The following is a 113,822-nucleotide window of genomic DNA, read 5'->3' as shown; positions in this document are numbered from 1 at the left end:
GAAGGCGAAGAACCACAGCAGCGCGGCACCGCCCGCCAGCAGGCCCACCGCCATGATGAACTTGGAGGCCCACGGGCCGGGCAGGATACGCCAGATCAGACCGTACATTCGTGCGTCCCTCCCGCTAGGCTTCCGGCGCCATGTGGGCGATGCTGTCGGGCATACCCTCGGACTTGGGTGTGGTCTCGGCCAGTTCCGCCCACACGATGAGCCGGTGGGTGTTGTTGAGCTTGGGGGCACAGGTGGTGAGCGTGAGCAGGGCCCGCCCGGGCTCCTCCTCGGAAGCCTCCTCGAAGGGGTCGGGGTTGACCACCCAGAAGTCCTCGGGCAACACGGTCTCCTCCCGGAAGACCTCGTAGGTGTAGAAGTTCTCGCCGTCCTCCAGCACCATGACGTCGCCGTCCTCCAACAGGTCCAGGTCCCAGAACAGGCCGGGGGTGCGGTGCGCCGCGATCCCGTAGTTGCCCAGCTCACCGGGGGCGCTGTCGTACTGGGTGTAGCGGCCGGGGCTGTACTGGATGTCGTCCGGCTCGGTGCCGTTGACCACGACCCAGTCCAGGTCCAGCTCCGGCACGTACAGGCGGCTGTCCGCGCTGCCCGGCAGCGGCTCGGAGTCCGGCCCCCGCTCCTCGGCGGCCTCCCACGCCTCGTCCAGGCCCTCGGCCAGACCCTCCTGTTCACGGTCGGTCTCCCACTGGGAGCCGTACACCTCGTAGGCGGCGTAGAAGAGCATCAGCAGACCCGCCGTCAGGAGGATCTCGCCGAAGAACCGGACCACTCCCCGGACGACGTCGCCCGGAGTGGCCCTGGGTTTGCGCGCGCGCCGCCGTCGGCCCCGCGGGGGACGCTGCCGCCCATGGTCCGAGGAACCGGGCTCATCGTGCGACTGCCGTTCAGTTGTGGACACCAATACGACCTACTCCTGTGGACGCTTTCGTGTGCACCCGGGTGACCGGAGGGGTACGACGAGCGGGACCCCCGTACGCGGATGCGGCAGGACTTCGATCTCGTGCTGGTACACGGCTGAGGAACGACGCGCCGAACACGTCGTCGGGGGTTCCCCGCGCGGCGATCTGTCCTCCGGAGAGTACCGCCACACGGTGCGCGTACGCGGCCGCAAGCCCCAAATCGTGCAGGACCACGATAACCGCCCCACCACGGGACGCCAGCGTACGCGCGACGGACGGTACGAGTTCCCGGCGGCGGATGTCCAGAGCCGCGGTCGGTTCGTCGAGGAACAGCAGGTCGGTGTCCCGGACCGGCGCTCCGGCGGGCGCCACCGGTGCGGAGCACACCGGGGCGCGACCGCACCACGGGAGCCGCGGCCCACCGAACACGAAGGGCCCCGGTTCACCCCGCGGGGGCGGGCCGGGGCCCTTCACGCACGACCGCGGGGGTCGTCACTTCGTCATTTCCTCGTACGCCCTCTTGCAGTCGGGGCACACGGGAAACTTCTTCGGGTCCCGGTTGGGCACCCAGACCTTGCCGCACAGGGCGATCACCGGGTCACCGGTCACCGCGCTCTGGGTGATCTTCTCCTTCTGCACGTAGTGGGCGAACCGCTCCCGGTCACCGTCGTCGTGCGAGATGTCCGGCCTGGTCTCGCTGTCCGGAAGAACCTTGTTCAGCACATCCATCGACATCGTCCTCACACCTTTCAACGTCCGTGTACCACGGTATAGGGTGCCGCGGCCCGGCACGGCGCTCCCGAGAACCGTTCAGTTCATGGCGGGGTCGTCGGGGTAGGTCGACAGCAGGGCCAGTTCACCGCCCTGGCGGCGCAGCACGCGCGACCAGAGGCCCTCGGGGGCACCCCCGAAGAGATCGTCCGTGAAGGCGTCGGCCACGTACCAGGCGCCTTCCTCGATCTCACCCGCCAACTGCCCGGCGCTCCAGCCCGCGTAACCCGCGAACACGCGCAGACCCCCCAGGGAGGCACCGAGGACCTCCGTGGGGGCGTCCAGGTCCACCAGCCCGACCCCGGCCAGGTCCGGGCTGGTGGCGCCCTCCAGGGGTGACCAGCCGGGCGGGGACTCGTCCGGCGCGGCGGTGCCCAGGGCGATGCCGGAGCCGGTGCCGACCGGCCCTCCGGAGAACATCACCGCCGGGGCGCTCGCGTAGGCGCCCCAGTCGGTCACCACCTCGTCCACCGGCAGCTCCAGCGGGCGGTTGAGGACGACCCCGAGAGTGCCGTCGTCGGCGTCGTCGGCGTCGTCGACGACGAAGACCACCGAACGGCGGAAGGAGTCCTCCTGGAGAAGGGGGGCGGCCACCAGCAGGCGCCCGGTCAGAGTCGACTGGTTCATGATCCATCCCTACCCCGTTCCGGGGCCGGTGCCCGGCCCCCGCGCCTTCGCGGAGACCTACTCGGCCGGGCCCCGCTGGGCCACCTCGCGGACGGCGGTGGCCACGTGGTTGGACAGCTCCGGGTGGAAGACACTCGGGATGATGTAGTTCGGCCCCAGCTCGGCCTCGGTGACCACGTCGGCGAGGGCCACGGCGGCGGCGACCATCATGTCGGAGGTGACGTGGTGGCTCTGGGCGTCCAGCAGGCCGCGGAAGAAGCCGGGGAAGACCAGGACGTTGTTGATCTGGTTCGGGTAGTCGCTGCGGCCGGTGGCGACCACACCCGCGTGCAGGTGCGCGACCTCCGGGTCGACCTCCGGGTCCGGGTTGGCCAGCGCGAAGATGATCGAGTCCTCGTTCATCTGGGCGATGTCCTCACCGCTGAGCAGGTTCGGGGCGGAGACGCCGATGAAGACATCGGCTCCGGCCACCGAGCCCTTGAGGTCGCCGCTGTAACCCTCGGGGTTGGTGTTCTCCGCGATCCAGCGCAGGCTGCTGTCCAGGTCCTCACGGCCCATGTGCACGGCACCGTGGATGTCGCTGACGATGACGTCGCGCGCACCGGCGTGCATCAGCAGTTTGAGGATGGCGGTGCCGGCCGCGCCCGCGCCGGACATGGCGATGCGGACCTCGGACAGCTTCTTGTTGACCACGCGCAGGGCGTTGCGCAGGGCGGCGAGCACCACGATGGCGGTGCCGTGCTGGTCGTCGTGGAAGACGGGGATGTCCAGCAGCTCGCGCAGACGGGCCTCGACCTCGAAGCAGCGCGGGGCGGAGATGTCCTCCAGGTTGATGCCGCCGAAGCCGGGGGCGAGCAGCTGGACGGTGCGGACGATCTCGTCGACGTCCTGGGTGTCCAGGGCGATGGGCCACGCGTCGATGTCGGCGAAGCGTTTGAACAGGGCGGCTTTGCCCTCCATGACGGGCATGGCGGCCTCGGGGCCGATGTTGCCCAGGCCGAGGACGGCCGAGCCGTCCGTGACCACGGCGACGCTGTTGCGCTTGATGGTCAGGCGGCGGGCGTCGTCCTTGTTCGCCGCGATGGCCTGGGAGACGCGGGCCACGCCGGGTGTGTAGGCCATGGAGAGCTCGTCGCGGTTGCGCAGCGGCACCTTGGACTTCATCTCGATCTTGCCGCCGAGGTGCATGAGGAAGGTGCGGTCGCTGACCTTGTGGACCGCGACGCCCTCGATCGCGCCGAGGGCGTCGACGATGGCCTGGGCGTGCTCGGTGTCGCGGGCGGCGCAGGTGACGTCGATGCGGATGCGCTCATGCCCAGCGGCCGCCACGTCCAGAGCGGTGATCATGCCGCCGACCTGCTCCACCGCGTTGGTGAGGCTGCCGACAGCGCTGCCTCCGGCGTCCAGTTCGAGACGGACGGTGATGGAGTACGAAACGCTGGGAAGGGTGGCCACGTATTGCTCCTTGGCTTTTGCTGATGTCATGCGTCCGCGGGGCACACCGGCGGCCCCTCCCGTGGACGTACGGGCCGACGTCGGGACTCTCCACCGGGGGTCGGGCGAACGGCCCTGCACTCCGTGGCCTGGCCCGGCGGGACCTCGTCGGCGCCTGCGCGCCGTTCGGACCCGGGTCCGCGACGGTCACGCGTCCAGCCGCGGGACACCCGGTCATCGGGTGTTCCACGCGGACCTCGGCCATGGGCCGGGGGCTGTACACGAGAACCCAAGACCGAGTCGCCTCACCTTACCCGAGTCAAGGGGGTAGCGTCAGCACAAGGCGACAATTAACGCATTCAGAAAAATTCGCATAAATTCATGCACCGTCAGAGGTGTCCGACCGGTGAACTCGCCCCGGTTCCTCGGCCCGATCCGCCGCAGCGCGCACCACCACGTCTGCGCAGGCGTCGGTGGAGAGCGCGGTGGAATCGATCACCAGGTGGTAGTGGCCGGGATCCGCGGGGTCCGCGCGGTAGAAGCGGCGCACGTAGGCGGCCCGGGCCCGGTCGTTGTCGTCCAGGAGCCGGTGGGTGGGCGGAGTGGGACCCCAGCCGTGCCCGCCGCACTCCCGACTGTCCCCCGCGTCCCAGAGGCTCCGGGCCCTGCGCAGGCGCGCCTGGCGGTCCCCGTCCAGCCGAACGTGGAGGGCGCCCGGGTGGTCGGCCAGGACCACCGCGGCGGCCCGCCCCAGGACCACGCCGCCGGTGTGTGCGACATCCCGGATGACACGTTCGGTCTGCTCGACGAACTCGTGGTCGTAGAGGAGCCGCCCCTCCTCGTTCGTGGTGCCGATGAAGGCGGTGTCCACGCTGCCCAGCGTGACGGTGGGCAGGCGGGCAGCGCTGGCGAGGAGCCGTTCGAGACCGCCCGGGGCACGGTCGTCGCGCTGGAGCGCCTCATCGAGGGAGCAGCCGATCTCCGCGGCCACGGCACTGGGGACCGCGCGGTCGAGAAAGGGGACGTTGAGCCGGGCGGCCACGGCGGGGCCGATCACGCTTCCTCCGGCCCCGAAGGTCGCCGAGATCGTGACCACGGGGGCACCGCCGTGCGCGCGGGGGGCGTCGTTCGTCGACATGGGCACCTACCGGGTTCGCCGCGGGCCGGTGGACCGCTGTTGCGGATCTCCTACCCGGCGTCGGCTGCGCTACCCCCGCGATCTTCAAACCGGTAAATACGTGATGTTTTGCTACACACGAGACCACTCGGTGAGCTTCGTGGATTTTCGTGAGAAAAGCCCCGGAACGACCCGTGCGGGCCGTTCCGGGCTCGGGATCAGAACAGCGCCGAGGTGAGTTTGCGGCGGGCCGCGTTCACTCGGGGGTCGGCCGCGGGCAGCAGGTCGAAGAGGGACAGCAGGTGTTCCCGGGCCCTGCCGCGGTCCTCGTCCGCGGTCTGCTTGACCGTCCGGATGAGCCGGTCGAAGGCCTCCTCGAAGTTGCCGCCGTACATGTCGATGTCGGCGACGGTGATCTGCGCGTCCACGTCCGTGGGGTCCTCGGCCGCGGCCTGGCGTACGGCGGGGCCGTCCACGTCCTGGAGGCGGCCGATCAGGCGGACCTGGGCGAGCTTGGCCTTGAGTTCGGGGTTCTTGGGGTCGGCCCCGAGAGCCTTCTCGAACACGGCCGCGGCGGCGTCGAAGTCGCCGCGCTCCAGGGCGGCCTGGGCTTCCGCACCCACCGGGTCGGCCTCGGGCTCCGCCTCGGGTTCCTCCTCGGGAGCCTCGGAGGGATCGCCGTCCACCGTGCCGGGGTGGCCGGGGGGCAGCATGCCCTGCTGGGCGAGGGCGGTGAAGACCTGGGTCAGGCCCTCACGCAGCTGCTCCTCGGTGGCCGGTCCCTGCATCAGGGGCATGACCTGCCCCTGGACCGCGATGATGATCGTGGGGGTCCCGGAGACACGGAGCGCCTGCACCAGCTGCGGGCTGGCGTCACCGTCGACCTTGGCCAGGAGCCAGTTGCCGCCGGAGCCCTTGGAGAGCTTGTCGAGGGCCGCCTCGACCTGCTTGGACTGCTCGGACCAGCTCGCCAGCACCGCCAGCACCACCGGGGCGGCCATCGACCGCTCCAGCACCTGCTGGAAGTTGGACTCGTCGACGTGGACGGAGTAGGGATTGGTTCGACCGGCCGACTCCTCGGCGCGCTGCTTGGCCTCACGCTCCAAGGCCGCCTTGCGCGCCCCGAGGTCAACCGCACTGTTCGGTGAAAAGTCCGAAGGCTGCATACTCCCTATCCTGCCGCATCCCGGGCAGGCTCGGAGACCACACGGAGATGACGCCCCGCTCACACCAGTCACGGGGACTCCCCTCAGCCACAGGGGCACAACCGTCTCACTCATCCCGGCCGCAGCAGGAGCACCCCCTCGCGCCCCGGTCACTGAGGCGAACTGACCGCACACCCCAACCAAAGGCTGTTCCTGCCCGTCCATCCCGACCCCCGGGGATGTGCCGACATCCGAAGCAGAAGCTCAGCCCCAGCGGGCGTGCCTCCCCACCTCAGCCACAAGGGGAGTACTCCCTACCCAATCTCAGCCCCAGTGGGTGCCCCCGCCCGCTCGCCTTCACCTCAGGGGGTGTTCTTTCGTTCGAGCGCCGGGGAGGATTCTGCAGGAGGAGTCGAGCCGCCAGCGAGGAACGAGCCAGGCGTGGACGAGTCCGAAGAATCCCTCCGCAAAGGCGCCGAACACGGGCCGAAGCGCCAGCGGAGGCCCAAAACAAGCACAGCCCCCATCAGAACTGCGGGTCCTCGGTGTAGGTGCCGAACTCCTCTCCCATCGCGGCGCAGATCTCGCCGAGGGTGGCCTCGGCGCGGGCGGCGTCCATGATGAGCGGGATGAGGTTGCCGTCGTCGGCGCGGACGCCTTCGAGGAGGCGGTCCAGGGCCTGGTCGACGGCGGCCTTGTCGCGTGTGGAGCGCCGTTCGGCGAGGGCGCGCTTCTGTTCGCGCTCGACCTCGTGGCTGATCTTGAGGATGTCCAGTTCGCCGGAGACGGTGCTGGTGTGGCAGTTGACGCCGACGATGCGCTTGTCGCCCTTTTCCAGGGCCTGTTGGTACTGGAAGGCGGACTCGGCGATCTCGGAGCTGAAGTAGCCGTTGTCGATCCCGGCGAGGATGCCGGAGGTCATCGGGCCGATCCTGTGTTCGGTTTCCTCTCCGCCACCCATGTGCAGGATGTGCGCGAAGATCCGTTCGGCCTCGGCCTCGATCTCGTCCGTGAGGGCTTCCACGTACCAGGAGCCGCCGAGGGGGTCGGCGACGTTGACGACGCCGGTCTCCTCCATCAGGACCTGCTGGGTGCGCAGGGCGATCTCGGCGGACTGTTCGGTGGGCAGGGCCAGGGTCTCGTCCAGGGCGTTGGTGTGCAGCGAGTTGGTGCCGCCGAGCACCGCGGACAGTGCTTCCACCGCGGTGCGCACCACGTTGTTGTAGGGCTGCTGGGCGGTGAGGGAGACCCCCGCGGTCTGGGTGTGGAACCGCAGCCACTGGGCCTTCTCCGTCGTGGCCCCGTAGGTGTCGCGGATCCAGCGGGCCCAGATGCGTCGGGCCGCGCGGAACTTGGCGATCTCCTCGAAGAAGTCGATGTGGGCGTCGAAGAAGAAGGACAGCCCGGGCGCGAAGCGGTCGATGTCCAGGCCTCTGGACAGGCCGAGCTCGACGTAGCCGAACCCGTCGGCCAGGGTGTAGGCCAGTTCCTGCGCGGCCGTGGCACCGGCCTCCCGGATGTGGTAGCCGGAGACCGAGAGGGGTTTGAAGGCGGGGATGTGCTCCGCGCAGTACTCCATCAGGTCGCCGATGAGGCGCAGGTGGGGCTCGGGCGGGTACAGCCACTCCTTCTGGGCGATGTACTCCTTGAAGATGTCGGTCTGGAGCGTGCCGTTGAGCGTGCCGATGTCCACGCCCTGCCGTTCTGCGGCGACGAGGTACATGCAGAAGGCCGGGATGGCCGGGCCGCTGATGGTCATGGACGTGGTGGTCTCACCGAGGGGGATGCCCTCGAAGAGCAGGTCCATGTCGGCGACCGAGTCGATCGCGACGCCGCAGTGGCCGACCTCGCCGAGGGCGTGCTCGGAGTCGGAGTCGTGTCCCATGAGCGTGGGCATGTCGAAGGCCACGGAGAGTCCGCCGCCGCCCTGGGCCAGGATCATCTTGTAGCGCTCGTTGGTCTGGCGGGCGTTGCCGAATCCGGCGAACTGGCGGATGGTCCAGGCGCGACCGCGGTAACCGGTGGGGTGGAGGCCGCGGGTGTAGGGGTATTCGCCGGGCCAGCCGATCCGTTCGAAGCCGGGGACCTCGGTGTCCGGGGCGGGCCCGTAGACGGGTTCGAGCGTGCGCCCGGACAGGGAGGTGAAGTCGGCGTCGCGTTTGCGGGCGGAGTCGTAGCGGCGCTGCCAGCGGTCGCGCCCTGCTTCGATCTCCTGGGCCCCGGCGTCGTTGGTGGGGTCGCCTGTGGTGTTCGACATACCAAGATAGTAGGACGTCCAACTAAATATGTACAGAAGGGACGCCCGTGGCGCTGACGCGGCCGGAAAGGCCGAGGTCAGCCGCGCTCCGCCACCTCGGCGGCCGGAATCGGGGCCGGGAAGTCACCGAAGTCCACCCTGAGCCGGGTGAACATCTCGTGCATGCGCCAGAGTTCCTCGTCGGAGTAGCAGCCCAGGCCGAAGTCCATGCCCAGGAGCGCCTGGGTGGCCTCCTCGGTGACCTCGCGCCCGGCGTCGGTGATCTCCGCCAGCACACCGCGACCGTCGCTCGGGTTGGGACGGCGGAGCACCAGGCCCTGCCCCTCCAACCGATCGATGGTGTTGGTGACGCTGGTGGGGTGCACCATCAGGCGCTCACCGATCTTGCCCAACGGCAGTGAGCCGGAGGAGCTGAAGGTGAGCAGGACCAGCGCCTCGTACCGGGCGAAGGTCAGACCGAACGGCTTGAGGGCACCGTCCAGTTCGCCGATGAGGATCTGCTGTGCGCGCATGAGCGAGGTGACCGCCGCCATGGCGGGCGAGGCACCCCATCTCTGACTCCAGTTGTCGTGAGCGCGCTCGATCGGGTCGAACGGAAGGTTCAAAGGGTTTCCCACGCCGTCACTCTAGGCCGTCTTCCGCGGATGCTGAACGGCGTTCGGACATTGCACACCCAGAACCCGATGTCAAGGGTTTCCAGTGACCACAAGGGGACAACCTCCGGCCGAGACGACTGGTCCGCCCCGCGACCTCGGAAACGCCACTGGTTGGGCGGCCCGCACGGAACGCGGGTGAAAAACGTCCGGCGGAACTCATTGACGGGCCCAGAAACTATTAGTTAAGTTTCCTAAAAATTTATCCCCCCACGTCAGAGGCTCTGAATGGCCCGTACCCGGTCCCGATCGCCGCCCCCGCACCCGCTTCCTGTGCAACCTCCCGCTCCGTCTGCGCCCCAGCGCCGGCGGTCGGCATCCCTCCCCCACTGCCGCTCACGCACCAGGAGAACTCGCAACGTGAGAAACCCACGCCCACGGACCCGGCTCGCGGCACTGTTCGCCGTGATGATCGCCGTCCCCCTCGCACTGACGCCCGGCACCGCCTCCGCCGACGCCTCCGACGTCACCGTCACCTACGTGGAGTCCAGCCGCTGGGAGAGCGGCTACGGCGGCCAGCTCACCATCGACAACGCCGCCGACACCGCTCTCACCGACTGGACCGTCGAGTTCACGCTCCCCTCGGGCAGCACCATCACCAGCCTGTGGAACGCCCAGCACTCCGAGTCCGGCGGCACGCACACCGTCACCGCACCCTCATGGGGAGCCCCGGTCCCCGCCGGAGGCACCTACACCGTCGGGTGGAACGGAACCCACTCCGGCGGCGGCACCGCCCCGGAGAACTGCCTCGTCAACGGGAACCCCTGCTCGGGGGAGCCCGGTGAACAGGACGACGAACCGCCCACCGCCCCCAGCGGGCTGACCGCCACCGGCGTCACCGCGAACTCGGTGTCGCTGTCCTGGGAGGCCGCCGCCGACAACGTCGCCCTGGCCGGATACGAGGTCCTCTCCGAGGGCGAGGTGGTCCGCGCGGTCGGCGCCGACACCCTGAGCGCCGACGTGAGCGGGCTGGTCCCCGAGACCGGGTACACGTTCACCGTCCGCGCCTACGACACCTCCAACAACCGCGGCCCGGAGAGCGCACCGGTCACCGCAACCACGGAGAAGGGCGACGGCGGCGGACCCACCGACCCGCCCGGGGAGCGCCGGGTCGCCTACTTCACCCAGTGGGGCATCTACGACCGCGGTTACCTCGTGAACAACATGGAGACCTCGGGCACCGCCGAGAAGCTCACCCACGTCAACTACGCCTTCGGCAACATCAACGAGGGCGGCGAGTGCTTCATGGCCAACCAGCTGGGCCAGGGCGACGCCTGGGCCGACTACGGCCGCTCCTTCAGCGCCGACCAGAGCGTGGACGGGGTCGGGGACACCTGGGCCCAGGACCTGCGCGGCAACTTCAACCAGCTGAGGAAGCTCAAGGAGCAGCACCCGGACCTGAAGGTCAACATCTCGCTCGGCGGCTGGACCTGGTCGGAGCACTTCTCCGACGCCGCACTCACCCCCGAGTCCCGCGAGCGCGTGGTCTCCTCCTGCATCGACCTGTACCTGCGCGGGAACCTGCCGACCTTCGACGGCGCGGGCGGCCCCGGTTCGGCCAACGGCGTCTTCGACGGCATCGACCTGGACTGGGAGTGGCCCGGTTCCGAGGGGCACGAACACAACACGGTTCGCCCCGAGGACCGGGAGAACTTCACCGCCCTGGTCCAGGAGTTCCGTGACCAGCTCGACGACCTCGAGGCCGAGGCCGGGCGCGAGTTCGAACTGACCGCGTTCCTGCCCGCCGACCCGGAGAAGATCGAGCTGGGATTCGAGATGGACCAGCTCATGCCCAACTTCGACTTCGTCACCGTGCAGGGGTACGACTACCACGGCGCCTGGGAGGACAACACCAACCACCAGTCCAACCTGCTGGAGCACCCCGACGACCCGGGGCCGGACGTCTTCTCCACCGAGACGACCGTGCAGGCCTACCTCGACCGCGGCGTCGACCCGGCCGACATGGTGCTCGGGCTGCCCTTCTACAGCCGGGGCTGGACGGGCGTGGATCCCGGCCCGAACGGTGACGGCCTCTTCCAGGGGAGCACCGGCCCCGCGCCCGGCAGCTACGAGGCCGGGATCGAGGACTGGAAGGTCATCAAGGACCTGCCCGGCTTCGAGCTGCACCGCGACGACGCCTCCGGTACGGCGTGGCTCTACGACGGCGAGACCTTCTGGACCTACGACGACGAGATCGCGTTGACGCAGAAGACCGACTGGGCGATGGACAACGGCCTCGGCGGGGTCATGATCTGGTCGATCGACGGTGACGACGCGAACGGCAGCCTGATGAACGCCGTGGACACCGCCCTCAACCAGTAACCCTTCCGCACCACCAACCGCATGAGAAGCAGGGGCCCCGGCTGACCCAGCCGGGGCTCTTACCTTTCCAACAACTGTCGTGTCAAGGCTTTCCCGTGGCCACAAGGGGACAGCCCCGACCGCGACCCACTGGTCCGGCCCGTCAGCTCGACAGGTCCGCCCGGGGAGCGTTCAACGCCCCCGAAACCCGGCGCGGGAACACGGAAACCTCTCGGTGGGCGTTGACGGCGCCCGTAATTATTAGTTAAGTTTCCTAAAAATTTATCCCCCCACGTCAGGGCCGCGCACCCGGGCCCTCGACCCCTCAGGAGAACTCGCGACGTGAGCTCACGACGACTCAGAAACCGCCTGGCGATGCTGGCCGCCGCCGCGCTGGTGGCACCGCTCGCCCTGTTCGTGCCCTCGGCGGCCGCCGAGGAGGCCGGCGCCGCCGACCTCACGGTGACCTACGTGGAGTCGGCCCGCTGGAACACCGGCTACACCGGCGAGATCACCGTCCACAACGCCTCCGGGACCGACCTCACCGACTGGACCCTCGAATTCGACCTCCCCGAGGGCAGCCGGATCCACGAACTGTGGAACGCCACCCTGGCGGGGTCCGCCGAGGACGGCTACACCGTGGCCCCGCCGCGCTGGGGCGCCGTGGTCCCCGCGGGCGGCACCTACGAGTTCGGGTTCAACGGCGTCCACACCGACGGCAACAGCCACCTCCTCGACTGCACCGTCAACGGCTCCCCCTGCGCCGGTGAACCCGACGAAGGACCACAGCACGGGGACCTCAGCGTCGCCTACTTCACCCAGTGGGGCGTCCAGGAGCGCGACTACCACGTCCGTGACCTCGTCGGCTCGGGCAGCGCCGAGAAGCTCACGCACATCAACTACGCATTCGGCAACGTCGGCTCCGACGGCGAGTGCTTCATGACCAACGAGTCCGACCAGGGCGACGCCCGGGCCGACTACGGCCGGGCCGTTCCCGCCTCGGAGAGCGTCGACGGTGCCGCCGACGGCCCGGACCAACCCCTGCGCGGCAACTTCAACCAGCTCCGCAAACTGAAGGAGCGGTACCCGAACCTGGCCGTCAGCGTCTCGCTGGGCGGCTGGAACTGGTCACGGTACTTCTCCGACGCCGCGCTCACCCCCGAGTCCCGCGAGCGCATGGTCTCCTCCTGCATCGACCTGTACCTGCGCGGGAACCTGCCCGTCATCGACGGCGCGGGTGGCGAGGGCGTGGCCTACGGCGTCTTCGACGGTATCGACCTGGACTGGGAGTGGCCCGCCACCAGCGGCAACCCGCACAACGTCGTCCGTCCCGAGGACCGGGAGAACTTCACCGCCCTGGTCCGGGAGTTCCGCGAGCAGCTCGACGAGCTCGGCGAGGAGACCGGCCGCCACTTCGAGCTCAGCTCGTTCATGCCCGCCGGCCCCTGGCGCATCGACACCGGCTACGAGCTGGACGAGATCATGCCCGACCTCGACTTCATCACCGTCCAGGGGTACGACTACCACGGCACCTGGGAGGACAGCACCAACCACCAGTCCAACCTGACCGCGGATCCGCGTGACCCGGGCGCCGTGATCTCCACCGAGACGACCGTGCAGGCCTACCTCGACCGCGGCGTCGACCCCCGCAAGGTCGTCCTGGGCGTGCCCTTCTACGGCCAGGGCTGGACCGGTGTGGAGCCCGGCCCCGAAGGCGACGGACTCTTTCAGCCCGCTGCGGGGCCGGCTTCCGGCACCTACGCCGACGGCACCGAGGAGTACCGGAACCTGAAGGAGCTGACCGGCTTCGACCTGTATCGCGACGACGACCTCGGTACGGCGTGGCTCTACGACGGCGAGACCTTCTGGACCTACGACGACGAGACCGCCATGACCCACAAGACCGACTGGGTGACCGACAACGGCCTCGGCGGGGTCATGATCTGGTCGATCGACGGCGACGACGCGAACGGCAGCCTGATGAACGCCATCGACGCGGCGCTCGGCGGCTAGGACCACAGACCCCCGCCCGGGCTCCGGCCCGGGCGGGAACCGACGGCGCCGGTGCTCTGATCCGGGGAGCACCGGCGCCCGGGCCGGGGCGGGACCGACGTGCGACGGTCCCGCCCCGGCCACCTTCGTGTCCGGGCTTCGAGGTTCCTGGGGTTCCCGGAGGCGAAGTACTGGAACCCCGGAACTACACGCCGGGGTCCGCGCCCAGTTCCCGCAGCAGGAGGTCGGCCGCGGCGTAGGGGTCGCGCTCACCCGCGGCGACCTCGCGGGCCAGCCCCCCCAGACCGCTGTCGGCGCCCACTCCGCCCATCCGGGCGCGCAGCAGGTCGAGCACGATCGCCTGCACCTCGTCGCGGGCGCGAGCTCGGCGCCGCTCCCCGAGCTCCCCGGACTTCTCCAGGTGGGCGAAGTGCTCCTCGACCCGGTCCCAGAGCTCGCCGACCCCCTCGTCCTGGGCGGCGACCGTCATCACGATCGGCGGCTTCCACTCTTCGTCGGTGCGGTCCTTCATCGCGATCATCTGGCGCAGTTCGCGCAGGGTCACCTTGGCGCCGTCCCGGTCGGCCTTGTTCACCGCGAACACGTCGGCGACCTCCAGCACACCGGCCTTGGCCGCCTGTACCGAGTCGCCCATGCCCGGCGCGCACAGCACGACGGTCGTGTCCGCCTGACCGGCGATCTCCACCTCCGCCTGGCCCACACCGACCGTTTCCACGAGGATCACGTCGAACCCGGCGGCGTCCAGCACCCGCAGCGCGTGCGGGGTCGCCCACGACAGGCCGCCCAGGTGCCCGCGGTTGGCCATGGACCTGATGTACACGCCCGGGTCGGTGGCGTGCTCCTGCATCCGTACCCGGTCACCGAGCAGGGCGCCGCCGGTGAAGGGCGAGGAGGGGTCCACCGCCAGGACCGCGACCGAGAGCCCCCGGGCCCGCACCGCGCGCACCACGGCGTTCGTGGTGGTGGACTTGCCCACCCCCGGGGAACCGGTGAACCCGACCACCCGGGCCCGTCCGGTGTGGGGCGCCAGCCCCGCCATGATCTCGCGCAGTTCGGCGGCACCGTTCTCGACCAGGGTGATCGCACGGGCCAGCGCCCTGCGGTCACCCCCGCGAACCCGTTCGACCAACTGGGGGGCTTTCATGCGACTCCTCGATTTTGACGAGCAGATAGAGACAGGGCGGGGGCTTGTGGCCCCCGCCCGTACGTTCTCACCTGTGGCCGGTCCGCGCACGGACCGGGGTGGTTGTCCGCGTCCGCCGCGCCGCCACACCACGGTGCCTGCCGGAACTACTCCGCGGGCACCGTGAACAGCAGGGCGTCGCCCTGGCCGCCACCGCCGCACAGGGCGGCCGCACCGAGCCCGCCCCCGCGGCGGCGCAGCTCGTGGACCAGGTGCAGGGCGATCCGGGCACCGGAGGCGCCGATCGGGTGACCGATCGCGATGGCGCCGCCGTCGACGTTGACGATGTCCTCCGAGACCCCGAGGTCCTTGGTGGACTGGATGCCGACCGCGGCGAAGGCCTCGTTGATCTCGATCAGGTCCAGGTCCTCGACCGACCTGCCCGCCTTGGCCAGCGCGTGCCTGATCGCGTTGGAGGGCTGGGAGTGCAGCGAGTTGTCCGGGCCCGCGACGTTCCCGTGCGCGCCGATCTCGGCGAGGACCGGAACGCCGAGCTCCTCGGCCTTGGCCCTGCTCATCACGACCACGGCGGCGGCGCCGTCGGAGATCTGCGAGGAGGAGCCGGCGGTGATGGTGCCGTCGCGGTCGAAGGCCGGGCGCAGCTTGCCCAGGCTCTCGGCGGTGGTGTCGGGGCGGACGCCCTCGTCAGCGGAGAACACGACCGGGTCGCCCTTGCGCTGCGGGATCTCGACGGGGACGATCTCCTCGTCGAACCGCCCCTCGGCGGCCGCGGCGGCGGCGCGCTGGTGGGAGCGGGCGGCGAAGGCGTCCTGTTCGGGGCGCTCGATACCGAGCTTGCCGTTGTGGCGCTCGGTGGAGGCCCCCATCGAGTCACCCTCGAAGGCGTCGGTGAGGCCGTCGTGCGCGGTGGCGTCCAGGACCTCGACGGAACCGTACTTGTAGCCCTTGCGCGCGTTCGGCAGCAGGTGCGGGGCGTTGGTCATGGACTCCATGCCGCCCGCGACCACGATGTCGAACTCACCCGCGCGGATGAGCTGGTCGGCCAGGGCGATGGCGTCCAGGCCCGACAGGCAGACCTTGTTGATGGTCACGGACGGGACGTCCATGGGGATACCCGCCTTGACCGCGGCCTGGCGGGACGGGATCTGTCCGGCACCGGCCTGCAGGACCTGTCCCATGACCACGTATCCGACCTGTTCGCCGCTGATACCGGCACGCTCCAGCGCGGCCTTGATCGCGAAGCCGCCCAGGTCTGCGGCGGAGAACCCGGCGAGGGAGCCGAGGAGTCGGCCGGTGGGGGTCCGGGCCCCACCGACGATGACGGAACCGGACATCTTAACTGGCCTCCAAGTGATGGGTGACGCACCTGGTCTGCAACGATACCCACACAGATCACACCGACGTTCGGGAGGTTCCCCAGTGAGTGCCGCACCCAGCCCCACCGGCCCGTTCTCCGGGCTGACCCGACTGGACCACGTGGGGATCGCCTGCCGCGACCTCGACGCCTCCATCGAGTTCTACCGGACGACGTACGGCTTCGAGGTCGAGCACGAGGAGGTCAACGAGGAGCAGGGCGTCCGCGAGGCGATGCTCCGGATCAACGGCACGGACGACGGCGGCGCCACTTTTCTGCAACTCCTGGAACCGACCCGGGACGACTCCCCGGTGGCCAAGTTCCTGGCCCGCAACGGGGAGGGTGTGCACCACATCGCCTTCGGCACCTCCGACGTGGCCGCGAGCGCGACCGGAGTCGGGGAGAGGGGCGTGCGGGTGCTGGACTCCGAGCCCCGCACCGGAACCGCGGGATCACAGATCGTCTTCCTGCACCCGAAGGACTGTGGCGGGGTCCTCACCGAGTTGGTACAAAGCGCCCACTGAGGGGGGCCGGAACACCCGACCAGCGCGAACAACGTCACGGGGACGTTCCGGACACATCACAGCTTGAGTTCCCACGGTATGACTGACCACAGGCACCGCCGGAAGTTACCCGAAACCCCCTTCCCAGGGGTTCCACGCTTGATAAAGTCGGCTAGCTGCCGGATGTACTTTTCTTCCGGCGTGATCCATGTCTTGCAGTCCGGTTCGTGAGCCGGGTCGGCCGCACCCTGTCGTGTCCACCGCACCAGGGCGACCGTCGGAGGCGGTCAGGGTCATTCGAGAACCCGTCGCACCGGTCCGCCTGCACCTCGGCTCGCTCACCCCGGGCAACAACCCGTCCCTCCTGGGGCACAAGCAGCCGCCCTCCTGCCGCCCCCGGCAGTTTGCAAGTAGCCGTCTCGCACCCGTTCAGGATTCCGCCACATGTCGTCAAACAACAACATTGACACCCAACTCAACAACATCTTCGACGAAGACAACACCCCGCCCGAGTTCGACGTGGTGCTGCGTGGCTTTGACCGCACCCAGGTGCAGGACTACCTGGACGGCCTGCGCAACGAGGTCAAGCAGTCCAACAAGCAGCTCGAGAAGATGAAGTCGGAGCTGACCGCCAAGAGCCGCCAGCTCCAGGAGCGGGAGCGCCCCTCCTACTCCGGTCTGGGATCGCGCATCGAGGAGCTGCTGCGGCTCGCCGAGGAACAGGCCAACGAGCTGGTCCAGAGCGCGCAGATCGACGCCAACGACATCCGCTCGGCCGCCCAGATCGAGGCTGCCGAGATGCGCGCGGCCGCCGAGTCGGAGGCCACCGAGGTCCGCACGCTCGCCCAGCGCGAGGCCGACGAACAGCGCCAGGCCGCCGAGTCCGAGGCGGAGGAGATCAGCACCACCGCCCGCCGCGAGGCCGACGAGCTGGCCTCCACCACCGAGCGCGAGGTGCAGAAGAAGCGCTCGGCCGTCGACCACGAGATCGCGGAGAAGCGCGCCACCTTCGAGGGTGAGATCGCGAAGCTGCGCACCACCACCGAGCGTGAGTGCGCCCAGGCCCGGGCCGCCGCCAAGCGCGAGCGGGACGAGACCATCCAGTCGGCCAAGAGCCAGGCCGAGGAGCTGCGCAAGAACGCGGAGCGGGCCTACGCCGAGTCCGAGGCGCGCCGCACCGAGACCGAGGACCAGTTCGAGCTCCAGCTGGCCGACCGCCGTGCCGAGGCCGAGCGCCAGGACGCCGAGCGCCTGGCCGCCGCCCAGGCCGCCACGCAGAAGATGGTCAACGAGGCCGAGGAGCGCGCCGCCAGCGCCGAGCAGCGCGCCACCAACGCCAGCCAGCAGGCCGAGCAGACCCGTCGCGACGCCGAGAACCACGCCAAGCAGCTGGTCAGCAACGCCAAGAAGAACGCCGGGCAGATCGAGGCCGAGGCCAAATCCAAGGCCGAGCACCAGCTCAGCGACGCCAAGAGCGAGGCCAACCGGATCATGACGGCCGCCAACAAGGAGGTCGACGAGCTCAACCGCCAGCGCGACAGCATCCAGTCGCACCTCCAGCAGCTGCGTCAGCTGCTCGGTGGCGGCGGCGGTGCCGCCCCGGCGGCTCCCGCTGCTCCCGCTGCTCCGGCCCCCGCCGCGATCCAGCAGGAGGCCGCCCCCGCCGAGGAGCCCAAGCAGCCGGCCGCCTCCGGCAAGGGTGCCGACGACGAGGACTGGTGGCAGGAGTAGCGATCGGCCGCCACTGAGCGCGCCCCGGTCGTACTGACGCGGCGAGGGCCCGGAACCTCCTCAGAGGGGGTTCCGGGCCCTTTCGTCTGTCCGCACTCCGATCACGTTCATCTCCCCTCAGCCACAGGGGAAGCACCCTCCCGCGCACCGTCACCCCAGGGGGTGTTCTTTCGTTCGGGCGCGGGAGCCCGGGTTTCAGCAGACACAGTGCAAGACGAGGCAAGCCGCCGGCAGGGACGGGCACCGCGCCGTAGGCGTCCGTTGAGGGTGGTGGCGGGCGACGGGTGGGCGAGCCAGGCGCAGACGAGGATGCTGTGCCTGCTACAACCCGAACGCTCCCCTGAGGCGCCCGAACACGGTCCGAAGCGAAGCGGAGGACCCAAGCAAACACAGGGAAGGCCCAAAACTACACGACGTCCTTCTCCCAGGGCCCGTCCCATTCGGTGGGCAGCGGGTGCGCTGCGGGGTTGACCTTCTTCACGATCTCGTTGAGGACGCGGCGCACGTAGGGTTCGCCGACCCACAGGTGTTTGGCGCCGTCGACCCCGATGACTTCGGCTTGGGTGAGCGGCGCGAACCGTTCACGGGCCTCGTCGGGCCTGAGGAAGTCGTCGTGTTCGGGGACGAGTGCCATGACCGGCTTCCCGGAGTCCGCCCACACCTTCATGTCCGCCTCGTCGGCGCGGTGGAGCGGTGGGGACAGCAGAAGCGCCCCCCGGATCTGCGGGTCGCAGCCCCATTTGAGGGCGAGTTCGGTTCCGAAGGACCAGCCGAGCAGCCAGGGTTCGGGGAGTTCCTCGAACTCGGTGAACTCGATGGCGGCGAGGACGTCGTGTTTCTCGGTCTCCCCTTCGCCGAACTCTCCTTGGCTGGTGCCGTGGCGGGAGGACGTACCGCGTGTATTGAAGCGCAGGACGGCGACGTTGGCCAGCGCGGGAAGCCGGAAGGAGGCCTTGCGCATGACGTGGCTGTCCATCATGCCTTCGGCGGTGGGCAGAGGGTGCAGGCACACGAGGGTGGCCGCGGGTCGGCCGCCCTCGGGGAGGGCGAGTTCACCGATGAGTTCCAGGCCGTCGGCGGTGTGCAGGGTGATGGGTCGTCGCACGGCGGGCAGCACCGTGGTGGCTCGAATCTCCATGGCTCCTCTTTGGTCTGGTCCGGGTCAGTACCGGGGAGAGCGGTGGGAGCGCCGGTCCCAGCAGGAGGAGTGCCAGTGCCGCCGGTCGCCGCCGTCGCCGTAGGGGCGCCAGGCGACGACGTGGGCCATCCCGGTCGGGATCTCCTGGACGCAGCCGGGGCACCGGTAGACCTTGGTGGCGGCCGCGCCGGGTATCCGCCGAGTCACCCATTCGCCGTCCGGACCTGTCTCCCTGCGCTGTCCTCCGGTGATGCGCAGCATGAGGGCGTCCTCGTCGGGGGGACCGCCGGGGGCGTTGCGGCCCCGGGAGGATTTGCGGCGGGGGCTGTTACGGCGCGGGCTCACCCTTCAAGGGTAGAAGAAGACCGCCAGTGGCCGCCGTCACACCGCGGGGGTGTGGCGGCGGCCGGGGACCGCTGGGCGGGCTCGCCGGGACGGGGCCCGGCGGCGGGCCCTAGTTGCCGCAGGCGCAGCCGCCGCTGCCGTGCGAGGTTGCCTCGTCGGCGTCGGGCAGCTGGTCCATGAGCAGCGGGGCGGGCACCGCGATGGTGGTGAGGCTGTACTCCGACATCGCCACCAGGGTGGTGATGACGGACTCCGCACCGCGCTCCTGGAGAAGCTCGGTGGGGCCCTTCGGGTAGCCGCAGCCGAACCGCATGGCGGTGTCGACGTCCTTGGCGGAGGCGTAACCGTCGCCGATCATGCGCAGGGCGTCGTCGATCTGTGGCGCGATGAGCATCTCGCCCAGGTCGAGGGTTTCCTCCTCGCGCACCATCTGGGCGAGGCGACCGGTCCGCTGGGGCTCGGCCGGGTCGTCCTTGCCCGTGTAGAAGCCCTGGCCGGCCTTACGGCCCAGGTGCCCGGCCGCGACCATGCGGCGCAGCAGCGGGGAGGCGACGTAGCGCGGGTCGCGGAACTCGCCCCAGAGGACGTCCATGACGGCCAGGCACACGTCCAGGCCGACCATGTCGGCGAGGGCGAGCGGGCCCATGGGAAGGCCGGCGGCCTTCTTGACGGACTCGTCGATCTCCTCGCGGGTGGCGATCCGGCGCTCGTAGAGGCGGATCGCGTCGTTGATGTAGGGCACCAGCAGGGCGTTGGCGACGAAGCCGCCGCGGTCGCCGACCGCGACCGGGGTCTTGCCGATGCGTTTGGCGACCTCGGTGACAATGTCGGTGGTCTCCGCGCTGGTGGAGACCGTGGTGATGACCTCGGCCAACTTCATCACCGGAGCCGGGTTGAAGAAGTGCAGACCGACGACCTTTTCGGGGCGGTCGGTCAGCGCCGCGATCTCGGTGACCGAGAGCGAGGAGGTGTTGGTCGCCAGGATCGTGCCCGGCGCACAGATCCGGTCGAGGTCGCCGAACACGTCACGCTTGATGTCCATGCGTTCGGGGACGGCCTCGACGACGAAGTCCGCGTCCGCGAGCTCCTCGCGGGACGTGGAGAAGGTCAGGCGGGCGTCGATCGCCGCGCGCTCCTCCTCGGTGAGTTTGCCCTTGCTGACCGCACGCGAGAGGGACTTGTCCACGTGACCACGGCCGCGGTCGAGGGCGGCCTGGTCGATCTCGACCCCGACGACGTTGAACCCGGCCCTGGCGAACACCTCAGCGATGCCTGCACCCATCGTGCCCAGTCCTACGACGCCGACCTTGTCAAATTCCTGCACCATGGGCCCCACCTTAGACGCCTCGGGCCCCCTGCCCGCGCATGGGGACCACATCTGTACTACTGCGTGGTAATACGGCGTGGTCCGCCCCGGGGGCCGACCGGTACCACGGCCACGGCCAGGGCGGAGAACACCGCGGCCACCGCGAACACGGAGGGCAGTCCAGCGAGGGTGATCACCGCGGCCATCAACACGGGGGTCAGGGTCGTGCTGATCGCCTGGAGCCAGTTCTGCACGGCCAGGGCCCGCCCAGCCCATGCCGTTCCGGCGATCTCCGCCACGGAGACGAAGGTCAGGCCGTTGTGCCACATCGTGAGGACCAGGCAGGACAGGACCAGCGGCACCGCCGTCCACCCCCAGGCGTGCGGCAGCAGGGTGAGCAGGACCAGGGCGGCCCCGGAGACGACGGCCAGCCACCGGACCGGCCGCATCCGGTTCCCGGTCCGGTCCGACCACGCCCCGAGGAACAGGCGCCCCGCCGCCCCGGGGACCTGCGCGGCAGCGACCACCGCTCCGGCGGCCGGCGGGCTCCACCCCTGTTCCTGCACCAGGTAGATCACCGTGTAGACCATCAGGGTGATCTGCGGAACCCCGAGGAGCATGCTCACGCCGTGCACCCGCCAGATCGGCCACCTGCGGTAGGGCGAATCACCCGGAGCGGCGTCGGCCGCGGCACCCGGGGTGTCCGAGGGTTGTTCCCGGCTCCGTTCGGCGGGCCCCGGCGCCGGGGCCGTCGCGAGCACGAGCGGAACGGCGATCAGTGCGAGCACGGCCGGGAGCGTCATCGCCCCGACGAACCCCCACGCCTGGGCCGCCCAGGGCATCACCAGGGCGGAGAGCCCTACGCCCAGCGGCAGCGCGGACTGGCGGATCCCCATGGCCAACCCGCGCTCCCGCCGGACGAACCAGGTCAGGACCAAGCGCCCGCTGGCCGCGTTCACCGGGCCGCCGACCGCCCCGACAAGCAGCAGGACCACCGCCGCGCCCCACAACTGCGACACGGTCCAGAGCAGCCCGAGCGCGCCCGCCGTGAGGAACAGGCTCAGCGCCATCGTCGCCCGCTCGCCCACCCGGTCGATGACCACGCCCCACAGCAGGAGCGTCAACAGCAGCCCGAACGAGGGCAGCCCGGCCAGCACGCCCGCCTGTGCCGTGGTGACCCCGAAGGCCTCCCGCAGCTGCGGCAGCACGACCGGCACCCCGAACATCGCCGAGACACTGGCCACCTGGGCGACCATGCTGATCGACAGGACCGTCCAACGATTTCGCACCGGCATCCGGACAGCCTAGGCAGGAGCGGCGCCCTCCCGCGCCCCGGTTCACCCGCGAACCGGCTCCGTGTACGCGGCGGAGGCGGTAACGTGACCTCCCGTGCGTCTCGTCATCGCGCGGTGCAGTGTCGACTACGTCGGCCGGCTCACCGCCCATCTGCCCATGGCTCCCCGCCTGATCCTCATCAAGGCCGACGGGAGCGTGTCCATCCATGCCGACGACCGGGCGTTCAAGCCGCTCAACTGGATGAACCCGCCGTGCAAGGTCCGCGAGGAGGCGGTCGAGGACGGCCCCGACGTGTGGACGGTCACGCACAGCAAGTCCGGTGAGAAGCTCGTGCTGACCATCGAGGAGGTCATGCACGACTCCTCGCACGAGCTGGGCAAGGACCCCGGCCTGCAGAAGGACGGCGTCGAGGCCCATCTCCAGGAGCTGCTCGCCGAACACATCTCCACGCTCGGCGAGGGCTACACGCTCATCCGTCGCGAGTACCCCACCGCCATCGGCCCCGTGGACATCCTGTGCCGCGACGGGGAGAGCAACACCGTCGCGGTGGAGCTCAAACGGCGCGGGGACATCGACGGGGTGGAGCAGCTCACCCGCTACCTCGAACTCCTCAACCGGGACCCCTCGCTGGCGCCGGTGACCGGCGTGTTCGCCGCCCAGGAGATCAAACCCCAGGCGAAGGTCCTCGCCGAGGACCGCGGCATCACCTGCGTGGTCCTGGACTACGACGAGCTGCGCGGCATCGAACCCGACACCCTGCGCCTGTTCTGACCCGGCCCGGATCCGGCCGCCACCGACCGACCCCGCACCCCACCGCCCCCGGCTGCGCACCCCGCGCCCGGGGGCGGAGTGCTGTCGGCCCCCGGGGGCGTGCCACCGGGGGACCGGTGTCCTCCGCCCGGAGGACACCGGTCCGCCTTCCCGGCGGATACCCGGGCGCGCCCGGGGACGGGAGGCTCGGAACATGAGCGAGACAGTCATCGAGGCCAAGGGCCTCAGGAAGAAGTACGGCGACACCGAGGCCGTCGCGGGGATCGACCTGAGCATCGCGCGGGGCGAGATCTTCTCCTTCCTCGGCCCCAACGGCGCCGGGAAGAGCACCACCGTCGAAATCCTGGAGGGCTTCCGGCACCGCGACGGCGGCTCCGCCCGGGTCCTGGGTGAGGACCCCGGCAGGGCCGGACGCGAGTGGCGCTCCCGCGTCGGCATCGTCTGGCAGCAGGAGACGATGGTCCCCAAGCTCGCGGTGCGCGACGTCGTCCGGCACTTCGCCGGGTACTACCCGCTCCCCCACGACCCCGACGCGGTCATCGAACTGGTCGGGCTGGGGCACAAGGCCAAGGATCTCGCCGAGTCCCTCTCCGGCGGTCAGCGGCGCCGCCTGGACGTGGCCCTGGGCATCGTCGGCCGGCCCGAACTCCTCTTCCTGGACGAGCCGACCACCGGTTTCGACCCCCGGGCCAGACGCGAGTTCTGGGGGCTCATCCGGGACCTGGCAGCCGGGGGCACCACCATCGTCCTGACCACCCACTACCTGGAGGAGGCCGAGGAACTGGCCGACCGGGTGTGCGTGATCGCCCACGGCCGGATCCGGGCCGTGGATTCCCCCGCGGCACTGGGCGGACGCGCCTCCGCCCAGGCCACGGTCGGCTGGCTGGAGGACGGCGGGCACCAGGAGATCCTGACCGACGAACCCACCCGGGTGGTATCCGAGCTGGCCGGGCGCTTCACCGGTGAGGTGCCGGAGCTGAGCGTGCACCGTCCCACTCTGGAGGAGATCTACCTCGGGATGGTCAAGGACACCGACGAGGCCGAGGAGGCCGCGGTATGAGGACTCCGACCACTGACCACGGCCAGCTGTCGACCGGGGCCGCCCGGACCCCCGATCCCCGCGCCCACCGCGACCGTCCGCCCGGTGTGCTCCGGGTGGGGCTGTCCCGGGGGTGGCTGGAGATCCGCACGTTCTGCCGCGAATGGGAGAGCGTGGTCTTCACCTTCTCCCTCCCCGCGCTGATCCTGGCCATGTTCGCGTCCATCTTCGACGGCATGTTCGACATGGGCATGCCCGCGGTCGACTACTACCTGCCCGGCCTGATCGCCATGGGCCTGATGTCGGTGAGCTTCCAGACCCTGGGCACCACCATCGCGAGCGAGCGCGAGTACGGCGGTCTGCGCAGGCTGCGCGGCACCCCGATGCCGCCCAGCGCCTACTTCGTCGGCAAGACCGTCCTGGTGCTGTTCCTCGCCCTGGGCCAGGTCGGCCTGCTGCTGGGGATGGGATGGCTCCTCTTCGACGCCGGCCTGCCCACCACCGTGACGGCGTGGGCCACCATCGCCTGGGTGTTCGTGCTCGGCACCGTCAGCTGCTCCCTGCTGGGTATCGCGGTCAGCTCGCTGGCCCGCACCACCCAGGCCGCCTCGACCGTGGTCGTCGTCCCGTTCCTGGTCCTGCAGTTCACCTCGGGCATCTTCGTCCCGGTGATCGCCCTGCCCGAATGGGTCCTGACCGGGGCCTCCCTCTTCCCGCTGCTGTGGATGGCCCAGGGGCTGCGCGCCGCGTTCTTCCCCGAACAGATGGCCGCCGTGGAACCGTCCGGTGCCTGGGATCTGCACCTGGTCGCCGTGGCCCTGGGGGCCTGGTGTGTGGTGGGCTTGGTGCTGACCCTGCTGACGTTCCGCTGGAAGACCCGTAAGGACGGATGACCACGATGAGGGACCGGGCCCCGGAGCCGGACGAGACCGTGCCCCCGGTGTCCACCGTTCCCGGACCGGGCGCCGAGGGGGCACCGGTCGAAAGGCACGCCTTCGAGCCCGGCGTCTGGTGGGACGTGTACTTCACCACCGCGATGTGCGGCCTCGTCGTGCTCGCACTGGTCACCGGCCCACAGGAGTGGCGGTGGTTGACCGCGGCGCTGATGGTCACGGTCATCGTCGTGTACTACGCCCTGGCCAGGAGCTACATCGCCTCGGAGGGAGAGCGCCCGAAGTGGGTCGGCCCCCTGACCCTGGCGCTCGCCCTGCTCGCGCCGACCGTGCCCGCGGTGGTCCTCAACCCGACGCTGACCTTCATCATGGTGGCGATCAGTCCGCTCGCCTTCATGGCGTTGGGCAGCCGTCTCGCTGTCCCCGTCATAGGCGTGGTCCTGCTCCTGCCCGCACTGCTCCAGGGCCTGACCGGGCAGCGGGGGTGGGGCGACGTCGGGGTGACCTTCCTGATCAACGGAGTGATTCTCGGCTTCGCCCTGTGGTTCGGCACCTGGTTCGAGCGGATCGTCGTGCAGAGCGCCGAGCGGTACGAGCTGATCGAGGAACTGCGCCGCAGCCGCCAGGAGGTCTCCCGCCTGTCCCAGGAGGCCGGGGCGCTGGCCGAGCGCGAGCACCTGGCCCGGGAGATGCACGACACCCTGGCCCAGGGGTTCACCAGCATCATCACCCTCACCCAGGCCGTGGAGTCGGAGCTGGACAGCGACCCCGCGACCGCTCGGCGCCACCTGGCGCTGATGCGCGAAACCGCGGCGGAAAACCTCGCCGAGACCCGCGCCATGGTGGCCACCCGTCAACCGGTCCGGTTGGACGATGAGGGCCTGGACGCCTCGATCCGGCGCATCTGCGAACGCCTCGGCCGCGAACTCGGTATCTCCGTGGCCGCCGAGGTCACCGGCTCCCCGGAGGAACTCCCCAACGACCTCCGGATCTGTCTGCTGCGCACCGCGCAGGAGGCCCTGGCCAACGTCCGCAAGCACTCCGGGGCCGGCAACGCCCGGGTCGCCCTCGCCTACACCGACGTCGGCGTGCGGTTGACCGTCGAGGACGACGGGCTGGGCTTCGATCCCACGCGGCCCGCCCACGGCAACGGACTGGCCAACATGCACCACCGCGCCCAGAGCGTGGGCGGCGTTCTGGAGATCGGTTCCACCCCCGGCCGCGGCACCACCGTCCGCCTGGTCCTGCCGCACGAGGAAACCGCCGACACCGGGCCCTGCAGCGGGTCCGACGGCCCCGACGGGGCCGGGCACCAGGAGCGGCCCCACACCGTCCGAGAGGAAACCGCACCATGATCCGCGTCCTTCTGGTGGACGACCACCCCGTGGTCCGTGAGGGCATCCGCGGCATGCTCAGCACCGAACCCGACCTGGACATCGTCGGTGAGGCCGGTTCCGGCCCCGAGGCCGTGGCCCGGGTCGCCGAACTGCGGCCGCAGGTCGTACTCATGGACCTGCGTATGCCCGGAGGCGACGGCGTGGCGGCGACCGAGCGCATCCGCGCCGGGTACCAGGACGTGCACGTCCTGGTACTCACCACCTACGACACCGACACCGACATCCTGCGCGCGGTCGAGGCGGGCGCCACCGGCTACCTGCTCAAGGACACTCCGCGCGCGGAGTTGGCCGACGCCGTCCGTTCTGCCGCCCGGGGCGAGACGGTGCTGAGCGGCCGGCTCGCGGGCAAGCTGCTCACCGGGATGCGGCAGCGCACCGAACCGGAGGGGCCCGCGCTCTCCCCCCGCGAGGTGGAGGTGCTGCGGCTGGCCGCGGACGGGCGTACCAACGCGGCGATCGGCCGAGTGCTGCACATCAGTCCCACCACGGTGAAGACCCATCTGATGCGGGTCTACGAGAAGCTGGGGGTCGGCGACCGGACCGCCGCGGTGTCCCGAGCGCTCCGCCGCGGCCTGCTCCCCGAGCAGTAGCCCCCGGCCGATCCCTGACCGGGCGCCCCGAACTTCAGGGGTGTCTCAGGGGCTTTCCCCGATGCCGCACCCTGCCGTGCGGAGAAGAATCGGAATATGGTGGAACCGATGAGCCAAATCACCCCCCACGAGGACGGGAACGGTCGGATGCGCGCCTCGGACGCCGACCGTGACGCCGTCGCGCACCTGCTCCGCGAGGCCCTGGCCGAGGGACGCCTGGACCCCGACGAACACAGCGACCGACTGGACTCGGTGTACCGGGCCAAGACCGTCGGCGAACTCGTCCCCCTCACCGAGGACCTGCCGAGTACCGGTTCCTCCCCCACGAACGCTCCGGTCCCGACGGACTTCCGTTCACCCCGACCGGTCTACGGTGCGAGCCGGATCGTCGACCAACCCGCCACCAGCCGCAGCGCCCTCGTCCTCATGGGCGGCGCCGACCGGTCCGGGAACTGGGTCGTTCCGCCCGTGTTCGTCGCGGCCGCGGTGATGGGCGGTATCGAACTCGACCTGCGCGAGGCCCGGTTCACCCAGCGCGAGACCACCATCTGGATCTGCACGGTCATGGGCGGCGTCGGGATCGTCGTGCCCGACGACATCCAGGTGCGCGTGCACGGCCTGCCGGTGATGGGCGGTTTCGGGGTCGAGGGGAACACCCCCAGCGTGGTGGACCCGGACGCCCCGATCGTGCACGTCCGGGGTGTCGCGGTGATGGGCGGGGTCGGTGTCGAGTACCGAGCGCGCAAGCATCAGGAAGGCGAGTAGCCTCCAGCCTCGAAGCCCCTTGCAATAAGACAATTTGGGCTTTTTGGGCCATCTATCCAACCACAGTGTGCACCCTTTGCGTAAGGTCTGTGGCTGATTGTGGCAATGTCCCGGTCCATGTCTTGCCGCGGACCCCCACGACTGCGAGGCTTCTCCGGTACCTCGCCCACCCCAGGTGTCCATCCCCCAACACCATGGAGCGGTGGACCCCCGTGAACCGGAGGAAGATCGTGCATCCGAGCAACCCCGGACACTCGCTCGACAGAGCGGGTTCGTCCCTTTCCCCCCGGCGGCGCACCGCGACGACAGCGGGAATCGCCGCCCTGCTGATGGCCGCGGGCACTCTGGCGAGCTCCCCCGCCCACGCCGACGAGGTCGCGCTCCCCGACCTGGTGACCGCGGACGCCATCGAGTCCCACCTGGTCAACCTCAACACCATCGCCGAGTACAACGGCGGCAACCGTGCGACCGGCACCCCCGGCTACGACGTGGCCGCGATGTACATCGAGGACCAGCTCGAAAGAGCCGGCTACGAGCCCTACAGACACGACTACGAGTACGAGTCCTGGGTCGAGAACACACCCGCCGTCCTGGAACAGACCGCGCCGAAACAGCACCCGTACGAGCTCGACGAGGACTACGTCACCATGAGCTACTCCGGTGCCGGTGACGTGACCGCCCCGGCGGTCGCGGTCAACCCCGACAGCTCGGAGAGTGGCTGCTCCGCGGACGACTTCGCCGACTTCCCCGAGGGCGCGATCGCCATCACCGTCCGCGGCGCCTGCGCGTTCGCGCAGAAGGTGCAGAACGCCGCGGACGCCGGCGCCTCGGCGGCCCTGGTGGTCAACAACGAGGACGAGGTCTTCCTCGGCACCGTCAGCGAACTGTCCGACATCCCCGCGGTCGGCGTCTCCGGCCTGGTCGGCGCGGACCTGCTGTCGATCCCCGACCTGGAGCTCCGGGTCGCCGTCGACTCCGAGGTCGAGCAGGAGAGCTCCTACAGCATCCTCGCCGAGACCCCCGGCGGACGTGACGACAACGTGGTGGTCGTCGGCGGCCACCTGGACAGCGTCGAGGACGGCCCGGGGATCAACGACAACGGCAGCGGCTCGGCCTTCCTGCTGGAGACCGCCATCCAGCTGGCCCAACAGGAGGCCCCGAACAACAAGGTCCGCTTCGCCTTCTGGGGCACCGAGGAGGACGGCCTGGTCGGCTCCACCGAGTACGTGGCGGACCTGACGGAGGACGAGCTCGACGACGTCGCGCTCTACCTCAACTTCGACATGATCGGCTCGCACAACTACGGCCGCTTCGTGCTCGACGGCCGGATGGAGCTGCCGGAGTCCGGCGGCGCCCCCTCGGGCTCCGGCGCGATCGCCAAGGTCTTCGAGGACTACTTCGAGGGGCAGGGCCAGGTCAGCGAGCCCGGCGTGCTCAGCGGCCGCAGCGACTACCTCGCCTTCATGCAGGCCGGTGTGGCCTCCGGCGGCCTGTTCAGCGGCGCCGACGGCGTCAAGACCGAGGAGCAGGCCGGATGGTACGGCGGCACCGCGGGTGAGACGTTCGACCCGTACTACCACACGGCGGACGACACCCTGGAGCACATCAACTGGGACGCGGTCGCCGAACTGTCGGCCGCGGGCGCACACGGCGTTGAGTTCTTCGCCGACAGCACCCTGCCCGTCAACGGTGTGCTGACCATGTCGGCCGTCGAGGTCGACCTGCCCCGCAAGGGCGACGCCTGGGTGCGGTAGGGCTGAGCGGGCGAACGTACGCCCCGTAGCCGAGCTCCCGGAGCGACCCGTCCTGGACACGGGTGAGGGCGGGCGGCGTGAACCCCCCGGTTCCACGCCGCCCGCCCTCGCGGTGCCTCCCCCTCCACACGGTCTCCCGGGCGGCCCCCTCTGCTCCGCCCGGGTGCACCTTGCACGGACACCGCCGGAAACTACGGTGAGTAGCTCCCTCATGCCAAAAGGTATCAGTGAGACAGGTCACCTTCACCCCTCGAGACTGAACAGTTATCCTCTGTGATGTCTCCGTGCCCAGCCCCTCCCCCCGGTCGGGAGCCCCCCACCCCTAGGGTGAGTGCCATGACCAAACGGGACACTGACAAGCCGGTCGTGCTGTCGAAGATCTACACCCGCACCGGCGACGCGGGCACCACGGCGCTCGGCGACATGAGCAGGACCAACAAGAACGACACCCGGCTCGTGGGCTACGCGGACACGGAGGAGGCCAACGCCGCCATCGGTGTCGCACTGGCCGTGGGCGACCTGCCCGAGGACGTACGCGTCCTGCTGGGACGCGTGCAGAACGAGCTCTTCGACCTGGGCGCGGACCTGTCCACTCCGATCGTGCCCGACCCCGAGTTCCCCCCGCTGCGCGTCCTACCGGAGTACGTCACCCGGCTGGAGGAGGCCTGCGACACCTACAACGAGGGCCTGCCGACCCTGCGCAGCTTCATCCTGCCCGGCGGCTCGCCCACCGTCGCCCTGGTCCACACGGCCCGTATCGTGGTCCGCCGCGCCGAACGCGCCGTCTGGGCGGCGATCGAGGAGCACGGGGACAGCGTCAACCCGCTCACCGCGCAGTACCTGAACCGGCTCTCGGACCTGCTGTTCATCCTCGGCCGGTACGTCGCCCGGGACGGCGACGAGGTCCTCTGGCAGCCCGGAGGGGAGCGGTAGAGCCCTCTTCGGGCCGGCAAAGCCTCAGGACCGGCCACCCCAGGGCGCCGTTGGCTGCGCGGAGACGCTTTTCTCCGGTGAGCACGTGTGAGCCGCCATGCATCGGTTAGGGCCTCGTGTGAGTGATTCCCCCGAACAAAAGGAAGGGGCACATGTACACGAAGGCCAAACCTGGCAGCGTCGTCGCCGTTCTGGTACTGCTGATCCTGATCGCTGTCTACCAGCTCTTCATCGGAGCGATGACACTCTTCGGTGCCTTCGTCGTCGAGGGCACCAACCTGATGGAGCAGATGCCGGCGGAGATGGACGCCGTGGCCGAAACGGCCGAGCAGAACGTCTGGGCCATCTACCTGGGAGGCGCGGTCTGCCTGGTCTACGCCGTGGCCGCGACGGTCCTGGCCGTGATGGTCGGCAAGGGCAAGCCCCGGGCCCGTCCACTCACCATCGGTGTCAACGCCGTTTTCGGTGTGGCCAACCTGGCCCTGATGATCCCCATGGTCTACGGTCCGGGCGCCGTCATCTCCGCGATCCTCGCGTTCGTGGTGGCGGGCCTGCTCTTCCGGCGTGCGGCGAAGGACTACTTCAGCACGCGCGTCGGTGCGCCCGTCGGTGAAACCGTACGGAGCTGACCCGGGGGCCGGTGCCCGGTCGGGGCCACCGGCCCACGAGTTCTACCGGAGGTCGTCGAGTTCGCGCTCGACGGCCTCCACCTTGCTGTGCAGTCCGTCGGTGACGCCCTTGCGCACGTCGGCCTTGAGGGTCATGCTCACCCGGTCAGCGCCCTCGCCCGCGGCCTCCACCGCGCGCTTGACGACTTCCATGACCTCGTCCCACTCGCCCTCGACGGTGGTGAACATGGCCGAGGTCTCGTTGGAAAGACCGCTCTCACGCACCACCTTGACTGCGCGTGCCACGGCCGGGGCGACGGAGTCACCGGTACCGAGCGGGGATACGGAGAAAGCGACGATCGTACTCATGGGCCCATGCAAACACACGGGCCCGCCCATGTGAACCTGCCACGGCGTCACGCCTCCCAGCGGGTTCCGGGGGGCATCGACTCGATCCACGACAGGAACCCGGTGAGCACGCTCTCGCCCATGGCCACCTCGTAGGTCGCCTCGCGGGGCTCACTGCCGTCCTCGGCCAGCCAGCCGATCTCCAGAACGGTGACGTCGGGGGGCAGATGGGCGTCCTCCGCCCCGGGGGAACGGCGCCCCACAACGACAAGACCGCGGCGCGACAGCCTCGCTGTCGGCCGCGGTCTGAGCGAGAGGATCGGGAACCAGCCCAGGTGCTCCGAACCGTACCGGCCGAAACCGATCCGCCAGGAGCCCCGGCGTCCCTTCGCCCCGCGCGCACGCAGGTAACACTCGACGGCACCGCCGCTGCGCAGCAGCACGAACCGTCGCATCGCGCCGGCGACCAGCACCAGCGCGACGGCGACGAGGAGGGCGAGGCCCACCCACCACAAGGACTCCAACCACGACGTTCCCTGCAGCGGTTCCACACCCACGTCTCGTTGCCCCCTGACTCGGCTAGGCGACTTCCTCGCCAGCAGCACGCAGGCGACTGCGCGCACGAGCCACGGCCAGGCTGTCGCCCGACTCGCTCGCACCCTTCAGCGCCTCGCGCGCACGGTCCACATCGATGTCCTCGGCGAGCTCGGCGCTCTCGGCGAGAACGGAGATCCGTCCCTCGCCCGAGACCGAGACGAAACCGCCGTGGGCGGCCACCCGGACCTCGCCGGTCTCACGTGCGCCCAGGACACGAACGACCGCGTCCTCGGCCAGAAGCGACAGCACCGGGACGTGCCCGGGCTGAACGCCGATCTCGCCCTCGACGGTCTTCGCGATGACCATGTCGCCCTCGCCCGCCCAAACCTCACGGTCCGGAGAGACGATCTCGACGAAAAGCTTCTTCGACACTGCCACAAACTCCTCGGCTAGCGGGTGGGTTCGGCGGGGTCGAGTACGAACCGATACCCGACCCCGCCTGGGAACTAGCCCCGCCCGTCGCCCTCCGCTCCCGGAGCGGGGGGACACTGACGCGCAGTACTAGCCTTCCTGCAGCTTCTTGGCCTTCTCGACGACCATGTCGATGTTGCCGACATCGAGGAAGGCCTGCTCGGGAAGGTGGTCGTACTCACCGTCACAGAGCGCCTTGAAGGAGGCGATGGTCTCCTCCAGCGGCACGAACACGCCCGGGTTGCCGGTGAACTTCTCGGCCACGAACATGTTCTGCGAGAGGAAACGCTCCAGGCGACGCGCCCGGTTGACGATGATCTTGTCCTCTTCGGACAGCTCGTCCATACCCAGGATGGCGATCTGGTCCTGCAGGTCGTTGTTGCGCTGCAGGATCTCCTTGACTCGCTGGGCCACCGCGTAGTGCTCCTCGCCCACGTACTGCGGGTCGAGGATACGGGAGGTGGAGGCCAGCGGGTCGACCGCCGGGTAGATGCCCTTCTGCGAGATCGGGCGGGAGAGCTCGGTCGTCGCGTCCAGGTGGGCGAAGGTGGTCGCCGGAGCGGGGTCGGTGTAGTCGTCCGCGGGGACGTAGATCGCCTGCATCGAGGTGATCGAGTGGCCCCGCGTCGAGGTGATCCGCTCCTGGAGCTGACCCATCTCGTCAGCCAGGTTGGGCTGGTAACCCACGGCCGAGGGCATACGACCCAGCAGCGTGGAGACCTCCATACCGGCCTGGGTGAAACGGAAGATGTTGTCGATGAAGAGCAGCACGTCCTGGTTCTGGACGTCGCGGAAGTACTCCGCCATCGTCAGAGCCGAGAGCGCCACGCGCAGACGGGTGCCCGGGGGCTCGTCCATCTGGCCGAAGACGAGCGCGGTGTCCGGGAGGACGCCCATCTCGTCCATCTCCAGGAAGAGGTCCGTACCCTCACGGGTGCGCTCACCGACACCGGCGAACACGGACACACCACCGAAGTTACGGGCGATACGGGTGATCATCTCCTGGATGAGCACCGTCTTGCCCACACCCGCGCCACCGAAGAGGCCGATCTTCCCACCGCGCACGTACGGGGTGAGGAGGTCGATCACCTTGATGCCCGTGACCATCATCTCGGTCTTGGACTCGAGCTGGTCGAAGGCGGGAGCCTTGCGGTGGATCGGCCAGTACTCGGTCGCGCCGAGCTCGGACGAGGGCACGTCCATGGACTCGCCCAGGGTGTTGAACACGTGGCCCTTGACGACGTCGCCGACGGGCACGCTGATGGGCGCACCGGTGTCGCGGACCTCGGCGCCACGGACCATGCCGTCCTGAGGGGCGAGGGAGATGGCCCGCACCAGGTTGTCACCCAGGTGCTGGGCGACCTCCAGGGTGATGACCTTGTTGGTGCCGCCGATGCTGACATCGGTGTGCAGGGCGTTGTAGATGCCGGGCAGGGAGCCGACGGGGAACTCCACGTCGACGACCGGGCCGGTGACCCGGGCGATGCGGCCGGTGGCGGTGCCAGCGCCGGCCGAACCTTCAACTGTCGCAGTCACTTCTGTTACTCACTTCCCGCGCTGGACCCAGAGAGCGCATCGGCACCGCCGACAATCTCACTGATCTCATTGGTGATCTCGGCCTGACGTGCCTGGTTGGCCAGACTGGTCAGGTTCTTGACGAGTTCTTCCGCGTTGTCGGTCGCGGCCTTCATGGCCGCGCGACGGGACGCCTGCTGGGAGGCGGCCGCCTCGAGGAGGGAGGCGTAGATCCGGTTGACCACGTACTGCGGGAGCAGCTGGTCCAGGACCTCCTCCGCGGAGGGCTCGAAGTCGTAGAGCGGCAACGCGTTGCCACCCTGGGACTTCTCGAGCTCCTCGTCCTCGACCTCTTCCACCTCCAGCGGAAGGGCGCGGACCACCCCGGCCCGCTGGGTCAGCATCGACACGAACTCCGTGGAGACCACGTGGATCTCGTCGACGCCGCCCTCAGCGGTGTCCTGGGAGAACTTCTCCATGAGAACGGAGCCGATCTCCTGGGCGTGCGCGTAGGTCGGACGCTCGGTGAAGCCTTCCCACGACTCCTCGACCTCGCGGCCGCGGAACTTGTAGAACGCCGCACCCTTGCGACCCACCATGTAGGTGAGGACCTCCTTGCCCTGCTCCCGCAGGAGCTGGGTGAGGGCCTCGGCCTCCTTGATGACGTTGGTCGAGAAGGCGCCAGCCAGGCCCTTGTCACTGGTGATGACCAGGACGGCCGCGCGGGTGGGGTTCTCGGCCTCGACCAGCAGCGGGTTGTAGGTCACCCGGCTGGCCAGGGCAGACACCGCCCGCGTGATCTCCCGTGCGTAGGGACCGGCAGCCTCGGCCGCGCGCTGCGCCTTGGTGATGCGCGTGGCGGCGATGAGCTCCATGGCACGGGTGATCTTCGCCGTCGCCTTCGTCGCGCGGATCCTCCGGCGATAGACGCGAAGCTGTGCACCCATCGGTTACTTCCCGCCCTTGGCGACCTTGATGGTTTCCTGACCGACCTTCTCCGGCGAGAGCGCCTCGGTCTCCTCGGTGCCCAGCAGGGTGCCCGCGGAGGTCTGGAAGCTCTGCTTGAACTTCTCGATGGCGCTCTGGAGGGTCTTCTGGCTGTCGTCCTCGAACTTGCCGGTGTCCCGGATGGTGTCGAGAACGCCCTTGTGCTCACGGTCCAGGAAGGACAGGAAGTCCTCCTCGAAACGGCGCACGTCCTCGACCGGGACGTCGTCGATCAGGCCGGTGTTGCCCATCCAGATCGAGACGACCGTCTTCTCCATGGAGAAGGGCGAGTACTGGCCCTGCTTGAGGAGCTCCATCATCCGGGCACCGCGCTCCAGCTGCTGCTTGGAGACGGCGTCCAGGTCCGAACCGAAGGCCGAGAACGCCTCGAGCTCGCGGTACTGGGCCAGGCCCAGACGCAGCGTGCCGGAGACCTTCTTGGTGGCCTTGGTCTGGGCCGCGCCACCGACACGGGAGACCGACACACCGACGTCGATCGCCGGACGCTGGCCCTGGTTGAACAGGTCCGAGTTCAGGAAGACCTGACCGTCGGTGATGGAGATGACGTTGGTGGGGATGTACGCCGAGACGTCGCCCGCCTTGGTCTCGATGATCGGCAGGGCCGTCATCGAACCGGCGCCCAGCTCGTCGGAGAGCTTCGCGCAGCGCTCCAGGAGACGGGAGTGCAGGTAGAAGACGTCACCCGGGTAGGCCTCACGGCCCGGCGGGCGGCGCAGCAGGAGGGAGACCGCACGGTAGGCCTCGGCCTGCTTGGTCAGGTCGTCGAAGACGATGAGGACGTGCTTGCCCTCGTACATCCAGTGCTGACCCAGGGCCGAACCGGTGTACGGGGAGAGGTACTTGAAGCCGGCCGGGTCGGACGCCGGGGAGGCGACGATGGTGGTGTACTCCATCGCGCCGGCCTCTTCGAGGGCGCCGCGCACACTGGCGATGGTCGAACCCTTCTGACCCACCGCGACGTAGATGCAGCGCACCTGCTTCGTGGGGTCGCCGGTCTCCCAGTTCGCCTTCTGGTTGATGATCGCGTCGATACCGATCGCGGTCTTACCGGTCTGCCGGTCACCGATGACCAGCTGGCGCTGGCCGCGGCCGACCGGAGTCATGGTGTCGATCGACTTGATACCGGTCTGGAGCGGCTCGCCGACCGGCTGGCGCTCCATGACCGTCGCGGCCTGGAGCTCGAGCTCGCGGCTCTGGGTCGTCTCGATCTCGCCCTTGCCGTCGATGGGTTTGCCCAGGGGGTCCACCACACGGCCGAGGAAGTTGTCGCCCACCGGGACCGAGAGGAGCTTGCCGGTGCGACGCACCTTCTGCCCCTCCTCGATGCCGGTGAAGTCACCCAGCACCACGACACCGATCTCGCCGATCTCAAGGTTCTGGGCCATGCCCAGGGTGCCGTCCTCGAACTCCAGCAGCTCGTTCGCCATCGCCGAGGGAAGGCCACCGACGCGGGCGATGCCGTCACCGGAGTAGGTGACGGTTCCGACCTCTTCCGCGCGGGTGGCGTCAGGCTCGTACGACTGGACGAAGCGCTGTAGCGCGTCCCGGATCTCATCCGGCCGGATCGTCAGCTCCGCCATCTCTACGTTGTCCTTGCTCTCAAATGGCGCCGGGCCGGCGCCGTGCGTGCTTGCCTTGCGTGTGTTCGCGTGTGTCAGCCAGCCAGACGGCGCTGGACCTCAGCGATGCGCCCGGCGATGGTGCCGTCGATGACCTCGTCGCCCACCTGGATGGAGAGTCCACCCACGATTTCGGGGACGACCTCGGTGTTCAGGTGGATTTCACGGCCGTACTTGCGCGTCAGGAGCGCTCGCAGACGCTCCTGGTGCGCCTCGCTCAGCGGAACCGCGCTGCGCACCACTGCGATGTAGCGCTGGGCGCGCTCGGCGACCAGTTGCCCGAAGTTCTGGAGCGCCTGCTCCAGGGTACGTCCCCGGGGCCGGGTGACCGCTTCGCTGACCAGGGCCAGCGTCGCGGAGCTCACCTTGCCCGACAGCAGGTTCTCCACCAGCGTGTGCAGGTGCGAGGGGGCCACGCCGTCACGGGTGAGCGCCGACCGCAGGTCCGGCTGCGCGATGACGATCCGTTCGAAACGGAACAGTTCGTCCTCGAGCTCGTCCAGGCGGGTGCCCTCGACGGAGGCCACGGTCGCGTAGACCGCGAGGCGCTCCAGGGCGTCCACCATGTCGCGGGGTCCGGCCCACGGCTGGGACACGACGTCGTTGACCACGATGACCGTGGAAGGCGACGCCTTGCCCTCGAGGATCTGACCGATCAGGCCGGTCTTCTTCTCCGCCGGGTTGGCCTGGTCCGCGAGCCAGCGGCGCAGCGAGTGCTCACCGCCGAGCAGGGCGACGACCTCGAAGAGCTCGCCGCCGAGGGAGACCGCGTGCTGGGCGGCGTCCGCCGGCGCCAGGACGTTGTCGTCCAGGCGCCGGGTCACCTCAGCCAGGGAGCTACGGCTGATACCACGCATCAGCGCACCTCGGCTTGCTTCGCGCTCTCGTCCTGCTCCAGCTCCTCCAGGAACCGGTCCACGACGCGGTTCTGAGCGGCGCCGTCACTGAGCGTCTCACCGACAATGCGGCTCGCGAGCTCAGTGGACAGGGCGCCGATCTCGCCGCGCAGCTGGACGACGGCCTGCTGCCGGTCGGCCTCGATCTGGGCCTTGGCGGACTCGATGATCCGGTTGGCCTCGGTCTGGGCCTCCTCGCGAGCCTCGGCGATGATCACCGCGCGCTGCTCCTTGGCCTTCTCGAGCTCCTGGGCGTACTCGCGGTGCGACTCCTCGAGCTTCTCGCGGTACTGCTGGCGGATCTCCTCGGCCTCGGCCTCGGCCCTCTTGGCCCGCTCGATGCCGCCCTCGATGGCGTCGTGACGCTCGTCGAGGACCTTCATCACCCTCGGGACCGCCTTGCGGACCACAAAGAAGTAGATCACGGCGAGCGCGATCGCACCGAAGGTGAACTTCACCCAGTCGATCCGCAGAATGTTGTACTCGGCTGCCAACTCCACCAACATGGTCAGCCCTCCTTCGCGTCAGTTGCCATCAGAAAACGGTTGGCAATCTCCGACTAGGCGCCGGTCGGGGCCGCGAAGGCGAGCACGAAGCCCAGAATCGCCAGGGCCTCAATCAGGGCGAAACCAAGGTAGATGTTGGTCTGCAGCGGGCCGCGGGCCTCGGGCTGGCGGGCGATGGCCTGCATACCGAGACCGAAGACGATACCGACACCAATACCGGCGCCGATGACGCTGATGCCGTAACCGATGGTGTTGATGTTGCCGGTGATCGCAGCGATGTCCATTGTGTTTCCCTTTACTCGACGTCCGGCGTTGCGGTACGCAATTGGTCAGTTCGCCGGTGTGGACGGGTCTGAAGCACTCCTCGTCCCTGGTCCGACCGGGGGGCCGGGGGAACGCGGAGGGGGTCTAGTGAGCCGCTTCGAGCGACTGGTTGATGTACAGGCTCGCCAGGAGGGTGAAGACGAAGGCCTGGATGAGCATGATCACGATCTCGAAGACGAAGAAGGCGATGTAGCCGAGCAGCGCGGCGCCCGAGTAGAGCACCGAGACGCCGGCCAGCAGGGGCTCCGCCGTCAGGTTGAGCATGTACCAGCCGCCGTAGGCGAACACGGCCAGCAGCAGACTGCCCGCGAACATGGTCGCGAACAGACGCAGGGCGTGCGTCACCGGACGGATGAGGAAGACCGAGAGGATCTCGATCGGGGTGACCAGGACGTAGATCGGCTTGGGCATCCCGGGCGGGAAGATCTGGTTCCTGAAGTAGCCCCAGCCGCCCTGGTTGCGGACACCGATCACGATGGTCATCACGTAGATGACCAGTGCGAACATCGCCGTGAAGGCGAGGTTGCTGTTGACCGGAATCATGCCCGGGATCAGCCCGGTGAAGTTCATGGCCAGGATGAGCGTGAAGATGCCCGTCATGAACGGGATGAAGCTGTCGCCCTTGGCACCCATGGTGGGTCGGGTGATGTTGTCCCGGATGAACAGGACCAGCATCTCGCCGACACTCTGCCTGCGGCCGGGGACGAGGCTCAGCTTCTTGCTGAACCACGACCACAGAAGCAGGACGGCACCGACCGCGACGAGCAACAGAACCAGGTACAGGTCGATGCCAGCGCTGCCGGGGATACCGGTGTACCACGGCTCCGGGAAGAACATCCCGATGGTGGGGGCCTCGAACCCGCAACCGTTGTCACCGAAGAGATGGCAACCCGGTTCGGCCGCGAGAATGCGCACGTCAGCACTCACGGCGAATCCTTTCGTCGTGACGCAAGAAAGCCTCGTTGATGGTTGTTACTGCAGCGTCGTCGCGCGATGGGCGACGCGGGACTAAGGGGGTGCTTCAGGCCTGGCGCGTCTTGACGACGATCAGGTAGATCGCCCCGACCATGCCGAGAACGGCCCCGATCGGCAGGAAGAGTGCCTGGAAGCCCAGGAGCCTGTCCGCGCCCCAGCCGACCGCGCTCCACAGGAGCACACCCGCGAGCAGAGTGGAGAAGAGCGCCCAGCCGTCGGCCTCGCGTGGCGCCGGGGGCGCGCTGGAGTCCTTCTTCTCGGTGGGTTCGCTGCTCATCTCGCTCCGGAATATAGCATGTGGGGCTTGGCTGGGACATGGCCGTCCGCCTGCCGTGGAACAGGTTATTACGCCCGTTCCGACGGGCCGCGGCGGGGCACCCCATCACGTGTTCTCCGAACTCTCGTTCGGCTCCACGTGCAGGATCTTCGCCTTGGAGGTGGCCCAGGTCTGCCCGCCCAGCCAGACCAGAACGACGGCCAACGCGCTGTAGACGAAGGCGTTGTTGCTCAGGTCCGTGATGAGGGGGCTGCGCCCGAGGGTCACCAGGAGAACACCCAGCAGCGCCATCTTGACGACGAAGCCGAGGAGGTTCGCGGCGAGGAACAGGTCCTTGTTCCGGCGGGTCACCATGATGACCGCCCACTGCCCCAGGCCGAAGCACGCGAGGACGATCGCGACCGCGAGAGCTGAGCTCAAAGCTCCGGCAGTGCCCGCGAAGAGGGCCGAGACCGCAATGGCCAGGACCCCGCACGCGGCGCTCGGAAGCGCGGCGCCGCGGAGAATCCGGGCGTCGTGTTCCTGCATGACGAAGCTCCGTGGGGTTCAGTGGGTACCTGCTCGTGAAAGCTATCACAAGGTTTTTGGTGCCAAATCCAGGGGTTCCTTAACGCGACCTTAACGCCTCACGAAAGACCCGTTCCCGGGCGCCTTCGGGCCTTGTGTCACCTTGACCACACTTGCCTCGACCTTCGCACCAGCGCACATTCGACATCCCGGAGAGGACCTCCGTCCCGAACGTGACCAGGCATTTATCCATCGGTTGACGGATGGTGATCCGCCTTCTTCCCCGCCGCCCTCTTTCGGCCCCAGGGCAACAGTCCGCGACGGCGGAGTCGCGGTAGGGCGATGAGACCGACCGCACAGGTGGCCACCAGCAGCGTGACCGTCAAAACGATGAACGCGGAGTCGAAGATGGACAGCGCCACCGCGGCGAAGGCGACGATCCCGGCCCACAGGTACATCAGCAGCACCGCACGTGTGTGGGTGTGCCCCATGTCGAGAAGACGGTGGTGGAGGTGGCCCCGGTCGGGGGCGAAGGGCGACTTCCCCGCCAGGGTCCGGCGCAGGACCGCCAGGACCAGGTCGGACAGCGGCAGCGCGATCACCAGCAGGGGCAGCGCGATCGGCAGGAAGACCACCAGACCGGAGGAGTTGAACTCCTCCCGGGCGGTGTTGGCGTCGAACTGGCCGGTCACCGTGATGGTGATCGAGGTCAGCAGCAGCCCCAGGAGCATCGACCCGGTGTCGCCCATGAACACCCGGGCCGGGTGGAAGTTGTGGAAGAGGAAGCCCGCGCAGGTCCCGGCCAGGATGATGGCGATCATCGCGGGGTAGGACTGGCGGACGAAACCCTGCTCGACCGCGACCACGTAGTAGTACGCGAAGAAGGCCAGGGACGAGATGCCGACGATGCCCGCGGCGAGGCCGTCCAGGCCGTCCGCGAAGTTGACCGCGTTGATGGTCACCACGATGAGCAGGATCGAGACCATCGCCCCCAGCCAGGGCCCCAGGGACAGCTGGGTCCCGGGCAGCGGCAGCCACAACAGCTGCACGCCCTGCGAGACCAGGATGCCCGCCGCCGCCACCTGACCGGCCAGTTTGCTCAGGGCGTCCATCCCCCACCGGTCGTCGACGACACCGATGGCCGTGATGAGGCCACCCGCCAGCAGCAGGCCGATCCAGGTTTTGGCGACGAACACGTTCTGCAGGTGCGGCAGCTGTGCCGAGATCAGCAGCGCCGCCGCGAACCCGCCGTAGATCGCCAGACCGCCCAGCCGGGGAATGGGTTCGGTGTGCACGTCGCGGTCGCGCACCGGGGGTGCGGCGCCGAAGGCGATGGCCAGTCGGCGCACCAACGGGACGAGCAGGTAGGTCACCGCTGCCGCGATGACGAAGGTGAGCGCGTACTCCCGCACGGCCTGACCCCTCTAGCTCTTGGAGCGGTCTGTGCCCTCGGGCCCGTCGGCCTCCGGTTCGGTACCGGCCCGCTCCGCCTCCGCGGTGCCGGACCCGGTCGCGTCGGTCCCGGTGCCCCCGGTCTTCACGTCCCCGGACTCGGTGGACCCGGACTCGACGATCTCGGACTCCCCCGCGCCCGACTGGGCCGCCTGGGCGGTTCCGGAGCCGTCCGCGGCCTCGGCGTCCTCGTCCTCGGCCTTCCGGGGCTTGGCTCGGCCCTTGCGCAGCTCCCCGATCACGGTGCCGCAGACCGCGCGCAACCGCTCGATGGAGATCGCTCCGGAGCGCAGCACCCGCGGGACCGCGTAGGTGAGGTCGACGATGGTGGAGGCCACCGGGCTCTCGCTCTCGCCGCCGTCGAGGTAGACCGCGACGGCCTCGTCCCCGAGCTGCTCGATCGCCTCCCCCGCGGTGGCCGCGGCGGGCTGTCCGGACTTGTTGGCGCTGCTCACCGCCATCGGCCCGGTCTCCTTGAGGAGTTCGAGGGCCACCGGGTCCATCGGCATCCGCACGGCCACGGTGCCCTTGGTGTCACCCAGGTCCCAGGACAGGCTGGGGGTGGCGGTGCACACCAGGGTGAGCGGTCCGGGCCAGAACTCCTCCATCAGGTCGCGGCCGTGGTTGCCCAGGTCGTCGATGAGCGCGGTGGCGGCCCGGATCGATCCCACCAGGACCGGTGGCGGCATGTCCCGGCCCCGCCCCTTGGTCTCCAGGAGGTTGGCCACGGCCTTCGGGCTGAAGGCGTCGGTGCCGATGCCGTACACGGTGTCCGTGGGCAGCACCACAAGGTCGCCTCGGCGTACCGCGGACGCGGCGTCGGCGATGCCGTCCCTGCGGGCGGTCTCGTCCGCGCAGTCGTAGATGCGGCTCACCTGCGTTCACCTCAATCTCGTGCGGGTCGGCCGGACGGGGCTGTCGGTCCGGCGCTGGGGATGGGGCGGGGGCGGACGGCGCTAACCCTCGTCCTCGGCCCGGCGCATGACCACGAAGCGGTCGCGCCTGGCCATGTCCTTGCGGTTGAGGACGTCGCGCCAACCCTTGTCCTCGGGGAACAGCCAGGGGATGTCGATGCCCTGACCGTCATGGTGTTCCACGGCCATGGCGCCGCCGGGGCGGAGCAGCCTGCGGCCGACCCCCTCCAGGGCGCGGATCATGTCCAGGCCGTCCTCGCCCGACCACAGCGCGGGCGCCGGGTCGTAGTCGCGCACCTCGGGCGGGATCGCGCCCGCCTCGTCGGTGGGGACGTAGGGCGGGTTGCTGATGAGCAGGTCGACGCGGCCGTTCAGCTCGGGCAGGGCGGTGCGCATGTCGCCCTGGTGGGAGGTGACGCGGTCGGCGTGCCCGCTGGCGTCGATGTTGCGGCGGGCCCACTTCAGGGCCCCGGGGTCGATCTCGACGGTGTGCACCCGCGAGCGCGGGACCTCCTGGGCGATGGAGATCGCGATGGCGCCGGAGCCGGTGCCGAGGTCGACCACGAGGGGGTCGGCCACGTCCATCGCGCGCAGGGTCTCGATCGCCCAGTCGACCATGATCTCGGTCTCCGGCCTGGGGACGAAGACACCCGGACCCACCTGGAGTTCCAGGTAGCGGAAGTAGGCGCGCCCGGTGATGTGCTGGAGGGGCTCGCGCGCCTCACGGCGGGAGACGCACTCCCAGTAACGCGCGTCGAAGTCGGCGTCGGCGACGGTGTGGATTTCCCCTCGACGGACACCGTGCACGAACGCCGCGAGTTCCTCGGCGTCCGTACGGGGTGAGGCCACGCCAGCCTCCGCGAGCCTCAGCGTGGCACGGGCGACCTCGTCGAGCAGGAAGTTCATGATTGGGCGGCTTCGAGCCTTTCCTTGGTGTCCGCGTCCACCAGGGCCTTGACCACACCGTCCAGTTCCCCGTCGAGGACCTGGTCGAGGTTGTAGGCCTTGTAGCCGACCCTGTGGTCGGAGATGCGGTTCTCCGGGAAATTGTAGGTGCGCACGCGCTCGGAACGGTCCACGGTGCGGACCTGGCTCCTGCGCTCGGCGGAGGCCTCGGCGTCCGCGCTGGCCTGGGCCTCGGCGTAGAGGCGGGAGCGCAGGATGCGCATGGCCTGCTCCTTGTTCTGGAGCTGGCTCTTCTCGTTCTGGCAGGAGGCCACGATGCCGGTCGGCACGTGTGTGATCCGGACCGCGGAGTCGGTGGTGTTGACGCTCTGACCGCCGGGGCCGGAGGAGCGATAGACGTCGATCCGCAGGTCGTTGTCGTTGATGACGACCTCGATGTCCTCGGCCTCGGGGACCACGAGGACCCCGGCGGCGGAGGTGTGGATGCGGCCCTGGGACTCGGTGACCGGAACGCGCTGCACCCGGTGGACGCCGCCCTCGAACTTGAGCATGGGCCACACGCCCGCACCGGGTTCGGGGGTGCCCTTGTTCTTGAAGGCGATCGTGATGTCCTTGTAGCCGCCCAGATCCGAGTGGGTGGCGTCGATGACCTCGGTCTTCCACCCCTGGCGCTCGGCGTAGCGCAGGTACATGCGGACGAGGTCGCTCGCGAACAGGGCGGACTCCTCGCCGCCCTCGCCGGCCTTGACCTCCATGATGAGGTTCTTGTCGTCGGCGGGGTCGCGCGGGACCAGCAGGACGCGCAGGCGCTCGGTGAGCTGCTCGGCCTCCTCGGTCAGCCGGTCGGCCTCCTCCGTGAAGGAGGAGTCCTCGACGGCGAGCTCACGCGCGGCGTCGATGTCGTTCTCGACTTCTTTGAGCTGACGGTAGGCCTCGATGATCGGGGTGAGCTGTGAGTAGCGCTTGCCCAGCGTGCGCGCCTTGGCCTGGTTGGCGTGCACCTCGGGGTCGGCGAGCTGTTGTTCCAGCTCGTAGTACTCCCCAAGAAGGTCGTCCAGCTTCACTTTCCCACGTTCCCGTCTGTTCGCTCGCCCTGTCCGTCTCCCCAGTTCAAGGGGGCCTGGCCCGGCGACGCCGACCGCCCCCGAGAGGAGGCGGCGCCGCCGGACGAAGGGCAGCGCTACTTGCGCTTGCCGAAGCGCTTCTCGAAGCGGGCGACCCGGCCACCGGTGTCGAGAATCTTCTGCTTACCGGTGTAGAACGGGTGGCACTCGGAGCACACGTCGGCGCGCACCCGGCCCTCGGGGTTCGTGCTCCGGGTGACGAACTTGGCCCCGCAGGTGCAGGTCACCTCGGTCGGGACGTACGTGGGGTGAATGTCGGCCTGCATGTGTGTTCTCCTTCTCAGGGCGCGACCGCCGGACGCATGACGACCGCACCACCGTCGGGGGTGGGGCGGTGTTCGTTGACCATGCGCGAACCGGTGCCGCGGCGATCCAGGTAAGAGGGCGGCGTGCTCTCCCGGGCGGGAGGACGGCCGTTCCCTGGTACCAGTTTGCCAGACCCACAACCATGCCGGGACCAGTACCTATTCCCGGACCCGTCCCACCCGCCTCCCGGGACGGCACGGCGAGGCCTGCGGGTCTCGCCCCGGAACGGGTGAGGGCACCCTCCCCGGGCGGGGAGGGTGCCCTCACTTCGTTCCCGCGGGACCTCGTGGCCCGTGCTGCGGCGGGCCACGGCCGACGCGTGCCCTGCGGACACGCGCCCTGCCGGGCGGGGCCCTAGCGCTCGGGTCCCACCGTGGTCTTCTGGATCTGCATCAGGAACTCGGCGTTGCTCTTGGACTCCTTCATCTTGTCCAGAAGCAGTTCGATGGCCTGCTGGGTGTCGAGGGCGTGCAGCACCCGGCGGAGCTTCCAGACGACGTTCAGCTCCTCCGGCGACATCAGGATCTCCTCCTTACGGGTGCTGGAGGCGTCCACGTCCACGGCCGGGAAGATCCGCTTGTCCGCCAGGGACCGGTTGAGCTTGAGCTCCATGTTGCCGGTGCCCTTGAACTCCTCGAAGATCACCTCGTCGGCGCGCGAACCCGTCTCGACCAGTGCGGTGGCCAGGATGGTCAGCGAGCCGCCGCCCTCGATGTTGCGGGCCGCACCGAAGAAGCGCTTCGGCGGGTAGAGGGCGGTGGAGTCCACACCACCGGACATGATGCGTCCGCTGGCGGGCGCGGCCAGGTTGTAGGCGCGGCCCAGGCGGGTGATGGAGTCGAGCAGGACCACCACGTCCATGCCCATCTCCACGAGCCGCTTGGCGCGCTCGATCGCCAGGTCGGCGACGACCGTGTGGTCCTCGGCCGGGCGGTCGAAGGTCGAGTGGATGACCTCACCCTTGACCGTGCGCTGCATGTCGGTGACTTCTTCCGGTCGCTCGTCGACCAGGATCACCATCAGGTAGCACTCGGGGTTGTTCTCGGTGATCGCGTTGGCGACCGCCTGCATCACCATCGTCTTGCCCGCCTTGGGGGGCGAGACGATGAGCCCGCGCTGGCCCTTACCGATGGGCGCGACGAGATCTATGATGCGCGTGGTGAGGATGTTCGGCTCGGTCTCCAGACGCAGGCGCTCCTGCGGGTAGAGCGGGACGAGCTTGGAGAACTCCTGGCGCCCCCGGGCCTGGTCCGGCGACATGCCGTTGACCGAGTCCAGGCGCACCAGCGCGTTGAACTTCTCGCGCCGCTCACCGTCACGGGGCTGGCGGACCGCACCGACGATGTGGTCGCCCTTGCGCAGACCGTGCTTGCGCACCTGGGCCAGAGAGACGTAGACGTCGCTCTGTCCGGGCAGGTAACCGGTGGTGCGGACGAAGGCGTAGTTGTCCAGGATGTCCAGGATGCCCGCGACCGGCAGCAGGACGTCGTCCTCACCGATCACCGGTTCCTGTTCCTGGCCGCCACCGCGTCCGCCGCGGCGGTCCCGGCGGTCCCGGCGGCGTCCCCGCCGGCGGCCACCACCGAAGTCGTCGTCGTCGTTGTTGTTGTTGCCACGGCCCTGATTCTGGCCGCCGCCCTGCTGGCGATCGGAGTTGTTGTTCGAGTTCTGGTCGTCACCGCCGCGGTTGCGGTTGCGACGGTTGCGCTGGCGCTCGCGACCCTGCCCGGACCTGGTGTCACGGTCCTCGGAGTCGGGGCCGTTCTTCTGGGGGGTGCTGGATGTCTTGGTCACGCTGCTCGCGGAGGTTGAGGAGTCGGTGCCGTCCGAGCGGGGCTGTTCACCGGACTCGTCGCCGCGCCTGCGGGACGAGCGGCGGTTACGGGAGGGCTTGTCACCCTTCCCACCCTGGGTCTCGGTCACGGCCTGGTCCGACGACCGCTCACCCGCGCTTTTGCGCGGGGCCTCGTCCGTGCCCGACTTGGCGGGAGACTGGGCTTCGGCCGGGCCGTCAGTTCCCTCGACCTTACCGGCCTTGGGAGCGGTGTCGGCTTTCTTTGCTGATTTGGCCTTCCCAGGGCTGCTGACCGGGCCTACCGGGCCGCCCTGCTTGGCCTCGATCGCAGCGATCACATCGCTCTTGCGCATGCGCCCCGTGCCGGTGATACCCATGCTCGACGCGAGCTTCTGGAGCTCGGGGAGCTTCTGGGCGGCGAGCCCGGTACCGCGCGAGGCCGCGCGGGACCGTGGGGCAGTCGCGGCTTCGCCGGCCTCCGAGGAGGCGTCAGCGCTCTTCTTGCTGTCGACCGCCGCGTCCGTTCGGAGTTCGGTGGTGTCGCTCACTAAGGGTCCTTCCCAAGGAGCGGGCTTCGGCCGTCAGCGGTTTGCTTGAGCGGCCGGCCCGGTGGTGCGAACCGGCAGGGGCCGGGTAGGGCGTGCCCCACGTGGATGTCGGAAACCGGCGAAAACGGTCCCCTACCCAATCGCGGCGGGCTCTGGGTACAGCCAGACGTCGGGGCGGATGGCTCGGAGGTGATGCCCGTCCACCGTGGTGACACGCTCATCCGAGGAGGAGCGGACTTCGCAGACGTGGGCACAGTCGCGGTGAAACCGCGGACTCGACACTTTGGCCACCGCTTCCGACAGGTCGAGAGATCGGACCGCCGGAGTATGGGACGCGGAAGCCGTTGTGGCGGATGAGCACACGCCCCGCAACGGGGCATCTGGTGCTTCACCCAGCCTAACATCACCAGAGGCCACGGCTATTCCTCGACACAGATGCTACGGATGGGGAGATGGGGTCCGCACCCCCGCCGGCTCGATGTGCAGGGGGCGTACGTCCCAATCATTACCCGCCCGCTGACGGATCGAATCAACCTGTCGGGTGATTTCCGGCGAATCCTCCGTCGCCGCCCCCGAGGCCACGGAGCACAGCACGAGCACGGTGGGACCCGCGCCGGAGACGACGGCCGGGAGTTTCTCGTGTTCGCGCAGGTCACCGATGAGCTCGAGGGTGCGGGGCATGGCCGGGGCGCGGTAGGCCTCGTGTAGCCGATCCTCGGTGGCCGCGTACAGGGATCCGGGTTGGCCACAAACGGCCGCCGTCATCAGCGCGGCGCGGCCGGCGTTGAAGGCCGCGTCGGCGTGGGAGACGGTCTCGGGAAGGAGCCCGCGGGCGCGTTCGGTGGACAGTCGCCATCCCGGTACGCACAGCACGGGCAGGATCCGCCGGTCCGGGGTGAGCCGGGCGACGCCCCAGGAACCGCCGTCCCGGTAGGCGACGGTGTACCCGCCGTGGACACAGGGGGCCACGTTGTCCGGGTGGCCCTCGATGTCCGCGGCGACCTGGTAGATCCAGTCCCGATCCGGGCCGCCGTCGGGCCCGGTACGGCCCAGCAGGGCCGCGGCCGCGGCGACCCCGCCGACGATCGCGGAGGAGGACGAGCCCAGGCCCCGGGCGTGCGGGATGCGGTTGACACAGCGCAGGTCCAGGCCGGGCAGCTTCTCGCCGGCCCGGTCGAAGGCCTCGGCCATGGCCCGGACGACCAGGTGGCGCCGGTCGAGCGGTACCTCGCCCGCGCCCTCCCCCTCGACCCGGATGCGGAGTTCGCCGTCGTCGCGGACCGCGGCGTCGAACTCGTTGTACAGCTGGACGGCCAACCCGAGGGCGTCGAAGCCCGGCCCGAGGTTGGCGCTGGTGGCCGGGGCCCGGACGGACACCCGGTCGGGGCGAGGTGAGGTCACGATGTGCTCCATACAGGCGATGGTCCTGCTCCCGGAGGCGGTCTCGACGCCGATCCCGCTTCTGGGGGGCAAGAGCATCCCGGAGTGCGGCTAGGCGAGGTCGAGGGCCTTGGCGGCGGCCTGGGCGTCGACGGGGACGGTGGTGGCGGAGGAGGCTCCGGCCAGCGCCCAGTCGGGGTCCTTGAGGCCGTTTCCGGTCACGGTGCACACGATCCGGCTGCCCTTGGGGACCTGCCCGGACTCGACGGCCTGGAGGAGCCCCGCCACACTCGCGGCGGAGGCGAGTTCGACGAACACGCCCTCCTCGGCGGCGAGAAGCTTGTAGGCGGCCATGATCTGGCGGTCGGTGACCTTGTCGATGAGGCCGCCGGACTCGTCCCGGGCCTGCTCGGCGAGCTTCCAGGAGGCCGGGTTGCCGATGCGGATCGCGGTGGCGATGGTGCTGGGGCTGGTGACCGGGGCGCCGTTGACGATGGGTGCCGAACCACTGGCCTGGAAGCCGAGCATCCTGGGGGCCCTGGTGGAGACCCCGTCCTGGGCGTACTCGGTGTAGCCCATCCAGTAGGCGGTGATGTTGCCGGCGTTGCCGACCGGGATGCAGTGGATGTCCGGTGCGTCGCCGAGGGCGTCCACGATCTCGAAGGCCGCGGTCTTCTGCCCCTGGAGACGGTAGGGGTTGACCGAGTTCACCAGGGCGACCGGGTAGTCGACGCTGAGCTTGCGCGCCAGTTCGAGGCAGTCGTCGAAGTTGCCGTCGACCTGGAGCAGCCGGGCTCCGTGCACGAGTGCCTGGGCGAGTTTGCCCATCGCGATCTTGCCCTGGGGCACCAGCACGGCGCAGGTCATGCCCGCACGGATGGCATAGGCGGCGGCACTGGCGCTGGTGTTGCCGGTGGAGGCGCAGATGACCGCCTTGGCGCCGTCCTCGGCGGCCTTGGTGATGGCCATGGTCATCCCGCGGTCCTTGAACGAACCGGTGGGGTTGAGGCCCTCGACCTTGAGGAAGACCTCGCAGCCCGTGAGCTCGGATACGCGCGTGGCAGGCAGCAGGGGGGTGCCGCCCTCCTGGAGGGTGACGACGGGGGTGTTCTCGTTGACGGGAAGGCGGTCGCGGTACTCCTCGACGATGCCTCGCCACGCCCGTGCCATGCTCACGACGGTGTCCCTTTCGGGTGGATTCGGTTTCGCTTGACGCGCGATGGATGCGGGTGGGGCGTCGCGAAGGCGTTCCGTCCCCACCAGCTACGAGTCTACGACCCTGCCCGAGTCGTCTTGCATCCCGGGCACATCTTTCTCACTATATGGACCCCGGGGTCCGTGTCAGGGCACGGACCCCGGATCGGCCGGCTACTCCTGGAAGGTCTCCACCCGCATCACGCTGGCCACCTCGCGGACCATCGGGTGCCGGCTGAGCTCCTCGACGGTGCTGCTGAGCGCGGCGTCGGGTGCGGGGTGGCTGACCAGCACGAGCTGGGCGTCGTCCCCCGTGCCCTCCTGGCGCACGTTCTTGATGGACACCCCGTGGTCGGCGAAGATCTCGGCGACCTTGGAGAGCACACCGGGCCGGTCGGCCACGTCCAACGACACGTGGTAGCTGGTAATGGTCCTGCCCATGTCGTGCACCGGCAGACCGGTGTCGTGGCCGCCCTCACCCACCGAGGTGTCGGCGAGGCGGTTGCGGGCCACGGCCACCATGTCGCCCAGGACCGCGCTGGCCGTGGGGGTGCCCCCCGCGCCGGCGCCGTAGAACATGAGGCGCCCGGCGGACTCCGCCTCGACGAACACCGCGTTGTATGCCTCCTTGACGCTGGCCAGCGGGTGCTCGACCGGCAGCATCACCGGGTGGACGCGCACGCCCACCGAGTCGCCGTCCTGCGAGCGCTGGCAGATCGCCAGGAGCTTGACGACACAACCCATCGCCCGGGCGCTGGCGATGTCGGCGGCCGAGACCCCCGTGATCCCCTCACGGTGGACGTCGGCCGCGGTGACCCGCTGGGTGTGGAAGGCCAGCCGGGCCAGGATCGCGGCCTTGGCCGCGGCGTCGAAGCCCTCGACGTCGGCGGTCGGGTCGGCCTCGGCGTACCCGAGGGTCTGGGCCTCCTCCAGGGACTCGGAGAACCCGGCCCCGAGGGAGTCCATCCGGTCCAGGACGTAGTTCGTGGTGCCGTTGACGATACCCAGGACCCGGTTGACCCTGTCCCCGGCGAGGGAGTCGCGCAGCGGGCGCAGCAGCGGGATCGCACCCGCCACGGACGCCTCGTAGTACAGGTCGACCCCGGCGTCGCGGGCCGCGGCCTGGAGTGTCTGTCCGTCCTCCGCGAGCAGGGCCTTGTTGGCCGTCACCACGGACTTGCCCGCCTTGATCGCGGCGAGCATCAGCGAACGGGCCGGTTCGATCCCGCCGATGACCTCCACCACGACGTCGATGTCCGGGCGGGTGACCAGCGCCGTGGCGTCGGTGGTCAGCAGCGCCGGGTCGACACCGCGGTCGCGGTCCAGCCGGCGGACCGCGATGCCGCCGATCTCGATCGGCGTGCCGATCCGCGCGGCCAGTTCCTCGGACTGCTCGTTGACCAGGCGGACGACTTCCGAACCCACAACGCCGCATCCGAGCAGCGCCACCTTCATCGCCATTTGGGCGTGACTCCCACTTCTCTCGTGTCCGACCTTGCCGGGCACCGGTGCGGCACCCGCGGGGCGGACGGTTCAGCCTACGTCGAGGCGGAGGAGGTCCTCCTCGTTCTCCCTGCGCACGATCACCCGTACGTTCGCGTCCCTGACCGCCACCATGGCGGGGCGGGGCAGGTGGTTGTAGTTACTCGCCATGGAGTAGCAGTAGGCGCCGGTGGCGGCGACCGCCACCAGGTCGCCCGGCCGCAGGTCGGCCGGCAGGTAGAGGTCGTGCACGATGATGTCACCGCTCTCACAGTGCTTGCCGACCAGACGGGAGAGCATCGGCTCGGCGTCGCTCTCCCGGGACACCAGCTGGCTGGTGTACTCGGATCCGTACAGGGCGGTGCGGATGTTGTCGCTCATACCGCCGTCGACGCTGACGTAGGTGCGGATGCCCTCGACGTCCTTGACGGTGCCGACCTCGTAGACGGTGACCCCGGCCGGGCCGGCGACGGCGCGTCCGGGCTCCACCGCGATACGCGGCATGGGCAGACCCGCCTCCTGGCACTCGCGGCGCACGATGGCGGTGAGGCCGGCGGCGATGGTCTTGGGGTCGAGCGGGTCGTCACCGGAGGTGTAGGCGATGCCCAGGCCGCCGCCGAGGTCGAGTTCGGCGAGGGTGACGTCGAGTTCCTCGTGGATCCGGGTGAGGAACCGGGTGACCCGCCGGGCGGCGACCTCGAAGCCCGAGGTGTCGAAGATCTGCGAACCGATGTGCGAGTGCAGGCCGACCAGGTCCAGGTGTTCGGCGGCGAGGACGCGGCGGACCGCCTCGGCGGCCGCACCCGTGCTCAGCGCGAAGCCGAACTTCTGGTCGTCGTGCGCGGTGGCGACGAACTCGTGGGTGTGCGCCTCCACGCCGGTGGTGACCCGGATGAGCACCTTGGGGCGGGCGCCGTACTCGGCGGCCACCGACTCCAGGCGGTCGATCTCGTCGAGGGAGTCCAGGATGATCCGTCCGACCCCGACCTCGACGGCACGGCGCAGCTCGGCCACCGACTTGTTGTTGCCGTGCATGGCGATGCGATCCGTGGGGACCCCGGCGGCCAGGGCCACGGCCAGCTCACCGCCGGAGCACACGTCGAGCTTGAGCCCCTCCTCGACGACCCAGCGGGCGACGGCCTTGGTCAGCAGGGCCTTGCCCGCGTAGTAGACGTCGGCGTCGGCGAAGGCGGTGGAGTAGTCGCGGGCGCGGGTCCGGAAGTCCTCCTCGTCCATGACGAAGAGCGGCGTACCGTACTCGGCGGCGAGGGCGCGCACGCCGACACCGCCGATGGTGACCTCACCGTCCGAACGGTGCGCGGTGGCGGGCCAGACCCGCGGGTCCAGAGTGTTGAGGTCCTCGGGCGGCAGCGGCGGGTTTTCCTCCGGCAGGACCTCCGCGTGGCGGGATCCGGCGGGGTGGGCGTAGCGGCTCATGACGGTCTTTCGGCTGGGACTTCGGTACGTCTGGCTGTGCTGTGTCGTGGCTCTGCTGTGGAGACGGACGGTCGGCGGCACGGGGTCCGCGCCGGCGGCGCCGACCGCTCCGCGGGGCGCACCCGGGTCCATTGTCCACCAAGACGATCGGAACACGGGGATTGGGCTCGTCCAACGGGTCCGCGACAGCGGGGCGTCTACAGCCTTGTGGGCGCTGACACCCCGAGCAGGAAGAGGCCGGTGCCGAGCACACCGGCGACGGCGGCGGGCAGCGCCGGGTCGAGGGCGGCCCGCGTCGGTTCCGCTTCCGACGCCGGTCCGGCCCCGGCAGTGGAAGCCGTCCGCCACTCATCGTAGGCACTGGTCAGCGCCTCCAGGTATCTGACCAGGATATGGGGTTCCTCTCGGCGGGCAGCGGTGTCCAGGACACTGGGGCCGTCGAAGAGGAGTCCGCGAACCCCGGCCCCGTGTGCATGACGGCACTCACGCGCTTCGGCGGCGGTGCCCTGGGCCGCCCACCGGAGACTGCTCAGGGCGTGGGCATGGGCGTAGCGCAACCGGAAGGCGGGGTTGGCGTCGGTGAGCCGGGACCAGGCCCCGGGGTTCTCCGCGGAGGGCAGCACGGGCAGGCCGCGGCCGGTGGTCTCGTTCTCCTTGGGGTGTTCGGGGACCGAGCGGCAGAAGGCGACACGGGCGCTGTCCTCACCGACCCTGCCGAGCAGGCGGCCGGCGGGGGTGAACAGCCCGGTGCGGTCGGTGTCCAGGTAGCGGTCGCGCCAGGAGACCTCGCCGACGGGGCCCGGAGGCGGGGCGGGTACGCCCACGGCCATGGCGATCCGCGCCCGGGCGTCGGCGCGGGCGTAGCGGCGGGCCTGGGCGAGGGGGCCCGCCTCGTGCAGCTCGGAGCGGGGCCACTCCCCCGCTCCGGTCCAGGCCCGGCCGGTGAGGAAGCGGGGGCCGTCGGCCGCGGCGCGCAGAAGGCCGCGGCGCTGTTCGCAGGTGAGGGTGAAGTGGGCGAAACCGCGCTTGTCCGAAACGATCCGGGCGAATCCGGCGTCGGACTCGCCCTCCTCGGCCATGGCGCTGATCTGGGCGACGATTCGCCCGCAGACCACGGCCCGGTGGGTGCCCTCCGCGTCCCTGGGCAGTTCGCCGCGGACCCGGCCGACCAGACGCGGGGCCAGGGCGACGGCGGCGTCCGCGCCCTCCACGGCGTGGTCGCAGCGCGGCCAGACGAAGGGGACGTCGGCCTCGGCGAGGCCGAAGGCTCGCACGGCGGCGCGGCGGACGACCGCCTCCAGCCTCCGTGGGGTCACGCCGCTCCCCCGATTCCGCCGTCACCCTTCCCGTGCAGGGCCCGGATGAGGTCGACCAGTTCGTCGGGGTCGAAGGGCTTGGTCAGGTAGTCGTCGACGCCGATCCGTTCCCCGCGTCTGCGGTCGTCCGCCTGCGCGCGGGCGGTGACCATGATGATGCGGCGGTCGTAGCCGTCGGCGCGGAGGCGTTCGACCGTGGTCCAGCCGTCGAGTCTGGGCATCATCACGTCCATGGTGATGACATCGGGGGCGATGTGCCCGACCCGCTCCAGGCAGTCCTGGCCGTCCATGGCGGTGAACACCTCGAACCCCTCAAGTTCGAGGTTGAGGCGGATCAGTTCGCGGATCACCTCGTCGTCCTCGACGACGAGAACCCGTACGGGAAGGGCGTTCACGCCCGTGACACTACCGCCGTGGGGCGCGGCGGCACCACTGGAATCCGGCATCGGCCGGGGTCTGCCGGTGCGTGCCACAAAAGAGTGCACGAGCATCCCGGAACCCCTGCTACAGTTGTTCACGCAGCAGCGCGCCCCCTTAGCTCAGGGGATAGAGCACCGGCCTCCGGAGCCGGGTGCGGAGGTTCGAATCCTCCAGGGGGCACAGGAAAGACGGGAACACCTTTGGGTGTTCCCTTTTTTCGTATGTCCCGCTCCCTTCCTGCGCGCGCCCCGTCTGCGCCTCGGTTCCTTCGCGCCCGGACCGCCCCACCGCCTCTCGGCCCCGGCCGGAAGCGCTGCGGGGCCCGGGCGGTCGGGGTCAGGTGGCGGCGGGTACCAGCGGCCAGGAACCGTCGACCACCGCTTCGGGGTTCCTGCGCCGCAGGTACTCCTGGAAGCTGGCGGCCTGTTCGGCCTTCCACTTGACCTGGGCGGCGTGCAGGTCCACGGCGGACATCTGCGCGATTTCTGGGTTGGTCGCGGCGATCCGCCAGGCGAGCCGGGCCGAGGCCAGGGCGTCGGCGGCGGCCCCGTGAGCCTCCTCCCGGGGCAGGGGGACCTCGTAGTGGGCGCAGACGTCGACCAGTTTGCGGGAGCCCCGGCGGAACGTGTCCACCTGTTTGTCCAGGACCAGCGGGTCCACCACCAGGGGCTGCGCGGCCAGGGGGGTGCCCGGGCGGTGGAGCGCGAGTTCGCGGTCCAGGAGGGTGAGGTCGTAGGGCGCGTTGTAGACCACCACGGGCAGCCCCTCGGCGGTGACGGCGTCCAGCGCCGCGGCGATCTCGGTGACCACGTCCACGGCTGGGCGGCCCTGGGCGCGGGCCTGTTCGGTGGTGATGCCGTGGATCTCGGCGGCCTCTGCCGGGATCTCGATCCCGGGGTCGGCGAACCAGGTGGTGACCTCCTTGGTCCCGTGCGCGGGGTCGATGCGCCACAGGGCCGCGGTGATGATCCGGTCGCTCTCCACGTCCAGGCCGGTGGTCTCGACGTCGAAGGCGGCCATGGGCAGGTGGTGCCAGGGAGTGTTCACATGATTCCTTGTGTGGTCGGTTCCGCGGGAGCGGGCTCGGTGTACGCGGATGTGGCGGGTGGGGCCACGGTGGAGAGTGGGGTTGGAGCGGATGGTGTGGCGGTGAGGGCGGTGACACAGGCGCGGACCGCCGGGGTTTCGGCGTCCGCGCGCCACACCGCCCTGATGGTCCTGCGGATCGGCGGGTCGGTGGGCACGAACCGGACCCCCTCGGGGGCGGTGCGCCGGCCGAGGTCAGGAACCAGCGCCACGGCGAGGCCGGAGGCCACCAGTTCCAGTTGGGAGGGGATCTCGGCGAGCCTGTACCTGATGTCGGGTTCCACTCCCCGGGCACGCAGGGCCTGGAGGATGGCCTCGTAGGGTTCGGTGCCCGCGGGGCAGCTCGCCCAGGGCAGACCGACCGGGTCGCCCGTGGCGGTCCCGCCGAGTTCGGCGATGCGCACGCTCTCCCGGGTGCCGAGGGGGTGGCCGGGGGGCAGCGCCAGGCACACCCTCTCGTCCAGGAGTTCCACCGTCCGGACCCCGGCGGGTAGTGCGACCGGGCGGCTGGACCAGCTCTCGGCCAGGATCAGGTCCAGTTCACCGCGCAGGAGCGGCGGTAGCAGCGAGACGACCTCCCCGTCGCGCACGGTGGGGGTCAGCCGCGGATGCGCGGCCAAAAGGACGGACAGCGCACCCGGGAGCAGGGTGCGCACAGCGCTGCCCACACCGCCCAGGCGCAGCGGCCCGAGGATCTGGCGGTCGAGGTCGGCGAGGTCCGCCTGCGCCTCGGTGACCTGGGCGAGCACCCGGTCGGCGTGCCCGGCGAGGACGCGGCCCGCGTGGGTGAGCCGCACGGTGCGGCCCGCTGGTTCGAGCAGGCGCTGGCCCGCCTCCCGCTCCAGCTTGGTGAGCTGCTGGGACATCCCCGAGGGGGTCACGTGCAGGGCTCTCGCCGCGCGCGCGATGGAGCCGTGGGCCCGTACGGCGGCCAACGCCCTCAGTCGTTCGATGCTGAACACATAAGAAACAGTACCGATTACCGACGACAAAACATCGCTTTTATTTCCTGGTCGGGGTCGTCAGGCTGGGTTGTGCACCTGGTGGACGGACGCGGAGGGGACGGGGCCATGGCGGCTACGGACACGGAGCGCACGGCCCGGCAGGGCTCGGTACTGGACCGGGCGAACCCCGTCGTCCTGGCGGTGGCCGGTTCCGGTTGCACCTCGGCCACGGGTGTGTTCGTCAAACTCTCCGGGGCCAACGCGGGCACCGCGGCCTTCCTGAGGTGCGCGCTGGCGCTGTTCGTGCTGGTCCCCATGGCCGTGGCCGAACTCCGCCGGGTCGGCCCGCGGGCGCTGCGGCTGGTGGGCCTGGACGCTGCGGCGGGGCTGCTGCTGGGCGTGGACTACGTGTTCTGGGTGGCGAGCATCCAGCAGGTGGGAGCGGGGATGGCGACCGTGCTGCTCAACGTCCAGGTGGTGGTCTTCCCTCTGCTCGCGTGGGTGTTCCTGGGCGACCGGGCGCCGCTGAGGTTCGTGGTCGCGGTGCCGGTGATGCTGACCGGTCTGGCCCTGGCCGCCGGGGTCGCCGGTCCGGGCGGTGCTGCGGGCCCGGACTCCGGGGGCGGCCCGTGGCTCGGGCTGGCCTACGGCTGCGCGGCGGGGACGGCCTACGCCGGTTACCTCTTCCTGTCCCGGCTCGGCGGCGGACGCGGACACACGGTGACCCCGGTGTGCGTCTCCACGTCGACCGCCGCGGTGGCGGCCGGTGCGCTGGGCGCGCTGTGGAGCGGGATCGACCTGGCCTCCCAGGACGCGCGGGCGTGGCTGTGGCTGGCGCTGTTGGCGCTGACCGGACAGGTACTGACCTGGCTGCTGATCGGTTCGGCCCTGCCCCGGCTGTCCGCGAGCACCGGCGCGGCGGTCCTGGTGCTGCCGCCGGTCCTGGCGGTGGCGATGGGCGCCGTCTTCCTGGGCGAACGGGTGACCCCCGGCCAACTCGGGGGTTGTGCGCTGGTGGTGTCCGCGATCTGGCTGTCCCAGCGCGGGGGCCGCCCGTCGGCCTGACCGGGGCCCCGGGCCGGGAGGTCAACGCGTTCCGGTTACCTGCGGAACCGGTTCGGAAGGGGCGTACTCTCCCCCGCGCAGGCGCACGGCCACCGCGATCACGACCAGCCCCGCCAGGGTGATCAGGGCGCCCGTCCACAGCGGCGAGGTGTAGCCCAGCCCGGCGGCCAGACCGAGGCCGCCGACCCAGGCCCCCAGGGCGTTGCCGAGGTTGAACGCGGCGATGTTGGCGCCCGAGGCCAGCGTCGGAGCCTTGGCCGCGAAGCCCATGATGCGCATCTGGAGCCCGGGCACGGTCGCGAAGCCGAGGAAGCCCATGGCCAGCAGCGCCACCAGGGCGGCCCACCTGAGGTGCGCGACCAGGGCGAAGGCGGCCAGGAGCAGGGTGAGCAGGGTGAAGAGCACCAGGAGCGTCCGGCCCGGGTTCCGGTCGGCGACGCGGCCGCCGAGAAGGTTGCCCGCGAACAGGCCCACTCCGAAGAGCACCAGCAGCCACGGCACCGCTGTGGCGGGGAAACCGCTGACCTCGGTGAGGGTGAAGGCGATGTAGGTGAACCCGCCGAACATGCCGCCGAAGCCGAGGACGGTGGCGGCCAGGGAGAACCAGACCTGGGTGCTGCGGAAGGCGGAGAGTTCGGCGCGCAGGCGGGGCGCGGGGGCTGCCGGGACGGTGCCACCGGTGCCGGCCCGCGCGGAGGGCCTGTGGGTGGCCGGGACCAGGGCGGTGATGCCGATGAAGGCGAGCACACCGATCGCGGTGATGGCCCAGAAGGTGGAGCGCCAGCCGAGGGCCTGGCCGAGGAAGGTGCCGAAGGGCACGCCGAGGACGGTGGCGGTGGTGAGTCCGGTGAACATGATCGAGATCGCGGCGGCCCTGCGGTGCGCAGGGACCAGATCGGCGGCCAGGACCGCGCCGATCCCGAAGAACGCTCCGTGGCACAGGGCCGCGAGGATGCGCCCGGCGAGCATGGCCTCGTAGACGGGTGCGAGCGCGGAGGTCAGGTTGCCCGCGATGAACAGGCCCATGAGCAGGAGCAGCGCGTGTTTGCGGTCGACCCTGTTGAGCAGTGCGGTCAGGCCGACGCCGCCGACCGCCACCGCGAGGGCGTAGCCGGAGATGAGGTGTCCGGCGACGGTGGGGGTGACCCCGAGATCGACGCCGACCTCGGGCAGGAGCCCCATGATGACGAACTCGGTGAGACCGATCCCGAAGCCCCCGATGGCGAGGGCGTAGAGCGCGAGTGGCATGAGAAGCACTCCAGGAGAGGATATTAGTTGCGCGTGCACTAGTTGCAGGCGCAACAGAAATAGTTGCACGCGCGCTCTACATGCGCAAGCTAAGATGATCTGCGAGCAGCCACGAGGAAATGGGGCGCCCATGGGGATCGCCGACGACGCCGTAGAGATCCGCGCGCACGGATGGCGCACGCTCGCCGCCGTCCACGGACTGATCGAGACCGCGCTGGAGCGCGCCCTGCAGTCGGAGCACGGGATCTCCGTGGTGGAGTACACCGTCATGGACGCCCTGAACCGGCAGGACGGCTGGCACATGCGGATGCGACAGCTCGCCCGCGCCGCGGCACTGTCCAACAGCGCCACCACCCGCCTGGTCACCCGGCTGGAGGACCGGGGCCTGCTCACCCGGGTCCTGTGCGCCGACGACCGGCGCGGCATCTACACCGAACTCACCCCCGCCGGGATGGAACTCCTCGCCCGGGCACGCCCCACCCACGACACGGTGCTGCGCCTGGCCCTGGACGAGGCCGCCCGGACCCCCGAACTCGCCCCGCTGGTGGATGCTCTGCGCGGCCTTTCCCCGGAGCCGGAGCCCGTCGGGGAACCGGGCCCGGGCCCGGCCGGGGGCTGACCGGCCGCGGTTCTGGTGGCCGCACGGGGCCCTCCGTTAGCGTCGGTGCATGAAGTTCCTGGTACGCGAACGCGTTTTCGACATCGGCGACGACTTCTGGGTGACCGACGAACACGGCACCAAGGTCTTCTGGGTGGACGGCAAGGCGCTGCGGATGCGCACCACCTTCGAACTCAAGAACCCGGAGGGCGAGGTCCTCACGGTGATCCGCAGGAAGCTCTTCAGGGTCCGCGACCAGATGCGTGTCGAGCGCGACGGCAGGACCACCGCGACCGTGCGCAAGCGGCTCTTCAACCCGGTCCGGGACAAGCTCGACGTGGAGCTCGAGAACGGCCCGAACTGGGAGGTCGTCGGAAGCTTCCTCGACAAGGAGTACTCGATCAGCGACGGTGAGGGCACCGTCGCGGTCGTCTCCCACAAGTGGTTCCGGATGCGCGACACCTACGCGGTGGACGTCAACACCCACCGTCAGGATCTCGGCGGCGACCCCGCGCTGGTGGTCGGCGTGGCGGTGGCCGTGGACGCCCTCACCGGAGAGGACGAGGACGACTGACGTCCGTGCGGCTCAGTGGCCGGTGGCACCGTCGATGCTCTCCCTCAGCAGGTCGGCGTGACCGTTGTGCCGGGCGTACTCGGCGATGAGCTTCACCAGAACGGCCCGCAGTTCGACGGGCTCACCGGAACGCGCCTCCGTCCCCGCCTCGTCCAGCGAGTCGGCCGCCGCGACGATCTCCCGGGACCGTTCCACCTCCGCCCGCCAGACGGCGAAGGCCTCGGCGGGGTCGCCGTCCAGCCGATCGAAGTCCTGGTCGGGGTCCTCGTCGGAGTAGTACAGCAGCGGAAGGTCCTCCCCCGCGAACTGGATGCGCAGCCACCAGCGCTCGACACCGGCCAGGTGCCGCACCAGCCCGTGCAGGCTGAGCGAGGATGCGGCGACGGACCTCGCGGAGAGCTGTTCGGGGGTGAGTCCCCCGCACTTGGCCTCCAGGGTCCTGCGGTGCCAGTCGAGGTAGCCGCTGAGCACCTCGGCCTCGGTGCCGCCCCGGGGCGGCGCGGGGCGGCCCTCGGCGGGCCAGGGTTCGGAGAGGTTCTGCGGTGGGATCCGGTGCATGGTGCCAGTGTGCGCCCGGGCACCGACAGGGGACCGCGGGAACCGGGCGGCTCAGCCCTCGGCTCCGGCGGGCTCGGCCGCCTCCTCCCGGGCCCTGCGGCGGGTGAGCAGAGCGCCCGCCGCGGCGGCCGTGAGGAACATCAGTACACCGTAGACAGCGGAGGGGACGGCCATCTCGGTGCTGCCGAGGACGGTCACCGCGATGGTGAGCGACAGGGTGGTGTTGTGCAGGCCGATCTCCATGCAGGAGGCGATGGCCTCGCCGCGCCCGGTACCGACCAGCCGGGGCGCCCAGTAGCCGATGGTGAGGCTGACCAGGTTGAAGACGAGCACCATGAGGCCGACCGAGACGATGTACCCCGGCAGGTTGGCCCACTCGGCGGCGAGGGCGCCGACGATGACCGCGACGAGCACGAGAACCGACCCGAGCTTGACCGGCCTCTCCATGCGTTCGGCGAAGGACGTCATCCTCGCCCGGACGAACATGCCGACGGCCACGGGCACGAGGATGACCGCGAAGACCTGGACCATCTTGTCGGTCTGCAGGCCGATGGACCCGCCCTCGGTGAAGTAGCCGAGCGAGAACCCGGTGATCAGGGGCAGGGTCACCATGGCGGTGAGCGAGTTGATCGCGGTCAGCGAGATGTTGAGTGCGACGTTGCCCCTGAACAGGTAGCTGTACAGGCTCGCGGTGGTGCCGCCCGGGGAGGCGGCCATCAGCATCATGCCCACCGCCAGCAGCGGGGAGAGGTCGAGGTACCTGACGAAGACCAGGACCAGGCCGAAGCAGAAGGCCGGCAGCAGGATGATCTGGCAGCCCAGGATCAGGACGATGGTCCAGGGCATGGAGAGCAGTCGGGTGAAGTCCTTGACGGTCAGGGACAGGCCGAGACCGAACATGATGACGCCGAGGGCGATCGGGAGGCCGATCGTCGTGAGGGCGGAGTCCATGGGGCACCTTGGGGGAAGGGCCGCCGGAGGCGGCGCGGACGGCCGGGCAGGCGCGGACCGCGTTCGGTGCACGGTGCCGACGTGGGAGTGACCGCGGCGTCCGGAGCTCTTCCCGGAAGGGTTCCGGGAAGCGCACGGAATCGCGCCGATTCGTGATCTGCGCCACAGCTACCCGTGGGTAGAAAATAGTGGCACGCGCCACGACCGGTGGCAAGAGCGGGTTCCCCGGCCGCCCCGGGCCGTGCCCGGAGCGCCCTCAGGCCGCGGGCCAGGAACTTCCGGTCATGTCGTAGGCCAGGTGGAACCACACCTTGCGGATGCTCGGGTGGCCGTTGTCCCCCCAGGTGGTGGCGAAGCTGTCGATCAGTGCCAGGCCGCGCCCGTCCTCGGCGGTCAGACGCTCCTCGGGGGGCGAAGCGAACAACTGTCCACCCTCGCCCCTGAGGGCGTTCACGGGGGTCCCCTGGTCGCGGCAGGTGACGGTCAGTCCGTTCGGCCCCCGGTCCACCCGGAGCACGAAGGTCTGACCCGGCTCCCCCGAGCGGCTGTGCCGGATCGCGTTGGTGGCGAGCTCCGCCCCGAGCAGGGTGAGGACGTACTGGTAGTCGGAGTCACGTCCGGCCGAGCAGGTCTCCAGGAAGGCGCGGACCAGCGGCACGCTGACCGGTTCGCCGGCGAACTCCCAGCGGCGTTTGGTGAACGGGACCGGCGCCCGGCCGTTGAAGTAGTGCCGGTACTCGTCCGGGACCCTCTCGAGGACGGTGTCCCCGGTCTTGGTGAGGGCGGGCACGGCAACGAGCGTGGGCATGGCTGACTCCTTCGGCGGGGCGGCTCAGTGGACGGGCGAGCCGGAAACGGGGGCGGCTGCGGGAGTGTCCGAGGGGTGAGAGGGCTCGAACCGGTATGACCTTACGCGATGACATCGTCGCGGAACAGGGGAGGCCGGTGTGGCGAGTTCCCCGAATCAACCGTGCGTCCTCCATCTCACGCACCGTGCGGTCCCGCCCCGGGGACCGCCCCCGCGCCTTCCCCTCCCGGAACCGAGCCCCCTCCTTCCCGGGTCCTTACCCCGCCGCGGCCAGAGCCTCCTTCGCCGCGGCCTCCGCCAGGTCCCGGTCCGTGTCGACCAGGGCGATCCGGGTCCGCCGTTCCAGCAGGTCGGCAACGTTCAGCGCGCCCTCGTGGCGCACCCCGAAACGCAGTTCCGCGGGGGTGATGCCACGGACGACGGGGGTGAGCAGCGCGGGGTCTCCCCCGGCTTCGGCGACCACGTCGACCGCCTCGGTCCCGTACCTGGCCACCAGGTGGCGGGGCGCGTCCAGTGCGTCGAGCTCCCCGTGCGGGGCCGCGCCCACCAGCGGCACCTCCCGGGTGCGGCAGGGCCCCGCGACCAGCCGGTGCGTTTGGACCAACGCGTCCACGGCCTCCTCCGCCATGGCCCGGTACGTGGTGAGCTTGCCACCGACCACGGTCACCGTGCCGTTGGGCGCGACCGACACGGAGTGTTCGCGGGAGAGGTCGGCGCTCGTTCCGTCGCCGTGCAGCAGCGGCCGCAGACCCGCGAAGGAACCGATGACGTCCTCCCTGGTCAGCTCGGTGGACAGGGCCCGGTTGAACTGTTCGAGAAGGAAGTCGACGTCCTGCTGCGGCACCCGGGGGACCCGTTCGGCGGGGCCGTCCACGGGCTCGTCGGTGAGCCCGGCGAAGACCCGGCCGTCGGGCTGGGGAAGGGCGAACACGAACCGGCTCACGCTGCCGTCCAGCGGAACCGTCAGCGCGGCCCTGGGGCGGCCGAGCGCCGCCCCGTCCAGGACCAGGTGGGTGCCTCGGCTGGGGCTCAACCGGATCCGGGGGTCGAGTGCGTCGGCGTGGACCCCGGTCGCGTTGACCACGGCGCGCGGGCGTACCGGGAGGAGTCGGCCGTCGGTCTCGTCGCGCAGGACGGCCCCGTCGGCGCTGACGCTGTCGGCGGAGCAGCGGGTGATGATCCGGGCGCCCTCGCGGGCCGCGGTGCGGGCGATCCCCAGGACCAGGCGGGCGTCGTCGACGAGCTGGCCGTCGAAGGACAGGATGCCGCCGAGCAGCCCCTCGGTCCGGACCGCGGGCAGCAGCCGCCCGGTCTGGCGGGCGTTGAGGAACCGGGGTCCGGGGAGCACGTTGGCGGGGGTTCCGGACAGGACCCTCAGGAGGTCGCCCATCCCCGTCCCGGCGCGAACGAAGAGGGCCCGGGCCAGGCCGGTGCCCCGGTGGACGGGGATCACCATGGGCATGGGCCGGACCAGGTGGGGTGCGGTGACGCGCATCAGGACGTCGCGTTCGCGGGCGCTCTCGTAGGCGATGCCGACCTGTCCCTTGGCGAGGTAGCGCAGCCCGCCGTGGACCAGTTTCGAGCTCCAGCGGCTGGTTCCGAAAGCCAGGTCCTCGCGCTCGACGAGCACGGTGGACAGGCCCCGCGAGGCGGCGTCCAGGGCCACTCCGGCCCCGGTGACTCCCCCGCCGACCACCAGGACGTCCACCTCGGGACGTGCCTCCAGGTCGGCGAGGTCGGCGGCCCTGCGGGCGGCGTTGAGGGACGTGGACCGGGTGTGCTGACGCATCGGGGCGTCCTTTCCGGGGGATGGTGGTTCGGTTCCGCGCGGATCCGGGAGGGCGGTGGGCCGGGCCGGGCCGGTGCGGTCAGGGGCTCAGGTATCCGTCGAGCAGCACGGACAGTTCGTCGACCAGCCCGTCCTGGTCGAGCACCTCCGTGAACAGGCGGCGGGAGGTCACGGTGTTCTGCACGGTGACCATGAACAGGTGGGCCAGGACGCCGGGGTCGCCCCCGCGGACGGAACCGTCGGCCTGGCCTTCGGCGAGGGCCGGTTCGAGCAGTTCGAGTGCGGCCCGGTGGCTGCTGCCCAGCCGGTGGAACGTGTAGGTGGCCAGGAGTTCGGGTTCGGTGTCGACGATCCGGCCGACCAGGGGGTGGGCGAGCATCGCGCGGGCGACCCCGGCGGCGTGCCGCACCAGCCGGGTCCGGACGTTCTCGGCCGTACTGTCCTGCTCGGCTGCCACTTCCTCGGCGATGAGGATGCGCCGGAGTTCGCGGGTGAGCAGGTCGGCGACCAGGGCGGTCACGTCGGGCCAGCGGCGGTAGACGGTGGGACGGCTGACCCCGGCGCGGCGGGCCACGTCGGTCAGGGTGGTGCGGCGCACCCCGAAGGCTTCGACGCAGGTGCGGGCCGCGTCGAGGATCTCGTCCTCTACGTTACGTTTTGACGCCATGTGTAAAACTGTAGAGCATGACCCACGATGCTCGCACTGCACACGCCCCAGCAGCCCCCGACGGCGCCGTACCGGACATGAGCTGGTTCGCCTGGGGCGACCCCGCCAAGGCCGGGGAACTCGACCCCGGCACGCGCGAACTCGTCTCCCAGGTACTGCGTACCCGGACCGAGGACATGCCTCCGGTGGCCGAGGAGGACGTGGTCCTGTCCGAGTCCCGCCTGGACGAGCGGCTCCGAGAGGTGTTCGCCGAGGTCGTGGGGGCGCCGCAGGTGCGCACCGACGACACCGCCCGCCTGCTGCACAGCGGCGGCAAGAGCACCCCGGACCTGCTCTCCCGCCGGGCCGGGAAGGCGTCCCCCGCACCCGACGCGGTTCTGTACCCGGCCGACCACGACCAGGTGGAGCGGGTCCTGGCGGCCTGCTCGGCCGAGCGGGTCGCTGTGGTGCCCTTCGGCGGCGGCACCAGCGTGGTGGGCGGGGTCTCCCCGGTCGACGGCGGCTTCCGGGCCGTGATCAGCCTCGACCTGCGCCGCCTGAACCGGCTGGTCTCGCTGGACGCCACCTCGCTGACGGCCGTCCTGGGCGCGGGTGTGCGCACCCCGCACGCCGAGGAGATGCTGGGCGAGCACGGGCTCACCCTCGGGCACATGCCACAGAGCTACGAGTACGCGACCATCGGCGGGTACGCCGCCACCCGGTCCAGCGGCCAGGCCTCCGCCGGGTACGGCCGCTTCGAGGACATGGTGGTGGGCCTGCGGGTCGCCACCCCGCGCGGCACCCTGGAGGCCGGTGGCCCGCCGGCCTCGGCCGCCGGCCCGGATCTGCGCCGGCTCCTCGTGGGTTCGGAGGGCACCCTGGGCGTGATCACCGAGGTGGCCGTGCGGGTGCGGCCCAGACCGGAGCGGGTTCTGGACGAGGCCTGGTCCTTCCCCGACTACGCCACCGGGGTCGATGCGCTGCGCGCTCTCGCGCAGTCGGACACCCGGCCCACCATGGCCCGGCTCTCCGACGAGACCGAGACCTTCGTGAACGCGGCCCTCGGCGGGCGTGAGGCCGTCCCCGGCTGTCAGGCGGTGCTGGGCTTCGAGGGGACGGACGCCGAGGTCGCCTCACGCTCGGCGGTGGTGCGGCGGCTGCTGGAGGCCGCGGGCGGCACCCCGCTCGGCCCGGACCCCGTGGCGCACTGGCGCGAGACCCGCTTCCACGCGCCCTACCTGCGCGACACCCTGCTGTCCGCGGGTGTCCTCGCCGAGACGCTGGAGACCGCCGCCTCCTGGAGCGACCTGCTGCCGCTGCACGCGGCGGTGGTGGGCGCGCTGACCGGAGCCCTGGACGACGACGAGAGCGGCGCGGTGGTCCAGTGCCACGTCTCGCACACCTACGCGACCGGCGCCTCGCTGTACTTCACCGTGGCCACGGGGGCGGGCGAGGACCCGGCCGGGCGCTGGGACCGCGCCAAGCGTGCGGCCTCGGACGCGATCGTCGCCAACGGCGGAACGATCACCCACCACCACGCCGTGGGAACCGACCACCGGCCGTGGATGACGGCCGAACTCGGTCCGCTGGGCGCCGAGGTGCTGCGCGCGGTGAAGTCGGCGCTGGACCCGGAGGGCGTGCTCAACCCGGGCAAGCTCATTCCCGAAGCCTGAGCCGTCGGCCGGGGCCGGCCGGGACCCCCGGTCGGGCCCGCCGCGGCACCCGCCGGTTCGGGCCGGGCAGTCCGCCTGTGCCCGTTCCCCGGCCGCGCCTACCTCTCGGCCACCCGCGGAAGCTGTTCGGCAACAGCCCCCAGCGCCGCCTCGGTCCTGTCATAGATCTCCTCGACCTCCGGGGTCGACGAGGCGTCGGAGTAGTCGACGGTCAGGGCGAGGACCGCGTTCTCCTGCCGGGCGACACCCATGCCGAACTGCGACATGTAGTCGTCGTTGCCGGGATCGACCGACCCGAGGACGAGGCTCCGGTCCCCGATCGACGGTTCGTTCCACAGGATCTGGACCGTGCGGGTGTTCGTGCCGAAGGAGTGCTCGGTGACCTTGCCGGGCGGGATCTCCTCGTCCTGCATCAGATTGCCCCCTTCGCCCTCCATGTCGAAGGCGCGGTCCATGTCCGACTCCCGGTCCGACTCCTCGCGGTCGTACAACTGGACGTGGACGCCCAGCTCCACCCCGTTCGCCGAACCCGAGCAGAACAGCATGCCGTGGAGGTCCTCCTCGGCGGTGTCCTCCCGGGTGAACTCACCGTCCAGGCTCGGGACCGTACCTTCGAAGACGTCGTTCAGGAGGTCGTCGCCGACCACCTCCGAGCAGTCGTCGGGCAGTGCGAGGTAGTCACCGCCGGAGTTGACGTAGACCAGAGTGCCGCCGATGACCGCCAGCACCACCGCCCCGACCGCACCGCCGATGATCAGCCCGGTCCTGCTCTTCCCGGGCGTTCCGGCTCCCGGGCCCTGCGGGCCGTGGCCGGGCGGGTACTGGCCCGGCGGCGGGTACTGCCCGGGCGGCGGACCCTGCGGCGGCATCCCCTGCTGCGGCTGACCCGGGTGCCCGGGGAAGGGCCCCTGCGGGACATGGCCGGGCGGCGGTCCCTGCGGTGGCATTCCTCCCTGCGGGCGCTGCCCGGGCGGACCCTGCGGGGACGGTGGGCCCTGCTGGCCGTACCCGGGCGGCGGACCCTGCGGCGGCTGGCCGGACTGCCCCGGGATCTGGCCGGGCTGCCCCTGGGAGGGGTCCTGCGGGCCGTACGGGTGCGGGGGTTGTCCCATGGGGAGGTACCTCGTGGTGTGCGCTGTCGAAAAGGGCCATCCAGTTCTATCGGACACAAGCCTCACGAAGGCAGCGATAGTCCGCTTCCGGTCACCCGGAGTCGCCGGGATCACACCGGAACCGCACCGGGAGCACACCCCCGGACCCACAATGGAAGGCGTGAAAGGAAGACTCCGCATCCACCTGGGTTCCGCCCCCGGTGTCGGAACCACCCACCACGCGCTGGCCGAGGCACGCCGCCGGGCCGAACTCGGGGCCGACGTCGTGGTCGGCGCGGTGCACACCCACCGTCGACTCCACACCTCGGAGCTCCTCGAGGGCCTGGAGACCCTCCCGCCGCACCCCTCCGGTTCGGTGGACACCGCCGCGGTGATCACCCGCGCGCCCCAACTGGTCCTCGTCGACGACCTGGCCCGACCCAACGGTGCCGGCGCCCCCAACCCCACCCGCTGGCAGGACGTGGAGGAGCTCCTCAACGCGGGGATCGACGTGCTGTCCACGGTGGGAGTCCACCACCTGGACTCCCTCTACGACGTCGTCCACCAGATCACCGGGGTGCGGCCCGAGTACACCGTCCCCGACCGGGTGGTGCGCGAGGCGGAGGAGATCGAGCTCGTCGACGTCACCCCCCAGGAACTGCGCCGCCGGATGGCCCGCGGCGACCTGCACCCCGCGGAGCGGGTGGACGCGGCGCTGGCCGACTTCTACCGCGAGGGCAACCTTGCGGCCCTGCGCGAACTCGCCCTGCTCTGGACCGCCGACCGGGTCGAGGAGGGGCTCGCCCGCTACCGGGGCGAACACGAGATCCGCAACACCTGGGAGGCACGGGAGCGTGTCGTGGTGGCGCTGACCGGGGGACCCGAAGGCGAGACGCTGATCCGCCGCGCCGCCCGGGTCGCGGCCCGTTCCCGCAGCGGCCGCCCCCAGCCGAGCCACCTGCTCGCGGTGCACGTGGTCCCGCCGAACGGCATCGGTGAACGGCCCACCGGTGAGCTGCTACGGCAACGGCACCTACTCGCCGAGCTGGGCGCCACCTACCACCAGGTGGTCGGGGCCGACGTGCCCTCGGCCCTGTTGGAGTTCGCACGCGGCGTCCACGCCACCCAGATCGTCCTCGGTTCCTCGCGCCGCCGCGCCTGGCAGTACGTGTTCGGGCCCGGGGTGGGCACGATCGTGGCGCGGGAGTCCGGCGACATCGACGTGCACATCGTCACGCACGAGGAGGTGGGCCGGGGCCGCTGGCCGCTGCCCGCACCGGGCCGGGGCCTGAACGGGCACCGCAGGGTGTGGGGGTGGGCGCTGGCGCTGATGGCCCCGCTCCTGCTCACCCTCGTGCTGGCGCTGCCGGTCTTCGACGGGGTCGGCCCGGCCTCGGACCCCCTGCTGTTGTTGCTCATCACGGTGGTCACCGCCGCGGTGGGGGGCCTGCGTCCGGCTCTGGCCTCGGCGCTGTGGAGCGCGGTCCTGCTCACGGTGCTGCTGTCGCCGCTGCACGGACGGCCCTCGGTGTCCCTGGACAACTTCCTGGCGATGGCGGTGTTCGTCCTGGTGGGCTCACTGGTGGCGGTGATGGTGGAGATGGCGGCCCGCCGCTCGGCGCAGGCGGCGCGCGGCCGGGCCGAGGCGGACGCGATCACCCTGTTGGCGGCGAGTGTGCTGTCCGGGAACGAACCGCTCCAGGCGCTGCTGCGGAGGATCCGGGAGACCTTCGGGCAGCGGTCGGCGACCCTGCTGGAGCGGTTGGAGGACGGCCGCTGGCACGCGGTGCACAGCGTGGGCGCCCCGGCCTGTGAGTCCCCGGAGGAGGCGGACGCCCTGGTGTCGGTCTCCGACACCGTGGCGCTGGGGCTGCGCGGCAGGGTGCTGCCCGCCGCCGACCGGGGGGTGCTGGGCGCCTTCGCCACACACGTGGGCATCGCCCTGGAGCACCGGCGTCTGGCCTGGGACGCGGCCGAAGCGCGCGGCCAGGTGGCGGGCAACCGGATTCGCACGGCGCTGCTGGCGGCGGTCTCGCACGACCTGCGCACCCCGCTGACCTCCATCAAGGCGAGTGTGTCCAGCCTGCGGGCCACCGACATCGAGCTCTCCGCGCAGGACCGCGCGGAGCTGTTGGAGACCGTCGAGGAGTCGGCGGACCGGCTGAACCGGCTCATCGGGAACCTGTTGGACATGAGCAGGGTGCAGACCGACAGCGTGCGGCCCAAGCTTCGCGCGGTCGCGTTGGACGAGGTACTCCCGGCGACCCTGCTGGGGGTGCCCGGCGACGCGGTCGTGGTGGACGTCCCGGAGGCTCTGCCGCGGGTGCGGGTGGACGCGGGTCTGCTGGACCGGGCCGTGGCCAACGTGGTCACCAACGCGGTGCGGTACAACCCCGACCCCCGGACACCGGTGCTGGTGGCGGCGAGCGCGCACGGCGACAGCGTGCAGTTGCGGGTGGTGGATCGCGGGCCGGGGGTCTCGGACGAGGCCAAGCAGCGGATGTTCGAGGCCTTCCAACGCCTGGGCGACGCACCCCAGGGCACCGGGGTGGGGCTGGGGTTGGCGGTGGCGCGTGGTTTCGTTGAGGCGATGCACGGCACCCTCGCCCCCGAGGACACCCCCGGCGGCGGGCTGACGATGGTGTTCACGCTGCGGGCGGTGGACAGCGGTGACGAAGAGGAGAGGCATGCGCATCCTGGTCGTTGACGACGACGTGCAGATCATCCGGGCGATGCGGATCAACCTCCGGGCACGCGGTTACGACGTGGACACCGCCGCGGACGGTGCGAACGCGCTCCGGCTGGCCTCGGAGAACCACCCCCACGTGGTGCTGTTGGACCTGGGCCTGCCGGACATGGAGGGCGTCGAGGTCATCCAGCGGCTGCGCGGCTGGTCCCAGGTGCCCATCCTGGTGCTGTCGGCCCGGCACTCCGCGGGTGAGAAGGTGCGCTGCCTGGACCTGGGCGCGGACGACTACGTCACCAAGCCGTTCGGGATGGACGAACTGCTGGCGCGCATGCGGGCCGCCGAGCGCCGGGCCGTCCTGGTGGAGGAGGCCCCGGTGGTGCGCACCGGCTCCTTCGACGTGGACCTGGGGGCCAAGCGGGTGCTGCGCGACGGCGAGGAGGTGCGGCTCACCCCCACGGAGTGGCACATCCTGGAGCTCCTGGCCCGCAACGCCGGGCAGTTGGTGAGCCAGCGTCAGCTGCTGCACGACGTGTGGGGGCCCAGCTACCAGAACGAGACCAACTATCTGCGGGTGTACCTGGCCCAACTGCGCCGCAAGCTCGAACCGGACCCGGCCCACCCGCGCTACCTGATCACCGAGGCCGGTCGCGGCTACCGCTTCGAACGCGAGGGCTGAGCGATCCCGATGGACGACGACGCACCGAACGGCGGGGTGGAGAACGGCGGCGTCCACGTGGGCAACGCAGGTGAGGACTCGGCTCTGGACCGGGGATGGCTGCTCGGCCACTTCAAGGACCCCGCCGACCCCCGCCACAGCGAGGACGTCGAGATCAAGTGGGGCGTGCACCCGGCAGGTGACGAGCGGACCGCCTGGGTGGCGGCGGAGGAGCGCACAGCGCTGCTGGTGCTGATCAGCGGACGGTTCCGGGTGGAGCTCCCGGGCCGGAGCGTGCTGCTGGAACAGCAGGGCGACTACGTGGTGTGGGGGCGGGGGGTCGGCCACTCCTGGCTCGCCGAGGAGGAGTCGGTGGTGCTGACCGTTCGCCGGCCCTCGGTCCCGGGCTACCAGGCGCCGGGGTAGCCCCGGGGCGCTTCCGGGGACTCCCCGGCACCTCCTGCGGACCGAACCGTCAGGTGGTCGCCCCGCACAGGTCCATCATCAGGTCGAACTCCACGGAGTCGGTCTGTCCCCGGTTGACCTTGGCCACCGCGAAGCAGGGGGCGAAGGCGCGCACCCACTCCATCATCCGGTCGCCGTCCACCGCCATCACGTCGGAGAGCACACCCACGCGGCGCTCCACCTCGGGGATGCTCTCGGCCTTCCACACGGCCCAGTCGACCGCGTCCGCGGCGCTGTCACCCAGGCAGGCGCGCGGGTCGAGGACGACGAGTCCGCGTGCGCCGCCGTCGATGACGTTGCCCGGATGCAGGTCCCCGTGCAGCGGGACGACATCGACCGTCCCGTGGGCCAGGTCCCTGGCGGAGGCGGCACCCCGGTGCATCAGCGCGGCCGGAACGATGTCGGCGGCCGGTCCCTCGTCGCGTTCCCGCCCGCACACCTCGAACACGTACTGCACGCGCGCGGAGAGCGGACGCAGCTCCATCCGCTCGGCGGGGCTGACCTGGACCGCGTGCAGTTGGGCGATGAGACCTCCGATGGTCTCCATCGAGGGGACCACGCCCGTGCGCGCGACCGTCTCGCCCTCGATCCGCTCCATCAGGATCGCCCCGCTCCCGGCGTCCACGCCCCACACGTCGGGGACGCGTGCGGAGGACTTCCACATCCGCAGGAGCCCCGCCTCCGAGGTGGCGAGTCCGCTGTCCGGGGAGATCTTCAGGACCCCCTCGCTGCCGTCGGTGCGACGGACGTAGATGACGACGGACGTACGACCGTGCGGAGCGGGGCCCTCGACGGTCAGCCCCCACTCGGCGGCGAGCTTCTCGACGATCGCGGGCAGTTCGGTGAGCCATGCGGCGACATGGGCCCCGAAGCGCCGTTCGAGACGGCGACGCTGCCGGCCATCGACGAACTGCGCTGTGACGTCGTTCATGCATCCACCTTAGGTTCGCTCGCGTCGACGACCGCCGGAGCCCGGCCCCGTCTCGCGTCAACGGACGGGGAGGTCCGCGGAGGACGAGCGTCTTCGGGGCCCGAACCGGCCTCGGGAGGAGCTCCGCACCGGGCTGACACGCACGAACTTCGTGAAGGGGCCGCGCCCGAACCGTCTCCGCACCACTCGGGTGTCGACACGTCGGCGGGTACCGCGCTGCGGGTGTGGGGAGTTCCCACCCATGGAGCTCCTACCCACCCGCGTGGCCCGGGTAACGATGTCGTGGCTGTTCTCAACGGTGATATCACCCCGAGTACCGGAGCGCGTACGTCAGGCGAGGCGCCTCTTGGCCGCACGGTGCTGGGCCAGGAGCGTGTCCACGACCAGTTCGGAGGGCCACAGCGGGGCCGTGATGGCGGTGGCGTCGAGCCCGCGCAACAGGTCGAAGTCGGGGCCGTCGACCAGCCTCCAGGCAGCCACCGCGACCCGGTCGCGACCGTCGCGGCGCAGTCGGTCGACCGCGTCGAAGACGGAAGGAGCCCAGGTACGCAGGTATCCGACCTGGACCGGCGAGGAGAGCCTGCGGCTGAGCATCCGGGCCACGTCCATGACGACCTGGCGCTCCTCCGCGCCGGTGGTCCCGTCGGCCGCGAGGACCACGCCGTCCTCGGTCCTCCATCCGGAGTCGGCGAGGCGACCCGCGAGGTCGGCGACGATGGAGGGGACCGCACCCAGGGGCGAGGTGTGGCAGGAGTTCTCCAGTTGACCGAGGTCGAGACGGGAGAGCAGGTGAGCGCTGGCGACGTCCCCTCCCGCGACGAAGGCGGGCACCACCACCTTGGGGCCGCGGACGGAGTGAATCGCGGCGCTGACCTCGGCGGGACTGCCGAAGGCTGCCGTCACGGGGGCCTCACCGCGTTCGGCCACCGCCTCCGCCAGCCCGCACAGGGCCTCGCGTCGGTGGGCGTCACGCGAATCATCGGCTACGAGGACCATCGTGGGGACCATGCACGGCTCCTTGGGTCGCTGTGAGTTCTACCGTCACCCGCCGAGCGTAAAGGGGCGCAGTTTCAGGGGAGTGCCCTTGTGTTACGCGGATGAAAACAGCAGACAATGGCTTACTTGGTTATCACCTGGGGAAGCCTTGGTGAATCATAACAATCCATCAAGAACGACTCCGTGTCCACTTCCTCCGGAGGTGTCGTGCGCCCCCGGACACCGCACGGAGAAGGCAGCCAACCCCCAGACACCGCACACAAAGATCACTGACCTCGTATAACATACGAAGTCGGCACACGCCCCCAGAAACTACCGGCGGGTAGAACGTGCTGGACGCCACTTTTTCCGATATCGAACCCCGGACGACCCCAAAGATCTCCCTAGAGAAATCCGACCCGGAAAACTGCGAATGCAAATGCACGAGCCAGGTGCACGTGCGAAGGAATGAGCACGGCCGCACCGTCGGAAAACCACCTTCGGGACCGCGGCCGTCGAAACGGTCCGTGTCCGCGCCCGCGAAGGTCCGGGCCCGCGCCGGCGAACCGCGCATCCCCTGCCACAGAACCGCTCTCACTGTCAAGGGTGCGCGCTCCCCATCCCCGCCGTAACCGCACACCACTTGACGTGGGGGGACAGGGTGAGAGTCCGGCGTGATCACTTGCCATCATCCGACGCCCCGACCACACTTGGGAAGCAACGGAGGGCCGCAGGGCCCCACCAGCACCTCGGCGCCAGTTCCGCCACGGGGGCGGGAGGGCCCCGGACAGCGCACCGGCGCGACCTCCGTTCGATCCGCACAGTAAGCCACCACCGAACCGTCCCAGACTGGAGTGAGCATGGCCGTCCACCCTCGGGTGCAGACGCTGACCCAGGCTTTCCTCGCCAACGCTGACCAGGAGGCCCCCGGACTGGTCCAGGGCCTCTACCTGACCGGTTCGGTCGCTCTCGGCGACTTCCGTCCGCACACCAGCGACGTCGACTTCGTCGCCGTGACCGGCCGCCGCGTCGAGCAGGACGACCTCGACGCCCTGCGCCGGATCCATGCCCGGACCCGGCAGGAGGTCCCCCGCCCCCAGTTCAACGGCATCCACGTCACCTCGGAGGAGCTCAACCGGGACCCCGCCGACTGCGCCCCCGTCCCCTCCGTCGTCAACGGCAGGTTCCGCCACCGGGCCTCCGCCGACGTGAACCCGGCCAACTGGCACGTCCTGGCCGACCGCGGCGTCACCGTACGCGGACCGCACCCCGTGGAACTGGACGTGTGGGACGAGCCGGAGAGCCTGCGGACCTGGTCCCTGGGGTCGCTCGACGAACAGTGGCGGCGCTGGCGGGAGAAGGCCGGACGCCTGGTCACCCCGCGCGGCCTCGCCGTCCTCGGCTCCCTCGCCCCCTCCTGGAGCGTGCTGAGTGTCAGCCGCCTGCACTTCACGCTCAGAACCGGCGAGATCACCTCCAAGTCCGGCGCGGGCCTGTACGCCCTGCACGCCTTCCCCGAGCGCTGGCAGCGCATCGTCAACGAGTGCCTGCGTGTCCGCCGCGGGGTCCAGGCGCCCTCCCTGTACGAGAGCGCCCTCGCCCGCCGCCGCGCCGCCCTGGACTACATCGAGATGGTCCTGGACGAGTCGCTGCGCCCCGGCCTGGCCACCTGAACCGCTCCCCCGCCACAAGCCCGCCCACGCACCGGCTCCCGCCCTGACGGCGGTGCGCCCGGCCTCTCCCGCTCCGTGCCCGGGAACTGCGGCCTGCAACTAACCTGGTCGCATGACCATGCGCCCCATCGTCCGCTTCGGCGATCCCGTCCTCGTGACCAGGACCGCGCCCGTGACCACCTTCGACCAGCGGACGGAGAAGCTGGTCCGCGACCTCCTCGACACGGTGGACGCCCCCGGGCGCGCCGGTGTCGCCGCCACTCAGATCGGGGTGGGTTCGCGGGTGTTCAGCTACTCCGTCGAGGACCGGATCGGCTACGTGATCAACCCGGAGATCGTCGAGCTGTCGGCCGAACTCCAGGACTGCGACGAGGGCTGCCTGTCCATCCCCCGGCTCTGGTACCGGACCGAGCGCGCCGAGCGCGCCGTGGTCAGGGGCGTGGACCTGCGCAACGAACCGGTCACCGTCGAGGGGACCGGGCTGATGGCGCAGTGTCTCCAGCACGAGACCGACCACCTGGACGGCATGCTCTACATCGACCGGTTGGACGCCGAGAACCGCAAACGGGCCCTGCGTGACATCCGCCGCTCGGACTGGTTCCTGCCCGCGGACAGGCCCGCCCCGACCACCTCCGTACGCCTGCCCAGTGCCTTCGGCGGCAACGGCTGATCCGAACGGCGTTCACGGACCCAGGCGTCCGGCGTGGTCACCCGGCCCGGGTATCTTCTGGACAGACCCCCGCCATTTCCCCCACAGCAACGCGAGTCGACTCACTGTGCACCTAACGCCAAGATCTCGTATGGTCTGCTGAGCAACTCCCCTCCCGTGACGGCACAGCCCGTCCCCCCGGCGTAGCGGATGCTCTCAGACCGTCCACGGAGCAGACAATGACATCCACTCCTCGTAACGCCCCTCGCCACGGCCGGATAACGGCGTCCCTCGCCGCTCTCACGGCCCTGGCCCTCATCGGTCTGCCCGGTGCGGCCCATGCGGAGCCGGACGACGACGTGGACATCGACGAACTGAACAAGCGTGCCGAGGAGCTGGAGGAGACCTACGACGGCGAGCTGCTCCAGTACACCGAGATCAAGGACCGGGTGGAGGCCGCCGAGGCCGAGCTGGAGGACCTCGACAAGCGCCTGGAGAACTCCCGTGGCGGGGTGTCGGCCATCGCCGCGGCCCGCTACAAGGGCGACGGCTTCGACCCGACCCTGCAGATCGTCTTCTCCAGCGAACCCGAGAACATGTTCAACGACGCGGCGACCATGGAGTACCTCGGGGACAGCCAGGCCGAGCAGATCTCCGAACTCATCGACCTGCGCGACGAGCAGGCCGAGGTCACCGAGGAGCTCCAGGAGGAGCTGAGCGAGGCCTCCGACCTCGTCGAGGAGCTGGAGGAGCAGCGCGAGGACGTCGAGGCGCGCATCGAGGAGTACGAGGCCGAGCAGATCCCCGAGACGCCAGGCAACGGTACGATCCCCGACAGCGCGCGCGGCGGCGGCTGGGAGCAGACCACGCCCCGGATGGCGGCCATCCGCGACGAGATCATCATGAAGTTCGGCGCGCCCTACCCGGTGGGCTGCTGGCGGCCGAGCGCACAGGACCACGGCACCGGCCGGGCCTGCGACTTCATGATGAGCGCCAACGGTGCCGCGCCCTCAGCCGCGAACAGGGACCTCGGGCAGCAGATCTCCGACTACGGGATCGCCAACGCCGACCGGCTGGGCATCAAGTACATCATCTGGGAGCAGCAGATCTGGCAGTCGACGTCGCGCCAGTGGACGTGGATGAACGACCGCGGTGACCTGACCCAGAACCACTACGACCACGTGCACATCAGCTCGTACTGAGTCCGGCCCGCCCCGGCGCTCGGCGGCGCCGCAGGGCGAGCGGGATGACGGCGGTCAGGGTGACGGCCACCGCCGCGAAGGCCGGCCCGTAACCCGCGAGCTGGATGACCAGGCCGAGGCCGATCGCCCCGGCCCCGGTGCCCGCGTCGTAGCCGATGTTCCACACCGCGCTGGCCCGGCCGTACCCGGCCGGTCCGGCGCGGTCCAGCATCACGGTGACGGTCTCGTTCTGCACCGCGCCGAAGCCGAGTCCGAACAGCGCCGCCCCCGCCAACACCAGCAGGGCGACGCCCGCGCCCGGTGTGCCGTCTCCGTTGGCCCACAGTCCGGCGGTGAGCAGCCCCGCGCCCACGGCCGCGGCGGCCATCCCGGGCAGGAGCAGGCGGGTGCGCCGGTACCGGTCGTACACGACTCCCGCGGTCCAGCGGCCGGTGACGAGCGTGAGCGCGTAGGCGGCCAGTAGGGCGCTGACCAGCCAGGCCGCCTGTTCGAGCGGGATCGCGAGGAAGGTGACGACCGCGCTGGCGGCCGAGGAGACCACCAGCATGATGACCAGGGGCGCGGCCAGGGCGGCCAGGAGCGGAAGTCCGCGGGGGGATGCCGGCCTGCCGTCCCCGCCCGGCTGTCCGGTGCCCGCGTCCGCACCGCGCAGCGCCGCCCGGTTACGGCCGCCGTCGGCGAACCAGATCCCGGAGGCCAGCACCGCCGCGAGCACACCGCAGATCCCGGTGAGCCAGAAAGCGGTACCGAAGCCGATGTTGAGCGCCAGCGCCACCCCGCCCGGCAGGATGACGATCTGCGGCAGTCCGACGGCGAGACCGTAGTAGCCGGTGGCCCGGCCGACCTGTTCCTTGGCGACCAGGCGGGCGGCGAGCGCCGTCCCGGCCACGGTGACCATCCCGAACCCCACTCCGCGTACCGCCGAGACCGCCACCAGCGGGCCGAGTTCGGTGGTGAGGGCGAACAACGGCATGGGCAGGCCCATGACGAGGGAACCGACGGGGAACGTCCACCGGTATCCGCCCGCGTGGTCCAGCAGCCAGGGCATGCCCAACTGGGTGAGGACGGTGGTGAGCATGAACGCGGCGGTGGTGCCGCCCGCCCCGAACTCGCCCGCGCCGCCCCGGCTCGCCCACAGGGGCACCAGGGGCAGGACGGCGGCGAACCCGCACAGGCCGACCGCTGTGGCCATGATGAGCAGGGCGAAGCCCCGCCCCCGCAGGCCGGGGAGGTCTGCCTCGGTGAACTCCGGGGCCCCGGGTCCGGTGGAGGAGGAGCGAGATCGGATCATCCGTCCTTTCTAGCCGAGTCACGGTGGGCTGTCGATGCGCCCCGACCCCGCCCCCCGGTACCGTCCGGGGCCGGTTACCGGGGCTGCTCCCGCGGGGGCAGCCGCTCGCCGATCCACCGGCGCAGCCGGACTGTCAGCTCGGGGGTGACCGCCCGCTCCGCGTGGCCCATCCCGGGGATGATCCACAGCTCCTTGGGTTCGCGTGCGGCGTCGTGGATGGCGGTGGCGTGCGCCACCGGGAAGTAGCTGTCGGCGTCGCCGTGCACGACCAGAAGCGGCGCGGGTGAGATCTTCCCCGCGACCTCACGGGGCTCGGCCGGGGTGGGGTTCCAGCGCTGGTCGGTGACGCGGACCTTGCGGAAGCGCTTCAGGAAGGCACGGCCGAGCGTCCTACCGATCCCCAGGTGGAGCAGGCGCATCGCCCGGGTGCCCTGGTAGTACCAGCGGCTGGGCCCGCTCACGGACACCACCGCACAGGTTCCGCCGTAGATGGCGGCGTGCCGGACGGCGACCGCCGCGCCCATCGAGAAACCCACCACGGCGATGTGCGTGTAACCGAGTTCACGCAGGCGGTTCACCACCGCCTCCAGGTCGTGGATCTCGGCGTTGCCGACGGTGCTGCGGCCGCCGGAACCGTGGTGGCCCCGGAAGTCGAAGGTCATCACATCGCCGACGGGCAGCAGTTCCTCGGCGATGGCGCGTGTGTGCGGACTTCGGTAGGTACCGGTGAAACCGTTGGCCACAACCACCGCGGTGGTGCGGGACTCGGCACGGCGCAGCAGCACGGCGTCGATCCCCACCCCGTCCGAGGTGGTCAGCCAGAAACGGTTCTCCTCGGGCTGTGCGATGGAGTGGTCGATGGCGTCGGACACCACTCCATCGTGCACGATCAGTTCCGGTAGGGGACGCCCGGCCCCGGTGTGTCGCCCTCGGGCCGGTGGTACCGGGGATCGCCGGAACCGTACGCGGGCGGCGCCGGCGGATACTGGCCCGAGGGCCCCGCGGGCGGTACGGGCAGGTGGGCCCGCGGATCCTGTTGCTGGGGGGCGGGCGTCCCGAAGGCAGGTGTCCCGAAGGCGGGTGTGCCGGTGGGCGGGGCCTGCGGGTACGGCGCGGGTGTCCCCGGCGGCTCCTCCCCGACCCCGGCCGCCTCGAACTCTCCGGTCCGACCGTACCCCTGCTCCTCGGACCCGTACTCGTCGTACCCGTACCCGTCGTCGTAGAGGGCGTCCTCGTAGGGGCCGTCCTGGTAGGGGCCGTCGTCGTCATAGTCGTGGTGGGCGGCGTCCTCCGCGGCCCGGCGTTCCGAGGCGGGCGGGAAGGCCACCGAGCGCAGGTTCAGGGCCACGTGGACGAGGACCGGGACGACCAGGCTCCCCGTGCCCAGGTACAGGACGGTGAACAGGGTCCCGGAGAAACCCGCGCTGAGCAGCCCCCACCAGCCCTGGTAGGCGTGGGCGACGGAGAAGAGCAGGATCGACAGCACGGCGGCGGACCAGAGCGGGACGCCCATGCTGGCGACCAGGGTGATGAACAGGCCCCGGTAGAGGAGTTCACCGAACAAGCCCCCGGTGACCGCCATCCCCGCGGCCAGGCCCTGTTCCCTGCGGGTGCGCGGCAGCAGGAGGTACTGCTGGTGACCGGGCTCGGGCAGGCTCGTCGGCCTTCCCGCGCCCCGGCGCCCCCGGTGACCGCTCGCGCGGCGTCCGCGGCGGCCCGGCCGGCCCTGCCCGACCTCGGCCCCCCTGGCCGCAGCGCGCCCGGGCAGCCTGCCCAGGAAGGGGATGCGGTCCCTGGCGGGCAGGCCGTTGACCAGCACCCAGAACGCGGCCAGCGCGAGGAGTCCGCCGGCTGCGGCGCCCACGATCGGAGCGAACGCGTCCGGGGTGCGCAGGCCCAGGTCGACCAGGTTCAGCTCGGGCGAGAGCAGCAGGACCACGAGGACCAGCAGTCCCCACAGGACGTGGACCGCCATCGTGACGGCGTACAGCAGCCCGAGGGCGCGCTCGTCACCGTCCCGGCGGTGGGACAGCCACGTGAACGCGCGGCGTCCGAGCAAGGGCTCGCCGAACGCCGCGAAGAACAGCAGCAGGACCGTCAGAAGGGTCCCGGCGAGACTGAATTGAGGAAGACTCTCCGACCATGGCACGGGCAACAGCCTAGAAGAACAAGTCGGTTCATAGGCACTCAGATGGTGCCCTCCGACGATGTCCGACCGATGACCTCTTGTGGTCGGGCCCGGAACAGGCGACCGTAGAGAGTGTCACAGGTCACACTTTTGGTGGTCCTGGTCGACCACCGCTCGGACCCCGAAGGGCTGGGTAGCAGGGATGGTAGACCGAGCCGTAGCCGTGCCCAGGGCCGACAGGCCCCAGAACATCCGCAACGTCGCGCTGGTCGGACCGACCGGCGCCGGGAAGACGACCCTGGTCGAGGCTCTGCTCCACGCCGCCGGGGAGATCAAACGCCCCGGCAGCGTGGAGGAGGGCACCACCGTCAGCGATCACGACGAGATCGAGATCCGCCAGAGGCGATCCGTGCACCTGACCGTCAACCCGGTGATGGTCGGCGACGTCAAGGTCAACCTGCTGGACACCCCCGGTTACGCCGACTTCGTCGGGGCGATGCGGGCGGGGCTGCGCGGTGCCGATGCCGCCCTGTTCGTGGTCTCCGCCCTGGACGGGGTGGACGGGCGCACCCGGATGCTGTGGGAGGAGTGTGCCGCCGTGGGGATGCCCCGCGCGGTGGCCGTCACCAAGGTCGACCACCCCCGGGCCGATTTCGACGAGGTGGTCGGGCAGTGCCAGGAGGCCTTCGGCCCCGGGGTACACGCCGCCTACGTGCCCGCCGTGGAGGGGTCGGGCGACCAACGCGAGCTGGTGGGGCTCTGGGGCCTGGTCTCGGAGCGCTACTACGACTACTCCGACGGGGGCGGGCCGGGGGCCGCCCCTTCTTCGCGCCCGGCCCCCGAGTGGCTGCGCGAACAGGCCGGGCCGCTGCGGGAGACCCTCATCGAGGAGGTCATCACCGAGAGCGAGGACGAGGCCCTCATGGACCGCTACATGGCGGGCGGCGAACTCGACCCCGACCTGCTCATCGAGGACCTCAAGAAGGCGGTGGCCGCGGGCGGCTTCCACCCGGTGCTGGCGACCAGCCCGACCCGGGGCGTGGGCGTGCGTGAGCTGCTCCGCGAACTCCCGCTCTCCTGCCCGGACCCGACCCGGCGCCCGTTCCCCTCGGTGTCCCGACCCGACGGACGCCCCGTCGAGGGCCTGTCCTGCAATCCGGACGGGCCGCTGGTCGCCGAGGTCCTCAGCACCACCAGCGACCCCTACGTGGGCCGGATCAGCCTGGTGCGGGTCTTCTCCGGGACACTGGCCCCCGACACCGGCGTCCACCTGCACGGCCACGGGGTGCGCACCGGGCTGGGCAATGCCGAGGAGCTCGACCGGACCGGCGACGACGAGCGGTCGGGTTCACTGTCGGTGCCGCTCGGCCGCCGGACCGGCCCGGTCGGCGAGGTGATCGCCGGCGACCTGTGCCTGGTGTCGAAGCTGCCCGCCGCGCGGACCGGCGACACCCTGTCCGCGCCCGAACTCCCGCTCCGGGTGTCGCCCTGGCGGTTTCCCGACCCGATGCTGCCGGTGGCCGTCTCCGCGGCCTCCGCCTCCGACGAGGACAAGCTCTCCCAGGCGGTCTCCCGACTCCTCGCGGAGGACCCGTCACTGCGGGTCCGGGTCAACCCGGAGACCCACCAGATGGTCCTGTGGAGCCTGGGAGAGGCTCACCTGGAGGTGGCGCTGGACCGCCTGGAGCACCGCTACGGGGTGCGGGTGCGGACCGAGGAGGTCAGGATCCCGCTGCGGGAGACCTTCACCGTCCCCGGCCAGGGCATGGGCCGCAACGTCAAGCAGAGCGGCGGGCACGGCGAGTTCGGGGTGTGCCGGATCAGGGTGGAGCCGTTGGAGTCCGGGGCCGGTCTGGAGTTCGTCGACCGGATCGTCGGCGGTGTGGTCCCCCGCCAGTACGTCCCCTCGGTGGAGAAGGGGATCCGCGCCCAGATGGCCGACGGCGTGGATGACGGTCACCCGCTGGTGGACCTGCGCGTCACCCTGTACGACGGCAGGGCACACTCGGTGGACTCCTCCGACATGGCCTTCCAGAAGGCCGGTCGGCTCGCGCTGCGCGACGCCGCCTCCGCCTCGGAGCTGGCCGTCCTGGAGCCGGTGGACACCGTGGCCGTGGAGGTCGACGACGCCTTCCTGGGCGCGGTCCTGAGCGACATCTCGGCCCGGCGCGGCCGGGTGGTGGGCACCGAGGCGGTGGCGGGCGGCCGGGTCGTGATCCGCGCGGAGGTGCCCGAACTGGAGATTGTGCGCTACGCCGTCGAGCTGCGATCCGTTTCGCACGGGACCGGGGTGTTCACCCGCGACTACCTGCGCCACGAGCGGCTGCCGGAACACGTGGGACACCGGATGGCCAGGGCCCGCGGCACGGCCTAGCCGGCGGGCCCCGTGCAGGGCGGGCGATCGGCGGGCCGCACTGTCTGGGTAGAGGACGCACGTCCCGGTATCTCTCCGGCGTTCACCCGCCGACCGGCCGACCCACACGGGGTCTTGTGAACGGCTCGGGACTCGCGCGATCTCCATGGGGAGCTTGCTTGCTCGGGTTGGTAACAGGCATCGTCCCTAGCCGTTGCACAGCTATGAGGTTGGTGGCACCCACCCCGACCGCGGGGGACGCGCCCCTCTTTCGCGGTGATCTTGCTACCAGGGGCTACTTCGGCGCCGAAGTAGCCCCTGGTAGCAAGATCACCGCGGTTGGGGCGCTTCCGGAAGCAGCGGAAAGCACTCCCCGCCCCTCACAGGACCCGCCCCGGCCGGGTGCGGTCGGCCAGGGCCGCGAACCGGAAGGTGTTGACGGGGTGGCTGGACAGGAGGTTGACCAGCAGCACGAAGAAGCCGGTGTCGGTGTGGGCGCGCGCGGCGATGTCGTCGAAGTCCACGGCCGGGTAGAGGTACTTGCCTGCGGCCAGTACCCGCATCCCCTGCACGCCCTCGGGACAGAAGTCGTAGGCGTGGTTGTCGGCGGTGTATTCCTGGGCACGTCCCAGTGTGCTGCCCACCCCGGGGATCACCTGGGCGATGGATATGGCGAACTGCCGCCAGAACGAGGTGTGGCCCGCCGCGATGTGGCCGACCTCGTGGCCGATGACGAACCGTAGGGCGTCGGGGTCGCCCAGTCGGCCGCCGACCTCGAACAGGTCGCTGTGGATGGCCACGTACCGGCGGAAACCGTGCCCGGAGGCGAAGGCGTTGATGACGCCGTTGCCCAGGACGATGTAGGCCTCCGGGGTCCGTCTCATCCCGAAGTGCGCGGCGGCTTCGGCGACCATCCGGTGCGCCTCCGGGAACTGGGCCTCGGTGATACGCACCCCGTTCACGCGCTGGCGGGCGTAGAGCTGCCCGCGCACGAAGTAGACCAGTGCGGGGATGCTGAGGAGCAGTAGTGGCTCGTTGGGGTCACCGGACAGGGCCCGGCTGACGGCGCCCACGACCGCCAGCACCGTGACGGCGACACAACCGGCCAGGAGGATGTTCTCCCGGCGGTGCCGCAGGGTGCGGCGCACGTGGGGGTCACCCCATTGGCACGGGACGACCCCCACGCTCGGTCAGAGCCGGTACTGGGAGTCGGGCAGGTCGTCGTCGGGGCCGGGGGGCGGCGGGGCGTTGTGCGCGCTGCCCGTGGGCGGGGGACCCCCGTAGGAGGGCCCTGCGGGCGGACCGGGGGGCGGCGCGGGCGTCTCGTCCTCGTCCAGGATCGAGGCCATGTCCGCGGACAGGGTCGACTCCTCGGCCTTCTCGCTGCGCCATTCGTCGCGGATTTCCTGGTCCTGTGCCCCCATCACCGAGTCCATGTCGGTGTCGTGGGTGGACTTGGCGGGGTCCTCCGGCCAGGAGGAAGCCAGGAACGCGCTGTCGTAGGCGTCGTTGGCCCTGTCCGAGAATCCCGGCTCCGGGGGACGCGGCCCGGTCAGGGGGTCCGAGAGCGGGTCGAACGGTGCGGGGGCCTCCGCCTGCGGTGGCGTGTCCAGCGGGCGGTCGGAACCGTCGAAGCCGTCGAGGCTCGCGCCCGGCTCGGTGTGACCGCGCGGGTCCGCGGTCCCGGCGGGTGCCGGACCGGGGAAGGCGGAGCCCGTCGGGGCGGCGGAGGCCTGGTCCAGAACGGAGGGCTGTGGGTTGTCGCTGCCCAGATAGGAGAGGGCGGCGACGGTCAGCGCGGCGAGCCCCGCCCGCAGTGTGGGTTCGCGGTCGGGTGAGAAGAACGGCGAGTGGTTGCTCGGGACGTTGCCCATCTTCTCGTAGGGCGTGTCGCCGGGCGCCGACTCCCAGACGTCGTGCGGGGTGGCACCGACGAACCAGAACACGTAGGGGATGGGCTGCGGGTCGCCGGGCAGACCGTAGCGGCAGAAGTCTTCGGTCGACGGGGACGGGTCCGGCAGGTGGATGACGTATTCGTCACCGAAGTACGCATGGTGGGCCGCCGCCACGTCGGCGGTGCTGGCGGGGTCGTTGTGGGTGACCCCGCTGCCCTGGAAGCGCTCGACCTGTGGTTCGCGGCCGGCGCCGGAGGCCGCGGCCTCGGCGCGCACGACGCGCTCGATGGCCTGTTCCAGCTGGGCCGCGACGTTGTCGTTGAGGGCCCTGGTGTTGATCTCCAGGTACGCCTCGTCCGGGATGATGTTGGCCTTGGTGCCCGCCTGGATCCTGCCGACCGTGAGCACGGCCATCTCGCTCGGGCTGATCTCGCGCGAGACGACGCCCTGCAGCCGGGTGACGATGTTCGCGGCGATGAGCACCGGATCGACGGTGGTGTGCGGCTGGGAGGCGTGGCCGCCCTCGCCGAAGATCCGCACCCGGTAGGAGCTGGAGGAACCGAGGATGATCCCGGCCCGGTGGGAGATGAGTCCGGCGGGCTGCGGGCCCAGGTGCTGGCCGAGGACGACGTCGGGACGGCCGAAGCGGTCGAACAGGCCGTCGTCGATCATCCGCTGGGCGCCGTCGAGGGTTTCCTCGCCCGGCTGGGCCACGACCATGACGGTTCCCGCCCACTCCTCGCGTGTCTCCGAGAGCAGGTCGGCGACCCCGACCAGGCACGCGGTGTGCGCGTCGTGGCCGCAGGCGTGCATGACGGGGACTTCGACGCCGTCGGCGTCCAGGGCGCGCGCCGTGCTGGCGTAGGGCAGCCCGGTCTTCTCCTCCAGGGGGAGGGCGTCCATGTCCGCGCGGAGCATCACCGTGGGACCGGGGCCGTTGCGGAGGATACCGACCACGCCGGTGCCTCCGACGCCCTTGTGGACCTCGTAGCCGGTTCGGTTCAGCCATTCCGCGACAACGCTGGCGGTGCGCTGTTCGGAGTGGGAGAGCTCCGGGTTCTTGTGTAGGTCGACGTAGACCCCCTCGACGAGCGGGAAGAGCTCGTCGAGGAGTCGCATGACCACACTCCCGTGCTGGGCTGCACGGTTGGGATCCACCGCGTGCGGCACGGTTTCCACCGCCTTCTTCGTTCTCGACTGGCGGGCACTGAAAGGACTGAAAGGGGGTCAGCCGCCTGGGGGCAGCCTATCGGCGCGACCGCCGACGCTTCACACCGCCGTGTTCGTGCGGGGGTGCCCGCGATGGAACCCGTGGGTTATGGTCTGAACACGGTAAGCCATGATCTGTCCCCTTCGGTGACCCGCGATCCCGCGCACGAACCGCTTCCCGGATCCGAGTACACCTCGTGGACTTTTACCTGATTCGTGCGAACCACTGGCATACCGCAGCATGTCTCAGTAATGTAACGGAACCGTGTTTGCCGAAGTGAGACGCTCGGTGCCCCCTCGCGCGCCACGCGGCACCGGGCCCTCGGCATACCGGCTCCGACCCGGTCGAACGGCCCCGCGTCCCGCACGCGGAGGCCGCCGGACCGACGTCCAAGCCCCAGAAATCCGCGACCTCGGAGACCCCAGTGGCCTCATCCGCAACCAGTCAGGCGCCCCGTCCTCCGGATGACGGGCCCGGCGCGACCGCCCGGACCTCCGAAGGACGGTCCGATGCGACAGCACGGCCGCCGGGTCGCGACGCCCGTCTGGACAACGCCAAGTTCATCCTCATCGCGTTGGTCGTCGTCGGTCACGCGATCCAGCCGCTCACCGACCACGGGCCCGCCGGTGCCCTCTACTACTGGATCTACTTCTTCCACATGCCCGCGTTCATCCTGATCAGCGGCTACCTGTCCCGGTCCTTCGACGCCTCGTCGAACCGGGTGGAGAAACTGGTCCTGTCACTGGGTGTGCCCTATCTCCTCTTCTGGACCGCGCACCAGGCCATCTACACGGTCCAGCGCGGCGGCCTGCCGGACACCCTGTCGGTGCTCCAACCGACCTGGACCCTGTGGTTCCTGGTCGCCCTGTTCCTCTGGCGCCTGAGCGTGCCGGTGTGGCAGCGGCTTCGCTGGCCGGTGGCGATCGCGGTGGCCGTCTCCGTGTTCGGAGCCACCTCCACCCTGGGGGAGACCCTGTCGATGGGGCGCGTCGTCAGCTTCCTGCCCTTCTTCGTGCTGGGGCTGAGCCTGCGCCGCGAACACTTCGCGTACCTGGACCGGTTGTGGGTCCGCCTCTGCTCGGTGCTGGTCCTGGGCGTCACCGCGCTCCTGGCGGTACCGATCTCGAACCGCCTGAGCCGGGACTGGCTGTTCTGGCGGGCCAGCCTCACCGACCGCGACATCGACCCGCTGCTGCCGAGCATCGGCATCCGGCTGGCCTTCATGGGCTTGGCCCTGGTCATGACCATCGCGATGCTGGCGCTCACTCCGAAGCGGCGGACCTGGTACACGTCGTTGGGCGCCTACACCCTGTTCGTGTACCTGGGCCACTCGGTGTTCCTCCTCCTGTTGAAGAACACCCCCTGGTACGACGTGGTGTCCGGCCCGGTGGGCCTGTCCGTCACCGTGTCCCTGGCCCTGGCGCTGACCCTGCTGCTCTGTACCCCGTGGGTGCGCGGGGGCATGCGGTGGGCGGTCGAGCCGCAGGCGACCTGGTTCCTGCGTCAGGACGAGAAGGGTCTCGCCGGCGGGGGGACCGGGGCCGGGAGGTGGACGACGGCGGCTGAGCGGGAGAGGGGTTCCGTCTAGGGCCCGGGAGCCCCCGGTCAGCTCAGCTCTCGCCGCCCGCCGCGGTCGGGGTCGCCGTGGACAGTTCGCGACGGCGCACCTCGAAGCGGCGGGTCTCCTTCCACAGGCGCAGCACCAGCACCACCTCGAAGAAGGCCAGAGCGAGGACGGAGAAGACCGCCACCGGGATGACAAGGCTGTTCAGCGGGGTGAAGAAGGAGACCAGCACGGTCGCGGGCGCCAGCACGCACAGGAACATCTCGAACTCGATGCCGCTGAACAGGTGCGGGCGCACCCGGTGCCGGAGGAGGAAGTTCCGCACCCGCGGGTAGAGGCCCCTGGACGCGGGGGCGTCCGCACCCGCCGGGGCGTCCACCGTCTCCTCGTCCTCGGGGTCGGCGTCGCCGGGCGCCTCGGCACGCAGTTGTTCGGTCTCACCCGAGGCCGCGGCGAGGGTCTGCTTCATACTCTTGCGGGTCTTGGCGACCTGGGCCCCGTTGAGGTAGCGCAGCAGGTCGAAGAAGACCACGACGGGGGCCACGAGCAGATAGGCGGGGTTGTCCGTGACCAGCCACTGGCCCACCAGGAGGGCCATCACACAACCGAAGAAGCGGATGCGGTCGAAGACGAAGTCGACCCAGCTACCGAAGACCGAACCGGTGCCCTTCAGCCGGGCGATCTTGCCGTCCATGCAGTCCAGGACGAAGCTCAGGTGGAACAGCAGCGCCCCGGCCAACAGCCACGCCCAACCGGTCGCCTCCGCCCAGACGGGCGCCGCGAAACAGATCGCGGACAGCAGCCCCAGCACACCGGCGCCCAAGGTGAGCTGGTTCGGTGTGATGCTGGTCCGGTTCGCCGTCCAGACCACCAGCCGACCCGCCAGCGGGTCTACCAGGAAGACCGTCCACCAGGCGTCCTTGGCCTTGTAGGTCTCTTCCTTGACTTGCGCGAGAGTGAAACGCGACATGCGGTGTTCTCCTGGAGGGCCGGCGCCCCCGAACGCCGACGGCGCACGGTTGACGGTCACCGTTTTACGGCAGGGGCGAAGGCCGGGTCGGGGCGGGAATCGGATCATCATGCCAGACGGAGGTACCTCCAACCTAATCGGTGACGGCATACTTGACTGGTAAGAGGGGGATCAACAGGGTGCCGCCCGTGCCTCACGCGGCGGAGTGGTCCACCCCCTTCGGTCTCGACCGAGGTAGAGCCATTGCGTTTTCTCAACGACCAGGTCCCCAGCCAGGACCTGACCTACAGCGACGTGTTCATGGTCCCGGGCCGCAGTGCCGTCGGCTCCCGACTCAGCGTCGACCTGTCGTCCCCGGACGGCACCGGCACCACCGTGCCGCTGGTCGTCGCGAACATGACCGCGGTCGCGGGCCGCCGGATGGCCGAGACGATCGCCCGCCGCGGCGGCATCGCGGTCATCCCGCAGGACATTCCGATCGACGTCGTCTCCGACGTCGTCGCCTGGACCAAGCAGCGCGACCTGGTCTACGACACCGCCATCACCCTCAACCCGGCCAGCACCGTCGGTGAGGCGCTCAACCTGCTGCCCAAGCGGGCGCACAACGCCGTGATCGTCGTGGACGGGGACCGGCGCCCGGTCGGCGTGGTCACCGAGGCCGACTGCGCGGGGGTGGACCGCTTCTCGCAGTTGCGCGACGTGATGTCCACCGAGCTGCTGACCATCCCCGCAGGCACCGAGCCGCAGGAGGCCTTCGGAACGCTGCACGACTTCCGGCACCGGCTGGCCCCGGTCGTCGACGGCGAGGGCGCCCTGGTGGGTGTGCTGACCCGTACCGGCGCTCTGCGCTCAACGCTGTACAAGCCGGCCGTGGACTCCCGGAACCGGCTGCGCGTGGCCGCCGCCGTGGGCATCAACGGCGACGTGGTGGGCAAGGCCTCCGAGCTGTTGGCCGCCGGGGTGGACACCCTGGTGATCGACACCGCGCACGGCCACCAGGAGAAGATGATCTCGGCGATCGGGAGGGTCCGCGCGCTCTCCCCGGACGTGCCGATCGTCGCGGGCAACATCGTGACCGCCCAGGGCACCCGCGATCTCATCGAGGCCGGGGCCGACATCGTCAAGGTCGGTGTGGGACCGGGCGCGATGTGCACCACCCGGATGATGACCGCGGTGGGCCGCCCGCAGTTCTCCGCCGTTCTGGAGTGCGCGGCCGCCGCCCGTGAGCTGGGCGGGCACGTGTGGGCGGACGGCGGTGTGCGGCACCCGCGGGACGTCGCCCTGGCCCTGGCCGCGGGTGCGTCCAACGTGATGGTCGGTTCGTGGTTCGCGGGCACCTACGAGTCGCCCGGCGACGTCATGCGTGACGCCCAGGGCCGGCAGTACAAGGAGAGCTTCGGGATGGCCTCGGCCCGCGCGGTGCGGCTGCGCACCTCCGAGGACTCCCCGTTCGAGCGGGCCCGCAAGGCGCTGTTCGAGGAGGGCATCTCCACCGGCCGGATGTACCTGGACGCGGAGCGTCCCGGCGTCGAGGACCTGATCGACCAGATCATCGCCGGTGTGCGCAGCTCCATGACGTACGCGGGCGCCACGTCGCTGGCGGAGTTCCACGAGCGCGCCGTGGTCGGTGTGCAGAGCGCCGCCGGGTACAACGAGGGCCGCCCCGTGGAGAACGGCTGGTAGTCCGGACCCGGAGAGGTGGGGGGAGGGGTCTTCGGGCCCCTCCCCCGCTCCGTTACCGGGGGCACTACTCCGTTCCCGGGGCCGCTACCCGTCGGCGGCGTGTTCCTTGCGGTACCGGCCGCAGAGCCGGTCCGCGTGCCGGATGGGTTCGGGGATCCGGTACTTGGGTGACAGCCGCAGGATGAGCTCGGCGGAGCCCGCCAGGTCCACGCGGTGGCCCACGGAGACGTAGACGGGTCTGGTCCTGGCCCGGGTGCGCAGGACCCGGCCGATGACCTCGGCCCCCTGGGCGGCGAGGGGCTCGGTGTCCTCGACGAGTTCGGAGCGCCCCGCGACCATGGGCTTCCACGAGCCGCGCTCCTGACCGGGCATGGAGTTCCTCCCGTAGAGCACGGTCTTGGCGGAGCCGATCACCGGTGCGTCGATCAGGACGCCGAGGTGGCTGGCGACCCCGAACCGGCGGGGGTGCGCCAGTCCGAAGCCGTCGCTGACGAAGACGTCGGGGGACACGGAGAGCCCTTCGATGGCTCTGAGGACCGGCGGTAGTTCCCGGAAGCCGAACAGGCCGGAGATGTAGGGGAAGGACGGGGTGTCGGCGATCAGGGAGGTGTCGACCACCTCCAGGGTGCGCGCGTCCAGGACCACGGCGGCCGCGGCGAGCTCCTTGTCCCCGACCCCGTAGCTGACGTCCAGCCCGGCGACGTAGCGCACCGAGTCCGGGTCGAGGGGCTCGGTGCGCACCCGGTCGGCCAGCAGGCGCTGACGGGCCACGGCCTCCTTCGGGTCGTCCGGCCAGTTCTCCGCGTTGTCCAGGGCTTTGGCCGCCCGTTCCGCGATGTCGTCCACGTTCTCCCCCGATACCCGTTCCGAGCGATCTCCGGTGCGGTCTCCAGCCGCAGTCTAGGACGGCCGCAGGCGTCAGCGGGGGGCCGGTCCGGGCGCGTCGAAGACCTCGTGGCCGCCGGGCACGCCCACCCCCGTCCAGGTGAACGGGATCCCATGGGCGAGGCTGAGGTCGGGGTGGTCCATGAGGTGGAAGTGCAGGTGGGGCTCGCTGGAGTTGCCGGAGTTCCCGCATCGACCGATCAGCTGCCCGGTGGTGACTCGATCCCCCGCCGAGACCTCCGCCGAGCCCCTCCGCAGGTGGGCGTACACGGCGTGGACGCCTTCGCCCAGGTCCAGGACCACGTGGTTGCCGACGATCCTGCGGGCACCGCCGAACATGCGGACGATCCCCTCGAACACCAGGTAGAGCAGGGCTGGGTAGGAGTTTCGGCTGAGGTGGTCGCGCTGGCCGTCCGAGACGACCACGACCGTGGCGTCGGCGACGGCGTACAGGGGCCGGCCGAAGGCGGGGAAGTCGCTGTTGGGCCGCATGGGCGGCCACCAGCCGGCGCCGGGGCGCTTCCCGTCCGCGGGTTCGGCGACGACATCGATCGCGTACGCCTGGCCGAGTTCGCGTGTGCCGTGGCTGGGCACCCGGTCCGCGGGGCTGTTCAGGGCCGACCAGCGGCCGCGTACCGGCGGGGCCACCTCCACGGCTCCGGGTTCGTGAGCGGGCCGGGCCGCGTATCCGGCCGCCAGGGACGCCAGCCACACGCAGACCACCACCGGCGGCAGCAGGAACCACCAGGTCGGGACCGACACGAAGGCGTCGGTGACGATGAGTGCCAGGACTGCCGCCAGCCCCCACACGAAGAGGCTCCGCAGCACCTGCGCGGTCCTGCGCATCCTCGGTCCGCCACTGCCCACAGCCACCCGCCCCCTTCGGTCGCCATCTCTTCTTCATCAATTATTACGTAATTACGAAATGACAGCAACAAGCCCGGCCGGACACCGGAAAACCCTGCCGCCCCTCCCCTTCCCCCGAAACTCCGCACTGTGCCGGAGCACACACGCCCGAGCGCCCGGTACCACCACCCCGGAGCAGTAGCGTGGAGACGTAAATTTGTACTGACTGGTCAGTTCAAAATGGGAGGCCGCAAGGATGCGTCGGGCCACCGGAGCTCGCGTGCACGCCGAAGGCGTCACACTCACCACCCGGGAGGGCCCCGTCTACACGGGGGTCGACTTCACCGCCCGACCGGGAACGCTCACCGTCTTCCAGGCCGATTCCGGGGGCGGGCGCAGTGCGCTGCTGCTCACCCTCTCCGGCCGGATGAAACCCACCGGGGGCACCCTGCACGTGGACGGCTACACCTTGCCCGAGCAGGCACGGAAGGTACGGCGGATCAGCTCGCTCGGGCTGATGGACGACGTCAACGCACTCGACGACCGCCTGCGGGTACGGGAGCACCTCTCCGAAGCCCGCCTGCTGCGGGCCCGGCCCGCCGCGCGCACCGTGGCCGACCAGGCCATGGCCGCGGCGGGGCTGGCCGAACTCGACCGCCGGACCCTGGTCAAGGAGCTCCCGATGCTGGACCGGCGACGCCTCGGCCTGGCCCTCGCACTGGTCAGCGAACCGCGCCTGCTCGTGGTGGACAACGTTGACGGCGGCCTCGGCAGCGAACACCAGGCCGACATGTGGCGGTCCCTGAAGGACCTCACCGAGGAGGGACTGACCGTGATCGCCACCTGCGCCGACGCCCGACAACTCGACGCCGTGGCCGACACCGACACCCAGGGCCCTCTCCGGATCCGACAGGGCGAGGCCGACACGGAGGAGACCGCCGCGGACGGGACCGTGACCGACGAAGCCGCCGGGGCTGACGAGACCGTGACCGACGAGGCCGGCGCGCGGGGAGGTGAGCGCGGTGACCAGGCGTAGGAAACCCAAGGCGCCCGCCTACCGCTTCATGGCCGTCCCCAGGCTCGGCCTGCTCACCATGCGGTCCTTCCTGCGGTCGCCGCTGCCCACCGCGGCGCTCGCGGCCCTCATGCTCATCCCCCTGCTCTACTCCGGGATGTACCTCTGGTCGTTCTGGGACCCCTTCGACCGGATGGAGTACCTGCCGGTCGCCCTCGTGAACGAGGACGAGGGGGCCGAGGTCGACGGCGAGGAGGTCAACGCCGGCGACGAGCTCACCGAAACCCTCCTGGACCGCGGCGACCTCGACTGGCACGACGTGGACGCCCGTACCGCCGCCGCGGGGCTCGGCGACGGTACGTACTACGTGACGCTGACCATCCCGGGCCACTTCAGCGAAGCCATCACCTCACCCTCCCGCGACCGTGAGGACCCGGTCCCCGCGCTGCTGGTCGCCAACTACAACGACTCCAACAGCTACATCGTGCGCCAGCTCGCCGGAAGCGCCTTCAAGGAGATCCGCGAGGCGGCGGCGGGCTCCGCCACCAGCGACTACCTGGACCAGATCTTCCTGGGCTTCAACGAGATCCACGGAAAGACGGAGGAGGCCTCGGAGGGGGCCGACCAGATCGCCGACGGCGCGGGCGACGCCGAGGACACATCGGGGGATCTCTCCGAGGGGATCGACGACGCCCACGAGGGCGCCGGCTCGCTGAGCAGCGGGATCAACGAGCTCCATGAGGGGTCCAAGACGATCGCCGACGGCGCCGCCACCGCCTCCGAGGGGGTGTCCGAGAAGGTCGACAGGCTCGACGACCTCGCCGACGAGTGGCTGCCCCAGCTGGAGGAGGACATCCCCGACATCCAGGAGCGCGCCGCCACGGCAGCGACGGTCTCCGCCGCGGTCTCCGAAGCCCTGGCGGAGCTGCCCGAGGAAATCGACGTCACCACGTTGAGCGAGGTCGACGGACGCCTCGACGACTACCTGGCAAAACACCCGGAACTGGAACAGGAACAGCCCGAGCTGTACACCCTGTTGACCGACCTGCAGGAATCCATGGACACCGCGCTGTCGGTGGCCGGGTTCGTCAACGACAACCGCCAGGAGATCAACGACACCGCCGCCGCGGCCGCCGACCTGAGCGAGAAGGCCGCCTCGCTCTCCGAGGACCTGCCCGACATGGTCGAGGACGCCGAGGCTGCCCGGGACCAGGCCGACGAACTCGCCGAAGGGCTGGCCGACCTGGCCGAGGGCTCCGGCGAGCTCCGCGACGGGCTCGCCGACGCCGCAGAGGGGGCGGGGGAACTCGACACCGGCCTGGGCACGATCAGCGACGGCGCGGGCGAATTCCACGAAGGGCTGGGCAGCCTGGCCTCGGGCTCCGACGAGCTCGCCGAAGGGCTGGCCGAGGGGACCGAGGAGATCCCCACCTACTCCGACGAGGGCCGTGTCAGCGCCGCCGACATGATGAGTGAGCCGGTCCGGTTGGACAGCGAGGTGGACAACGAGGTGCCCAACTACGGGACCGGGTTCGCACCGTTCTTCGTGCCCCTGTCGCTGTGGGTCGGCGCCATGGTGGTGTTCATGGTGCTACCCGCGCTGTCCAGCAGGGCACTGGCCTCCTCCTCCGCCTCCTGGCGGGTCGCCCTGGCCGGACGGGTCGTCCCCCTGCTGCTCGGCTGGGCCCAGGTGGTGGTCATGATGGCCGTCCTGCACCTGGGGTTGGGGCTGGACACCCGGAACTGGCCGGCGCTCATCGGGTTCCTGCTGCTGACCTCGGCCGCCTTCACCGCGACCGTGCAGTACCTGAACGTGAAGTTCAACGCTGCGGGCCGGGTGGTCGCGCTGGCGCTGCTGGTACTCCAGCTCACGTCGGCGGGCGGCACCTACCCGATCGAGACGAGTCCGGCGTTCTTCCAGGCCATCGGCCCGTTCCTACCCCTGCACTGGGCGGTGACCGCCGTACGCCACCTGATCGGCGGAGGCGACATGGACCTGGTCTGGCAGGCCGTCGGGGTGATGTCGCTCTGGCTGGTGGTACCCCTGCTGCTCACCTGGCTGACCGTGGCGCGCAAACGGGTGTGGACGATGTCCACGCTCTACCCGGCGCTGAAGATCTGATGCCCGGGCTGGGCCCGACCAGTGCAGAATGGTGGAGATGAACGCGAGCACCCCCGAACCGGCGAGGCCAGTCAGCGGCCGCCGCGAGGCCACACGACGCAAACTGTTCGAGGCGGCCGTCACGCTGATCTCCGAGCAGGGTTACGGAGCCACCACGGTCGACGAGATCGCCGAACGGGCCGGGGTCGCCAAGGGCACCGTCTACTACAACTTCGGCGGCAAGAACGAGCTGTACGCGGCCCTGATGGAATGGGGCGTGACCCGGCTGGCCGACACCCTGAGGGAGGCCGTGCCCGCCGCCGGCCAGGAGGTCGGGCCCCGCGAGGCCCTGGCCGAGGTGCTGCGGTCCGGCGTCGTCTTCATCAGCGCCCACGAGGCGCTGGCCCGGCTGCTGATGGCCGAGGCCTGGCGCACCAACCAGTCCTGGTACGCGACGGTCCGCCAGATCCGCACCGAAGCGATCGGGGTGATCACCGGCCAACTGGACGCCATGGTCGAACGCGGGCTGACCCGGCCGGACCTCGATACCTCCCTGGCCGGGTCCGCCCTGTTCGGCATGGTGGTGACAGTGGCCCTGGACTGGCGTACCCTCCAGCCGGAACGACCCGTCGAGGAGATCCACACCACCCTGGCGCACATGGCCGACGGACTCATCGGGTCCCCCGCCTCCCCGCAGTGACCCCCGCACGAAGAACCCGGAGAGGAGGCCCGCCATGGTCGACCTGTACCCGCTGCTCCCCCTGACCGCCGGCGTGGTCCTGCTGTGGATCGTCACCCGTGACACCCGCATGGAAGTACGCCTGGTCCGCAAAGGTGTGCGTGCCAAGGGCAGGGTGATCGGCTATCACGAGACCTCGATGGCCTCCCGGATGATCGTGCAGTTCCAGACCGAGGACGGCGAAGAGGTGCACGCCGAACACGAGAACACCGGCTGGATGGCCTCCCGGGCCGGCGAGATCGTCACCGTCTCCTACGACCCCGAACTGCCCGAACGGGCCCGCATCGTCTCCGGCCCCTGGCTGAGCCACTGGGTGCGCGCGATGTTCGGCGGTCTCGGCCTGGTGCTCCTCCTCACCGGCCTACTCCTGGGGTATTTGCACTGGTCCGAGTAGTTTCCGCCGTGTCCGTTCCGGACCTGCGCCGTACGGCCGCGCGGGTGTCGGCCGCGGCGCTTCGAGCCGTGCCCGGGGTGCGCTCCACCGGGGATCACTGTCCCTGATATCGGGATACGATGCCTGAGCGCACGGACCGCGACGCCCCCGAAGCGGTCTCGGCGCGTGTATCCGCAGTCAGAACGAACTGAGGGCCCTTTCCGTGTCCCTGCTCGAAGCGGTCGTCCTTGGCCTGGTCCAGGGTCTGACCGAATTCCTCCCGATCTCCTCCAGCGGGCACCTGCGCGTGGTGTCCGCCTTCTTCGGCTGGCCCGATCCCGGCGCTGCCTTCACGGCCGTGAGCCAGATCGGCACCGAACTCGCCGTGGTGATCTACTTCCGGCAGCGCATCTGGGCGATCCTGTCCACATGGACCAGGTCCCTGGTCAACCGCGAGCTGCGCGGTGACATCAACGCCCGCATGGGCTGGTACGTCATCCTGGGCTCGATCCCCATCGTGGTGCTCGGCCTGCTCCTCGAGGACCAGATCGAAAGCGTCTTCCGTGACCTGCGCCTGGTCGCCCTGAACCTCATCGTCTTCGGTGTCTTCCTGGGCCTCGCGGACCGGTACGCGCGCAAGCACCGCGCACTGGAGGAGCTCAACGTCCCCCGGGGCCTGGGCTTCGGTCTGTTCCAGGCGCTCGCGCTGATCCCCGGTGTCTCCCGCTCGGGCGGCACCATCACGGGCGGTATGCTGCTGGGCTTCAACCGCAAGGACGCCGCCGAGTACGCCTTCCTGCTCGCCCTGCCCGCGGTCTTCGGCTCGGGCGTGTACAAGCTCACCGACATCGGCGGCGACGAGTACGCCGGTTGGGGCGCCACCATCGTGGGCACGGTCATCGCGGGCGTGATCGGCTTCGTGGTGATCGCCTGGCTGATGCGGTTCATCTCCACGCACAGCTTCATGCCCTTCGTCTACTACCGCGTGGGGCTGGGCATCGTCATCCTGGCGCTGGTGAGCTGGGGCGCGCTCGACCCCCAGGGCGGCGCGGAGTCCCAGCAGAGCCGAAGCGACATCGTCGTCACGGAGGAGACACCCGGGCAGGAGCCGGAGGACGACTCCGAGCCCGCTGCCGGTCCCTCCCCGGAGCCCGTCGAGGAGCCCGTCGAGGAGCCGGAGCCGACGCCGAGCGTCGACCCGGTGACCGGCTGGGAGATCGACCCCGAGGTGGGTCTTCCGCGCAACCCCGAGACCGGCCTGTACCACGATCCGGAACTGGGGATGGACGTGGACTACGACGTCTCGACCGGGATGGCCACCAACCCGGTCACCGGCGAGCAGTACGACCCCGCTCCCCTGGACTGACAACCGGGACCTCCGGGCCCCTTCTTCCGCCCGGTTCCTGCCCGGGGGGCTTCCTCCCCGGGCAGGAACCGGGGAGAACACCCCTCGGACCGGTCCTGCCGTACCGGGATCGGGTCGCACGGGCGGCGCCCGGGATCCCGGGCGCCGGGCCCGCCGAGGCCCTGGCGGCTCAGAGGCGGGACGGGACCTCCGGCGGGGGGACGTAGCGCACGAGGCGGCGGGGCAGGCCGCCGTCGAGGCTGGAGCGGGTCCGGACCCGCAGGCGGCAGATCAGGTCGGCCAGGCCCGCGCCGTCCGGGCGGACCACCGCGGTGCTGGCGTGCACCCCGACGACGGCCAGCGCGAGCCAGGGGGCCCCGAACGCGATCAGGACGGCCACCGGCACGGGCAGCAGCAGCGCGCGGGCGATGCCGCGGCGGCGGGCGGCAGGGCGGGGCACGGACCACTCGGTCAGGGCCAGGTGCACAGCGGCCCGGCCCAGGGTGCAGCGGTCACGGCGCAACAGGGGCAGGAAGAGTCCGAAGAGGGCCGCCAGCCCCAGGAGGGCGCCGGTCAGGACCTCTTCCTCCGTACCGGGGCGGGCCACACCGTAGGCGTGCAACAGGGCGACCAGCGTGGCCGCGCCGAACCACCACAGCCCGAGGTCGATCAGGGCGCCGAGCATACGGCGGGTGAGGTCGGGGGCGACACGGTCGGGGACTGCGACGGGCCAGGAGCGGTGCGGGCCGAACGGCCACAGCGGGGGCACCCACCGTGCGAGGGTCCATCCCAGGAGGGTTCCGGCGACACCGACCCCGGCGGCCTCGACGGCGACGGTGTCGTAGGCGCACGGGTAGAGGCCGAGGATCCCGGTGGCGCGGACCACGGTGACCGCGAGCGCCAGGGCGGTGCCCAGGGCCAGGGTGATGAACAGGCCGCGACGGAACCGGGACCGGGACAGCAGTCCGACCGGTAGGAAGAGCCCCAGCGCCAGGGCGGCCTCACGGAGCGACAGAGGCGGCGCGGGTTCGGGTTCGATGGGGCAGAGCCCGTCCGCGGAGGCGGGCAGGGGCCAGACGGCGTACACGGCCAGGCCGATCCCGGTGAGCAGGGCGGCGAGGGTGAGCTGTGCCGGCCAGCCGACCAGACGCCCGTAACGCCGGTGCTGTCCGCTCAGGTAGAGCGCGGATCCGACGACCATCAACAGCGGTACGGCGGCTACCGCCACCTCGATGGCGGCCTGTCCGCCGCCGAACAGTTGCCCCATCGGCTGTACGTTCCCCCTGCTCGTTCCCGGGGCGCCAGGCTAGTACGGGCCGCTCCGGCGCGGGGCGGGAACGGGGATATCCGAGGACCCCTCGAAGCGAACCAGAGATACGCATGTGACGTTTGTCCCATAAGGTACACACAAGCGTGGACACCCCTCGCACAGGCGTCATACCTGCTCTTGTGTGACCATTTCACAACTTCATGGCAGACTGCCTGAGTCCCCCGGATAATCCGCCGTTTCCCAGGCGAGATACGATCCCCAACGCCGAACCCCCCGTTTGTGGCTACTCTGCGGTAAGTCCGGCGTCGACCACCCCCACAAGGTACGGGCGCGGCCCGCAGGGTGGGCAGGGCTGCGCACGCGCGCGCCGGCCTCCCGAAGCAGGCCAGGCGGCCCCGGCCCCCGACGCCACCCGAGAAGACTTTGACGCGGATCGACAGGAGAACCGTGCAGGCAGTACCGAAGAAACGCGGGCGGACGATCGCCGCCCGTATCCGCGCCATGGTCATGATCCCCACCGCCGCGCTGGTCGCGCTGTGGCTGGCCCTCACCCTCGCCCTCGGCGGCGACGCGGTCTACCAACTGATCCGGTCCAAGGCCACCGACGAGCTCGTCACCCCCGCGGCCGTGGGCCTCGTGGACGCGATGTCGGAGCGGTCCGCGACGATCGCCTACATCGAGAACCCCGACAACGCCGACCTGGCCCAGGAGCTGGAGGAGGCCCGGCAGAACACCGACGGCTCCCTCGGGGCCGTCGTCGAGGACCTCATCGGGTTCGCCGACATCGCCCCCGGCGAGGGCGGCATGCATATCGAGATGCTGCACGGGATGTACCAGGACATCGGCGAGATGCGCGAGGCCGTGGACTCCGGCAGCGCCTCCCGCGCCGACGTCCTGGACTACTACAACGAACTCGTCCTGCACGGTGCCGACAGCTTCGACAGCCAGGGCCGCGCAGGCAACCAGGAGGGCTCCACCAGCCCCGGTTTCACCGCCGTCTACATGTTCCGCACGGTGGACGTGGTCGCGCGGGCAGACGCCCAGATCGCCCGCGGCTTCGCCACCGGTGAGCTCACCCTGGAGGACCAGCGCGAGTTCACCGAACTGATGGGCTCCTTCGAGACGCTCCTGGACGCCAACGCCCCCTACCTCTCGGACGAGGGCCACCGGGAGCGGTACGAGACGCTGCTGGAGAGCCCCGAGTACGCCGCCTTCACCTCCCTCTCGAACGAGATCATCGAACGGCAGGTCGAGGCGCAGACGGTCACCAACCCGGAGACCTTCACCCTGGAGACCGTCGACGACCTCTCCATGCCGGTCGACAAGGCCGAGTGGCACGAGGCCTACGACCCCGTACTGGCCGAGCTCACCGCTCTGGGGGCCGACGAGGCCATGTACTCCGCCCAGGTGAACCGGGAGAGCGCCAACGGGGCCGTGCTGCTCGCCGTCGGCGGCAGCCTCGGCGTCGCCGCCGTCATCGCGGTCGCGTTCTACCTGGCCCGCCGGTCCTCGCGGAACCTGACCGAGCGCCTGCTCACCCTGCGCGAGGAGTCCCAGGATCTGGCGGAGAAAAGGCTGCCCGACATCATGGGGCGGCTGCACCGGGGCGAGCGCGTGGACACCTCCAGTTCCCTGCCCGAGCTCAGGATCGATGACGACGAGATCGGCGACGTCGCCCGGGCCTTCAACACCGCCCAGCACGCCGCCATCGACGAGGCCGTCCAGCAGACCGAGCTGCGCCAGGGCGTCAACCGGGTCTTCCTCAACATCGCGCACCGCAGCCAGACCCTGGTGCACCGCCAGCTCCGGCTGCTGGACCGGATGGAACGCGAGCAGGAGGACCCGGAGCAGCTCGCCCAGCTGTTCAAGCTGGACCACCTCGCGACCCGCTCCCGCCGCAACGCGGAGAACCTGCTGATTCTCGGCGGTGAGGCGCCGGGCCGCACCTGGCACCGTCCGATGCCGCTGATCGACGTACTGCGCGGCGCGATCTCGGAGTCCGGTGACTACACCCGTGTCAAGCGGGAGCGCATCGCCCGGGTGAACCTCAACGGTCCGGCCGTCGCCGACGTCATCCACCTGGTCGCGGAACTGGTCGACAACGCCGCCATGTTCTCGCCGCCGCACACCCAGGTGCGTCTGAGCAGCGAGGACGTTCCCAACGGGGTGACGATCGAGATCGAGGACCGCGGCCTGGGCATGACCGACGGCGAGTTCGACTCGGCCAACGCGCTGCTGGCCGACCCGCCCGAGTTCGACGTGATGCGCCTCAACGAGAAGATGCGCCTCGGCCTCTTCGTGGTCTCGCGCCTGTCCCACCGGCACGGCATCCGGGTGCACCTGCGCCCCTCGCCGTACGGCGGCGTGCAGGCCATCGTCCTGCTCCCGCAGGAGATCATCTCGGGCGACCGCACCCCGCTGCCCTCCTCGGAGGAGAGCGGGGAGGACATCTGGGAGGTGCGCGAGATCGTCGACCGCCCCGGCCCCGCGCTGGAGTCGGGCCGGGCCGGCCGCTCCGGCAAGCCCGTCCTGACCTCGGTGTCGTCCTCCCCCGCGGGTTCCGGACAGGATCGGCGATCCGCCAAAACGGACGGCGATCCCGAGGCGGACGCGGAACCGCAGGCGCCGCTCGCTCCGGCCGACGCCCCCGGGGACGACCTCCTCGGTACCCCGGACAACGACGACACCCGTCCCCCCCTGCCCACCCGCAACTCCCGGATCAGCGCGGTGCCCGACGCCCCCGGGACGTCCCCCGTCAAGGAGACCAAGCAGCCCGAGACCGTCGAGGCCGGCGGCGGGCGCCCCGCACTGCCCAAGCGGCGCCCGCAGGAGAACCTGGCCCCCCAGTTGGCGACCTCCCCCGCCGGTGACGGGGCCACCGGCCCCGCGGCCGGCGGCGCCTCCTCCGATGCGACCCCCGACAACACGGAACGGCTGGCGCGCCTGCGCCGGAACATGTCCGCGTTCCAGAAGGGGACGGACCGCGGGCGGCGCGACGGCAAGCAGAACACCAACGACACCGACAAGGACGCGTAACCGTGACGAGTACCGAAAGCGCCGAGCGCGGCAGCGGAAGCGCCGCGGGCAAGAAGGACATCAACTGGCTGCTCGACGAGCTGCTCGACCGCGCCGTGGGCTCCCGCCACGCGATCGTCCTCTCCGCTGACGGCCTGCTCATCGGCCGCTCGCGTGACCTGGTCAAGGAGGACGCCGAGCACCTGTCCGCGGTGGCCTCCGCGTTCCAGAGCCTGGCCCGGGGCACCGGCCGCCACTTCGGCGGCGGCGAGGTCCTCCAGACCGTGGTCGAGATGGAGAGCGCCTACCTCTTCGTCACGGGCGCGGGACGCGGCGCCTGCCTGGCCGTCCTCGCCGAGGAGAGCTCCGACGTCGGTCTCATCGCCTACGAGATGAACGTCCTGGTCGAGCAGGTGGGCCGTTACCTCGACGCCGCGCCCCGTAGCGAGGGTGCGGCCGGGGACTCCGGGGAAGCCACGCGATAGGGGTCGGTATGCAAGCGCACAACGAGTTCGATCCGGGCGACATACCGCACGGTCTGCCACAGCGTGACGCAGTCGGCGGTTACGGCGAGCCGGACGGCGGTCCCGACGACGCCGCCGGGGCGGAGGAGGCGGGGCCGCTCGTCCGCCCGTACGTGATCGCGCAGGGCCGCGACCACGCCGACTCCGTCCAGTTGGACATGATCAGCGTGGTGATCGCCGCCAAGCGCGCCGAGGTCGACGAGATGGCACTGGAACCGGAACAGCTCCGGATCCTGGAGCTGTGCCGCCGTCCCCAGTCGGTGGCCGAGGTGTCCGCCCACCTGGACATCCCGGTCGCCGTCGTCAAGGTCCTGCTCAGTGACCTGCTCAACCGCGGCCTGGCCCTGGCCCGCGCCCCCTACACAGCTAAGAGCCCGGTGAGCCGGGACGTACTCCAGGCGGTTCTCGATGGCATCCAGAGACTCTGACCCGGGCACCGAGGCCCCCGTTCCCTCGGCACTGAAGATCCTGGTGGCCGGTGGCTTCGGCGCCGGGAAGACCACGTTGGTCGGCGCGGTCAGCGAGATCGCCCCGCTCAGCACGGAGGAGGTGATGACCGAGGCCAGTTACGGGGTCGACGACCTGTCCGGAGTGGAGGCCAAGACGACCACCACCGTGGCGCTGGACTTCGGTCGCATCACCATCAGCCCCAGTCTGGTGCTGTACCTGTTCGGCACGCCCGGCCAGGAGCGATTCTGGTTCATGTGGGAGGAGCTGTCCGAGGGGGCCCTGGGCGCGATCGTCATCGCCGACACCCGGCGCCTGGAGACCTGCTTCGCCGCGGTCGACTTCTTCGAGCGGCGCGGGGTGCCGTTCGTGGTCGCGGTGAACTGCTTCGAGGGCGCCCACGAGTACGAGGCGGACGAGGTACGCGAGGCGCTGAGCCTGAGCCCCGAGATCCCGGTGGCCCTGTGCGACGCCCGTCGGCGCGAATCCGCCAAACAGGTCCTGCTGACCCTGGTGAACCGGGTCGCGGAGCGCGTCACCGCCTAGTGCGCGTCCGGCGGCGGGTGGCGGGGGATCCGGATCCCCCGCCACCCGCCGCCGTTTTTTCGGGAACGTTCCGGGCACGGTTCGGGTGCAGGGACGGCGCATCCCGCCGGGGGCCTCTGTACACGCGAAGCGTCCAGGTAAAGTGCGGGGCGTCGCAACGTCTGTGTCGGGCGTTTCGGTGCCCGACGACCATGGTCCCGTCCCGGACGGGCCCGGACGAAGGTGGAGTTCCCGTGAAGCGTTTCGAGTGGCGCGACAAGATCCACGGCCTGGACGCCGAGGCGGACTGTGAACAGATCGTCCGCATCCTGGGCACGTACGAGTTCCCCTGGGACATCGAGCAGGCCCTGGGGCTGGCGCTGTACCGCACCTACGCCGTGCCCTCCATCGGCGAACTGCTCGGCCGGACCCGTGAGTTCACCGAGCGGACCCAGCACCGCTACGACGACACCGCGCTCATCCTCAACGACATCCTGGAGCACGGGTTCGGTCCGGGCCGCGGCCGAGAGGCACTGCGCCGGATGAACCAGATGCACCGCTCCTACGACATCAGCAACGACGACTACCGGTACGTGCTGAGCACCTTCGTCGTCATGCCGGTGCGCTGGCTCAACGACTACGGCTACGGCTGGCGGAAGCTGTCCGACCACGAGACGGCGGCCAGCACGAACTACTACCGCAAGCTCGGCAGGCACATGGGGATCAAGGACATCCCGGAGACCTACGCCGAGTTCCGCGAGCTGATGGACTCCTACGAGGCGGAGCACTTCGCCTACACCGAGGGCGGCCGCGCGGTCTCCGACGCCACCCTGGAGCTGATGGTCGGCTTCTATCCGGCCTGGCAGCGGCCCCTCGTGCGGCCCTTCACCAAGGGTCTGCTGGACGAGCCCCTGATCAGGGCCTTCCGCTACCCCGAGCCCTCGGCGTTCTGGCGCAGGTCCGGTGACCTGGCGCTCAGGCTGCGCGCGAAGGTCGTACGGCGGATGAAACCACGCCGGGAGCCGCGCTGGGCCCGGATGAGCCCCAACATCCGCAGCTACCCCGACGGCTACGAACCCGACCGCATCGGCACCTTCCCCCAGGGCTGCCCGGTCCCCCACGACATGCGCACCCGGGAGGTCCCGGCGACCGGCGCCAGGGTCCCCGCCCCCGGCCAAGCCGTCGCCTCCCGGGCACCCGAAGCGGAGTCCCCCGCCTCCCCGGAAACCCCCGCGACCTGACCAGGGTCCCGCACCTCCCCCGAGCCCTGCGCTCCCCGAGTCCAGCACACGGCCCAGCCGCGTGTTGCCACCCCCCTTCCACCATCCCCACTTCCCCCGAAGGAACCGCGAATGAAGCGCTTCGACTGGCGAGACGAGATCCACCGCCTGGACGCCGAGAAGGACTGCGTACGCATCATGCAGATCCTCAACTCCCACGAGTTCCCGTGGGACATGGGCCGAGCGCTGGGTATCGCGCTGTACCGCACCTACGCCGTACCCAGCATCGGCGAACTGCTGGGCAGAACCGACCAGTTCACCGGCCAGACCCAGAAGCGCTACGACGACACCGCGCTCATCCTGGGCAACATGATCCGGCACGGATTCGAACCGGGTAAGGGCCGGGACGCGCTGCGCCGGATGAACCAGATGCACCGCTCCTACGACATCAGCAACGACGACTACCGGTACGTGCTGAGTACCTTCGTGATCATGCCGGTGCGCTGGCTCAACGACTACGGCTACGGCTGGCGGAAGCTGTCCGACCACGAGATCAGCGCGATCACGAACTACTACCGCAAGCTCGGCAAGTACATGGGGATCAAGGACATCCCCGAGACCTACGAGGGGTTCCGCGAGCTCCTGGACGGCTACGAGGCGGAGCACTTCGCCTACACCGAGGGCGGCCGGAGGGTCTCCGACTCCACCCTCGACCTGATGGTGACGTTCTACCCGCCGCGGGTATCCGGTCTGGCCCGCAAGTTCTCGATGGCGATCCTGGACGAGTCGCTGATCGAAACCTTCCGCTACGACCCGCCCAGCAAGGCCTGGCGCAGGTCCGCGGACATCGCGCTCAAGCTGCGCGCGAAGGTCGTGCGGCGGATGAAGCCGCGCGAGGAGCCGTTGTGGGCCGACATGAATCCGAACATCCGCAGCTACCCCGAGGGCTACGACGTGAACGGGATCGGAACCTTCCCGGCGACCTGCCCGGTGCAGCACAACGTGGACCCGGTGGCGCACGAGGAACTGTACGGCGAGGAGGGCGACCGGCCCGCCGAGAACAGCGAGAACGGCGAGACCTCTTCCGAGGGATCCGGGAAGCCCACCGCCGACACGGCCTCGGACGGGCGCGCGTGACCACGACCGACAGGGCCCCGTCCACGGTGGACGGGGCCCCCGTTGCGGGCGCCGGACCGGTGTCCGGACCCCTGCCCCGGTCGGTGCACGCCTGGTACGGCAGCGGCGCGGTGGCCATGGGGGTCTTCAACACGGTCCCCGGGTTGTTGCTGCTGATCTATCTGACCGACACCCTCGCGGTGAGCCCGGCCCTCGCCGGGGCGGTGATCTTCCTGCCCAAACTGGTCGACCTTCTGGCCAGTCCGTACATCGGAATCTGGTCCGACCGGACGCGGTCCCCCTGGGGCCCGCGACGGCCGTGGATGCTGGCGGGCGCGGTGACCCTGCCGCTGTTGTTCGCGGCCATGTTCGCGGGGCCGCCGTTGGAGGGGGCCCAGGCCGCCGCCTACGTGGCGGTCCTGTTCGTGCTGGCCGCTCTGGCCTCGTCCGCCTTCGTGGTGCCCTACACCGCGATGCCCGGCGAGATCACCGCGGACTACCACGAGCGCTCCACCCTGAACACGTGGCGGACCGCCTTCGCGGGCCTGGCGCTGCTCCTGGGCGGGGCCCTGGCACCCGTCGTCCAGACGGCCCCCCAGGACCCGGTGGTGGGCTACCGCCTCATGGGGCTGATGATGGCCGCGGTACTCGTGCTGTCCATGCTCGGCTCGGTGGTCGGTACCCGCCGAGCGCCACACCCGGTCTTCCGCCCCCGGAGCGAGGGGCTGCCCGCCCAGCTCAGGGTGGCCTTCGGGCACCGCGACTTCCGGGTCCTGTTCCCGGCCAACCTGCTCATGGCGGTGGCCAGCGGCACGATGGTGGCCGGTGTGCCGTACGTGACCGCGAACGTCATGGGCGAGCCCGCCTACACGAGCATCCTCATGGTGTGCGTGCTGGTCCCGCTCATGGCGTCGGCCCCGTTGTGGAAGCGGTTGTCGGTGCGGGTGGACAAGCGCCGCGCCGCCGGCTGCTCGGCGTTGGTGTTCGTCCTCGGCGGGGGCGGCCTGTTCCTGATCCCGGTGCTGGGTGTGCCGGGCGCGGTGGCCTCCTCGGTGCTGGTGGGCGTCGGCCTGTCCGGGACCATGATGCTGCCCGCGTCCATGCTGGCCGACTGCCTCGCCACCGACGACGGCTCCGGTCGGCGCCAGGGCGGGGTGCTGTCGGGCGTGTGGACCTCGGGTGAGGCCATGGCCCAGGCGGTGGGCACCGGTCTGCTGTCCCTCTCCCTGGCCCTGAGCGGTTACGTGGAGTCCGGCTCGGGAGAGGTCGTCCAGCAGAGCGATACGGCTCTGCGGGGCATGCTGGTCGGCAGCAGCCTGGTACCCGCCGCCGTGATGCTGTGCTGCCTGGTGCCGCTGGTGTTCTACCGGATGCGGGCCCCCGGTACGGGCGCGAAGGTGTGACCGCACGGGGCCGGGGCCGGGAGAACCGGCCTCGGCCCCGTGCGGTCTCGGCCCGCCCTGTTCCCGGCCCGCCCCGGCCTCATCCGCGGCCAGGGCCGTGGATGCGCAGGAAGGCGTCCACCCCCGAGCGGACCATCGCGACCCGCTCCTCCTCTGGCAGCGGAAGCGCTCCGAAGAAGGACCGGCTGTTGGCCTGGGTGCGCACCAGGGCCAGGTAGTGTCCGGCGGCGGTCTCCTCACCGCCCTCCTCGATCTCCAGCAGCCCCCGGTCGGCCAGGGCGCGCAGATGTGCGGCCAGGTCCTGGACGACCAGTTCGGAACCGCTGTCCGACCAGGCTCTGGCTGCGTCGGGAAAGTGCGCGGCCTCCCCGATCAGCAACCGGACCAAGGCCGTGTGGTCGGCACGGCGGCCCCGCGGGGACAGCCACTCGTCCCCGAACCCGACCAGGGCCTCACGCGCGTCCTCGGCTTCCCGCAGGTGGCGGGCGGCGATCACGGCGTGGTCGGCGGCGAGGGTGGCGCTGCTCTGGGAGACGATCCTGAGGAACAGGTCCCGTTTGTCGTCGAAGTGGTTGTAGATGGTGCGCTTGGACACGCCCGCGTCGGCGGCGATCGCGTCCACGCTGGCCCGCGCGTAACCCTCCCTCAGGAAGACCCGCAGCGCGGCCTCCGTGATGGCCTCGTGCTTGACCGCCGACCTGCGGTCACGTCCGTCCGCGCATGTGCCGGTCATATCTCGCCCTCTGTCCTCGCGGGTCCTCGGTCCTGGCAGAACACAGTTCCCAAAGGAAACTGCACCGTGTAGTTTACCTTGTATGGCGAAGCAAGACCCCACCTCTCCATCCGCCGGTTCCCTCCCCGACCCCCTCCCCCCGGCGCCCCAGCGGCTCGACCGCCCGCTGCTCAAGCTCGCCTCCGTCCTCCTGGTCGGCGCCATGGCCGCGCTCCTGGACACCACGATCGTCAACGTGGCCGTCGACCACCTCTCCCGGGCCCTGGACGCTCCCGTGTCGACCGCGCAGTGGGTGGCCAGCGCCTACCTGCTCTCCACCGCCTCGGTGATCCCGGTGACCGGCTGGGCGATCGACCGCTTCGGCCAGCGCGCCACCTGGATGACCGCGCTCGCGCTGTTCGGAGCGGGTTCGCTGCTGTGCACCACCGCCTGGTCGATCGAGAGCCTGATCGCCTTCCGGGTGCTCACCGGGCTGGGCAGCGGCATGGTCCTGCCGCTGGTCATGACGATCCTCGTGCAGGCCGCGGGACCGCAGCGCCTCGGAAGGGCGATCGGCCTGCTCAGCGTGCCCATCCAGATCGCGCCCGCGCTGGGCCCCGTGCTGGGCGGGATCGTCCTGGACACGCTGGGCTGGCGGTGGATCTTCGTGGTCGCGCTGCCCTTCATCCTGCTGGCCATGGCTCTGGCCGTGCGCGGGGTGCCCAAGGGGAGCCCGCGGGCCGCCGAACGGCTCGACCTGGTGGGGCTGCTCCTGCTCTCCCCCGGGATCGCGACCCTGCTCTACGGCCTGTCCGTGCTGGGCGACTCCCGCCACGCCCTGGTGTTCGCGGCCGTCGGCCTGCTACTGATCGTCGGTTTCGTGGTGCACGCCCTGCGCGAGCGGCCCGGTGGCCCTGCCCCGGTGATCGATCTGCGTCTGTTCCGGAACCTGCTGTTCCGGCTGGGCGCGCTGCTGATGTTCGTGTTCGGGATCTGCATCTGGGCGGGCATGTTCCTGCTCCCGCTCTTCTTCCAGCAGGTCCAGGGCACCTCCGCACTGACCGCGGGGTTGCTCATGGCACCGATGGCCGCCGGTGTGGCCGTGGTGAACCTGTTCATCGGGCCGATCGCGGACCGCACCGGGCCGCGTTACCTGGTGCTGGGCGGTCTCCTCGTGGGCGCGGCCGCCACCGCACCGTTCGGCCTGGCCGGACCGGACACACCGGCCGCCCTGCTGGCCACCGCGATGTTCGTCCGTGGTCTGGGCCTGGGCGCGGCGATGGTACCGATGCTGGCCACCGCCTACCGGGGGCTGCCCTCGGACCGGGTGCCCCGGGCCAGCAGCGCCCTGAACGTCACCCAGCGGCTCGGCGCCGCCGTCGGCACCGCCGCGCTGGCCCTGCTGCTCGCGTCCCTGCTCGCCGACGCCGCCCGCCCCGAGACGGCCTTCCAGGCGACCTTCTGGTGGATGACCGGCCTGACCGCCGGGGCGATGGTCCCCGCGATGTTCCTGCCGAGCACCCGCCCGGACCTCACCGAGCGGTCCGGCTAGCGGGGACCAGCGACCGAAGGGCCGTCGACCCGGGAGGAGGCGGACCGGGGAACCAGGGGAGCTAACGCCCCAGGCGGCGCCACAGGGCCCGGGGCACCATCCGCATCCCCGCGAACACCGGTTGCAGCACGCGCGGCGCCCAGACCGTGGTGGCGCCGCCACGCAGGCCCCTGGCCACGGAGTCGGCCACCTGGCCGGGGGTGGCGGGGAACGGCGCCGGATCGACGTGCCGGGACATCCGGGTGGCGACGTAGCCCGGACGGACCACCAGGACCCGCGCCCCGGTCCCGTGCAGCGAGTCCGCCAGCCCCTGGGCGAATCCGTCGAGCCCCGCCTTGGCGGAGCCGTACACGAAGTTGGCCCGGCGCACCCGGACCCCGGCCACCGACGACAGCACCACGAGCGCCCCGTGGCCCTGTTCGCGCAGGCGGGCGGCGACGGCCAGCCCGACGGACACGTGCCCGGTGTAGTTCACGGTGGCCGCGCGGGCGGCGGCCAGGGGGTCGGCCTCGTACTCCGCCTGCTCACCCAGCACCCCGAAGGCGTCCACCACCACGTCCAGGTCGCCCACCAGCTCCACGGCGGCGGCGACCACGGCGGCATGGGTGTCGGCGTCCTCGGCGTCGAATTCCAGCGAGTGGGCGGTGGCGCCGAGGGCCCCGAACGCGCTCGGCGCCCCAGCCGCCCCGCCCCGGGCGGCGAGCACCACCTCGCGGGCGCCCTCGCGCACCAGCCGTTCGACGACGGCCAGGCCGATCTCACTGCGACCGCCGAGCAACAGGACGGTTCGTACGCTTCCCAGCGAGTCGCGCATGGGCGGGTCCTTCCGGGGATCGGGGCGCGGGGCGGCTGCCCCGGGCCGGTGTTCAGACGAGTCGAAGGCGGCGGGCCAGGTCGGACACGAGTACGCCCCCGGGGTCCGCGCGTGCCCGCGTGGCCTGCCAGGAGGGGATTTCCGGGTACATGGCGTGCACGGTCTCCGCGTCGGCCCGGCTGTCCTTGGCCAGGTACAGGCGCCCGCCCGCCGCCAGGACCCGTTCGTCGAACCCGCGCAGCAGCCGCACCAGCCCGGGCAGTTCCGCGGGCAGGTCCAGGGCGAGCGTCCACCCGGGCCGGGGAAAGGACAGCGGGCCCGGTGTCGGCTCGCCCATCCGCTTGAGGACGGCGAGGAAGGAGGGCGCACCCGCCCCGGACAGCCCCGCCACGACGGCGCGCAGGGTGTCCTCCTCCCCGAAGGGCACGACGAACTGGTACTGCACGAACCCGTGCGGCCCGTACATCCGGTTCCAGCCCCGTACCGAGTCCAGCGGATGGAAGAACCCGCTGATCGGCTGGGTCCGGCCGCGCCTGCGCCGGGGTGCGGCGTTGTAGTAGGCGGTGTTGAAGGCGCTCACCGTCCACCGGTTGAGCAACCGCGGCGGCGCCCAGGGCGGCGCGGGCAGCGATCCCCCGGTCCGGTACCGCAGGGGTTCGCGGCGCTGCGGCGCGGGCAGGTCGGCGGGGCGGGCGTGGTGGGCGCGGGTCAGCACGCCGCGGCCCGTGGCCGCTCCCCTGGCGAGCAGGTCGATCCAGCAGACCGTGTACCGGTAGGCATGGTCGGTGCGCGCCATCAGGTCCAGGGTGGAGTCGAGGTCGCCGGTGCGGTCGGTGTCCACGCGGACGTGGGCGGTATCGACCGGGTGCACGCCGAGGGTGGCCTCGGTGATGATCCCGGTCAGCCCCATTCCGCCCACGGTGGCCCAGAAGAGTTCGGTGTCGCCATGGTCCGGGCCGAGCCGGTGTACCTCGCCGACCGGGGTGAGCAGGGTGAGGGAGCGCACGTGGGCGCCGATCGAGGAGTCGGTGTGGTGGTTCTTGCCGTGCACGTCGGCGGCGATCGCCCCGCCCAGGGTGACGTGTCTGGTCCCGGGGGTGACGGGCACGAAGTACCCGCGGGGCAGCAGGTGCGCGATGATCCGTTCGAGGCTGGTCCCCGCGGGCGCGGTGACCTCCGCCCGCCCGGTGTCCAGGCGCGGCGGCCCGGCGAGTCCGGTGCAGTCCAGAACGAGTCCGCCCGCCGCCTGGGCGGCGTCGCCGTAGGAGCGCCCCAGGCCCCGGGCGAGGGCACCGCGCGGCCCCGCCCGGGACAGCGCCTGCGCGGCCTGTTCGAGGGTGCGCGGACGCACGACGCGGGCGGCGGTGGGGGCGGTGCGGCCCCAGCCGGTGAGGAGGGTCGGTCGACTCACAGGTAGATCCCCAGTCCGACCAGGAGGGCGAGGGCGGCGAGGACGAGTTGGAGGGGGCGGTCCCCCAACGCGATCTCCTCGGGTTCCTCGCCCGCGCCCCGGTCCACGAGCAGGTTGTAGCGGAGCACGAACATGACGAACGGAACGATACTGACCGCGTGGAACACGGAGTGCGGGCCGCCGTCCTGCTCCAGGGCCCACAGGCAGTAGGTGACGATCATGGCACCGGAGGCGATGGTGCGCATCTGGGACAGGTAGCTGGTGGTGTAGCCCAGCAGCGCCGCGCGGGTGGGGTGCGCCTCCCGCTCCCGTGCCCGTGGGGCGTCCCGGGGACCGTTCTGGACCCCCGGCCCCCGGTCCGGGACGTGCAGGCGCAGTTCGGCCTCGCGTTTGCCGACCACCACCAGCAGGGCGGCCAGCGAGACCACGATGACGAACCACGAGGTCAGCTCCACGCCGGCGACGATCCCGCCCGCCACGGCCCGCAGCACGTGGCAGGAGGCGACCGCGACCAGGTCGCAAACGACGACGTCCTTGAGCAGGTGCGTGTAGGCCAGGGTGAGCAGCACGTACACGGTCAGCAGCAGGGTGAGGCGCCAGTTGCCCAGGACGAGGGAGGCCAGCGGGGCGGCGGCGGTGAGCACGACCCCCGCGGTCGCGGCGACCGGTACCGGGAGATCGCCCGAGGCGACGGGGCGGTGGCGTTTTCGGGGGTGTTCGCGGTCGCGGCGCAGGTCGCGGATGTCGTTGAGCAGGTAGGTGCCGCCGGCGGCCGCGCAGAAGAGGACGAAGGCGGCGGCACACAACAGCAGGGTGCGGGGGTCGCCGAGCGCTCCCGCGGTGCCGGGGGCGGCGAACACCAGCAGGTTCTTCAGCCACTGGCGGGGACGGCAGGCCCTGAGCAGGGGCTGGGCCCGGAATGGGAGGGGGCGCGACCCCGTGACGGTGCTCCTCCCGGGCCGGTTTCCGGCCCCGGGGGTCGTGGTCGGCGCCATGGCCTCCCCCTTCTTCCGTGTGTCGGGCCTGGGAAGTGGATGCCGGACCGCCTGCGGGGGGGTTCAGGCGGTCCGGCCGATCGGGGCGCCCGGGTCAGGGGGTCCGGGTCGGGTTCGGGGGGTGTGTCCTCGGAGAGTGTCCTCGCGGGGGTCGGGGGGCCGGCCGGTGCCGTACTAGTGCTGTTCGGGGCGGCGGCCGGTGACGAACAGGACGATGGCGACACCGATGAACCCGGCACCGACGATCAGCGCACCGATGGGGAGTGTGGTGTGCAGCAGCGGGAGGACCATGCGGGCCTGTTCGGTCTTCTCGATAGCGGTGGCGCGGGTGGCGTCGTCGAAGCGGAGTTCGCCGCTGAGCAGGGTCAGGACCTCCTCACCGTCGACGACGACGACACGGTGGTGGTCCTCGCTGATGTCGATGGGGGAACCACTGACCGGTTCGATCCAGTAGGTCCGGGTGATGGAGAAGGTCTCGTCTCCGACGACGTCGCCCTCGCCCTCGAGTCCGGCGACCGAGCGCGGGATCTCGCGTTCGTCGATCACGGTCGGCTCGACGGTCTGGACGAACTTGTAGGCCTCGACGCCGTCGACCTCCTCGACGCCCTCGAACTCCATGGGGACGTTCTCCTGGACCGTGGTCTCGAAGAAGTCGTGGTCACGCTGTTCGGTGAAGAAGGGGAACTTCCACCCCTGTCCGGTCTGGGCGACGGTTTCGTCGTTGATCATGGCGTCGCAGCAGTCGACCAGTTCTCCGGTGACGCGGTCGTGTCCGGCGCGGCGGTTGGTGGAGCTGATGCCGAAGTCGGTGTCAGCGTCCTTGATCCAGGTGAACTGGTCCCACACCACCACGTCGTCGGTGCTGGAGGCCACGTCGGCCCGGATGGTCGAGTGCGCCTCCACGTCGGCATTCTCGACGAGTTCGACGTCCTCGATGTTGAAGTAGGTGACCTCTCCGGTGTTGACGGTGGCGTTGTAGTAGTCCAGTGGAGTCTTCATCAGGGAACTGGACATCCACGTGCGCATCATGGGTGCCAAGGCGAGACAGAAGACCCCCAGCGCGATGAGAACAACCGCAACGGTACGGCGCATGTGCCCTCCTGGGCGGATGAGAGTCCAGAGCTGGAACTAGGTTCAGTTCCGGGTAGAGTACTGCCCAGTAGTGAACGACGTCACCTGGGCGTGTCTGAATTTTTATAACACGTTCTAGTAGAACACGTTTCGGTTCCCTCCCGTTCTGGAAGGCCCCATGGCGCCCACTCCCTCCGCGCCCGAGGTCACCCCCTCCGGCAACCCTCGGACACCCCCCGCCGACCGGACGCACATGCTTCCGCAGGTGAGCGGTCGGCACCACGCCCTCGACGGGGTGCGCGCCCTGGCCTGCCTGATGGTCCTGGTGGTGCACGTGTCCACCGAGACCGGCGACGCCCTCGCACCCGGCCCGGTGGGGGCTCTGCTCAGCGCCTCGGCCCTGGCGGTGCCCCTGTTCTTCGCGCTCTCGGGTGTGCTGCTGTACCGGCCGTGGGCCCGGGCCGCGCTGGACGGCACCCGCGGTCCGCACACCGGCGCCTACCTGTGGCGCCGCCTCATGCGCGTCTTCCCCGCCTACTGGGTCGTGGCCGTCGTCGCCCTGTTCCTGTACGCGGGCGAACACCTGTCCTCGGCACGGCACTGGTTCGAGGTCCTCACCCTGACCTTCCCGTTCAACACCGCCCCCCACTGGGCCGGCCCGGGCCCGGAGGGACTCGGCCAGATGTGGAGCCTCTCGGTGGAGATCGCCTTCTACGTCACCCTCCCGCTCCTGGCGGTGTTCCTGGGCCTGTGGGCCAAGGGCGGCAAAACGGTCGACGCCCGCGGCCGAAGGCTGCTCGGCGGGCTGGTGGCGGTCACGGTGCTGGCCTACCTGGCCCTGATCCCGCAGTACTATCCGGAGCCCCGCGAACTCATGCACTCCTGGCTGCCGCGCTGCATGGGCATGTTCGCGGTCGGGATGGCGCTGGCCACGCTCTCGGAGTGGGCCTGGCGGGAAAGCGGCCCCGACGGCCCCGTCCGCCGGTTCTGCCGCACCATCGGTACCGCGCCCGGCCTGTGCTGGACGGT

The 113,822-nt window shown here is 70.5% G+C and carries 104 protein-coding genes and 1 tRNA gene (2 of these 105 running past the window's edge); 41 read left to right on the top strand and 64 right to left on the bottom strand.

Going from position 1 to position 113,822, the window contains the following annotated elements; genetic code table 11:
• The 9 genes from ACUKCB_RS27295 to ACUKCB_RS27255 form a co-directional block, all read right to left on the bottom strand.
• On the bottom strand, positions 1-108 hold the 5' end (the start) of the coding sequence (locus ACUKCB_RS27295; RefSeq protein WP_473038379.1) for a hypothetical protein. Its footprint begins 174 nt before the window's first position; 108 of the gene's 282 nt are visible here — the first part of the coding sequence; its start codon is at positions 106-108; its stop codon lies beyond the left edge, outside the window.
• 16 nt (positions 109-124) lie between these two features.
• On the bottom strand, positions 125-910 hold the full coding sequence (locus ACUKCB_RS27290; RefSeq protein WP_473038378.1) for a class E sortase: 786 nt from the start codon (positions 908-910) through the stop codon (positions 125-127).
• 490 nt (positions 911-1,400) lie between these two features.
• Positions 1,401-1,643 carry a DUF3039 domain-containing protein gene (locus tag ACUKCB_RS27285; protein WP_191274589.1) on the bottom strand — a complete coding sequence of 81 codons (243 nt, stop codon included), beginning with the start codon at positions 1,641-1,643 and terminating at the stop codon, positions 1,401-1,403.
• A 75-nt stretch (positions 1,644-1,718) separates the two neighbouring features.
• Positions 1,719-2,306: a YqgE/AlgH family protein gene (locus ACUKCB_RS27280; RefSeq protein ID WP_473038377.1), complete on the bottom strand. Its 588-nt coding sequence runs from the start codon at positions 2,304-2,306 to the stop codon at positions 1,719-1,721.
• Between the two features lie 57 nt (positions 2,307-2,363).
• The gene (locus tag ACUKCB_RS27275) at positions 2,364-3,761 is read right to left on the bottom strand and encodes an NAD-dependent malic enzyme (RefSeq protein WP_473038376.1); all 1,398 of its coding nucleotides are present in this window, start codon (positions 3,759-3,761) and stop codon (positions 2,364-2,366) included.
• Between the two features lie 358 nt (positions 3,762-4,119).
• The gene (locus ACUKCB_RS27270; protein WP_473038375.1) at positions 4,120-4,878 is read right to left on the bottom strand and encodes a cytidylate kinase-like family protein; all 759 of its coding nucleotides are present in this window, start codon (positions 4,876-4,878) and stop codon (positions 4,120-4,122) included.
• A 197-nt stretch (positions 4,879-5,075) separates the two neighbouring features.
• Positions 5,076-6,023, bottom strand: a complete 948-nt coding sequence (locus tag ACUKCB_RS27265) for a co-chaperone YbbN (RefSeq protein WP_473038374.1) — start codon at positions 6,021-6,023, stop codon at positions 5,076-5,078.
• Between the two features lie 505 nt (positions 6,024-6,528).
• Positions 6,529-8,259 (bottom strand): acyl-CoA mutase large subunit family protein, encoded by a 1,731-nt coding sequence (locus ACUKCB_RS27260; protein ID WP_473038373.1) that lies wholly within the window; start codon positions 8,257-8,259, stop codon positions 6,529-6,531.
• Between the two features lie 77 nt (positions 8,260-8,336).
• Positions 8,337-8,864: a MarR family winged helix-turn-helix transcriptional regulator gene (locus ACUKCB_RS27255; protein WP_473041161.1), complete on the bottom strand. Its 528-nt coding sequence runs from the start codon at positions 8,862-8,864 to the stop codon at positions 8,337-8,339.
• A gap of 456 nt (positions 8,865-9,320) precedes the next feature.
• Here ACUKCB_RS27255 and ACUKCB_RS27250 point away from each other — a divergent pair, with 456 nt between their 5' ends.
• Both ACUKCB_RS27250 and ACUKCB_RS27245 read left to right on the top strand, forming a co-directional pair.
• The gene (locus ACUKCB_RS27250) at positions 9,321-11,234 is read left to right on the top strand and encodes a glycosyl hydrolase family 18 protein (protein ID WP_473041160.1); all 1,914 of its coding nucleotides are present in this window, start codon (positions 9,321-9,323) and stop codon (positions 11,232-11,234) included.
• Between the two features lie 354 nt (positions 11,235-11,588).
• Positions 11,589-13,226: a glycosyl hydrolase family 18 protein gene (locus ACUKCB_RS27245; RefSeq protein ID WP_473041158.1), complete on the top strand. Its 1,638-nt coding sequence runs from the start codon at positions 11,589-11,591 to the stop codon at positions 13,224-13,226.
• Between the two features lie 184 nt (positions 13,227-13,410).
• On the opposite strand, the gene meaB is transcribed toward ACUKCB_RS27245, so the two are convergent.
• Positions 13,411-14,370 carry a methylmalonyl Co-A mutase-associated GTPase MeaB gene (gene meaB, locus ACUKCB_RS27240; protein WP_473038372.1) on the bottom strand — a complete coding sequence of 320 codons (960 nt, stop codon included), beginning with the start codon at positions 14,368-14,370 and terminating at the stop codon, positions 13,411-13,413.
• A gap of 146 nt (positions 14,371-14,516) precedes the next feature.
• Positions 14,517-15,704 carry an acetyl-CoA C-acetyltransferase gene (locus tag ACUKCB_RS27235; protein ID WP_473038371.1) on the bottom strand — a complete coding sequence of 396 codons (1,188 nt, stop codon included), beginning with the start codon at positions 15,702-15,704 and terminating at the stop codon, positions 14,517-14,519.
• Between the two features lie 85 nt (positions 15,705-15,789).
• Here ACUKCB_RS27235 and mce point away from each other — a divergent pair, with 85 nt between their 5' ends.
• A complete protein-coding gene (mce, locus tag ACUKCB_RS27230) occupies positions 15,790-16,248 on the top strand; it encodes a methylmalonyl-CoA epimerase (RefSeq protein WP_473038370.1) in 459 nt (152 codons plus the stop codon).
• A gap of 423 nt (positions 16,249-16,671) precedes the next feature.
• Positions 16,672-17,958, top strand: a complete 1,287-nt coding sequence (locus tag ACUKCB_RS27225) for a DivIVA domain-containing protein (RefSeq protein WP_473038369.1) — start codon at positions 16,672-16,674, stop codon at positions 17,956-17,958.
• A gap of 406 nt (positions 17,959-18,364) precedes the next feature.
• Here the strand turns inward: ACUKCB_RS27225 and ACUKCB_RS27220 are convergent, their stop codons facing one another.
• The 4 genes from ACUKCB_RS27220 to ACUKCB_RS27205 form a co-directional block, all read right to left on the bottom strand.
• Positions 18,365-19,096, bottom strand: coding sequence for an alpha/beta hydrolase (locus ACUKCB_RS27220; protein WP_191274566.1), 732 nt, complete (start codon positions 19,094-19,096; stop codon positions 18,365-18,367).
• A gap of 24 nt (positions 19,097-19,120) precedes the next feature.
• Positions 19,121-19,441, bottom strand: coding sequence for an ATP/GTP-binding protein (locus ACUKCB_RS27215; protein ID WP_473038368.1), 321 nt, complete (start codon positions 19,439-19,441; stop codon positions 19,121-19,123).
• 109 nt (positions 19,442-19,550) lie between these two features.
• On the bottom strand, positions 19,551-20,768 hold the full coding sequence (locus ACUKCB_RS27210; RefSeq protein WP_473038367.1) for a 3-hydroxyacyl-CoA dehydrogenase: 1,218 nt from the start codon (positions 20,766-20,768) through the stop codon (positions 19,551-19,553).
• A 56-nt stretch (positions 20,769-20,824) separates the two neighbouring features.
• Positions 20,825-22,042, bottom strand: a complete 1,218-nt coding sequence (locus ACUKCB_RS27205; RefSeq protein ID WP_473038366.1) for an MFS transporter — start codon at positions 22,040-22,042, stop codon at positions 20,825-20,827.
• A gap of 94 nt (positions 22,043-22,136) precedes the next feature.
• Here ACUKCB_RS27205 and nucS point away from each other — a divergent pair, with 94 nt between their 5' ends.
• The 9 genes from nucS (at position 22,137) to ACUKCB_RS27160 (ending at position 30,814) form a co-directional block, all read left to right on the top strand.
• Positions 22,137-22,814, top strand: coding sequence for an endonuclease NucS (gene nucS / locus ACUKCB_RS27200; protein WP_452547360.1), 678 nt, complete (start codon positions 22,137-22,139; stop codon positions 22,812-22,814).
• Positions 22,815-23,007: 193 nt separating this feature from the next.
• Positions 23,008-23,874 carry an ABC transporter ATP-binding protein gene (locus ACUKCB_RS27195; protein ID WP_473038365.1) on the top strand — a complete coding sequence of 289 codons (867 nt, stop codon included), beginning with the start codon at positions 23,008-23,010 and terminating at the stop codon, positions 23,872-23,874.
• The gene (locus ACUKCB_RS27190) at positions 23,871-24,746 is read left to right on the top strand and encodes an ABC transporter permease (RefSeq protein WP_473038364.1); all 876 of its coding nucleotides are present in this window, start codon (positions 23,871-23,873) and stop codon (positions 24,744-24,746) included. Before ACUKCB_RS27195 ends, ACUKCB_RS27190 begins: the two co-directional genes overlap by 4 nt.
• On the top strand, positions 24,743-26,101 hold the full coding sequence (locus tag ACUKCB_RS27185) for a sensor histidine kinase (RefSeq protein ID WP_473038363.1): 1,359 nt from the start codon (positions 24,743-24,745) through the stop codon (positions 26,099-26,101). The genes ACUKCB_RS27190 and ACUKCB_RS27185 overlap by 4 nt, the downstream gene beginning before the upstream one ends.
• Positions 26,098-26,733, top strand: a complete 636-nt coding sequence (locus ACUKCB_RS27180; RefSeq protein WP_473038362.1) for a response regulator — start codon at positions 26,098-26,100, stop codon at positions 26,731-26,733. The genes ACUKCB_RS27185 and ACUKCB_RS27180 overlap by 4 nt, the downstream gene beginning before the upstream one ends.
• 96 nt (positions 26,734-26,829) lie before the next feature.
• Positions 26,830-27,498, top strand: a complete 669-nt coding sequence (locus tag ACUKCB_RS27175) for a DUF1707 SHOCT-like domain-containing protein (protein WP_473038361.1) — start codon at positions 26,830-26,832, stop codon at positions 27,496-27,498.
• A gap of 230 nt (positions 27,499-27,728) precedes the next feature.
• Positions 27,729-29,252, top strand: a complete 1,524-nt coding sequence (locus ACUKCB_RS27170; protein WP_473038360.1) for a M28 family peptidase — start codon at positions 27,729-27,731, stop codon at positions 29,250-29,252.
• Between the two features lie 336 nt (positions 29,253-29,588).
• Positions 29,589-30,185 carry a cob(I)yrinic acid a,c-diamide adenosyltransferase gene (locus ACUKCB_RS27165; protein WP_191274542.1) on the top strand — a complete coding sequence of 199 codons (597 nt, stop codon included), beginning with the start codon at positions 29,589-29,591 and terminating at the stop codon, positions 30,183-30,185.
• 152 nt (positions 30,186-30,337) lie between these two features.
• A complete protein-coding gene (locus ACUKCB_RS27160) occupies positions 30,338-30,814 on the top strand; it encodes a hypothetical protein (protein ID WP_473038359.1) in 477 nt (158 codons plus the stop codon).
• A gap of 42 nt (positions 30,815-30,856) precedes the next feature.
• Here the strand turns inward: ACUKCB_RS27160 and ACUKCB_RS27155 are convergent, their stop codons facing one another.
• The 24 genes from ACUKCB_RS27155 to ACUKCB_RS27040 form a co-directional block, all read right to left on the bottom strand.
• Complete coding sequence (locus tag ACUKCB_RS27155; protein WP_473038358.1) at positions 30,857-31,162, bottom strand: MTH1187 family thiamine-binding protein; 306 nt, start codon at positions 31,160-31,162, stop codon at positions 30,857-30,859.
• Between the two features lie 47 nt (positions 31,163-31,209).
• On the bottom strand, positions 31,210-31,698 hold the full coding sequence (locus tag ACUKCB_RS27150; RefSeq protein WP_473038357.1) for a DUF2550 domain-containing protein: 489 nt from the start codon (positions 31,696-31,698) through the stop codon (positions 31,210-31,212).
• A 22-nt stretch (positions 31,699-31,720) separates the two neighbouring features.
• Positions 31,721-32,110, bottom strand: coding sequence for a F0F1 ATP synthase subunit epsilon (locus ACUKCB_RS27145; RefSeq protein WP_473038356.1), 390 nt, complete (start codon positions 32,108-32,110; stop codon positions 31,721-31,723).
• Positions 32,111-32,239: 129 nt separating this feature from the next.
• Complete coding sequence (atpD, locus tag ACUKCB_RS27140; RefSeq protein WP_191274531.1) at positions 32,240-33,685, bottom strand: F0F1 ATP synthase subunit beta; 1,446 nt, start codon at positions 33,683-33,685, stop codon at positions 32,240-32,242.
• Positions 33,686-33,690: 5 nt separating this feature from the next.
• Positions 33,691-34,611, bottom strand: coding sequence for a F0F1 ATP synthase subunit gamma (locus ACUKCB_RS27135; protein WP_191274529.1), 921 nt, complete (start codon positions 34,609-34,611; stop codon positions 33,691-33,693).
• 3 nt (positions 34,612-34,614) lie between these two features.
• The gene (atpA, locus tag ACUKCB_RS27130) at positions 34,615-36,252 is read right to left on the bottom strand and encodes a F0F1 ATP synthase subunit alpha (protein ID WP_191274527.1); all 1,638 of its coding nucleotides are present in this window, start codon (positions 36,250-36,252) and stop codon (positions 34,615-34,617) included.
• A gap of 74 nt (positions 36,253-36,326) precedes the next feature.
• Positions 36,327-37,148 carry a F0F1 ATP synthase subunit delta gene (locus tag ACUKCB_RS27125; RefSeq protein WP_473038355.1) on the bottom strand — a complete coding sequence of 274 codons (822 nt, stop codon included), beginning with the start codon at positions 37,146-37,148 and terminating at the stop codon, positions 36,327-36,329.
• The gene (atpF, locus tag ACUKCB_RS27120) at positions 37,148-37,690 is read right to left on the bottom strand and encodes a F0F1 ATP synthase subunit B (RefSeq protein WP_473041157.1); all 543 of its coding nucleotides are present in this window, start codon (positions 37,688-37,690) and stop codon (positions 37,148-37,150) included. Before atpF ends, ACUKCB_RS27125 begins: the two co-directional genes overlap by 1 nt.
• A gap of 56 nt (positions 37,691-37,746) precedes the next feature.
• A complete protein-coding gene (atpE, locus tag ACUKCB_RS27115; protein ID WP_452547348.1) occupies positions 37,747-37,977 on the bottom strand; it encodes an ATP synthase F0 subunit C in 231 nt (76 codons plus the stop codon).
• A gap of 124 nt (positions 37,978-38,101) precedes the next feature.
• Positions 38,102-38,932, bottom strand: coding sequence for a F0F1 ATP synthase subunit A (gene atpB, locus ACUKCB_RS27110; protein ID WP_473041156.1), 831 nt, complete (start codon positions 38,930-38,932; stop codon positions 38,102-38,104).
• 106 nt (positions 38,933-39,038) lie between these two features.
• Positions 39,039-39,269: an AtpZ/AtpI family protein gene (locus tag ACUKCB_RS27105; RefSeq protein WP_473038354.1), complete on the bottom strand. Its 231-nt coding sequence runs from the start codon at positions 39,267-39,269 to the stop codon at positions 39,039-39,041.
• Between the two features lie 105 nt (positions 39,270-39,374).
• The gene (locus ACUKCB_RS27100) at positions 39,375-39,797 is read right to left on the bottom strand and encodes a hypothetical protein (protein ID WP_191274511.1); all 423 of its coding nucleotides are present in this window, start codon (positions 39,795-39,797) and stop codon (positions 39,375-39,377) included.
• A 224-nt stretch (positions 39,798-40,021) separates the two neighbouring features.
• Entirely contained in the window at positions 40,022-41,188 is a 1,167-nt protein-coding gene (locus ACUKCB_RS27095) for an MraY family glycosyltransferase (protein ID WP_473038353.1), read from the bottom strand.
• Between the two features lie 12 nt (positions 41,189-41,200).
• Positions 41,201-42,103, bottom strand: coding sequence for an L-threonylcarbamoyladenylate synthase (locus tag ACUKCB_RS27090; RefSeq protein ID WP_473038352.1), 903 nt, complete (start codon positions 42,101-42,103; stop codon positions 41,201-41,203).
• 81 nt (positions 42,104-42,184) lie between these two features.
• Complete coding sequence (gene prmC, locus ACUKCB_RS27085) at positions 42,185-43,048, bottom strand: peptide chain release factor N(5)-glutamine methyltransferase (RefSeq protein WP_473038351.1); 864 nt, start codon at positions 43,046-43,048, stop codon at positions 42,185-42,187.
• Complete coding sequence (gene prfA / locus ACUKCB_RS27080) at positions 43,045-44,112, bottom strand: peptide chain release factor 1 (protein ID WP_473038350.1); 1,068 nt, start codon at positions 44,110-44,112, stop codon at positions 43,045-43,047. Before prfA ends, prmC begins: the two co-directional genes overlap by 4 nt.
• A 116-nt stretch (positions 44,113-44,228) precedes the next feature.
• Complete coding sequence (gene rpmE / locus ACUKCB_RS27075) at positions 44,229-44,438, bottom strand: 50S ribosomal protein L31 (RefSeq protein WP_191274491.1); 210 nt, start codon at positions 44,436-44,438, stop codon at positions 44,229-44,231.
• Between the two features lie 394 nt (positions 44,439-44,832).
• A complete protein-coding gene (gene rho / locus ACUKCB_RS27070; protein WP_473038349.1) occupies positions 44,833-46,821 on the bottom strand; it encodes a transcription termination factor Rho in 1,989 nt (662 codons plus the stop codon).
• Positions 46,822-47,259: 438 nt separating this feature from the next.
• A complete protein-coding gene (gene thrB, locus ACUKCB_RS27065; protein ID WP_473041155.1) occupies positions 47,260-48,198 on the bottom strand; it encodes a homoserine kinase in 939 nt (312 codons plus the stop codon).
• A 114-nt stretch (positions 48,199-48,312) separates the two neighbouring features.
• Positions 48,313-49,371: a threonine synthase gene (thrC, locus tag ACUKCB_RS27060; protein WP_473038348.1), complete on the bottom strand. Its 1,059-nt coding sequence runs from the start codon at positions 49,369-49,371 to the stop codon at positions 48,313-48,315.
• Positions 49,372-49,569: 198 nt separating this feature from the next.
• Positions 49,570-50,856, bottom strand: a complete 1,287-nt coding sequence (locus ACUKCB_RS27055) for a homoserine dehydrogenase (RefSeq protein WP_191274477.1) — start codon at positions 50,854-50,856, stop codon at positions 49,570-49,572.
• 72 nt (positions 50,857-50,928) lie between these two features.
• Positions 50,929-52,314, bottom strand: a complete 1,386-nt coding sequence (gene lysA / locus ACUKCB_RS27050; RefSeq protein WP_473038347.1) for a diaminopimelate decarboxylase — start codon at positions 52,312-52,314, stop codon at positions 50,929-50,931.
• A gap of 197 nt (positions 52,315-52,511) precedes the next feature.
• Positions 52,512-53,630, bottom strand: coding sequence for a DALR anticodon-binding domain-containing protein (locus ACUKCB_RS27045; protein ID WP_473038346.1), 1,119 nt, complete (start codon positions 53,628-53,630; stop codon positions 52,512-52,514).
• Positions 53,627-54,025, bottom strand: coding sequence for a response regulator transcription factor (locus tag ACUKCB_RS27040; protein WP_473038345.1), 399 nt, complete (start codon positions 54,023-54,025; stop codon positions 53,627-53,629). The genes ACUKCB_RS27045 and ACUKCB_RS27040 overlap by 4 nt, the downstream gene beginning before the upstream one ends.
• A 133-nt stretch (positions 54,026-54,158) precedes the next feature.
• Here ACUKCB_RS27040 and ACUKCB_RS27035 point away from each other — a divergent pair.
• A tRNA-Arg gene (locus ACUKCB_RS27035) sits at positions 54,159-54,230 on the top strand.
• Between the two features lie 156 nt (positions 54,231-54,386).
• Here ACUKCB_RS27035 and ACUKCB_RS27030 read toward each other — a convergent pair.
• Both ACUKCB_RS27030 and ACUKCB_RS27025 read right to left on the bottom strand, forming a co-directional pair.
• Positions 54,387-55,097, bottom strand: coding sequence for an exonuclease domain-containing protein (locus ACUKCB_RS27030; protein WP_473038344.1), 711 nt, complete (start codon positions 55,095-55,097; stop codon positions 54,387-54,389).
• Positions 55,094-56,098 (bottom strand): LysR family transcriptional regulator, encoded by a 1,005-nt coding sequence (locus tag ACUKCB_RS27025; protein WP_473038343.1) that lies wholly within the window; start codon positions 56,096-56,098, stop codon positions 55,094-55,096. Before ACUKCB_RS27025 ends, ACUKCB_RS27030 begins: the two co-directional genes overlap by 4 nt.
• A 108-nt stretch (positions 56,099-56,206) precedes the next feature.
• On the opposite strand from ACUKCB_RS27025, the gene ACUKCB_RS27020 reads away from it, so the two are divergent.
• A complete protein-coding gene (locus tag ACUKCB_RS27020) occupies positions 56,207-57,145 on the top strand; it encodes a DMT family transporter (RefSeq protein WP_473038342.1) in 939 nt (312 codons plus the stop codon).
• Positions 57,146-57,166: 21 nt separating this feature from the next.
• Here ACUKCB_RS27020 and ACUKCB_RS27015 read toward each other — a convergent pair whose 3' ends face one another.
• The gene (locus ACUKCB_RS27015; RefSeq protein ID WP_473038341.1) at positions 57,167-58,393 is read right to left on the bottom strand and encodes an MFS transporter; all 1,227 of its coding nucleotides are present in this window, start codon (positions 58,391-58,393) and stop codon (positions 57,167-57,169) included.
• Between the two features lie 130 nt (positions 58,394-58,523).
• On the opposite strand from ACUKCB_RS27015, the gene ACUKCB_RS27010 reads away from it, so the two are divergent.
• Together ACUKCB_RS27010 and ACUKCB_RS27005 are read left to right on the top strand one after the other, a co-directional pair.
• The gene (locus ACUKCB_RS27010) at positions 58,524-59,012 is read left to right on the top strand and encodes a MarR family winged helix-turn-helix transcriptional regulator (RefSeq protein ID WP_473038340.1); all 489 of its coding nucleotides are present in this window, start codon (positions 58,524-58,526) and stop codon (positions 59,010-59,012) included.
• 49 nt (positions 59,013-59,061) lie between these two features.
• The gene (locus tag ACUKCB_RS27005; RefSeq protein ID WP_473038339.1) at positions 59,062-59,565 is read left to right on the top strand and encodes an LURP-one-related/scramblase family protein; all 504 of its coding nucleotides are present in this window, start codon (positions 59,062-59,064) and stop codon (positions 59,563-59,565) included.
• Between the two features lie 12 nt (positions 59,566-59,577).
• Here ACUKCB_RS27005 and ACUKCB_RS27000 read toward each other — a convergent pair whose 3' ends face one another.
• From ACUKCB_RS27000 to ACUKCB_RS26980, 5 genes are all read right to left on the bottom strand, one after another.
• On the bottom strand, positions 59,578-60,123 hold the full coding sequence (locus tag ACUKCB_RS27000) for a DinB family protein (RefSeq protein WP_473038338.1): 546 nt from the start codon (positions 60,121-60,123) through the stop codon (positions 59,578-59,580).
• Between the two features lie 51 nt (positions 60,124-60,174).
• Positions 60,175-61,074 (bottom strand): bile acid:sodium symporter family protein, encoded by a 900-nt coding sequence (locus tag ACUKCB_RS26995; RefSeq protein WP_473038337.1) that lies wholly within the window; start codon positions 61,072-61,074, stop codon positions 60,175-60,177.
• Between the two features lie 256 nt (positions 61,075-61,330).
• Positions 61,331-61,882, bottom strand: coding sequence for an ATP-binding protein (locus ACUKCB_RS26990; protein ID WP_473038336.1), 552 nt, complete (start codon positions 61,880-61,882; stop codon positions 61,331-61,333).
• Positions 61,883-62,138: 256 nt separating this feature from the next.
• The gene (locus ACUKCB_RS26985; RefSeq protein ID WP_473038335.1) at positions 62,139-63,671 is read right to left on the bottom strand and encodes a glycerol-3-phosphate dehydrogenase/oxidase; all 1,533 of its coding nucleotides are present in this window, start codon (positions 63,669-63,671) and stop codon (positions 62,139-62,141) included.
• Between the two features lie 79 nt (positions 63,672-63,750).
• A complete protein-coding gene (locus ACUKCB_RS26980; protein ID WP_473038334.1) occupies positions 63,751-64,338 on the bottom strand; it encodes a TetR/AcrR family transcriptional regulator in 588 nt (195 codons plus the stop codon).
• 17 nt (positions 64,339-64,355) lie between these two features.
• Here ACUKCB_RS26980 and ACUKCB_RS26975 point away from each other — a divergent pair, with 17 nt between their 5' ends.
• Entirely contained in the window at positions 64,356-65,990 is a 1,635-nt protein-coding gene (locus tag ACUKCB_RS26975) for an FAD-binding oxidoreductase (RefSeq protein WP_473038333.1), read from the top strand.
• A 98-nt stretch (positions 65,991-66,088) separates the two neighbouring features.
• On the opposite strand, the gene ACUKCB_RS26970 is transcribed toward ACUKCB_RS26975, so the two are convergent.
• Positions 66,089-67,102, bottom strand: coding sequence for a hypothetical protein (locus tag ACUKCB_RS26970; protein WP_473038332.1), 1,014 nt, complete (start codon positions 67,100-67,102; stop codon positions 66,089-66,091).
• Positions 67,103-67,253: 151 nt separating this feature from the next.
• On the opposite strand from ACUKCB_RS26970, the gene ACUKCB_RS26965 reads away from it, so the two are divergent.
• Genes ACUKCB_RS26965 through ACUKCB_RS26955 form a run of 3 tightly spaced genes read left to right on the top strand, consistent with a single transcriptional unit; the run spans position 67,254 to position 70,851 of the window.
• Complete coding sequence (locus ACUKCB_RS26965; RefSeq protein ID WP_473038331.1) at positions 67,254-69,788, top strand: ATP-binding protein; 2,535 nt, start codon at positions 67,254-67,256, stop codon at positions 69,786-69,788.
• The gene (locus ACUKCB_RS26960; RefSeq protein ID WP_473038330.1) at positions 69,769-70,446 is read left to right on the top strand and encodes a response regulator; all 678 of its coding nucleotides are present in this window, start codon (positions 69,769-69,771) and stop codon (positions 70,444-70,446) included. The genes ACUKCB_RS26965 and ACUKCB_RS26960 overlap by 20 nt, the downstream gene beginning before the upstream one ends.
• Positions 70,447-70,455: 9 nt before the next feature.
• Positions 70,456-70,851, top strand: a complete 396-nt coding sequence (locus ACUKCB_RS26955) for a cupin domain-containing protein (protein WP_473038329.1) — start codon at positions 70,456-70,458, stop codon at positions 70,849-70,851.
• A 49-nt stretch (positions 70,852-70,900) separates the two neighbouring features.
• Here ACUKCB_RS26955 and ACUKCB_RS26950 read toward each other — a convergent pair whose 3' ends face one another.
• Positions 70,901-71,821 carry an aminoglycoside phosphotransferase family protein gene (locus ACUKCB_RS26950; protein WP_473038328.1) on the bottom strand — a complete coding sequence of 307 codons (921 nt, stop codon included), beginning with the start codon at positions 71,819-71,821 and terminating at the stop codon, positions 70,901-70,903.
• A gap of 330 nt (positions 71,822-72,151) precedes the next feature.
• Positions 72,152-72,829, bottom strand: coding sequence for a sirohydrochlorin chelatase (locus tag ACUKCB_RS26945; RefSeq protein ID WP_473038327.1), 678 nt, complete (start codon positions 72,827-72,829; stop codon positions 72,152-72,154).
• Positions 72,830-73,656: 827 nt separating this feature from the next.
• On the opposite strand from ACUKCB_RS26945, the gene ACUKCB_RS26940 reads away from it, so the two are divergent.
• From ACUKCB_RS26940 to ACUKCB_RS26930, 3 genes are all read left to right on the top strand, one after another.
• The gene (locus ACUKCB_RS26940) at positions 73,657-74,469 is read left to right on the top strand and encodes an aminoglycoside adenylyltransferase domain-containing protein (RefSeq protein ID WP_473038326.1); all 813 of its coding nucleotides are present in this window, start codon (positions 73,657-73,659) and stop codon (positions 74,467-74,469) included.
• Positions 74,470-74,581: 112 nt separating this feature from the next.
• Positions 74,582-75,139 carry a peptide deformylase gene (gene def / locus ACUKCB_RS26935; RefSeq protein WP_473038325.1) on the top strand — a complete coding sequence of 186 codons (558 nt, stop codon included), beginning with the start codon at positions 74,582-74,584 and terminating at the stop codon, positions 75,137-75,139.
• Positions 75,140-75,357: 218 nt separating this feature from the next.
• Entirely contained in the window at positions 75,358-76,320 is a 963-nt protein-coding gene (locus tag ACUKCB_RS26930) for a coiled-coil domain-containing protein (RefSeq protein ID WP_473038324.1), read from the top strand.
• Here the strand turns inward: ACUKCB_RS26930 and ACUKCB_RS26925 are convergent.
• From ACUKCB_RS26925 to ACUKCB_RS26915, 3 genes are all read right to left on the bottom strand, one after another.
• Positions 76,307-77,611 (bottom strand): MFS transporter, encoded by a 1,305-nt coding sequence (locus ACUKCB_RS26925; RefSeq protein ID WP_473038323.1) that lies wholly within the window; start codon positions 77,609-77,611, stop codon positions 76,307-76,309. The two genes, ACUKCB_RS26930 and ACUKCB_RS26925, sit on opposite strands and share 14 nt — an antisense overlap.
• A 74-nt stretch (positions 77,612-77,685) precedes the next feature.
• Positions 77,686-78,483, bottom strand: a complete 798-nt coding sequence (locus ACUKCB_RS26920) for an alpha/beta hydrolase (RefSeq protein WP_473038322.1) — start codon at positions 78,481-78,483, stop codon at positions 77,686-77,688.
• 17 nt (positions 78,484-78,500) lie between these two features.
• Positions 78,501-79,760, bottom strand: coding sequence for a CPBP family intramembrane glutamic endopeptidase (locus ACUKCB_RS26915; protein ID WP_473038321.1), 1,260 nt, complete (start codon positions 79,758-79,760; stop codon positions 78,501-78,503).
• Positions 79,761-79,941: 181 nt separating this feature from the next.
• Between ACUKCB_RS26915 and ACUKCB_RS26910 the strand changes: the two genes are divergently transcribed.
• On the top strand, positions 79,942-82,113 hold the full coding sequence (locus ACUKCB_RS26910) for an elongation factor G-like protein EF-G2 (protein ID WP_473038320.1): 2,172 nt from the start codon (positions 79,942-79,944) through the stop codon (positions 82,111-82,113).
• Positions 82,114-82,472: 359 nt separating this feature from the next.
• On the opposite strand, the gene ACUKCB_RS26905 is transcribed toward ACUKCB_RS26910, so the two are convergent.
• Together ACUKCB_RS26905 and ACUKCB_RS26900 are read right to left on the bottom strand one after the other, a co-directional pair.
• Positions 82,473-83,240 carry a M48 family metallopeptidase gene (locus ACUKCB_RS26905; RefSeq protein ID WP_473038319.1) on the bottom strand — a complete coding sequence of 256 codons (768 nt, stop codon included), beginning with the start codon at positions 83,238-83,240 and terminating at the stop codon, positions 82,473-82,475.
• A 42-nt stretch (positions 83,241-83,282) separates the two neighbouring features.
• Entirely contained in the window at positions 83,283-85,166 is a 1,884-nt protein-coding gene (locus ACUKCB_RS26900; RefSeq protein WP_473038318.1) for an amidohydrolase, read from the bottom strand.
• A 455-nt stretch (positions 85,167-85,621) separates the two neighbouring features.
• On the opposite strand from ACUKCB_RS26900, the gene ACUKCB_RS26895 reads away from it, so the two are divergent.
• Positions 85,622-86,785 carry an acyltransferase family protein gene (locus tag ACUKCB_RS26895; RefSeq protein WP_473038317.1) on the top strand — a complete coding sequence of 388 codons (1,164 nt, stop codon included), beginning with the start codon at positions 85,622-85,624 and terminating at the stop codon, positions 86,783-86,785.
• Between the two features lie 22 nt (positions 86,786-86,807).
• Here ACUKCB_RS26895 and ACUKCB_RS26890 read toward each other — a convergent pair whose 3' ends face one another.
• Positions 86,808-87,731, bottom strand: coding sequence for a CDP-alcohol phosphatidyltransferase family protein (locus tag ACUKCB_RS26890; protein WP_473038316.1), 924 nt, complete (start codon positions 87,729-87,731; stop codon positions 86,808-86,810).
• A gap of 243 nt (positions 87,732-87,974) precedes the next feature.
• Between ACUKCB_RS26890 and ACUKCB_RS26885 the strand changes: the two genes are divergently transcribed.
• A complete protein-coding gene (locus ACUKCB_RS26885; RefSeq protein WP_473038315.1) occupies positions 87,975-89,414 on the top strand; it encodes a GuaB1 family IMP dehydrogenase-related protein in 1,440 nt (479 codons plus the stop codon).
• Between the two features lie 84 nt (positions 89,415-89,498).
• Here ACUKCB_RS26885 and ACUKCB_RS26880 read toward each other — a convergent pair whose 3' ends face one another.
• Both ACUKCB_RS26880 and ACUKCB_RS26875 read right to left on the bottom strand, forming a co-directional pair.
• Positions 89,499-90,260, bottom strand: a complete 762-nt coding sequence (locus tag ACUKCB_RS26880; protein WP_473038314.1) for an endonuclease V — start codon at positions 90,258-90,260, stop codon at positions 89,499-89,501.
• A 72-nt stretch (positions 90,261-90,332) separates the two neighbouring features.
• A complete protein-coding gene (locus ACUKCB_RS26875; protein ID WP_473038313.1) occupies positions 90,333-91,172 on the bottom strand; it encodes a M23 family metallopeptidase in 840 nt (279 codons plus the stop codon).
• Positions 91,173-91,401: 229 nt separating this feature from the next.
• Between ACUKCB_RS26875 and ACUKCB_RS26870 the strand changes: the two genes are divergently transcribed.
• The 5 genes from ACUKCB_RS26870 (at position 91,402) to ACUKCB_RS26850 (ending at position 96,739) form a co-directional block, all read left to right on the top strand.
• On the top strand, positions 91,402-92,181 hold the full coding sequence (locus tag ACUKCB_RS26870; RefSeq protein WP_473038312.1) for an ATP-binding cassette domain-containing protein: 780 nt from the start codon (positions 91,402-91,404) through the stop codon (positions 92,179-92,181).
• A 28-nt stretch (positions 92,182-92,209) separates the two neighbouring features.
• On the top strand, positions 92,210-94,282 hold the full coding sequence (locus tag ACUKCB_RS26865) for a YhgE/Pip family protein (RefSeq protein WP_473041154.1): 2,073 nt from the start codon (positions 92,210-92,212) through the stop codon (positions 94,280-94,282).
• Positions 94,283-94,310: 28 nt separating this feature from the next.
• Positions 94,311-94,961 carry a TetR/AcrR family transcriptional regulator gene (locus ACUKCB_RS26860; protein ID WP_473038311.1) on the top strand — a complete coding sequence of 217 codons (651 nt, stop codon included), beginning with the start codon at positions 94,311-94,313 and terminating at the stop codon, positions 94,959-94,961.
• A gap of 34 nt (positions 94,962-94,995) precedes the next feature.
• Complete coding sequence (locus ACUKCB_RS26855) at positions 94,996-95,394, top strand: DUF3592 domain-containing protein (RefSeq protein ID WP_473038310.1); 399 nt, start codon at positions 94,996-94,998, stop codon at positions 95,392-95,394.
• Between the two features lie 202 nt (positions 95,395-95,596).
• Complete coding sequence (locus ACUKCB_RS26850) at positions 95,597-96,739, top strand: undecaprenyl-diphosphate phosphatase (protein ID WP_473038309.1); 1,143 nt, start codon at positions 95,597-95,599, stop codon at positions 96,737-96,739.
• Positions 96,740-96,908: 169 nt separating this feature from the next.
• On the opposite strand, the gene ACUKCB_RS26845 is transcribed toward ACUKCB_RS26850, so the two are convergent.
• Positions 96,909-97,985, bottom strand: a complete 1,077-nt coding sequence (locus ACUKCB_RS26845; protein ID WP_473038308.1) for an antibiotic resistance protein VanZ — start codon at positions 97,983-97,985, stop codon at positions 96,909-96,911.
• 450 nt (positions 97,986-98,435) lie between these two features.
• On the opposite strand from ACUKCB_RS26845, the gene ACUKCB_RS26840 reads away from it, so the two are divergent.
• From ACUKCB_RS26840 to ACUKCB_RS26810, 7 genes are all read left to right on the top strand, one after another.
• Entirely contained in the window at positions 98,436-101,024 is a 2,589-nt protein-coding gene (locus ACUKCB_RS26840; protein ID WP_473038307.1) for a sensor histidine kinase, read from the top strand.
• A gap of 2 nt (positions 101,025-101,026) precedes the next feature.
• A complete protein-coding gene (locus ACUKCB_RS26835; protein ID WP_191274394.1) occupies positions 101,027-101,488 on the top strand; it encodes a roadblock/LC7 domain-containing protein in 462 nt (153 codons plus the stop codon).
• Between the two features lie 8 nt (positions 101,489-101,496).
• The gene (locus tag ACUKCB_RS26830) at positions 101,497-101,955 is read left to right on the top strand and encodes a DUF742 domain-containing protein (protein ID WP_473038306.1); all 459 of its coding nucleotides are present in this window, start codon (positions 101,497-101,499) and stop codon (positions 101,953-101,955) included.
• Positions 101,936-102,520, top strand: a complete 585-nt coding sequence (locus ACUKCB_RS26825; RefSeq protein ID WP_191274390.1) for a GTP-binding protein — start codon at positions 101,936-101,938, stop codon at positions 102,518-102,520. The genes ACUKCB_RS26830 and ACUKCB_RS26825 overlap by 20 nt, the downstream gene beginning before the upstream one ends.
• A gap of 233 nt (positions 102,521-102,753) precedes the next feature.
• On the top strand, positions 102,754-103,740 hold the full coding sequence (locus ACUKCB_RS26820) for an oxygenase MpaB family protein (protein WP_473038305.1): 987 nt from the start codon (positions 102,754-102,756) through the stop codon (positions 103,738-103,740).
• A 111-nt stretch (positions 103,741-103,851) separates the two neighbouring features.
• Positions 103,852-104,856 carry an oxygenase MpaB family protein gene (locus ACUKCB_RS26815; RefSeq protein WP_473038304.1) on the top strand — a complete coding sequence of 335 codons (1,005 nt, stop codon included), beginning with the start codon at positions 103,852-103,854 and terminating at the stop codon, positions 104,854-104,856.
• Positions 104,857-104,882: 26 nt separating this feature from the next.
• The gene (locus tag ACUKCB_RS26810) at positions 104,883-106,238 is read left to right on the top strand and encodes an MFS transporter (RefSeq protein WP_473041153.1); all 1,356 of its coding nucleotides are present in this window, start codon (positions 104,883-104,885) and stop codon (positions 106,236-106,238) included.
• A 79-nt stretch (positions 106,239-106,317) separates the two neighbouring features.
• Here ACUKCB_RS26810 and ACUKCB_RS26805 read toward each other — a convergent pair whose 3' ends face one another.
• Positions 106,318-106,971, bottom strand: coding sequence for a TetR/AcrR family transcriptional regulator (locus ACUKCB_RS26805; protein ID WP_473038303.1), 654 nt, complete (start codon positions 106,969-106,971; stop codon positions 106,318-106,320).
• An 82-nt stretch (positions 106,972-107,053) separates the two neighbouring features.
• Here ACUKCB_RS26805 and ACUKCB_RS26800 point away from each other — a divergent pair, with 82 nt between their 5' ends.
• Positions 107,054-108,502 (top strand): MDR family MFS transporter, encoded by a 1,449-nt coding sequence (locus ACUKCB_RS26800; protein ID WP_473038302.1) that lies wholly within the window; start codon positions 107,054-107,056, stop codon positions 108,500-108,502.
• Between the two features lie 61 nt (positions 108,503-108,563).
• Here the strand turns inward: ACUKCB_RS26800 and ACUKCB_RS26795 are convergent, their stop codons facing one another.
• From ACUKCB_RS26795 to pgfA, 4 genes are all read right to left on the bottom strand, one after another.
• Positions 108,564-109,316: an SDR family NAD(P)-dependent oxidoreductase gene (locus tag ACUKCB_RS26795; RefSeq protein WP_473038301.1), complete on the bottom strand. Its 753-nt coding sequence runs from the start codon at positions 109,314-109,316 to the stop codon at positions 108,564-108,566.
• Positions 109,317-109,368: 52 nt separating this feature from the next.
• Positions 109,369-110,727 carry an FAD-binding oxidoreductase gene (locus tag ACUKCB_RS26790; protein WP_473038300.1) on the bottom strand — a complete coding sequence of 453 codons (1,359 nt, stop codon included), beginning with the start codon at positions 110,725-110,727 and terminating at the stop codon, positions 109,369-109,371.
• Positions 110,724-111,722: a decaprenyl-phosphate phosphoribosyltransferase gene (locus tag ACUKCB_RS26785; protein WP_473038299.1), complete on the bottom strand. Its 999-nt coding sequence runs from the start codon at positions 111,720-111,722 to the stop codon at positions 110,724-110,726. The genes ACUKCB_RS26790 and ACUKCB_RS26785 overlap by 4 nt, the downstream gene beginning before the upstream one ends.
• A gap of 174 nt (positions 111,723-111,896) precedes the next feature.
• On the bottom strand, positions 111,897-112,814 hold the full coding sequence (pgfA, locus tag ACUKCB_RS26780; protein ID WP_473038298.1) for a cell envelope lipid trafficking protein PgfA: 918 nt from the start codon (positions 112,812-112,814) through the stop codon (positions 111,897-111,899).
• A 157-nt stretch (positions 112,815-112,971) separates the two neighbouring features.
• On the opposite strand from pgfA, the gene ACUKCB_RS26775 reads away from it, so the two are divergent.
• Positions 112,972-113,822, top strand: the 5' portion of a protein-coding gene (locus tag ACUKCB_RS26775; protein ID WP_473038297.1) for an acyltransferase family protein. Its footprint extends 535 nt past the window's final position; 851 of the gene's 1,386 nt are visible here — the first part of the coding sequence; its start codon is at positions 112,972-112,974; its stop codon lies off the right edge, out of view.

The organism is Nocardiopsis moroccensis (assembly GCF_055763695.1).
The sequence above is the reverse complement of the archived record's forward strand: the minus strand, read 5'-3'. Positions and strand labels throughout refer to the sequence as shown.

What these genes read in the sequence shown, in the direction of transcription:
- ACUKCB_RS27135 (WP_191274529.1), bottom strand. Translation starts at nt 34,611, where the DNA reads ATGGGTGCACAGCTTCGCGTCTATCGCCGGAGGATCCGCGCGACGAAG.
- ACUKCB_RS27020 (WP_473038342.1), top strand. Translation starts at nt 56,207, where the DNA reads ATGGCGGCTACGGACACGGAGCGCACGGCCCGGCAGGGCTCGGTACTG.
- ACUKCB_RS26785 (WP_473038299.1), bottom strand. Translation starts at nt 111,722, where the DNA reads ATGGCGCCGACCACGACCCCCGGGGCCGGAAACCGGCCCGGGAGGAGC.
- ACUKCB_RS26955 (WP_473038329.1), top strand. Translation starts at nt 70,456, where the DNA reads ATGGACGACGACGCACCGAACGGCGGGGTGGAGAACGGCGGCGTCCAC.
- ACUKCB_RS27285 (WP_191274589.1), bottom strand. Translation starts at nt 1,643, where the DNA reads ATGTCGATGGATGTGCTGAACAAGGTTCTTCCGGACAGCGAGACCAGG.
- ACUKCB_RS26830 (WP_473038306.1), top strand. Translation starts at nt 101,497, where the DNA reads ATGCAAGCGCACAACGAGTTCGATCCGGGCGACATACCGCACGGTCTG.
- ACUKCB_RS26965 (WP_473038331.1), top strand. Translation starts at nt 67,254, where the DNA reads ATGGAAGGCGTGAAAGGAAGACTCCGCATCCACCTGGGTTCCGCCCCC.
- ACUKCB_RS27155 (WP_473038358.1), bottom strand. Translation starts at nt 31,162, where the DNA reads ATGAGTACGATCGTCGCTTTCTCCGTATCCCCGCTCGGTACCGGTGAC.
- ACUKCB_RS26825 (WP_191274390.1), top strand. Translation starts at nt 101,936, where the DNA reads ATGGCATCCAGAGACTCTGACCCGGGCACCGAGGCCCCCGTTCCCTCG.
- ACUKCB_RS27190 (WP_473038364.1), top strand. Translation starts at nt 23,871, where the DNA reads ATGAGGACTCCGACCACTGACCACGGCCAGCTGTCGACCGGGGCCGCC.
- lysA (WP_473038347.1), bottom strand. Translation starts at nt 52,314, where the DNA reads ATGAGCCGCTACGCCCACCCCGCCGGATCCCGCCACGCGGAGGTCCTG.
- ACUKCB_RS26910 (WP_473038320.1), top strand. Translation starts at nt 79,942, where the DNA reads ATGGTAGACCGAGCCGTAGCCGTGCCCAGGGCCGACAGGCCCCAGAAC.
- ACUKCB_RS27220 (WP_191274566.1), bottom strand. Translation starts at nt 19,096, where the DNA reads ATGGAGATTCGAGCCACCACGGTGCTGCCCGCCGTGCGACGACCCATC.
- thrC (WP_473038348.1), bottom strand. Translation starts at nt 49,371, where the DNA reads ATGGCACGGGCGTGGCGAGGCATCGTCGAGGAGTACCGCGACCGCCTT.
- ACUKCB_RS27000 (WP_473038338.1), bottom strand. Translation starts at nt 60,123, where the DNA reads ATGCACCGGATCCCACCGCAGAACCTCTCCGAACCCTGGCCCGCCGAG.
- ACUKCB_RS27185 (WP_473038363.1), top strand. Translation starts at nt 24,743, where the DNA reads ATGACCACGATGAGGGACCGGGCCCCGGAGCCGGACGAGACCGTGCCC.
- ACUKCB_RS26805 (WP_473038303.1), bottom strand. Translation starts at nt 106,971, where the DNA reads ATGACCGGCACATGCGCGGACGGACGTGACCGCAGGTCGGCGGTCAAG.
- ACUKCB_RS26950 (WP_473038328.1), bottom strand. Translation starts at nt 71,821, where the DNA reads ATGAACGACGTCACAGCGCAGTTCGTCGATGGCCGGCAGCGTCGCCGT.
- ACUKCB_RS26940 (WP_473038326.1), top strand. Translation starts at nt 73,657, where the DNA reads ATGGCCGTCCACCCTCGGGTGCAGACGCTGACCCAGGCTTTCCTCGCC.
- atpE (WP_452547348.1), bottom strand. Translation starts at nt 37,977, where the DNA reads ATGGACATCGCTGCGATCACCGGCAACATCAACACCATCGGTTACGGC.
- ACUKCB_RS26985 (WP_473038335.1), bottom strand. Translation starts at nt 63,671, where the DNA reads ATGCGTCAGCACACCCGGTCCACGTCCCTCAACGCCGCCCGCAGGGCC.
- ACUKCB_RS27180 (WP_473038362.1), top strand. Translation starts at nt 26,098, where the DNA reads ATGATCCGCGTCCTTCTGGTGGACGACCACCCCGTGGTCCGTGAGGGC.
- ACUKCB_RS27055 (WP_191274477.1), bottom strand. Translation starts at nt 50,856, where the DNA reads ATGGCGATGAAGGTGGCGCTGCTCGGATGCGGCGTTGTGGGTTCGGAA.
- meaB (WP_473038372.1), bottom strand. Translation starts at nt 14,370, where the DNA reads ATGAAAGCCCCCCAGTTGGTCGAACGGGTTCGCGGGGGTGACCGCAGG.
- ACUKCB_RS27125 (WP_473038355.1), bottom strand. Translation starts at nt 37,148, where the DNA reads ATGCGTGGTATCAGCCGTAGCTCCCTGGCTGAGGTGACCCGGCGCCTG.
- ACUKCB_RS26890 (WP_473038316.1), bottom strand. Translation starts at nt 87,731, where the DNA reads ATGTCGCGTTTCACTCTCGCGCAAGTCAAGGAAGAGACCTACAAGGCC.
- ACUKCB_RS27270 (WP_473038375.1), bottom strand. Translation starts at nt 4,878, where the DNA reads ATGTCGACGAACGACGCCCCCCGCGCGCACGGCGGTGCCCCCGTGGTC.
- ACUKCB_RS26970 (WP_473038332.1), bottom strand. Translation starts at nt 67,102, where the DNA reads ATGGGACAACCCCCGCACCCGTACGGCCCGCAGGACCCCTCCCAGGGG.
- ACUKCB_RS26925 (WP_473038323.1), bottom strand. Translation starts at nt 77,611, where the DNA reads ATGATCCGATCTCGCTCCTCCTCCACCGGACCCGGGGCCCCGGAGTTC.
- ACUKCB_RS27165 (WP_191274542.1), top strand. Translation starts at nt 29,589, where the DNA reads ATGACCAAACGGGACACTGACAAGCCGGTCGTGCTGTCGAAGATCTAC.
- ACUKCB_RS26870 (WP_473038312.1), top strand. Translation starts at nt 91,402, where the DNA reads ATGCGTCGGGCCACCGGAGCTCGCGTGCACGCCGAAGGCGTCACACTC.
- ACUKCB_RS26845 (WP_473038308.1), bottom strand. Translation starts at nt 97,985, where the DNA reads ATGGGGCAACTGTTCGGCGGCGGACAGGCCGCCATCGAGGTGGCGGTA.
- ACUKCB_RS27260 (WP_473038373.1), bottom strand. Translation starts at nt 8,259, where the DNA reads ATGTCGAACACCACAGGCGACCCCACCAACGACGCCGGGGCCCAGGAG.
- ACUKCB_RS27005 (WP_473038339.1), top strand. Translation starts at nt 59,062, where the DNA reads ATGAAGTTCCTGGTACGCGAACGCGTTTTCGACATCGGCGACGACTTC.
- ACUKCB_RS26980 (WP_473038334.1), bottom strand. Translation starts at nt 64,338, where the DNA reads ATGGCGTCAAAACGTAACGTAGAGGACGAGATCCTCGACGCGGCCCGC.
- ACUKCB_RS27160 (WP_473038359.1), top strand. Translation starts at nt 30,338, where the DNA reads ATGTACACGAAGGCCAAACCTGGCAGCGTCGTCGCCGTTCTGGTACTG.
- ACUKCB_RS27235 (WP_473038371.1), bottom strand. Translation starts at nt 15,704, where the DNA reads ATGTCCGGTTCCGTCATCGTCGGTGGGGCCCGGACCCCCACCGGCCGA.
- ACUKCB_RS26855 (WP_473038310.1), top strand. Translation starts at nt 94,996, where the DNA reads ATGGTCGACCTGTACCCGCTGCTCCCCCTGACCGCCGGCGTGGTCCTG.
- ACUKCB_RS27010 (WP_473038340.1), top strand. Translation starts at nt 58,524, where the DNA reads ATGGGGATCGCCGACGACGCCGTAGAGATCCGCGCGCACGGATGGCGC.
- ACUKCB_RS26795 (WP_473038301.1), bottom strand. Translation starts at nt 109,316, where the DNA reads ATGCGCGACTCGCTGGGAAGCGTACGAACCGTCCTGTTGCTCGGCGGT.
- atpA (WP_191274527.1), bottom strand. Translation starts at nt 36,252, where the DNA reads ATGGCGGAGCTGACGATCCGGCCGGATGAGATCCGGGACGCGCTACAG.
- ACUKCB_RS27265 (WP_473038374.1), bottom strand. Translation starts at nt 6,023, where the DNA reads ATGCAGCCTTCGGACTTTTCACCGAACAGTGCGGTTGACCTCGGGGCG.
- ACUKCB_RS27280 (WP_473038377.1), bottom strand. Translation starts at nt 2,306, where the DNA reads ATGAACCAGTCGACTCTGACCGGGCGCCTGCTGGTGGCCGCCCCCCTT.
- ACUKCB_RS26930 (WP_473038324.1), top strand. Translation starts at nt 75,358, where the DNA reads ATGACATCCACTCCTCGTAACGCCCCTCGCCACGGCCGGATAACGGCG.
- ACUKCB_RS26815 (WP_473038304.1), top strand. Translation starts at nt 103,852, where the DNA reads ATGAAGCGCTTCGACTGGCGAGACGAGATCCACCGCCTGGACGCCGAG.
- ACUKCB_RS27105 (WP_473038354.1), bottom strand. Translation starts at nt 39,269, where the DNA reads ATGAGCAGCGAACCCACCGAGAAGAAGGACTCCAGCGCGCCCCCGGCG.
- ACUKCB_RS27210 (WP_473038367.1), bottom strand. Translation starts at nt 20,768, where the DNA reads ATGGTGCAGGAATTTGACAAGGTCGGCGTCGTAGGACTGGGCACGATG.
- ACUKCB_RS26800 (WP_473038302.1), top strand. Translation starts at nt 107,054, where the DNA reads ATGGCGAAGCAAGACCCCACCTCTCCATCCGCCGGTTCCCTCCCCGAC.
- ACUKCB_RS27225 (WP_473038369.1), top strand. Translation starts at nt 16,672, where the DNA reads ATGTCGTCAAACAACAACATTGACACCCAACTCAACAACATCTTCGAC.
- ACUKCB_RS26865 (WP_473041154.1), top strand. Translation starts at nt 92,210, where the DNA reads ATGGCCGTCCCCAGGCTCGGCCTGCTCACCATGCGGTCCTTCCTGCGG.
- ACUKCB_RS26860 (WP_473038311.1), top strand. Translation starts at nt 94,311, where the DNA reads ATGGTGGAGATGAACGCGAGCACCCCCGAACCGGCGAGGCCAGTCAGC.
- pgfA (WP_473038298.1), bottom strand. Translation starts at nt 112,814, where the DNA reads ATGCGCCGTACCGTTGCGGTTGTTCTCATCGCGCTGGGGGTCTTCTGT.
- ACUKCB_RS26990 (WP_473038336.1), bottom strand. Translation starts at nt 61,882, where the DNA reads ATGCCCACGCTCGTTGCCGTGCCCGCCCTCACCAAGACCGGGGACACC.
- ACUKCB_RS27250 (WP_473041160.1), top strand. Translation starts at nt 9,321, where the DNA reads ATGATCGCCGTCCCCCTCGCACTGACGCCCGGCACCGCCTCCGCCGAC.
- rpmE (WP_191274491.1), bottom strand. Translation starts at nt 44,438, where the DNA reads ATGCAGGCCGACATTCACCCCACGTACGTCCCGACCGAGGTGACCTGC.
- ACUKCB_RS26995 (WP_473038337.1), bottom strand. Translation starts at nt 61,074, where the DNA reads ATGGACTCCGCCCTCACGACGATCGGCCTCCCGATCGCCCTCGGCGTC.
- ACUKCB_RS27100 (WP_191274511.1), bottom strand. Translation starts at nt 39,797, where the DNA reads ATGCAGGAACACGACGCCCGGATTCTCCGCGGCGCCGCGCTTCCGAGC.
- ACUKCB_RS27175 (WP_473038361.1), top strand. Translation starts at nt 26,830, where the DNA reads ATGGTGGAACCGATGAGCCAAATCACCCCCCACGAGGACGGGAACGGT.
- ACUKCB_RS27015 (WP_473038341.1), bottom strand. Translation starts at nt 58,393, where the DNA reads ATGCCACTCGCGCTCTACGCCCTCGCCATCGGGGGCTTCGGGATCGGT.
- ACUKCB_RS26975 (WP_473038333.1), top strand. Translation starts at nt 64,356, where the DNA reads ATGACCCACGATGCTCGCACTGCACACGCCCCAGCAGCCCCCGACGGC.
- ACUKCB_RS27205 (WP_473038366.1), bottom strand. Translation starts at nt 22,042, where the DNA reads ATGCCGGTGCGAAATCGTTGGACGGTCCTGTCGATCAGCATGGTCGCC.
- def (WP_473038325.1), top strand. Translation starts at nt 74,582, where the DNA reads ATGACCATGCGCCCCATCGTCCGCTTCGGCGATCCCGTCCTCGTGACC.
- ACUKCB_RS27195 (WP_473038365.1), top strand. Translation starts at nt 23,008, where the DNA reads ATGAGCGAGACAGTCATCGAGGCCAAGGGCCTCAGGAAGAAGTACGGC.
- ACUKCB_RS26960 (WP_473038330.1), top strand. Translation starts at nt 69,769, where the DNA reads ATGCGCATCCTGGTCGTTGACGACGACGTGCAGATCATCCGGGCGATG.
- ACUKCB_RS27245 (WP_473041158.1), top strand. Translation starts at nt 11,589, where the DNA reads ATGCTGGCCGCCGCCGCGCTGGTGGCACCGCTCGCCCTGTTCGTGCCC.
- prmC (WP_473038351.1), bottom strand. Translation starts at nt 43,048, where the DNA reads ATGAACTTCCTGCTCGACGAGGTCGCCCGTGCCACGCTGAGGCTCGCG.
- ACUKCB_RS26945 (WP_473038327.1), bottom strand. Translation starts at nt 72,829, where the DNA reads ATGGTCCCCACGATGGTCCTCGTAGCCGATGATTCGCGTGACGCCCAC.